Below are 115,343 nucleotides of genomic sequence, written 5' to 3' on the forward strand. Positions count from 1 at the left end.
GAACGGGCCCAGGACCCCGTCCAACACCAAACCTGATCAACGAGGCAGGCACACGCCGCCCCGCCGACCCCCCATACCCATCACCCAGCCAACACAGCACTTGACCTCAACCTCATAGGTTGCTCAGCCGAGGTCGGGGTGCTCCAGCAGCTCGGTGACCAGGGCGGCGATCGGCGACCGTTCCGAGCGGGTCAGCGTGACGTGGGCGAACAGTGGGTGCCCCTTGAGCGTCTCGATGACCGCGGCGATGCCGTCGTGCCGGCCGACCCGCAGGTTGTCACGCTGGGCGACGTCGTGGGTCAGCACCACCCGCGAGTTGGTGCCCAGCCGGGACAGCACGGTGAGCAGCACGTTGCGCTCGAGCGACTGGGCCTCGTCCACGATGACGAACGAGTCGTGCAGCGACCGGCCCCGGATGTGGGTCAGCGGCAGCACCTCGAGCATGCCGCGCGCCACCACCTCCTCGATCACCGCCGGCGAGGCCACCGCCGAGAGGGTGTCGAAGACGGCCTGCGCCCAGGGCTGCATCTTGTCGTTCTCGCTGCCCGGCAGGTACCCGAGTTCCTGGCCGCCGACGGCGTACAGCGGCCGGAACACCACCACCTTGCGGTGCGCCCGGCGCTCCATCACGAGCTCCAGGCCGGCGCACAGGGCCAGCGCGGACTTGCCGGTACCGGCCCGGCCGCCGAGGGAGACGATGCCCACCTCGTCGTCCATCAGCAGGTCGAGGGCGATGCGCTGTTCGGCCGACCTTCCCCGGAGACCGAACGCCTCCTTCTCCCCACGCACCAGCCGCACCTGCTTGCCAGGGGTGACCCGGCCGAGGGCGGAGCTGTTCGGGCCGACCAGCTTGACGCCGGTGTGGCAGGGCAGGTCGCGCACCTCGTCGGTGTCGATGACCCCGGTGCGGTACAGCTCGTCGACGACCGCACCGGACACCGGCACCTCGGTCATGCCGGTCCAGCCGGTGAGGGGGACATCGAGGCCGCGGTACTCGTCGGCGGCCAGCCCGACGGCCGACGCCTTGACCCGCAGCGGCATGTCCTTGGTGACCAGGGTGACCGCCCCGGGCTCGCGCTCGGCGGCCAGGTTCGCCGCACAGGCCAGGATGCGCGAGTCGTTGCTGTCGGTCCGGAAACCGAGCGGCAGCACGGTCGGGTCGGTGTGGTTCAGCTCGACGTGCAGGGTGCCGCCGGCCTCCCCGATGGGGATCGGCGCGTCCAACCGACCGTGCCGGATCCGCAGCTCGTCCAGCAGCCGGAGTGCCTGTCGCGCGAAGTACCCGAGCTCGGGGTGGTGCCGCTTGCCCTCCAGTTCGGAGATCACCACGAGCGGCAGTACGACCTCGTGCTCGTCGAACCGTTGCAGCGCGTACGGATCGGAGAGCAGCACGGAGGTGTCGACGACGTAGGTGTGACGGCCGGCCTCGGCATGGTCACCTCCAGCGGTGACCGGGCCGGCGGTTCGAGCGGGATCGGAGGCGACAGGGGCCGGAGACGAGCCAGTGCGGTGTGTGTCCACGAACGACTCCTGGACGGGCGCGGGTCCGCGCGACCGCTGCGAGGTAGGCCGGCGGTTCCCCGTCGGAGCTCGGTGCCGGACGGGCGAGCGTGTCGCTGCTCGCCCCACCGGTCCCGATCCCGAAAGGGCCCGGAACCGGCCCCCTCGAGTCCGGTCCGCGTGGTTCGCGGAACATCATCGATCGGGGCCTCCCGTGCGGTCGCTCGACCACGACCACGAGCGCAACGTACGCGCGCCGGACGCGCCGCCGCGCGCGTACACGCGAACATTCGCGTGAACACTGCATCAACGACCCGGCGCGAGCCTGGTGGTTGCGCACCGTGACCGCCCGTCGACCGCCCGTGCCGCCGTCTGCGTGGCCCGTCGGGTCAGCGATCGCCGGTGCGCCCGGTCGGGTGGTCACCCGGGGCGCCCGGCTCGGCGCCGCCCCCGACCACCCACTGCGGTTCCGTCCAGGGTTCGGTCCGGGCCTCGCCACGTTGGTCGGTGCCCCGCCCGGCCGTGGCAGCGCCGAGCCGTGCCCCGACCCGGGCCCGAAGACCCGGACGCCGGACCGGCGGTGCGGCGTCCGGCATCTCGACCAGCTGGGCCGATCCGGGATCCACCGCGGCGGTCCCCGACGCCCGCCGCAGCAGCACGGTCATGCTCAGCCCGCCACCGGGCGTGTGCGACGCCCGGATGGTGCCGCCGTGGGCGCGGACGATGGCCGCCACGATGGACAGCCCGAGACCCGTGCCGCCGTTCTCCCGGCTGCGGGACGGATCGACGCGGAAGAACCGGTCGAACAACCGGTCCAGCGCCTCGTCCGAGACTCCCGGGCCGTTGTCACTGACAGTGACGGCGACGTCCTCGGTGTTGGCGAGCACCGAGATGGTCGCGACGGTGCCCGCAGGGGTGTGGGTGCGCACGTTGGCCAGCAGGTTGGCGAACAGCTGGTGCAGCCGCAGCCGGTCGCCCAGCACCACCGAGTTCCACGGGGCGCCGGACGGGGTGCCGGCCAGTCGCCACGTCCGGGTGGCGTCGATGACGGCAGCGTCGTCGACCACGCCGAGCAGCAGTTCGGCCAGGTCGACCCGCTCGTACCGGGTCGCCCGCTCGGCGTCCGCCTGGATCAGCGTCAGCAGGTCCTCGACCAGCGCGCCCATCCGCCGGGCCTCGAAGCCCATCCGGGTCATCGCCTTGGTCACCGACTCCTCGTCGGTCAGCGCGCCGGCCGCGTACAGGTCGGTGTAGCCCCGGACCGCGGCGACCGGGGTGCGCAACTCGTGGGAGGCGTCCGCGATGAACTGTCGCAGCCGTTCCTCGTTGCGGGTGCGCTCCGCGAGCAGACCGCCGATGCCGTCGAGCATGTCGTTGAACGCCGCGCCGAGCCGGCCGACCTCGGTGGACGCGTCGTCGACCGTCACCCGACGGTCGAGTTCGCCCCCGGCGATCGCGTCGGCGGCCCCGGCCATGTCTTCCAGCGGCTTGAGCTGGCGGCGGACGATGAGACTGGCCGTGCCGCCGAGCAGCAGCAGCAGCCCGACCGTGATGAGCAGCTCCACCAGCACCAGCCGGTTGACCGCGGCGTTGACGTCGGTCAGCGGGCTCCAGGCGACCAGGTAGCCGCCGCTCTGCTGGTCGACGCTGGCGTTCACGGCCAGCGCCAGGTACGTCACGCCCGGCCGCGAGGCGTCCGACACGATCTCCGCCTCGGTGGTCGGCGGCGGCATCTCGAACGCCGGGTTGGCCTGCCGATCGGCGGCGGCCGGGTAGATCGACTTGCTGATCCCGGTGGGGCTGATCACCGTCCAGCCCAGCTCGCCACGCACCGAGCTCGAGTTGGACAGGTCGGCGAGCAGGTCGGCGTCGATCTGCTGCCCCTGCTGCGGGCGCGGCAGCGTGTTCAGCACGCTCTGCAGCGTGTTGGCCCGGCCCTCCACCAGCGATGCGCGCAGGTTCATCGGCAGGACGATGTCGACCGCGGCCAGCGCGAGCGCGGCCACGATGAGCACCAGCGCGATGAGCCGGCTGCGCAGTCCCCAGCGGCGTCCGTCCGGTCCCCGCAGGTCGGGAGCGGTCACCGCGGCACCGGCGTCCGGCACGGAGCGGTGATCCCGGCCGGCCGGGCCGACGGGCCCGAGCGGATCAACGGATCAGTGGCGAGGACCGCGCAGCACATAGCCGAAGCCCCGGTGGGTGTGGATGAGCGGCGTGTCGAAGTGCTCGGGATTGTCGATCTTGCGCCGCAGGTAGGAGATGTAGGTGGCCACGACCGAGTCGTCGCCGTAGAAGTCGGTGCCCCACACCGCGTCCAGCAGCTGCTGCCGGGACAGCACCACATTGGCGTTGATCATCAGGTGGCGGAGCATCTTGTACTCCGTGGGAGCCAGCTCGATCGGCTGGCCGGCCCGCGTCACCTGGTAGGTCTCCGGGTCCAGCGTCAGGTCGGCGACCTGCAGCACGCCCTCGCTGTCCGGGTCGGTGCGGGTGCGGCGCAGCACCGCGGCCACCCGGGCGGCCAGTTCCTCCAGGCCGAACGGCTTGGTCACGTAGTCGTCCCCGCCGGCGCTCAGCCCGGCGATCTTGTCGGCCGGGGTGTCGCGGGCCGAGAGGAAGACGACACCCGCGTCGACGCCCGCCGCACGCACCCGCTTCATCACCTCGAGGCCGTCGAAATCGGGCAGCATGACGTCGAGGATGATCAGGTCCGGGTGGCTGTCGGTGGCCAGCCGGACCGCCTCACGGCCGGTCGCGGCGACCGAGACCTGGTACCCCAGGAACCGCATCGACGTCGCCACGATGTCCTGCAGCGACGGCTCGTCGTCGACCACCAGCAGCTTGGCCCCACCGGCCATGTCGTCCTCCCCTGTCCGGCCCGCCCGGTCGCGCCGGGTGGTGCCCCGTTCCGGCACCCGGCGGGCGTGCGCAGCCCATCATGACCCGCGGAGTCCCGATCGGGAACGACCTGGGAACGACGCGTGAACGTGCCGGTCGGCGCGCGCGGGAGTCGGTGCCGACCAGATGCCGATCAGCGCGTGGTGGCCGGCCCGGCGAGCTCCTGACGGATGGCCCGCGGGGTCAACGGCTCGTCCAGCAGCCGCTGGAACCGCTGCAGGGCGGTGGTGCCGTCCGGCCGCGCCTCCAGCCACGGCCGCAGCAGCCGCTCCCCCTCCACGTACGTCGAGGTGTAGGCCCGCCAGAGCGGGTCGGTGATGAAGCGCATCATCTGCCGGGCGCGCCGTTCGTCGACCAGCATCCAGCGCTGCAGGTACTGCAGCACCTCCTCCGGGTCGGCGCCGTGGTCGTTCAGCAGGATGGCCGCGTTCTGCCGGACCGTGTTCAACGGCCGGGACGCCAGCTCCAGGGCCTCGGCCAGCTCCGGGTCGAAGGTCGGCACCGGCCGTCCGTCCGGGCCGGCCACGTCGGCCAGCACCTCGACCAGCCACCGCCCCCAGCCCGGCCCGATCGCCGCGGACAGGGCCAGGTCGCCGAGGCCCTCGGCCATCAGGCACTGCGGGGTGTTGACCAGGAAGATGGTGTGCTCCAGCTCGGCCTGCCGGTCGACCAGCACCAGCTCCTTGCGGCAGTGCTCGGTGTGGTGCCCCGGGTAGCACTCGTGGGCGACCAGGGCGCCGAGCCCGCTCGTCCGGTGGCCGACGTCGGCGTTGACCGCCACCCGCGAGCGGAACCCGCCCAGGTAGTAGTTGAAGCCGCTCCAGGCGACGTCCCGCTCGATGGCGAACTCGATGTGCTCGCCGGTGGGCAGACCCGTCGGCGCGGCCACCCGCTGTCGCAGCGCCGCCGCGACCTGTCGGACGGCCGACTCCACCGCCTCCGGCGGGCACAGCTCCGGAGCGCGCGCCGCGGCCAGCCGCGGGCCCACCGGCCCGTGTCCGCCCAGCAACTCGCCGACCCGGTCGTGGGCCTGCGCGTAGACATCGGTGTCGACGAGTGCGATGTCGACCTGGAAGTAGCTGCGCACCTCGTCCACGAACGACATGGGCGCACCGGCCAGCCGCCGGCCGGCCACGGCGAGCGCCTCCAGGTGCGCGACGAGGTACTCGGTGCGGGCCAGGTCGTACCCGGCGTCCCGCACCCGCAGGACGAGTTCCTGCGCGTCCCGGGCCAGCTGGGCCGGATCAGCGGTGGGCTCGGCGGCCACCTCGGCGGCCAACGCGGGATCCCCGGTGTAGGCATCGACGAAGCCCTCGACCACGCACCCGAAGCGCAGTCCCAGCCGCAGGTAGTCCCGTACCACCGGATCGACGGGGGTCGGAACTCCTGACGGGGGACGGTCGCTCATCCGCCCGAGCCTAATGTCCGCCGCGGCACGCCCGGACCCGAGCGTCGCCGCGGACCGGTCCGCCCCGGCGTCACTCCCCGAACCGGCGGTGCCGCGCGGCGTAGTCGCGCAGCGCCCGCAGGAAATCCACCCGCCGGAAGTCCGGCCAGTACGCCTCGGTGAACCAGAACTCCGAGTGCGCGCTCTGCCAGAGCAGGAACCCGGACAGCCGCTGCTCCCCGGACGTGCGGATGACCAGGTCCGGGTCGGGCAGCCCGGAGGTGTAGAGGTGCTCGCCGATCGCGTCGACGTGCAGGTCGTCGAACAGCTGGCGCCCGGTCAGCCCCGCGTCCAGCTTGCTCTGCAGCATGGACCGCACCGCGTCGACGATCTCCTGCCGCCCGCCGTAGCCGATGGCCACGTTGACCTGCAGGCCGGTGCGGTCGGTGGTGCGGGCCGCCGCGGCCTGCACCGCGTCGGCCATCGCGGCCGGCAGCTGGTCCATCGCGCCGACGATCCGGACCTTCCACGGCCGGTCGGGCGCGGCCAGGTCGTCGACCACCTCGGTGATGATCTCCAGCAGGGGGGTCAGCTCGTCCGGGTCGCGGCGCAGGTTGTCGGTGGAGAGCAGCCACAGCGTGACCATGTTGACGCCGGCCTCGGTGCACCAGTCCAGGAAGTCCTCGATGAGGGCGGCGCCGGCCCGGTGCCCCTCGTTGGGGTTGGAGAACCCCGCCTTGCGGGCCCACCGGCGGTTGCCGTCGAGCATGACGCCGACGTGGTGGGGCAGCGGCCCGGCGGCCAGGGTCTTCTTCAGCCGGCCCTCGTACACCCGGTACAGCACGGCCGGAAGTCTCACGCCAGCACAGTAACCGCCGCCTGACAGCCCGTGGCGGCGCGGTGATCCGACCGGCGACACGCGTCGCGACACGCCGGGGGTGCGCCGGACGTCACCCCGGCGCCCGGGCGTGTCCACAGGCGGCTGGGGAAGACTGGGAGGATGCCGCCTGCAGTGCTGATGCCCGTGCCCGCGACCGTGAAACCGCGGGCCCGCGGCTACATCCACCAGTACTCGGCGATGGTCGCGGCGGTGATGGGCGCGGCGCTGGTCACGATCGCCGCCGTGACGGCAGGTGCGGGTGCCGCCCTGGCCTGCACGGTCTACGCGGTGTCGATCGTCGGCCTGTTCTCGGTGAGCGCGACGTACCACCGGCACCACTGGACGTCGACGCGGGCGCGCACGTGGATGAAGCGGGCCGACCACTCGATGATCTTCGTCTTCATCGCCGGCACCTACACGCCCATCGCCGCCCTGGCGCTGCCGCCGGGCAGCCGCACCGTGGTGCTCATCATCGTCTGGGCCGGCGCGCTGGGCGGGGTGGCGCTCAAGACGCTCTGGCCGCACGCCCCGCGCTGGCTGGGCGTGCCGTTCTACCTGGGACTCGGCTGGGTCGCCGTCTTCGTGATGCCCGAGCTGATGGATCACGGCGGGGTCGCCGTGCTGAGCCTGATCGCCGCCGGCGGGCTGCTCTACAGCGTCGGCGCGGTGTTCTACGCGATCCGCCGGCCCAACCCGTGGCCCGGCGTCTTCGGGTACCACGAGTGCTTCCACGCACTGGTCTCCGCCGCCGCCATCTGCCACTGCGTCGCCATCTGGCTGCTCGTCCTCACCCCGTGAGTCCGGAGGCCACCGGCCGGAGCCGCGGCCCGGTGCTGCCCGCGGGCCGGATCCCGCGGCCGGTCAGCCGCGGAACCCTGGCCCGGTGATCACAGCCCGGGCCCCTGGGCCCGGAGCCGATCGACCGCCTCCATCGCGTCGCGCAGCTCGCTGAGCCAGCTGTCGGCGTGCTCGCCGACCAGCCGCACGGCCCAGACCAGCGCATCCGACCGGGACCGCGCCACGCCGGCAGCGACCAGCGTGTCCAGCACCTGACGCTCCGGCTGCCGCAGCCGGGTCATCACCGGGACCGACTGCGTGGTGAACAACTCCTCGACGTCGCCGACCCGGGCACCCCAGGAGATCTCGCGGCCGTACCGGTGCTGAGCCTGGCGGGCGATCTCGATCCGCTCGGCGCGGGTCTCCTCGCGGAACCGGGCGATCCGGCCGGCGGCCGCACCGTCCGCGGACGCCCTGGGCTGCTCCGACTCCTCCACGGCGGCGGCCTCGGCCGCCGCGGCGGGCGCGGGCAGCTCACCCACCACGAGGATCTCGTCGCGGTCGATGGTGACCTCGGGCGCGCCGACGAACCAGCCGTCCGGGATCCGGCCGGCGAACCAGCCCTCGGCGTCGGACGCGTCCGGGACGTCCCCGCCGCGGCCACCCCGACCCGGCCCTCCGGGTCCACGGCCGCCGCCGAACGGGCCGCCCCGACGGCCACCACGCCCGCGCGGCGGCCCGAAGCCGAACGGCGCACCCGGCGCGCCCGGCGACTCGGTGCCCTCGGCGCCCCGGGCGAACGCCGGACCCTGCTTGCCGAACTCCGCACCCGCCTCGGCCACGTTCCGCATGAACTCGCGGGCCATCTCCCGCCACGCAGCGGGATCGTTGCCGGGTCCGCCGAACTGGCCCCCGAACTGCTCGGCCATGGCGCGCAGCTGGTCGAACGGGTTGCCGCCGCCGGGTCCTTCCTGGGATTCCGGACGGCCGCCATGATGATGGTGATTCATGATTACCTCCTGCAGTCAGGTGTTTGTTGATTACATGATTACACCGTAACAACTCGTCGGCAAGGGGCGGTCTTCCGGGCACGGACGCGACGACGCCCGGCCGGAGAGACGGCCGGGCGTCGTGGGGTTCGGACGGGGTCGGGCGTCAGGCGAAGTCGAGCACCAGCCGTCCGCGTACGCCACCGGCGTGCAGCCGCTCGTGCGCCTCGGACGCCCGGGCGGCGGGCACCACGTCCGCCACCCGCAGGGTCACCACGCCCTGCTCCGCCTGCTCGCGCAGCCGGTCCAGCAGGTCGCGCCGCTCGAGGAGATCACCCACGCGCACCGGGTGGAACCGCAGGCTCCGGCTGCCGTCGCCCTCCCAGAACCGCACCGTGGCCACCGCACCGTCGTCCTTGACCGCCGACAGCACCTTCTCGTCCTGCACGGCCCCGTCGGCCAGTCCGTCGACACCGTCCGGGAACAGCTCGCGGATCCGGTCGGCCACGTCGTCGCCGCGGCGCACGACGTGGTCGGCCCCCAAGGACCGGACCAGGTCCTCGTCCTGCTCGCTCGAGTCCGCGACCACGACCAGGCCGTCGGCCTTGGCCAGCTGGACCACGTACCCGCCGAAGCACCCGGCCGCGCCGGTCACGGCCACCACCTGACCCGGCTGCAGATCCATCAGGTCGAGCGCCCGCCGCGCGGTCAGGCCGTTCATCGGCAGGGTGGCGGCCTGCGCGTCGGAGAAGCCCTTCGGCACCCGCACCACCGACCCGGCCGGCAGCACCAGATCGGACCGGTAGGCACCGTGCTCCCCCGTGGGCAGCACGATGGCCATCACCTTCTCGCCCGTCATCAGGTCCGTGTCGGTGTCCGGGCCGATCTCCAGCACCTCGCCGGCGATGTCCATCCCGGGGATGTCGGCGGCGCCGGCCGACCGATCGCGCCCGCGGGCGCGCGAGCCGTTCACCACGTAGGTGTCGGTGGCGTTGACCGTCGCCGCGGTCACCTTGACGCGGATCTGCCCGGCGCCCAACGGCTCCCGCGGGACCTCCACTTCGCGCAGGGCCTCCGGTCCGCCGTACTCGACCACCCCGACCGCTCGTACTCCGTTGTCTGGCATGCGGTCCTGTCTACGCGGCCGTCCCGCGCCGGTGCGAGCCGCCCCACCGTGACCCATTCCATTCCCCGACCCGGAATGCCAGGCCCCGGCGGTGACGTTCCAGCCAGGTTGTGAACCTCTTCAGTCCGGTGACCGTCGGAGACCTCGAACTGGCCAACCGGGTGGCCATGGCTCCCCTGACCCGGCTGCGGGCTGGCGCGGGCGGTGTGCCGAACGACCTGATGGTCGAGCACTACGCGCAGCGGGCCTCCGTCGGCCTCATCGTCACCGAGGGCACGTACCCGCGGGCCGCGTCACAGGCCTTCGTCGGCCAGCCCGGCATCGTCACCGACGAACAGCAGGCCGGCTGGTCCCGCGTCGCCGAGGCGGTCCACGCCCGCGGCGGCAAGCTGGTCATGCAGGTCATGCACGGGGGCCGGGTCACCCACCCCGACGTCAACGGCGGCCGGCGGGTCGAGGCGCCGAGCGCGATCGCCATCGGCGGCGCCGGGCACACCGAGCGGGGCAAGCAGGACTACCCGGTGCCGCACGCGCTCACCGCGGACGAGGCCCGCGAGATCACCGCCGACTTCGCCGCCGCCGCCCGACGAGCGGTGGCCGCGGGGCTGGACGGCGTCGAGATCCACGGCGCCAACGGTTATCTGCTGCACGAGTTCCTCGCCCCCACCTCGAACCGGCGCACCGACACCTACGGCGGGTCACCGGAGGCCCGCGCCCGGTTCGTCATCGAGGTCGTCACCGCGGTGGCCGAGGCCATCGGTGCCGGCCGGGTCGGACTGCGCATCTCCCCCGAGCACAACATCCAGGACGCCCTGGAGACCGACCGCGCCGACGTCCTGGCCACCTACGGCGCGCTGCTGGACGCGCTGCGGCCGCTCGGGCTCGCCTACCTGTCGGTCCTGCACGCCGAGCCGGCCGGGGACCTGGTGCAGGAGCTGCGTCGCCGGTTCGGTGGCCCGCTCATGGCCAACAGCGGGTTCGTCCAGGTCACCACCCGGCACGAGGCCCAGCACCTCATCGAGGAGGCGCACGCCGAGCTCGTGGCCGTCGGTCGCGCCGCGATCGCGAACCCGGACCTGGTCGAGCGCTGGCAGGGCGGGCACCCGGAGAACGAGCCCGACCCGACCACCTTCTACGCCGACGGCGCCCGCGGCTACACCGACTACAGGTTCCTGGACGCCTGAGCCCGCGGCCCCATCGGGATCCGCGCACCCGGCACCACCCGTCACCGACGACGCTCCAGAGAGGAATCCCATGAAGGCAGCAGTGGTCCACGGCACCGAGGGTCTGCGCTACGAGGAGGTCCCGGACCCGGAACCGAAGCCCGGTGAGGTGCTGCTCCGGGTCGCCGCGGTCGGGGTGCAGGGCGGCGACGTGCTGTCCGCCGCCCGAGGCGGCGCCGACCCGAGCACGCCGTTCGTGGTCGGCTACCAGGCGTCCGGCACGGTGGCGGCCGTGGGCGCCGACGTGACGTCGTTGCAGATGGGCCAGCGGGCGGTGGGCTTCACCTGGGCCGGGTCGCACGCCGAGCTGGTCGCCGTCCCGGAGCACCAGGTCTACCCGGTGCCGGACGGCCTGGACCTGCGCGCCGCGGCCGGCATCCCGGTCGAGTACGGCACGGCCGACGACTGCCTGTTCGAGTTCGGCCGGCTGCGCGCCGGGGAGACCGTACTGATCCAGGCGGCGGCCAGTGGGCTCGGCCTGGCCGCGGTGCAGCTGGCCAAGGCGGCCGGAGCCACCGTGATCGGCACCGCGTCCAGCGACGAGCGGCTGGCCCGACTGGCCGACCACGGACTGGATCACCCGATCAACCACCGGGGCACCGACGTGCCGGAGCGCGTGCAGCAGCTCACCGACGGCCGCGGCGTCGACCTGGTCGTCGACCCGGTCGGCGGCCGGACGCTCGAGGGCAGCATCGCCTCGCTCGCCCACCGGGGCCGGATCAGCTGGGTCGGCCAGGCCGGCCGGGACGGGCACGTGCCCGACACCTGGCCGCTGATGCGGCGGAACGCCTCGCTGACCGGCGTCTGGTTCGGCGCCGAGATGGTCGAGAACCCCACGCGCACCAGCGCTCTCATCGAGCGGCTGATCGAGCGGGTGGCCGACGGCGAGCTCAGTGTGGTGCTGGACCGGGAGTTCCCGCTGGCCGATGCGGCCGACGCGCACCGGTACATCGAGAGCCGGGCCGCCTTCGGCCGGGTGCTGCTCATCCCCTGAGCCTCACCCCCTGAGCCGGCTCATCGCCCGGGCGCGATCACCCCGGGCGGTCGGCACCGTCGGACGCGGCCGGCGAGCCGGTCCGTGACGGACCCACGCCCGGCTCCCGGGCGGACGCCGGGTCGGCCGGCCGGTCGAGGTCGGACGCCGCCCCGAACCGGTACTCGGCGGCTGCACCGCCAGCCGCATCGCCAGCCGCATCGCCAGGAGCGCCGTCGGTGGTGCCGTCGCCTGCGCCCACACCGTCGCCGGGCGTCCCGGCGGCCCGGCCGCGGCCGGGCCGGCCGAACTCCTTGGGCACCTTGCGCAGCTGCTTGTTCATCGACCGGATGAGCAGGTAGAGCGCGATGCCGAGCAGCAGGATGATCAGCAGGCCGATCGGCGCCGCCTTGCCCCACTCCGGGCCCTTGGGCGAGTCCCAGTCCGGGCCGCCCGGCTGGGCCAGCAGCGAGGTCACCGTCAGCCCGGCCCGGTCCAGCAGGACACTCATCGCACGGTCCCGGCCTGGTCCGCCACCACGGCCCCGTCGACGGCGTCCGGGGTGATCCCGGCGAACAGATCCGACTCGGGCGTGGTCGTGTCCACCAGCGACCGGGCCAGCTCGTAGTCGTCGGTGGCCCAGACCCGCGCCTCGATCTCGTGCGGGATGGCGAACCAGTGCGCGTCCGGGTCGATCTGGGTGGCGTGCGCGCGCAGCGCCGCATCCCGGGCGGTGAAGAAGTCGGCCACCGGGACGCGGGTCGTGGTGCGCAGCCCCGGGTCGGGCCGGTCACCGGCGCGCTCGGCCATCCGCTCCAGCCACTCGTCGAAGGGCCCGGTCCCGGTGGCTTCCTTGACGGCCTCGTTGATGGCCACCATCCGCTCCCGGGAGAAGCCCACGTTGTAGTACAGCTTCAGCGGCTGCCAGGGCTCGCCGGCCTCGGGGAACGCATCCGGGTCGCCGGCCGCCTCGAACGCCGCGACCGACACCTCGTGGCAGCGGATGTGGTCCGGGTGCGGGTAGCCGCCGTTCTCGTCGTAGGTGGTCATCACGTGCGGGCGGTAGCGGCGCACCAGCGCGACCAGCGCCTCCACCTCGGCGGCCGGATCGAGCGCGCCGAAGCAGTGCTCCGGCAGCTTCCAGTCGGCCTGCGGACCCTCGTGGTAGCCGGAGTCCTCGAAGCCCAGCCACTCGTGCCCGATGCCCAGGATCTCGGCGGCGTTCGCCATCTCGGTCAGTCGCAGCGCGGGGATGTCCACCCCGTCGGGCATCTCGAACTTGGGGTTCAGCACGTCGCCGCGCTCCCCACCGGTGCAGGAGACGACCAGGACGCCGTGGCCCTGCGCCGAGTACTTGGCCAGCGTCGCGGCACCCTTGCTCGACTCGTCGTCGGGATGGGCGTGCACCGCCATCAGGCGCAGCGGCGCGGTGGCCGCCCGCTCCCGGCGGTGCGCCGCCGCCTCGTCCACGGTCGCCGCCGGTTGCGGCGCACCGGCGATGGCGCCGGCCCGGGTGGACCCGGGCACGTCCTGCTTCGCGGTCGTGGTGGACACGGTCACTTCACTCACCTGGAGTCCCTTCGTGCGGCAGCCGCGCCGGGTCCGGCCGGGGCGGCGGTGGCCGGCCGGACAGGGCGTCGGTCGACCATTGTCCCCCCGCTCGCGGAGTGCGGAGTCGCCGCGCATCCACGGGCCGCCCACTCACCCGCCCTGCACCCCCTGGGACGACAGATCGAGCCTGCTCGTGACGGGAAACCTGCAGGTCACGGCGGGCGTCGGACGGTCGGCGCAGGCCTGCCGGATCGTGCCCGGAGGCCTCGCCCGTGCTAGACTCAGCGCCACAACGGCCCGTTCGCGGGCCGTTCTCCTGTTTTCCGGGTCCGGTCTCCGCCGGGGTCAGCGCCCTGGCAGTACGACCGGACCACCGTGCCTGGTGCCCTCTTCGAGTGCGGGAACGCGTTCGCGACCGGCTCGCGGGTGTCGAGATGCATCAGCAGCAGCCAAGCGCTGCACCAACTTCCGCGGTGTCGATCCCGACGCCGCGGCCGATGAGCAGTGAGGAGTTGCCATGACCGGATCGACCGAGACGTGGCTGACACAGGACGCGTTCGATCGGCTCAAGGCCGAGCTCGACGGACTCGTCGCGAACCGGCCCGCGCTGGCCGCGGAGATCAATGCCCGCCGTGAAGAGGGCGACCTCAAGGAGAACGGCGGTTACCACGCGGCCCGCGAGGAGCAGGGCAAGCAGGAGACGCGGATCCGTCAGCTGCAGGAACTGCTGCGCGACGCCAAGGTGGGTGTGCCGCCGGCCGACGACGGGATCGCCGAGCCCGGCATGCTGGTCACCGTCGCCTACGACGGGGACGACGATGACACCGAGACCTTCCTGCTCGGCTCCCGCGAGGAGGGCGCGCACGGCTCGGTGCCGGTCTACTCGCCGAAGTCGCCGCTCGGCGAGGCCATCATCGGGGCGGGTCGCGGCGAGTCCCGCGAGTACGTGCTGCCCAACGGCCGCACCCAGAAGGTCACCGTGGTGGACGCCAAACCGTTCACCGGCTGACCGACCACCCACGCCGCGCAGGCCCGGACCGTTCGCGGTCCGGGCCTGCCGCGTCCGGGCGACCGGGTCAGTCCCGGTCGCCGATGCCCCGGGCCTGCAGGGCTTCGCCGGTGGCCCGGGCCTGGGCGGCGACCCGCACCACCATCGGCGTGACCAGGGCCCGCGGGTTGCGCTGCAGCCCCCGGGCCACCGCGGCCTGCCGGGTCTGACCGGCCAGGTCGAGGGTCATCGGCACCGCCCGGATCATCAGCGAGCAGGCCAGGGCGACCAGTTCGGGGTCGACGCCGACGCGGCGGGCCGGCCGCAGCAGCCGGGTCAGCGTGTCCAGGAGCGCGTCCAGCGGGGTCGTCGCGGTCAGCACGGTGGCCGCCAGCACCAGGGCGACCAGGTCCGCCACCGACTCGACCGCCGCCGGCCAGCCCCGCTGCCAGGCCTGGAACGCGCCGAGCAGCACCGCGATCAGCAGCAGTCCGCGCAGCGTGTGCAGCAGCACCCGGAGGCCCATGCCCGACCAGGCGGCCAGCGCCGCCGCCGCGGCCAGCACCGCCACGGCCGTCCACGGGCCGGACAGCACCACCGCGACCACCCCGAACACCAGCAGACCGAGCAACTTGGCTCCGGCCGGCAGCCGGTGCAGCAGCGTGCGGCCGGGCCGGTACAGCCCCAGCAGCGCGCCGCCGGCCAGCCGCCCGGTCACGCCAGCGCCCGGTAGTGGTCGACCACGGAGTCGGCCGGGCCGTCGGCCACGACGCGCCCGTCCTCGACCAGCAGCGCCCGGTCGCACTGCGCGGCGAGCTCCAGGTCGTGGGTGACCAGCAGCAGCTGCTGGGGCAGGCCGAACAGCAGCTGACCGATCCGCCGACTGTTGCGCAGGTCCAGCAGGGTGGTCGGCTCGTCGGCGACCAGGACCGACGGGTCGGTGGCCAGGACCCCGGCCAGGGCCAGCAGCTGCCGCTGCCCACCGGACAGGCTGTGCACGCTGCGGTCGGCCACCTCGGTCAGGCCGTAGGACTCGAGCACGGCCAGCGCGGCCGCGCGCCGGTCCTTGGAACTGCGGTGCCGGGTGCGCAGCGACAGGGCGACGTCCTCGGCGGCCGTGGGCATGACCAGCTGGGCGGCCGGGTCGGAGAAGACGAACCCGACCCGGCGGCGGACCTGCGCGGCGTGCTCGGTGACGTCGATGCCGTCCACCCGGACCCGGCCCTCGGCCGGCTCGACCAGGCCGTTCACCAGCCGGGCCAGCGTCGACTTGCCGGAGCCGTTCGGGCCGATCAGCGCGACACGTGACTCGGTCAGCACCGCCGACACCCCGGCCAGCAGGGTGCGGTCGCCGTCGGCGGTGACGGCGCGGACGGTGACGTCGTCGAACTCGATCCGGGTCACGCCGGGGTCGGTCGGCCCGCCGGCGTGCTCGCCGACCGACCGATGCGGCCGCGCTGCGGCAGCAGGTCCGGGAAGGCGCGGTGCACGGCGGTGGCCACGAAGGCCATCAGCACGTTCTTGATGACGTCGCCGATCCAGAAGATCGCATCGGCCTTGAACGCCTGCCCCCAGGTCATGTCGGCCCGGAACACCAGCCCGGCCATGCCGAACGTGTGGATGAACAGCGCGCTGCTGATCAGCCCGGCCAGGAAGACGGCGGGCACGCCGGTGCGCACCGTGCGGTGTGGCAACCGCTCGACCAGGAACCCGCACAGCGCGGCGGCGAAGGCGAACCCGACCAGGTAGCCGGCCGTCGGGCCGGCGAACACCGCGAGCCCGGCCTTGCCGCCGGAGAACACCGGCAGCCCGGCGGCGCCCACGGCCAGGTAGAGCAGCACGGCCAGGAAGCCACGCCGGGCGCCCAGCACAGCGCCGGCCAGCAGCACCCCGAAGGTCTGCAGGGTGATCGGCACCAGGCCGCCCACCGGGATGGCCGGCAGCAGCGCGCAGACCGCGATGAGGGCGGCGAAGCCGGCGATCAGGGCGATGTCGGTGGCGGGGCTGCGCCGCCGGGCCCGGGACGGGCGGGACGGCACGGATGGCACGGATGGCACGGATGGCACGGATGGCACGGATGGCACGGACTCAGCGCTCGACGGCTGCGGCGAGGCGGGGGGCATGGGGACTCCTGGATCGGGAAGCGTCGGGGTCGACCTGAACGGTGGTCAGGTGAACGGCGTTCAGGTTAGGGTGAGTGCCGGGTCCGGTCAACGCCAGTGACCGGGATGACAGGAGGACGGGGTGCGCCACAGCCGCCACGACGTCGTGACCACCGCCCTGCAGGTGCTGGACCGGCACGGCCTGGTCGATCTGACCATGCGCCGACTGGGCGCCGAACTCGGCGTGCAGCCCAGCGCGCTGTACCACCACTTCCGCGACAAGCAGAGCCTGCTGGCCGCGGTGGCCGACGAGATCCTGCGCCGTCACGACGATGTCGCCCCAGTTCCGGTCGTCTCCACGGCCCCGGATCGGCCGGGCGACTGGGCGGCCGCGGTGAGCGCCGTCTGCGCCGGCCTGCGCAACGCGATGCTGGCCTACCGGGACGGCGCCGATGTGGTCGCCACGGTCTTCGCCTTCGGCATGGGCGCCCGCACCCCGCTGACCCGGCTGGTCGCCATCCTCCGCGACGCCGGCTTCTCCGCGGCGTTCGCCGACACCGCGGCCCGGACCCTGCTGCACTTCGTCTTCGGTCACACGGCCGACGAGCAACTGCACCTGCAGGCCGACGCGGCGGGAGCGCTGCTCGGATCCACTCCCGACGCGACCCCGGACGCCGCGATACCCGCCGACTCGGTGCTCGCGGACGCGGTGCTCGCGGACGACGCCGGCTTCGCGGTCGGGCTCCGGCTGATCGTGGCCGGCATCCGCGCCGAGCGGGCGGCGACCGTGCCTGTGCGCCCGGGGCCCTGCGGTCAGTCGGTCTCCAGCACCCGGTAGCCGGCCTCCCGCAGCCGGTCGCCGATGAGCGCGCAGTGCTCGGCGCCCCGGGTCTCCATCCGCAGGGACACCTCCACCTGCCCGACGGGCAGCGAGGTGAGCACCCGGGAGTGCTCGACGTCCAGGATGTTGCCGCCCCAGCGACCGATCGCGTCCAGCAGTGCTGCCAGCGAACCGGGCCGGTCGGAGATCCGCAGTCGCAACGACAGGAACCGGCCGGCCGCGGCCAGCCCGTGCTGGATGGTGTGCAGCAACAGCAGTGGATCGACGTTGCCGCCGGACAGCACGGCGACCACCGGCGGCGGGAACCGGTGCGGCGCCGTCATGATCGCGGCGACCGGGGCGGCACCGGACGGTTCCACCACCAGCTTGGCGCGCTCCAGGCACAGCAGCATGGCCCGGCTCAGGTCGTCCTCGCCGACGGTGACCACCTCGTCGACCAGCTGCCGGACGTGCCCGAAGGTCAACGCCGACGGCTCCCCCACCGCGATGCCGTCGGCCATGGTGGCCATCTCGGTCAACCGGACCGGCCGCCCGGCCTGCAGCGATCCGGGCCAGGCCGCGGCCCGTTCGGCCTGGACGGCGACGATCGTCACGTCCGGGCGCAGCGTCCGTACCGCGGCGGCGACGCCGCTGATCAACCCGCCCCCGCCGGCGGCCACCACGATGGTCGCGACCTCCGGCACCTGCTCGAGGATCTCCAGACCGACGGTGCCCTGCCCGCGGAGGAGGTCGGGATGGTCGAACGGGTGCGCCAGCACCGCACCGGTGCGATCGGCATGCGCCCGCGCCGCGACCAGCGCGTCGTCCAGGGTGGCGCCGGTCAGCTCCACGGTGGCGCCGTACGCCCGGGTGGCGGCGATCTTGGCGATGGACGCCCCCTCGGGCATGAACACCACCGCCGGCAGGTCGAGCAGCTGCGCGGCCAGCGCCACGCCCTGGGCGTGGTTGCCGGCCGACGCGGCCACCACTCCGGCCCGCCGCTCCTGCGCCGACAGCCGGGCCATCCGGGTGTACGCCCCGCGGATCTTGAACGACCCGGTCCGCTGCAGGTTCTCGCACTTGAGGAACACCGGGCCGCCGACCAGTTCGGCCAGCGGCCGGCTCGACTCCATGGGGGTGCGCCGCACCACCGGCTCGAGCAATCTTGCCGCAGCGGCGATCTCATCCGCCGTGACCAGCACCGGCAGGTCCGGGGGCAGCTCGGTCACGGCCGGATCAGTCCAGCGCGTCGGCGAGATCGGCGAGCAGGTCGTCGACGTCCTCGATGCCGACGGACAAGCGCACCAGGTCGTCGGGCACCTGGAGCGGCGATCCGGCCACGCTCATGTGGGTCATCAGGCCGGGGTGCTCGATGAGCGACTCGACCCCGCCGAGCGACTCGGCCAGGGTGAACAGCCGGGTCCGTTCGCACACCTTGGTCGCCTCGTGCTGGCCCCCGACCACGCGGAACGACACCATGCCGCCGAACCGGAGCATCTGCCCGGCCGCGACATCGTGCCCCGGGTGGGCGTCCAGCCCCGGGTAGTACACCTGGGCCACCCGAGGGTGCTCGCGCAGCAGCTCGACGACCGCCTCGGCGTTGTCGCAGTGCCGGTCCATCCGCACGGCCAGCGTCTTGAGCCCGCGCAGCGTCAGCCAGGCGTCGAACGGGCCCGACACCCCACCGACCGCCTTGGCCTGGAACGCGAACGCCTCGCCCAGGGCGTCGTCGGACGTGATCAGCGCGCCGCCGATGACGTCGGAATGACCACCCAGGTACTTGGTGGTCGAGTGCAGCACCACGTCCGCACCCAGGGCGAGCGGACGCTGCAGGTAGGGCGTGGCGAAGGTGTTGTCCACCACCAGCTTCGGGGCGCCGGCCCCGACCTCCGCGCACAGCTGGGCCAGGCCGGCGATGTCGGCGATGCCGAGCAGCGGGTTGGTCGGCGTCTCGCACAGCACCACCCTGGTCTCCGGCCGGATCGCCGCCCGGACCGCGTCCAGGTCACCCAGCGGCACCGGCGTGAACTGCACCCCCCAGGGCGCGAACACCGAGTTGACCAGCCGGTAGCTGCCGCCGTAGGCGTCGTTCGGGATGATCAGATGGTCACCGGGGCGCAGCATCGTGCGCAGCGCCGCGTCGAGGGCGGCCATGCCGGAGGCGTACGCGACGCCGTGCCGACCTTCCTCCAGGGCGGCCAGCGCCTCCTGCAGGGCGGTGCGGGTGGGGTTGCCGGCCCGCGAGTAGTCGTAGCCGGCCCGGGTCTGCCCAGTGACGTCCTGGGCGAAGGTGGACGTCTGGTAGATCGGCACCACGACCGCCCCGGTGCCCGCTTCGGGCTCCTGGCCGGCGTGGATGGCCCGGGTCGCGAACCCGTCCTGCTGGTTGTCGTCTCGACCGGCGTCCATGTGGTCCAGGCTATCCGTGGCCGGTCCGGGCAGGTCGGCCCCGAGCGACGACCCACCGTCCCGCGCCGACCCGACCCGACCGGAGGCCCCGTGTCCGTGCCGTTCCCCACGCCGTTCCCCACGCCGTCCCCCACGCCGTCCCATCACCGACCGCTGCTCGTCGCGGTGCTCTGCTTCCCCGACGTCGAGGCGCTCGACCTGGCCGGACCCGTCGAGGTGTTCACCACGGCCAGCCGGATGGCGCAGCGGGCGGGCGCGCCCGAGCCGTTCACCGTGGTCACCGTGGCCCCCGGCCGGGGGCCGGTGCAGGCCCGGGCCGGCCTGACCGTGCTGCCCGACCACGACTTCGGCGATCCGATCCGGCCGGACGTGCTCGTCGTGCCCGGCGGCGTGGTCGACGCGGCTCTCGCCGACGACCGGACCCTGGCCTGGATCGCAAGCGCCGACCGCACGGCCGTGATCACCGCGTCGGTGTGCACCGGCGCGTTCCTGCTGGCCGCGGCGGGCGTGCTCACCGGCGGTCCGGTCACCACCCACTGGGAGGACCAGGACGACCTGGCCGCCCGGTACCCCGGACTGGAGGTCCGCTCGGGAGTGCGCTGGGTCGATCAGGGCCGCGTGGTCACCTCCGGCGGCATCAGCGCCGGCATCGACATGTCGCTGCATCTGGTGGACCAGCTGGCCGGCCGGGAACTGGCGGAGCGGACCGCTCGGCAGCTGGAGTTCGACTGGCGCGAGGCTCCGTCAGCAGGGTGAGCCGGCTGACACACAGGACGGATCGGCCCCGGGACTCCCCCCGCCTGGACCGCGATGCAAGAATACGAATGGTCGTTCGTGTCGTCCGCGCACGGTTCCCCGGCGACGCTGCCCACGGGGTCACGACCGCTCGAACGATCCGGCCCGGACGGGCCGGCACACCTCCAGGAGGGTTGGACCGATGAAGTTCCACTGGTTCGCGGAGTTCTTCTACACCAAGCTGGCCGACGACTACGGGGACACCGTCCACAGCGCCTGGGTGGATCCGCCCATGACGTCGTTCGATCCCACGCTGGTCGGCGAGGACTACCGGATGTACCTGCGGCTGATGCAGCAGGCGGACCGGCAGGGCTGGGACTCGGTCCTGCTCAACGAGCACCACCAGACCTCGTTCGCGATGTCGCCGTCGCCGAACCTGTTCGCCGCCGTGCTCGCGGCCACCACCGAGAACGCGGCGATCGCGCTCTGCGGCAACTCGCTGGCCCTGTACAACCCGCCGGTCCGGATCGCCGAGGAGATGGCCACCCTGGATACCCTGTCCGGCGGCCGCCTCATCGCCGGCATGGTCTTCGGCACCCCGCAGGACAGCTCGTTCGCCTACGGCATGCCGCCGGTCGAGGTCCGCGACCGCTTCCACGAGGCGCGCGAGCTGATCACCCGGGCGTGGAGCGAGCCGGAGCCGTTCGCCTTCAACGGCACCTACAACAAGCTGCGCTACGTCAACATCTGGCCGCGGCCGATCCAGAAGAACATCCCGATCTGGGTTCCGGGCTCCGGTTCGGTGGAGACCTGGGACGTCGTCAACGACAACGACTACTGCTACGGCTACCTGTCCTTCTCCGGCAAGCAGAGCGCGCTGCCCATCGTGAACGAGTTCTGGGAGTACACGGAGTCCACCGGGGCGAACATGAACCCAAACCGGATGGCCTTCACCCAGCTGATCTGCACCGCGGACAGCGACAAGGAGGCCGAGGAGAAGTACTACGAGGCCGTCCGGTCGTTCTACCGGCAGAACCCCGTGGCACCCGAGTTCGCGGCCCCTCCCGGGTACAACAGCCTCCCGTCGGTGCGCGCCATGCTCAACCGGTCGAAGACCATCTCGGCCGAGCAGCGGGCCAAGGCGGCCAAGGGCGAGCTGTCCTTCTGGGAGTACGACGAGCTGGGATACATCATCGCCGGCACCCCGGAGCGGGTGGAGCAGCGTGTGCGCGAGCTGGCCACCGAGCTGCGCATCGGTCAGCTGATCACCGCCATGCACATCGGCAACCTGGACGAGGAGACGGCGGCCATGAACGTCGACCTCTTCGGCGAGAAGGTCATCCCCAAGCTCCGCGACATCCACTCGGAGTACGAGGACCTGTGGACCCCGCAGGAGAGCCAGCGGCGCGTCGCCGCCGCGGCCGAGCGCAAGCTCGCCGCCTCCGGCGCCGGAGCCATGGCTTGATCGGACCGGCTTGATCGGACCGGCTTGATCGGACCGGCTTGATCGGACCGGCTTGATCGGACCGGCTTGATCGGACCGGCTTGATCGGACCGGCTTGATCGTCCCCGAGGGCGGTCCCGCTGCGGCGGGGCCGCCCTCGCGGCGTCCCGGGCGCCGGCGGCGTCAGCTGCTCAGGAAGGTGAGCAGGTCGGCCCGGGTCAGCACGCCGGCGGGCTTGCCGTCCTCGACGACCATGACTGCGTCGGTGGTCTGCAGCGCCTCCCGGGCGGCCGACACCTGCTCGCCCGAGCCGACCAGCGGGAACGCGGGCGCCATGTGTCGGGACACCGCGTCGGCCAGCGACGCCCGTCCGGTGAACAGCGCGTCGACCAGATCGCGCTCGAAGACGGCGCCGACCACCTCACCGGCCATCACCGGCGGCTCGGCGGACACCACCGGCATCTGCGACACGCCGAACTCGCGGAGGATCTCCACCGCGTCGCGGATCGTCTCGTTCGGGTGGGTGTGCACCAGCGCGGGCAGGGTCCCGCTCTTGCGCCGCAGCACCTGACCGACGGTCGCCTCCGGCTCGGCCTGCCCGGCGTCGCTGCGGAAGCCGTACGACGACATCCAGCCGTCCGAGAAGATCTTGGACAGGTACCCGCGGCCGCCGTCGGGCAGCAGCACCACCAGGACGTCGTCCGCGGTGAGCCGCTGCGCCACCCGCAGCGCCGCCGCCACGGCCATGCCGCAGGAGCCGCCGACCAGCAGGCCCTCCTCGCGGGCCAGCCGCCGGGTCACCGCGAACGACTCGGCGTCGGACACCGCCACGATCTCGTCGGCGATGGACCGGTCGTAGGCCTCCGGCCAGAAGTCCTCGCCGACCCCCTCGACCAGGTACGGCCGGCCGGTGCCACCCGAGTAGACCGAGCCCTCCGGATCGGCCCCGATGACGCGGACCCGGCCGTCGGAGACCTCCTTGAGGTACCGGCCGGTGCCGGAGATGGTGCCGCCGGTCCCGACGCCGGTGACGAAGTGGGTGACCCGGCCCTCGGTGTCCCGCCAGATCTCCGGGCCGGTCGTCTCGTAGTGGCTCAGCGGGTTGTTCGGGTTCGAGTACTGGTCCGGCTTCCAGGCACCCGGCAGTTCCTCGGCCAGCCGGTTCGACACCGAGTAGTACGACTGCGGATCCTCCGGCGCGACCGCGGTCGGGCAGACCACCACCTCGGCGCCGTACGCCCGCAACACGTTCCGCTTGTCCTCGCTGACCTTGTCCGGGCAGACGAACACGCAGCGGTAGCCGCGCTGCTGGGCGACCAGGGCCAGACCGACGCCGGTGTTGCCACTGGTCGGCTCGACGATGGTGCCGCCCGGCCGCAGCAGCCCCTCCCGCTCGGCCGCCTCGATCATCCGCAGCGCGATGCGGTCCTTGACGCTGCCACCGGGATTGACGTACTCGACCTTGGCCAGCACCAACGGCGCCAGGCCCTCGGTGAGCGGCCCGAGCTTGACCAGCGGGGTGTTGCCGACCAGGTCGACCACCGAGTTCGCGTAGCGCACGCCGCGCAGCCTATCCAGCCGGGCGGACGGATCCCGTCCGGCCGGCATCCCCGGCGCCGTCCCCCGGCCGTCGGGGTGGATCACCAGCCGTCACCCGCCGATCACCACGCCGCCGCGCCGGACGCCCGGTGCCCCGGGCCGGACCGCGGTGCGAAGATCCGGACCATGGGTCAGCGCTCCGCTCCCGCCGATCACCCCCCGGCCCGCCGGCTGCGCACGGTCGTCGCGGGCACCGGCCTGCTGGCCGGCGTCACGGCCGGCCTGACCGGTGCCCTCGGGCTGACGCTGGCCCGGCAGGGTCGCACCGCCACCCGGGTCATCGAGGCGGCCGCGCTCGAGGCCGCCCGCCGGGACGGCACCCTGACGCCGTCGGTGTCCGGCGCGGTGGGCGGTCCGGCCCAGCGCGCGGGCGACACCGCGGCCCAGGTCCGGCTGCCGCGGGGCGACGGGGTGTACCGACCGGACGGGACAGGCCCGTACCGGTCCACCGGCGGTGGTCCCGGGGCGCGGCGGACGGTCACCGTGGCCATGGTCGGTGATTCGACGGCGGTCGGGTACGGCTGCCGGACCGCCGCGGAACTGCCGGGGGTGGTGCTGGCCGTCGGGCTGGCCGCCCGCACCGACCGGCCCGTCCGGCTGGTCACCCGCGGCGTCGTCGGTGCCGGCGCGGCCGACCTGGCCCGGCAGCTGGCCGCGGCGCTGCCCGCCGCCCCCGACGTGGTGGTGATCGTGGTCGGCGCGAACGACATCCGGGACAAGGTGCCACCGCACCGCTCGGCCCACCGGCTCGGCGAGGCGGTGGCCACCCTGCGCGGGCAGGGCATCCCGGTCGTGGTGGGCACCTGCCCGGACTTCGGCGTCATCGCGCCCATCCCGCAACCGCTGCGGACCGTGCTGCACCAGTGGTCGCGCCGGCTGGCCGAACTGCAGGAACGGGCGGTGACCGCGGCCGGTGGCCGGGCGGTGGCCATCGGTCGGCTGGTCAGTCCGGAGTTCGCCGGTCGCCCGGACCTGTTCGCCGCGGACGGGTTCCATCCGTCCGGACCGGGCTACGCCCGAGCGGTGGCCGCCCTGCTGCCGGAGGTGGTCGCCGGGCTGGCCGAGCGCACGCCGGTCTCGGGCGGCTGACCCCCCGGGGCGACGGTCAGCCGCGTCCGGCCCAACCGAGGACGACCGTCAGCTCGGCCAGCACTGCGTCGACGGCCACCGGATCGGCGCCGTCGCGGCGGGCGTCGGCGACCAGCACCACCAGCTGGTCGGCCAACGCGTGCACACCGGCGTCCGGCACCGGCCGATCGGCGTCCGCTGGCGCAGTCAGATCGGCCAGCTGTTGCAGGGCCCGACGCGCGGCGGCCTCGCGGTCGCCGTGCCGCCAGGCGGAGACGGGCCAGGCCCGCAGCCGACGCACGAGGTCGTCGAACTGCGGGCCTGGGAGGTCTTGCCGGCGGGTCACACCGACCAGGATGTCAGTCGCGGAAGTAGCTCAGCAGCCGCAGGATCTCCAGGTACAGCCACACCAGGGTGACCATCAACCCGAAGGAGAAGTACCAGGCGGTCTTGGCCGGGACACCGGCCTTGATCGCCTTGTCGATGGCATCGAAGTCCAGCAGGAAGCTGAACGCGGCGACCACGATGATCACCAGCGAGACCACGATGGCCAGCGGGCCACCGCTGCGGATCCCGGTGTCGACGCCGAACAGACCCAGCAGCAGGTTCACGGCCAACACCGCGAGGATGCCGATCATCGCGCCGATGATCATCTTGGTGAACTTCGGCGTGACCCGGATGGCACCGGTCTTGTAGATCACCAGCATGCCGGCGAACACACCCGCAGTGCCGACGATCGCCTGCAGCCCGATGCCCGGGTAGATGTTGTTGAACAGGTCGGTGATGGCGCCGAGCAGCACGCCCTCGGCCACCGCGTACCCCAGGATCAGCCCCGGGTTGCTGGACTGCTTGAAGATGACGATGAGCGACAGCACGAAGCCGACGATCAGCGCGGGCAGCGCCAGCCAGGTCGCGTTGGCCCAGGCGGTGGCCACGCCGGCGACCAGGGCGACACCGAGCACGGTGGCGGTCTTGGCCACCACGTCGTCGATGGTCAGGAAGCGCTCGCGAGCCGGGGCCGCCGCGGGCGGCGTGTTGTACATCTGGTTCAGGTAATCGGCGCTCGGCGCTGTCTGCCGCTGCGCGTCGATCACCTTCTCCATCTTGCTGAAGGCAGGATTGTTGCTCTGCACGACGAACCTCCGGGAGCCGAACACGTGAACCGTTGAGTGGGCACCTCGTACGAGGTACCCGACACCACCAACGCATCGAGGTCGCCGGTGGTTCCCGACCGGACCGCGGCGCCACCCGATCGCGTTCCGGTGTCACCGGTCGGAGGCGACCGGTCGGACCGACGGTCGCCGAGCCGGTCCGGTGATCATCCGGCCGGGCCGGCCTCAGCCGGTGGGCAGGCCGAACCGCTCGCGCTGGTCGGCCGGCACCAGGTCCTGCTCCTCGGGGTGCCGCTCCAGGTAGCGGCGGATGAACGGGCACAGCGGGACGACGGACGCACCGGCGTCCCGCGCGGCCTGCAGCGCCCCGCGGGCCAGGATCGAACCGAGGCCGCGGCCCTCGAAGGCGGGATCGATCTCGGTGTGCGGCAGCACCAGCACCCCGGCATCGCCCGCGCCCTGCCACTCGTAGGTCACGAAGCCGGCGACCCGGCCGTCGACGTGGACCTCGAACCGGCGCTCGGCCGGGTTGTCCACCACCTGCACGTCGCCGTTCGATCCGGCGTCGGACTGCGGGGCCGGTCCGGTCGAGGAGTCGGGCACGGCTGCCTCCAGGAGGTCGTCGGTCGGGCTGGATGATCGGTGCGGTCACGGTACGCGCGCGTCGTCCGGACCGTCCCGACCCCGGCCCGGTGCCGGTCCTCGCGGTGGTCCTTCCCCAGGGCCGTGTCTCGGTCCCGCGCAGCGCGTGACTGTTGATCACCGAACGTGACGGTCCGTGCGGTAGTGTCCGGACCGCTGATGGTCCGTCCGCCGGTCGGTGGCCGGGACAACAGGGAACCCGGTGCGAATCCGGGGCTGCCCCGCAGCGGTGACCGAGGAACGACCGCCACCACGCTCGCACCGGCCCCACGAAGGCCGGGCGCGAGGTCCAGCACTGGGTCCGACGAACCCGGGAAGCGGTGGCGGGAGGAACCCGGGCCTGGCGCCCGGAACGCCCGGGAGTCCGAAGACCTGCCATCGGTGCGCGCGGCCGCCGGCCGGCGCCGTTCGGGACCGCGAGGGACGGTCGCGGGCGTCCGGGCCGCCGCCTGCGCTGCCGCCCGTTCCCCGCTCGGCTCCGGACCCCCCAGGTCGGTCGTCGAGGAGCTCCGGTGTCGCCATCCCCTGCCGTCGTCCGCGCCCCGCGGCGTTCCCTGCGCGCCGCCGCCGTCACGGCGACCGCCGCACTGCTGCTGGCCGGGTGCTCGTCCGGTGGGAACGACCCCGCTCCGACCAGCATCGAGACGGGCCCGGCGACCAGTTCGTCCGGCGCTCCCGGGACGAGCGGCGCCGCCGCGGACGGCCCGGCAGGGACCATCGGCCCGGACGGCTGCGTCGTCGACTTCGACCCGGCCGCCGACTACTTCCCGGACAAGTCCACGCTCACCCACGCCGAGAACTTCGACCTCAGCTACCACGGGTCGTACCAGGTGCTCACCGTGCAGCAGCCGACGCAGGGCGGTTCGCCCGAGTCGTACGTGCTCCTGCGCTGCGGCGCCCCCACGCCCGAGCTGACCGGCGAGCTGGCCGGCGCCACGGTCGTCACGACGCCGGTGCGCTCGGTGTACTCGGGCTCCACCTCGCACCTGCCGAACTTCCCGATCCTGGACCAGCTCGACACACTGACCGGCGTCGCGTCCAAGGCGTTGATCAGCGAACCCGAGGTGCAGGCCCGGGTGGCCGATCCGGAGGTGGCCGAGTACGCGGCCGCCGGCACGGTCGACGCCGAGACGGTGATCGCCGGCCGGCCCGACGTGGTGATCACCGCCGGCACCGACGACCCGGCCTACGCCACCATCTCCGCGGCCGGCGTCCCGGTGCTGGCCGACGCCGAATGGCTGGAGAACGACCCGCTGGGCCGGGCCGAGTGGGTCAAGTACTTCGCCGCGCTCACCGGCACCGAGGCCGAGGCCGCGACCTTCTTCGACCAGCTGACCGCCGACTACCAGCGCATCAAGGACTCCGTCCCGGCCGGCAGCCCCGTCCCGGTGGTGCCCGGTCAGCCCTACCAGGGCACCTGGTACGTGCCGGCCGGTGATTCGTACGGCGCCCGGTTGCTGGCCGACGCGGGCGGCACCACGGCCTGGGCGGACGAGTCCGGCACCGGGTCGATCAGCACCGACCTGGAGAGCGTGCTGGCCCGGGCCCAGGCCGATCCGGTCTGGCTGGCCAGCACCACCTGGACGACGGCGGCGGAGGCACTGGCCGACGAGCCGCGGGTGGCCGAGTTCGCGGCCTTCACCGCGGGCAACGTCTGGAACGCGGCCGCGGACGTCACCGCGGCCGGCGGCAACAACTACTACGAGCTGGGCGTCGCCCGGCCCGACCTCATCCTGGGCGACCTGGTGGCGATCCTGCACCCCGACACCGCGCCGGGCCACGACTTCGCCTTCTACCTGCGGCTCTCCTGACGCGACCGTGCTGAAGTCCCGTCCCACCGCGGTGCTGGCGGTGCTCCTCGTGCTCGCGGTCCTGGCCACCCTGGTGTCGGTGTGTGTCGGGTCCGTCGCCATCCCGCTGGGCTCGACGCTGCGGTACCTCACCGGTGGCGGCGCCGACCCCACCACCACCGTCCTCATCCAGCAGGTGCGGATGCCCCGGACGGCCACCGCCGCGGTGGTCGGCGCCGGACTGGCCGTGGCCGGGCTGCTGCTGCAGACGCTGTTCGCCAACCCGCTGGCCGACCCGTACATCCTCGGGGTGTCCTCCGGCGCGGGACTCGGGGTGGCGATCTCGGTGCTGGGCGGCGGGTCCGCCGCGGCCACCTTCATCAGCTTCGGCGCCACCGGACGGCTGGCCACGGTGGCCGCCGCCGCGGTCGGCGCGCTGGCCGTGCTGGTCATCGTGCTGGTCCTGGGCCGCTGGGTCCGGTCGGTCGTCACCCTGCTGCTGATCGGCGTGATGATCGGGGCGGCCAGCGGCGCGGTGGTGTCGCTGCTGCTGGCCTTCTCCGATCCCAGCCGCATCCAGAAGTACGTGCTGTGGGGCATGGGCTCGGTGAGCGGGGTGACCTGGCCCGACCTGGTCGTGCTGGCCCCGGCGGTCGGGCTCGGCGTGGTGCTGGCCTGGACGTTGGCCGGGCCGCTGAACGCGATGCTGCTGGGTGAGCGGTACGCGGCGAGCCTGGGCGTGCACGTCCGCCAGTTGCGCTGGCTGGTCATCGTGGCCACCGCGCTCATCGCCGGGACGGTGACCGCCTTCTGCGGACCCATCGCATTCCTGGGCATCGCGGTGCCGCACCTGGCCCGGGTCGCGGTCGGACGCGCCGACCACCGGCTGCTGGTGCCGGCCTGCGTGCTGCTGGGCGCGGCCATCTGCATGCTCTGCGGCGTGCTCGCCCAAGTGCCGGCCGGCGAGGGAGTGCTGCCGCTCAACGTGGTCACCGCGGTGGTGGGCGCACCGGTGGTCATCGCCGCGCTGCTGCGCAGCCGGACGCTGTCAGCCGGTGCGGTGTGATGGCGGTGCCCGAGCTCACCGGCGAGGATCTGGCCACCGGCGCCGACCTGACCGTGACCGACGTGACTGTCGGCTATCCCGGGAGCGGCCTCGGCGGTCGCCGCTCCCCCGCCGTGGTGCTGCGCGACCTGAACCTGACCGCCCGCGCCGGCCGGGTCACCGTGCTGCTGGGCGCGAACGGCTGCGGCAAGTCGACGCTGCTGCGGTCGATCGCCGGGCTGCAGCCGGTGCTGGGCGGGACCGTCCGGCTGGGCGTGCAGGACCTGCTGGCCCTGCCGCCGCGGGAGCGGGCCGCGCGGCTGGCCGTGGTCCTCACCGACCGGTTCGATCCGGGCCTGCTGCGCGGCGCCGACGTCGTCGAGCTCGGCCGGTACCCGCACCGCCGGCCCGCCGGCGGGCTGCGGCCGGCCGACCGCGAGGCGATCGACACCGCGGTCGCCGCGGTCCGCGCCGCGCACCTGCTCGAGCGGCCCCTGGCCCGGATGTCCGACGGCCAGCGGCAGCGCATCCTCATCGCCCGCGCCCTGGCCCAGCAGCCGGGTGCGCTGCTGCTGGACGAGCCGACCGCGTTCCTGGACGCCCCGGCCCGCCTCGAGCTGCTGGCCGTACTCGGCCGGATCGCCGCTCAGCGGTCGATCCCGGTGCTGGTCACCAGTCACGACGTCGAACTGGCCGTGCGGGCCGACGGCGACGCCTGGCTGATCGGCGGCGGCCGGACGGTCAGCGGCCCACTGCGCGAGCTGGCCGCCGACGGGTCCATCGCCGCCGCGTTCGACACGCCCGCGGTGGAGTGGGACGCCGACGGCGCCCGGTTCCGGCTGCGCTGAGCCCGTCGCGCCGGAGCACACGTCACCCGTGCCCCCGGTGGGATTCGAACCCACACTCGGACCCTTTTAAGGGGCCTGCCTCTGCCGGTTGGGCTACGGGGGCGGTGATCCCGCACCCGGCCGGCGCCCGGAACGAGACCGGGCCCAGCGTGCCAGATCGGCACGCCGGGCCCGGACGGTGGTGCGAGGCGCGGTGTCAGTTCGCGGCGACGCCCAACGCCTGGACGCCGGCGAAGGACCCCGGGACGGTGGCGATCGGGTCGCCGCCATCGGGGGCGTAGCGCAGCAGTCCGTCCGCGGTGGCCGCGGACAGCACGCCGTCGGCGTCGACCGTGAACGGCACCAGACCGGGGAGGTCGTTCAGCGGGATCGTCTGCAGCGTGGTCGTGCCGGCCGCGAACAGCTGGACGTCCTTGACCGACAGGTCCTCGACGCAGCTGGGCACCGGCACCGAGCAGCGGCTCTGGGTCTGCATGCGGTAGAAATCGCCGCCGGCGGTGAAGGTCGCCGAGTCGTAGGCGTAGCGGACGAACGGCACGGCCTGATAGGTCACGGCGTTCGGCGCGTACCGCTGGTACAACCGGGACCCGCTGGCGCCGTTGGCGATCCGCTGGAACATGATGGTGCCGTCAGCGGTCTCGGTGATGTCCTCGATGTACTGGCTGTCCGGGAGCGGACGGACGACCCGAGGGCCGCCGTTCGCCGGGAAGTCGCTGCGGCGCAGTTGGGTGTCGCTCGCCCCGTCCGAGAAGACGGTGGCGGTGCCGGCGGCGTCGACCCCGACCTCCCCGCCGACGATGTCGGTGGCGAGCACGGTCTCCGTGCCCGTCACCGGGATCCGGCGGAGCTTGGATCCGTCGACCAGGAACACGGTCCCGTCAACGCCGAGTGCGACGTCGAGATCGCCGGTCCCGGTGGCGATCGTCCGGGTCGTGCCGGCCGTCAGGTCCAGCACGGTGACGGCATCGGCCGCGTCGTCCAGCACGGCGACGCGGTCGCCGTTGACCACGATCTGGGCGTCCTCGGCGAACGTCGTGTCGCTCAGCGGCGTGATCTCCTGCTGCGCGCCCGGCACGATCTTCACCAGCCGGTCCGTCGCGGTGTCGATGGCCACCAGCGGCAGCCCGGTCGGCTCCGGCTCCGGCTCCGGCGCGGTCACTGTGGCGGTGGCCGCGGCGCCGGCTCCGGCGGACGACGAGGCGGTCACCGAGACCGTGTACTGCACCCCCGGCACCAGGCCGGTGAGGACCGTGCCGGTGGCGGTGGCCGGCAGGTCCACCGGGCCCACATCGGGCTGACCGGCAGCCTTGGCGACCACCCGGTAGCCGGTGATCGGCGATCCGCCGGTGGTGGCCGGCGCGGACCAGCCGATCTTCGCCGATCCGGTCGGCTGCCCGTCGGTGCTGACGGTCAGCTTCGTCGGTGCGGCCGGCGGGGTGGCCGGCGCCGTCAGGGTGACGGTCGCGGTGGCCGGCTGGCTGAGGCCGCGGAAGCTCAGCGCCAGCACCTGGATCCGGTACTGCGCGCCCGCCTTGGCCGCCAGCGTCAGGCTGCGCAGCACACGCGGGACGACGCGGACCGTCGACGGGCCGGCCCCCTGCTTGGTCGGGACGGCGGTGACCAGGTACCCGAACACCCCGGCCGAGCCGGACGCCGGCGCCTGCCACTTCGCCTGCAGGGTGGCCGGCCCGGTCTGGGTCACGGTCAGCGCGGCCGGCGCCGACGGCTTGGCCGGCCACCGGACGGCGGCACCGGCCGGCGCGGTGACCCCCACGAACATCACGAACACCGCGAACAGCACCGCGCTCACGCGCTTCATCGCATCCCCCGGGATCAAGGTGAACGAGCTGTGTCCCGTTCGGGCGAATCGTAGGGGTTCGACCGTCCTTCGGGTCGAGTGTCTGGAAACGACACCTGCGCATCGTGATCGAATTTCACCCGATCGGACCACAGAAACGTCTGCGGAGCGCGGACCGGGACGTCACACGGTCACGCCAACGACAGCGCCAAGCCGTCCAGGATGTCGTGCTCGGAGACGGTCACGGTGGTGATCGGGCCCTGCGGGCGCCCCGCGGTGGCCGTGCCGACCAGGTCGAGCAGCTCGGCCAGGATGAGCGAGCCGCCGCCGATGACGTCGACCCGGCCGGGGTGCATGAAGGGCAGCACGGCCCGGTGCGCGCGGGTGGCCGCCAGCATGGTGTCGGCCACCCGCCGGACGTCCGCCGAGCCGATCTCCGAGAGGTGGATGACGGCCGGGTCGTACCGGGGCAGCCGCCGGGCCGCGGCGGCCACGGTGGTGGCGGTGCCGGACACCGCGATGAACCGGGCGGTGCGGGCGATCGGCTGCTGGGCCAGGCCACCGGTCAGCAGGCCGCGCGCCCAGTCCCGGGCCTCGGCGCGCTCGGCCGCGGTCGGCGGGTCACCGCGCAGGATGCGCTCGGTGATCCGGACGCAGCCCAGGTCCAGGCTCACCGCGCCGGTGAGCTCGGGCCGTCCGTCGACCACCGAGCCGGTGACCATCTCGGTCGAGCCGCCGCCGATGTCGACGACCAGGAACGGGCCGCCGGCCGGGTCGACGTCGCCGACGCCGCCGATGAAGGACAGCTCGGCCTCCTCCTGTCCGGTGATCACCTCCGGGTCCTGGCCGAGCGTCTCGCGGACCATGGCCACGAAGTCGGCGCGGTTCTGCGCGTCCCGGGTGGCCGAGGTGGCGGCCATCCGGACGAACTGGGCTCCGCAGGAGCGCAGCACGGCGGTGTAGTCGGCCAGCGCCCGCCAGGTGCGGTCCAGCGCCTGGGGCGCCAGTCGGCCGGTGGCATCCACCCCCTCGCCGAGGCGCACCACCCGCATCTCCCGGTGCACGTCGGTCAGCCGGCGTCGGCCGTCGGGTCCGGTGGCGATGTCGGCGACCAGCAGGCGGATGGAGTTGGTGCCGCAGTCGATGGCCGCCACCCGCACCGAGCCCGAAGTACTCACGGCGCCTCGTCCGGCTCGGACGGCGCGGCGTCCAGTCGGGCGCAGGCCGGCTCCCCGCGGAAGAACTCGCCCAGCCGGTCCACCGCCTCGTCGCCCAGCGGGTTGACCCCGCGACCGACGGCCAGCGAGTGGGCGACCAGCACGTGCAGGCACTTGACCCGGTCGGGCATGCCGCCGGCCGACACCGCGGTGCCCAGGTCGGTGATCGCGTTCCGTTCGGCCAGGTAGGCCTCGTGCGCCGCGCGGTACCGGGCGGCCAGGTCGTCGTCGGCGCCGAGCCGATCGGTCATCTCCCGCATCAGCCCGGCCGACTCCATCCGACTGACCGCGGCGTTGACGGCCGAGCAGCACAGGTAGTACAGGGTCGGGAACGGGGTGCCGTCCGGCAGTCGGGGCGCGGTCTGCAGCACGGCCGGCACCTGGTGGTCGCACCGGTACCGCACGGCCAGCACCCCGCGCGGCGGTCGGCCCAGCTCGCGGACCAGGGCGGCCCGGTCCGCCGAGGTCAACGGATCGGCGGTCGGTGCGGTCGTGCCCGGATCGGACACCGGCTCGGTCACGGGCTCAGCCACCGGGCTGCTCGGCCAGCGAGGACCCGCCCGAGCCGGCACCGGACGCGCCCGTGATGGCACCGGATGCCGTGACGTCGGTCCCGGCACCCGGCTGGCTGACCGTGTCCCACAGCTCCTGGTACCAGGGCAGCGACGGCTCCGGCGGCGCGGCCACGGTGGGTGCGGGCGCCTCCAGGCCAGGCGCGTAGACGGTGAAGACGGTCTCGCCCGGCGTCACCAGCTGCAGCCGGCGCCGGGCCTCGGTGCGCAGGTAGTCCGGGTCCTGCAGCGCGGCGATCTGCGCGTCAAGCGCATCCCGTTGCTCCTCGAGGTGCTGCTGCGCCTGGACGGACTCGGCCTGCGCGGCCTTCTGGTCCAGGTAGGAGCGCAGCGGGAAGGCCACGGCCAGGGCCACGGCGCACAGCACCAGGCCGAGCAGCGCCAACTGCCGGGCCAGGGCCGAGGTGCGCGGACGCGCCCCACCCGCCCGTCCGGCCGCGGGGGTGCCGGAGCGGGTCGAGGCGGTGGCGGTGCCGGGTCGGCCCGACGCGGGCCGGGACCCGGACCGACCGAGCCGGTCGCTGCGCCCCGCCGACCCGGAGCGGGCCGTGGGGGCGGCCGGCCGAGCACCGGCTCGGCCGTCCCGTCGAGGCGCAGCGACCATCAGCGGATCAGATTCCCGGGGTGAACCGCGGGAAGGCGAGCTCCCCGAGGTAGCGCGCCGCGTCACCGAGGTTCTCCTCGATGCGCAGCAGCTGGTTGTACTTGGCGACGCGGTCGGACCGGGCCGGCGCGCCCGTCTTGATCTGCCCGCAGCCGGTGGCCACGGCCAGGTCGGCGATGGTGGTGTCCTCGGTCTCGCCCGAGCGGTGGCTCATCATGCAGCGGTAGCCCGCGGCGTGGGCCAGGGTGACCGCGTCCAGGGTCTCCGACAGCGTGCCGATCTGGTTGACCTTGACCAGCAGGGCGTTGGCCGCGCCGCGGGAGATGCCCTCCTCGAGCCGCTCCGGATTGGTCACGAACAGGTCGTCGCCGACGAGCTGGATCTTGTCGCCGAGCGCGCCGGTGATCGAGACCCAGCCGTCCCAGTCGTCCTCGGACAGCGGGTCCTCGATCGAGACGATCGGGTAGTCGGACACCAGTTGTGTATAGAACGCGATGAGCTCGTCGGCCGAGTGCGACGCGCCCTCGAACTGGTAGGAACCGGCTGAGTGGAACTCGGTGGCGGCCACGTCCATGGCCAGCGCGATGTCGGTGCCCAGGGTGAACCCGGCCTGGCCGATGGCCTCGACGATGAGGTCCAGCGCGGCCCGGCTGTTGGCGACGGCCGGGGCGAACCCGCCCTCGTCGCCGAGCGCGGTCGACAGGCCGGCCTTCTTCAGCACCGCCTTGAGGCTGTGGTAGGTCTCGGCGCCCCAGCGCAGCGCCTCGCGGAACGTCGGCGCGCCGATCGGCGCGATCATGAACTCCTGCACGTCGACGCCGCTGTCCGCGTGCGCGCCACCGTTGACGATGTTCATCATCGGCACCGGCAGGATGTGCGCGTTCGGGCCGCCCAGGTAGCGGAACAGCTCCAGCTCGGCGGACTCGGCGGCCGCCTTGGCCACGGCCAGCGAGACGCCCAGGATGGCGTTGGCGCCGATCCGGCCCTTGTCGGGGGTGCCGTCCAGGTCGATGAGCTTCTGGTCGATGACGCGCTGCTCGATGGCGTCGTAGCCGATCAGCTCCGGGCCGATCTCGTCGAGCACGGCCTCGACGGCCTTCTGCACGCCCTTGCCGAGGTAGCGGGCGGAGTCGCCGTCCCGCAGCTCGACCGCCTCGTGCTCGCCGGTGGAGGCGCCCGACGGCACGGCCGCGCGGGCCAGCGAGCCGTCGTCCAGCGCCACCTCGACCTCCACGGTCGGGTTGCCCCGGGAATCGAGGATCTCGCGAGCGCCGATGAGTTCGATGGCCGCCACTGGGCACGTCCCTTCACTACGGGTCTGGGTGTTCGGCTGGGCTGGATGCCGTGGGCCTGGCGGCCGCACGGAGGTCGGGGTCGGCCGGCTCGCTGCCGCATGCAGCGGGCCGGCCCGGCGACGCCCACGACGGGACGAGCGCGCCGGCCCCAGCCTAGGGCCCGGCGTACCCACCGCCCGGACGGACCGGCCGGAGCCGGCCGGGTCCGGCCGGCTCGGAGCGGGGATCAGGTCAGCGCGCGCAGCTTGGGCAGGACCTGCTCGCCGTACAGCTTGAGGAAGCGGTCCTGGTCCGGCCCCGGGGCGTGGAAGACCAGGTGCTTGAAGCCCAGGTCGATGTAGTGCTTGATCCGCTCGACGTGCTCGTCGGCGTCGGTGGAGACGATCCAGCGGGAGGCCGCCTTCTCCACCGGCAGCGCGTCGGCCAGCCGCTGCATCTCGATCGGGTCCTCGACGCCGCTCTTCTGCTCCGGGGTCAGGGCCAGCGCGGCCCAGTGCCGGGTGTCCTGCAGGGCCCGGTCGGCATCGGTGTCGAACGACACCTTCATCTCGATGAGCAGGTCCAGGTCGTCCAGCGTGCGGCCGGCCTTGGTGGCGCCCTCGGTGAGCGCCGGGATGAGGGTGTCCCGGTAGAGCGAGTCCTGCTTGCCCGAGGTGGTGATGAAGCCGGACGCGATCCGGCCGGCCAGCCGGGTGGCGGCCGGGCCGGAGGCGCCGATGTAGACCGGCACCGGGACCTCGGGCTTGTCGTAGATGGTGGCCTTGTCGGTCTGGTAGTAGGTCCCCTCGAAGGTGACCCGGTCCTCCCGCCACAGCGTCTCGATGAGCTGGACGGCCTCCTTGAGCCGGGCGAACCGCTCCTTGCCCTCCGGCCAGGTCAGCCCGAGCGGCACCTCGTTCAGCGACTCGCCGGACCCGACGCCCAGGATGATCCGGCCCGGGTACATGCAGCCCAGGGTGGCGAAGGCCTGGGCGATGACCGCCGGGTGGTAGCGGAAGGTCGGAGTCAGCACCGACGTGCCGAGCAGGACCCGTTCGGTGCGGGCGCCGACGGCACCCAGCCAGGGCAGCGCCGCCGGGGCATGCCCGCCGTCGTGGCGCCAGGGCTGCAGGTGATCGGAGATGAACACCGAGTCGAACCCGGCCTGTTCGGCGGTGACGGCGAAGGCCGCCAGCTCGGTCGGTCCGAACTGCTCGGCGGAGGCCTTGTACCCGATGCGCACGGTCATGCTGTTCTCCTGGACTCGATCTCCTGCACCACGTACAGGGGGCGGACCGTCGGGTGTCGAGCCCGGCGCGACGGGCGCAACCCGGGGCGCCCCGCGGGCCCGCCGGCGGGACCCGCCCACCCTACGACGGGCGATCTCCGGCGCCGGACGGGGCGTCCGGCGCCGGACGGCCCGCCCGGGTCAGCACCGGATCGGCCGTCGGGTGGTCGGTCCGGCCGACCGTCCGGTCCGCGGCCGGTCCCGCGGGCCGGTCGACCACGTCGTCGACGACCTCATCGACGACCTGATCGACCACCTCATCGACGACGGACCGCACCACTGCGGCGATCTGGTCGGCCTCCACCAGGAACCCGTCGTGCCCGTGCTCGGAGGTGATGGTGACCAGTTCCCGGGTGGCCGGTGCGGTCGCGATGGTCCGTCCCTCGTCGGGGAGGTACAGCCGGTCGCTGTCCACCACCACCACGGTGAGGGCGGCGGTGATCCGGGCCAGCGCGGCGGTGACCCCGCCGCGGTCGCGGCCCACGTCGTGCCGGTTCATCGCCTCGGTCAGCGTCACGTAGCTGCCGGCGTCGAACCGGCCGACCAGCTTGGCCCCGTGGTGGTCCAGGTAGGACTGCACGGCGTAGCGACCACCGCGCAGCGGGTCCTCCCCCGGCTGCGCAGCTCGTCCGAACCGGGAGCCGAACTCGGTCGCGGACCGGTAGGTCGCCTGGGCGATCTGCCGGGCCACCGCCAGGCCGGCGTCCGGTCCGGGTCCCGGGTGGTAGTCGCCGCCGACCCAGTCGGGATCGGCCCGGATGGCGGCGAGTTGCGTGCTGCACCAGGCGATCTGATCGGCAGAGGCGGCAGCGGTGGTGGCGATGGCCAGGGCGGCGCGGACCCGGTCCGGCGCCCCGACCGCCCATTCCAGCACCCGCATGCCGCCCATCGACCCACCGATCACCGCGGCGAACTGCTCGATGCCGAGCGCGTCGGCCAGCGCCTGTTCGGCCCGGACCTGGTCGCGGATGGTCAGCGCCGGGAACCGCGATCCGTACGCCCGCCCGTCCGGCGCGGTCGACGACGGGCCGGTGCTGCCGCGGCATCCGCCGAGCACGTTGGGCGCGACGACGAAGTGCCGCGCCGGGTCGAGCGGCCGGGGGGGGGCCCGGCCCACGAGGCCCCCCCCCCGGGGGGGGGGGGGAGGGGCCCCCCCGCCCCCCCCCCCCCCGGGGGGGGGGGGGGCGGGGCCCCCCCCCCGGCCCCACCACGTGGGAGTCGCCGGTGAGGGCGTGCAGCACCAGGACGGCGTTGCTCCGCCGCTCGTCCAGCCGGCCCCAGGTCTGGAACGTCATCCGGACGTCGGGCAGGACCGCCCCACCGTCGGTGGTCAGCGCCCCGATGGACACCAGCCGCCGGTCGGTGCGGTCCCCGTACGCCCGGCCGGCCGGTGCTGCGGACATGGTCGGGACCGGCTCAGGCCGACGAGGCCGCCCGGAACCCGGCCTCCAGGTCGGCCAGGATGTCGTCGATGTTCTCGGTGCCCACGGCCAACCGGATCAGGCCCGGGGTGACGCCGGTGGTGAGCTGCTCGGCCGGGCTGAGCTGGCCGTGCGTGGTGGACGCGGGGTGGATGACCAACGAGCGCACGTCGCCGATGTTGGCCAGGTTGGTGAACAGCCGCAGCGAGTCGGAGAACTTGGCACCGGCGTCCACGCCGCCCTTGATCTCGAACGTCACGATGGGACCGCCACCGAGCGGCGAGTACCGCTGCTGCAGCGCGTGCCATGGGCTGGACGCCAGTCCCGGGTAGGACACCGACTCCACCTCGTCCCGCTCGGCGAGGAACTGCGCGACCCGGGTGGCGTTGGCGCTGTGCCGTTCCACCCGCAGCGACAGCGTCTCGATGCCCTGCGAGATCAGGAACGCGTTGAACGGCGAGATGGCCGGGCCGATGTCGCGCAAGCCCTGCAGCCGGGCCTTGAAGATGTAGGCGACGTTCGCCTTGAACAGCCCCTCCGGGCCGAGGTCACGACCCCAGGTGATGTTGTTGTAGCTCGGGTCCGGCTGGTTGAACCCGGGGAACCGCTCCGGCTCGGCCAGCCAGTCGAAGTTGCCGGAGTCGACGATGACGCCGCCGATGGCGGTGCCGTGCCCACCCAGGTACTTGGTCGCCGAGTGCACCACGATGTCCGCGCCGTGCTCGATCGGTCGGATGAGATACGGAGTCGGGACGGTGTTGTCGACGATCAGCGGCACGCCGACGGAGTGGGCCACGCCGGAGACCCCGGCGAAGTCCAGGACGTCCAGCGCCGGGTTGGAGATCGACTCACCGTAGAACGCCTTGGTGTTCGGCCTGGCCGCCGCCCGCCAGGATTCCAGATCGTCCGCATCCTCGACGAAGTCGACGTCGATGCCCAGCTTGGGCAGCGTGTAGTGGAAGAGGTTGTAGGTCCCGCCGTACAGCCGCGGCGAGGAGACGATGTGGTCGCCGGCCTGGGCCAGGGTCAGGATGGCCAGCGTCTCGGCGGACTGACCGGAGGCGGTCAGCAGCGCGCCGACCCCGCCCTCCAGGGACGCGATCCGGTCCTCGACCACCGCCTGGGTGGGGTTCATGATCCGGGTGTAGATGTTGCCGAGTTCCTCGAGCGCGAACAGCTTGCGGCCGTGTTCGGAGGAGTCGAACGCGTAGGACGTGGTCTGGTAGATCGGCAGCGCCCGCGCCTTGGTGGTCGGGTCCGGGGTCTGGCCGGCGTGGATCTGACGGGTCTCGAAGGCCCACTCGGGGCTGGGGTCCGGGGTGCTCATCTCGGGTTCATCTCCACGGCTGGGACGGTGTCGGGACGGGCGACCCACGTCGGGCCGGCCGGAGTACAGGGCCCGGACCGGCCCGCAGGACCGCGGCCGGAAGTGTATCGGGCGTCACGTTCCCGACTTCCGGGGACGTCACGGGCCGGTCCGGGGGACGCTCCCTGTGACCGGCGTCGCCGGTCGCCGGCGGAACTTCCCGGCCGCCCCGCACGCTCCCGTTCCGGCCCAGCGTCCGTCCCCAGGAGGTTCTCCCGTGCGCTCCCCCAGCACCGTGTCCGTCGCCTACCGGGTCGTCGCCGTGACGGAGGCGGTGACCTGGGTCGGTCTGCTGGTCGGGATGTTCTTCAAGTACATCGCCGAGACCGGGGACCTGGGCGTCACGGTGTTCGGGCCGATCCACGGGGCGGTGTTCGTCCTCTACCTGATCGTCACCCTGGTCGCGGCCCGGGCGTTGCGCTGGTCGCTGTGGACGACCCTGTTCGCGCTCGCGGCGTCGGTGCCGCCACTGGCCACGCTGATCTTCGAGGTCTGGGCCGAGCGGACCGGCCGGCTCGACCCCGCGCGGGCGGCCGGGACGGCGGTCCCGGCCGCCTGATCGACGCGTCAGCCGACGGTCAGCAGCCCCGCCGGGTCGCGGTACGCCAGGCCGTGCGCCTGGGCCACCGGCGCAGTCGTGAGCTCCCCGCGCACGGTGGACAGCCCCCGGGCCAGCGCCACGTCGTCGGCCGCCGCGCCCAGCACGCCGCGGTCCGCCACCTTGACCAGGTAGGGCAGGGTGGCCGAGGTCAGGGCCAGGGTCGAGGTGCGGGCGACCGCGCCGGGGATGTTGGCCACGCAGTAGTGCACGACGCCCTCCTCGACGTAGGTCGGGTCGGAATGCGTGGTGGGACGGCTGGTCTCGAAGCACCCACCCTGGTCGATGGCGATGTCGACGACCACACTGCCGGGCCGCATGCTGGCCACCATCTCCCGGGACACCAGCTTGGGGGCCTTGGCCCCGGGCACCAGTACGGCCCCGATGACCACGTCGGACTCGGCCACCGCGGCGGCGGTGCGGGCCCGGTTCGGCGTCACGAGATCCAGTCGGCCGCCGAAGATGTCGGACAGGTAGGCCAGCCGGGCCGGGCTGGTGTCCATCACCGTGACCAGCGCCCGCATGCCCGCGGCGATCTTGGCCGCCTCGGTACCGGACACCCCACCGCCGATGATGGTCACCCGGGCGGCCGGCGTCCCGGGCACCCCACCGAGCAGGATCCCGGCGCCGCCCGCCGGGCTCTCCAACGCGTGCGCAGCGGCCTGCACGGCCATCCGGCCGGCCACCTCGCTCATCGGGGTCAGCAGCGGCAGCTTGCGGTCGTCGGTCTGCACCGTCTCGTAGGCGATGGAGTCGATGCGGCGCTCCAGCAGGAACTCGGTGAGCTCCTGGTCCGCGGCCAGGTGCAGGTAGGTGAACAGCTGCTGGCCCTCGCGGAAGCGGTGGTACTCGGCCGGCACCGGCTCCTTGACCTTGACGATCAGGTCAGCCGCGGCGAACACCGCGTCGGCGGAGTCGACCAGGGTGGCCCCGGCCGCCGCGTACTCGGTGTCGGAGAACCGGGACCCGACGCCGGCGCCGCGCTCCACCACCACCTGGTGGCCGTGGTGCACCAGCTCGTGCACGCCGTCCGGCTGCACCGACACCCGGTTCTCGTTGTCCTTGATCTCCTTGGGCACCCCGACGACCAGTCGCGACATTCCTGTTCCCCTCTCCGATGTCTCGTCCGTCCCCGACGGCAGCACCTGCGGCGTCACAGCTGGGCCCAGGCGTCGGTGAGCACCGTGCGCATGGCCGCCTCGATCTGGTCGAACTCGGCCGGCCCACAGATCAGCGGCGGCGCGAACTGGACCACGGCGTTGCCGCGGTCGTCGCAGCGGCAGTAGACGCCGGCCTCCCACATCCCGGGGGCGACGACGCCGCGCAGGATCCGCTCGCAGTCGTCGCGACTGAACGGCTCCTTGGTCGCCCGGTCGCGGACCAGCTCCACCGACCAGAAGTACCCGGCGCCGCGCACGTCCCCGACGATGGGCAGGTCCAGCAGCTGCTCCAGGGTGCGGCGCAGCGTGTCCTCGTGGCGCCGCACGTGGCCCAGCAGGTCGTCCCGCTCGAACAGGTCCAGGTTGGCCAGCGCCACCGCGCAGGCCACCGGATGCCCGCCGAAGGTGTACCCGTGCGGGAAGGTCACAGTGCCCCGGCTGAACGGCTCGAAGATCCGGTCCGAGATGATCGCCGCCCCCAGGGCCGCGTACCCCGAGGTGAGACCCTTGGCGCTGGTGATGATGTCGGGCTGGTACCCGAATCGTTCGGCGCCGAACATGGCGCCCAGCCGGCCGTACGCACAGATCACCTCGTCGGAGACCAGCAGCACGTCGTGCCGGTCGCAGATCTCCCGCAGCCGCTCGAAGTACCCGGGCGGTGGCGGGATCGACCCGCCGGCGTTCTGCACCGGTTCGACGAACACCGCGGCCACCGAGTCGGGCCCCTCGGCCAGGATGGCCTCCTCGACGCGGTCGGCGGCCCATCGCCCGAACGCCTTCTCGTCGTCGGCGAACGGCTCCGGGGCGCGGTAGAAGTCGGTGTTCGGCACTCGGAAGGTGCCCGGCACCAACGGTTCGAACGCGTGCTTGAAACCCGGGACCCCGGTGATGGACAGCGCTCCCTGGGTGGTGCCGTGGTAGGCCACGGCGCGGCTGATCACCTTGGTCTTGTTCGGCCGGCCGGTCAGCTTGAAGTACTGCTTGGCCACCTTCCAGGCCGTCTCGACGGACTCGCCGCCGCCGGACGAGAAGAAGACCTTGTTCAGGTCGCCGGGAGCGAGCGCGGCCAGCCGGTCGGCCAGTTCGATGGCCGGCGGCGTGGCGTAGGACCAGATCGGGAAGTACGGCAGCGTCCGCAGCTGCCGGTCCGCGGCCACCGCCAGTTCCTCACGGCCGTACCCGGCCTGCACGACGAAGAGCCCGGACAGCGCGTCCAGGTAGCGCTTGCCCTTGGTGTCGAACAGGTACGCCCCCTCGCCGCGGGCGACCACCGGCACCGGGTCGGTCGCGGCGCTGCCCATCCGGGTGAAGTGCATCCACAGGTGGTCGGCGGCCCCGGAGTCGGGCGCCGATGCGTGGTCGGCGGCGATCATGCTCATGACGGGGATCCTCTCGGCAGCGGGTCCGGGCACGCATCCGGGGAACGGTCCGCCACGGCGACGCGCACCGCCGATTCTGCCGCCGGTCGGGGTCGGGCGACGGCCCGACACCCGCCGGTCGATCAGCCCGTGGTCGCCTCGGCGTCGGCCTCGGGGGCGGCATCGGATCCGGGGTGACCGGCCGGGTCCGCCGCCTGCAACGCGGCGGCATGGGCACGGGCGACCGCCCGCAGCGCGGTCTCCGGATCCTCGCCCCGGGCGCCGGCGGCGTAGGCGATGCGGAACAGCTCGCCACCCACGCCGGGGTCCTCGGGCAGCGGCACCTCGACGTCGAACTTCGCGGCCCGGGCGCCGAGCTTGCCGGCCAGCGCGGCGGCCGGCTGCCCCAGGGCCACGCCCGACAGCACCCGGCCGCGACCGCGCTCGCCGGCCTTGAGCTGGTCCCAGCGCACCTGCTGGTCGGACGCCGACAGCACCGGCTGGGCCGAGCCGGCGTCGTCGGCCGGGGCGGACTCGTCGCCGACACCGAAGACGTGCGGGTGCCGCCGGACCAGCTTGCCGACCAGATCACCGGCCACGTCGTTGATGTCGAACGGATCGTCCGGGTCCTCCTCGGCGATCCGCGCGTGGAACAGCACCTGCAGCAGCACGTCACCGAGTTCCTCACGGACGGCCGCGCGGTCGCCGCGCTCGACCGCGTCGACGAGCTCGTAGCACTCCTCGACCAGGTAGCGCAGCAGACTGACGTGCGTCTGCTCGGCGTCCCACGGGCAACCGCCGGGCGACCGCAGCCGGTTCATCACCGCCACCGCCTGGAGCAGCCGAGGGGTCGCCGCGCCGGAGTCGCTGCTGTCCCAGCCGTCCACCGTGCCCGCGTGTTCCGGATCCACCCTTGCTCCCTCCGCCCGTGTCCGAGGCACGCTACCCAGCGACCGGGCCGGCGGTCCCGGCGGGCAGTCCCCTCAGGCGGTCCTGTCGGCAGTCCCGTCGGCAGTCCCGTCGGCACGGTCGCGCGACCTCACCCGGACCCTTCGAGGCCGCTGCCAGGATGGCGCCATGCCACCAGCTCCGTTCGAGGTCCTCGTCGTCTGCACCGCGAACCTGTGCCGCTCGCCGATGGCGGAGCGGTTCCTGGGCGCGGCGCTGCAGGAGCTCCAGGAGCAGGGCGTCGGAACGGAGGGGGCCACGGGCTGGACGGTGCGGTCGGCGGGGACCCGGGGGTTCCAGGACCAGCCGATGCACCCGTTGAGCGAGCAGGTCCTGACCGAGCGGGGCGCCTCCGCCGACGGATTCCGGTCGCGGCCGATCACCGCGGAGATGGTGCGGTCGTCCGGTCTGGTGCTGACCGCCGCCCGGGAGCACCGCGCCGCGGTCGTCCAGCTGGTGCCGGCGGCGGTGCGGCGGACCTTCACCCTCCGCCAGTTCGCCCGGCTGTGCGGTGCGGTCCCGCCGATCCCCGCCGACGACCCGCAGGGCTCGGGCAAGCGCCTGGTGACCGAGGCACTGCTGGCGCGCAGTGATGTCCAGCCGGTCGGCGGCGACCTCGACGACCTGGCCGACCCGATCGGTCAGCCGGTCGAGAGTTTCCGTCGCTGCGCCGATCTCGTCCATGAGGCAGTGGCGGCGATCGTCGCACCGCTGCGTCGGTGACCCCGCCGGACGATCCGGGGAGGGGCACCGTCCCGGATCGCCCCCGGTCACGCCGACAGCGGGCGGTCGACCGCACACTCGGCGTCGGTGCGACGACCGCCGGCCGGGGCCCGACGTCCCGCGACGACGCGCACGGTCCGGGACGCCCGCCCCAGCACCGAGGGCGCATCCTCGGCCGTCGGCGCAGCGGACGGCGTTACCACGGCCTCGGCACACCAGACGGCGACCGCACCGGCCCGGACGGCTGACCTGGTGAACCGCAGGACGTTCCGGTCGCCGTCCGCACGCTGCCGGAACCGCAGCGACGCCGAACGGACGAACTCCCGGTCGAGCAGGAGGTTGCCGGCGGGCGCCGACCGGACGCGGGTGCCGGTCGATGCCGATCGTCGGATCGCTCGCACGCCGGACGCGGGTCGGGTGTCGTCGGACGCCACCGGGCCGGCAACGACATCGGCCCGTGCGGCGCGGTAGGTCGCCAGCAACCGGGCGAGCCACTGGTGGGCCGGCCGGTGCCCGTCGCCCACGAACACCAGGACGTCCCGGCCGTCGGTGCGGTCGAGCACGTCGTCGTGGGCCGCCGCCACACTCGCCCCCGGGGCGTGGACGATCTCGACCGGTGAGCACCACGGCTCGGAGTCGGTCAGGCCGGCGTCCCGTGCCGCCGTCAGGGCGGTCGCCGCGCCACCCTCCGTGCTCCGATCGAGCACCAGCACGCGGCAGTCCCGGGTGAAGCCCCAGCGGGTGATGTCGGCTGCCTGGGCCATGACGTCGGCGATCGTGTTGCCCAGTCCGTCCGACCGTCCGTCGGTCACGATGGCGACGGTGACCGACGGCATGCCGGACCGGCGACCGGCCGGGTCCGGCCGCAGCGTGGGGCGCGGCCCGGCGTCACCGGCGGGCTCGGCGGCCACCGGGAGCCCGTCGACCGCGTCCGTGTGCAGCCCGTGTCCGATCGACACCGTGGTCACTGGTCCTCCCGCCGCCCACGACCCGGCCCTGCGCCGGTTGGAGCACGCTGACGGTAACGCAAGGTGACGCTGCGAGGGATCGATCCCGGTGAAACGGGCAGAGATCACTCGATCGATGCGCCGATCGAGTCGACGATCCACCATCAGCGCCGTTGGATCGTCGTAACGAGGAATCTCTCTGTCCGGTCTTCCGACCGGCGGGGCACGCCACCCTGTTGCCGGACATCGGGCCGTCACAGCGGTGCGGGACCATCGGGGGCATGACCGAGGTGTTGCGTGAGACCGACAGCGGCGAGATCGACGGATCGGACGGTCGGAGCCGGGAACGCTGGGACGACGCCGGATCGGCCGACCTGCGCGCCGACGTCCGCCGGGTGGGCACTCTGCTGGGTGAGACCCTGGTCCGGCAGCACGGACAGGACCTGCTCGACCTGGTCGAACGCGTGCGGGCGCTGACCAAGCAGGCCCAGGACCACGAGCAGCGCGCGGCCGCCACCGCCGAGGTGCGTGCCCTCCTGGCCGAGCTGCCGATCGGGACGGCCAACCGGGTGGTCCGGGCCTTCGCCACCTACTTCCACCTGACCAACGCGGCCGAACAGGTGCACCGGGTGCGGGCACTGCGGGCCCGGCCCGCCGACCAGGGCCACCTGACCACCGCCATCGCCGAGGTCGCGGCCGAACTCGGTCCGGACGAGCTCACCCAGGCCATCCGGGAGCTGTCGGTCACCCCGGTGTTCACCGCCCACCCCACCGAGGCCAGCCGTCGTTCGGTGTTGACCAAACTGCGGCGGCTGGCCGACGTGCTGGCCGAGCCGACGCCCGCCGGCAGCTCCGCCCGTCGCCGTCAGGACCGCGAGCTCGCCGAGCTGGTCGACCTGATCTGGCAGACCGACGAACTGCGGCAGGTGCGGCCCACGCCGGTGGACGAGGCGCGCAACGCCATGTACTACCTGGACACCATCCTGGGCCAGACGCTGCCGGCACTCACCGCCGACCTGGCCGCCGAGCTGCGGGAGCGCGGTGCGGAGCTCGACGCGGAGGCGGTGCCGCTGTCGATGGGCACGTGGATCGGCGGGGACCGTGACGGCAATCCGAACGTGACCGCCTCGGTCACCCGCGAGATCCTGCAGCTGCAACACCGTCTCGCCCACGACGTCGCGGTCCGGGCGATCGACGAGGCGATCAGGATGCTGTCCAGCTCGGTGGACATCGTGGCCGTCTCTCCCGCCCTGCTCGCCTCCGTCGAGCAGGACCTGGCCCGACTGCCGCGACTGGACCCGCGGGTCAAGGAACTCAACCGGGCGGAGCCGTACCGGCTGAAGCTGACCTGCGTCAAGGCCAAGCTGATCAACACGGCGGCCCGGGTGGCCGGCGACCGCCAGCACGAGCCCGGGCGTGACTACGCCGACCGGGCCGAGCTGCTGGCCGATCTGGCCGTGGTGCACGACTCCCTGGTCGAGCACGCCGGCGAGCTGGCCGCCGGTGGGGTGCTGGCCACGGTGCGCCGCACGCTGGCCGCGGTCGGTCTGCACGCCGCCACCATGGACATCCGCGAGCACGCCGACGCGCACCATCACGTGATCGGCCTGCTGCTCGACCGTCTCGGCGAACTGCCTGGACCGTACGAGCAGCTCCCCCACGCGCAGCGGCGGGACGTGCTGGCCGCCGAACTGGCCTCGCGCCGGCCGCTGGCCGGGCGGTTCCCCGCGCTGGACGCCGACGCCGAGCGGACCGCGTCGGTGTTCGACGAGATCCGCCGGGCCCAGGCCACCTACGGCCCGGAAGTGATCCGCACGTACATCATCTCGATGACCAAGGGCAGCGACGACGTGCTCGCGGCGGTGCTGCTGGCCCGCGAGGCGGGACTGGTCGACCTCCAGGGCGATCCGGACGTGCGAGGCCGGGAACCGTTCGCCGCCATCGGGTTCGCACCGCTGCTCGAGACGGTCGAGGAGCTGCGCCACTCCGGTGACGTGCTGGACGAACTGCTGTCCGAACCGAGCTACCGGGAACTCGTGCGGCTGCGCGGCGACACCCAGGAGGTCATGCTCGGCTACTCGGACTCCAACAAGGACGCCGGCATCACCACCAGCCAGTGGGAGATCCACAAGACGCAGCGCCGGCTGCGGGACGTCGCGGCTCGGCACGGTGTCTCACTGGTGCTGTTCCACGGCCGCGGTGGCAGTGTCGGCCGGGGCGGCGGGCCGACCTACGACGCGATCCTGGCCCAGCCGCACGGCGCGCTGGACGGCGCCATCAAATTCACCGAGCAGGGCGAGGTGATCAGCGACAAGTACGCGCTGCCCGAGCTGGCTCGGGAGAACCTCGAGCTCACCCTGTCCGCCACGCTGCGCGCGTCCACCCTGCACCGTGGGCCCCGGCAGGACGCCGACGAGCTGCGCCGGTGGGACGAGGTGATGGAGACGGTCAGCGACGCCGCCTTCGCCACCTACCGCCGGCTCATCGACGACCCCGAACTGCCGGCCTACTTCCTGGCCTCCACCCCGGTGGAACAGCTCGGGTCGCTGAACATCGGCTCGCGACCGTCCCGCCGGCCGGACTCCGGGGCCGGGCTGGGCGGGTTGCGGGCCATCCCCTGGGTGTTCGGCTGGACTCAGTCGCGGCAGATCATCCCCGGCTGGTTCGGGGTCGGCTCCGGCCTGCGTGCGGCCCGGGAGTCCGGCTCCGGTGAGCTGCTCGACCGGCTGCACGACCGGTGGCACTTCTTCCGGACGTTCCTGTCCAACGTGGAGATGACCCTGGCCAAGGCCGACATGGGCATCGCCGCGCTCTATGTCGACGCGTTGGTGCCGTCCGGGCTGCACCGGCTGTTCGACCAGATCCGCGCCGAGCACGAGCTGACCATGACCGAGGTGCTCCGCCTCACCGGCGGGCGGCGGCTGCTCGACGGCCAGCCGGTGCTGCAGGGCACCCTGGCCGTGCGCGAGCCGTACCTGGCGCCGATCTCCTACCTGCAGGTCGACCTGCTGGCGCGCATCCGGGCCGCAACCACGACCGAGGAGATCGACCCGCAGCTGCAACGCGCGATGCTGGTCACCGTCAACGGGGTCGCCGCGGGCATGCGGAACACCGGGTGAGCCGGGCCACCGTCGACGCAGCGACAGCTCACACCCGTTCGGGAGTCGGTACGCCTACGATCGAGGCGCCGGAGGGGGTCCGGCGAACCATCGTCCGGCCCGTCGGGGGCCCGTGTGCTACGGAGATGCCATGACCACCATGACCGTCATCGGCTGCGGCTACCTGGGCGCGGTGCACGCCGCGTGCATGGCCCAGTTGGGACACGACGTGGTCGGTGTCGACGTGGACGCCGCCAAGATCGCGCTACTGAACAAGGGGCAGACGCCGTTCTACGAGCCCGGCTTCGAGGCCGTGCTGGCCGAGGCCCTGGAGTCCGGGCGGTTGTCGTTCAGCACCGACATGTCGGCCGCCTCCGGGCGCTCGGTGCACTTCGTGTGCGTCGGCACCCCGCAGAAGCGCAACGAGTACGCGGCCGACATGGCCTACGTGGACGCCGCGGTGCACGCCCTGCTACCGCACCTGTCCCCCGGCGACCTGGTCGTCGGCAAGTCGACGGTCCCGGTGGGCACGGCCGCCCGGCTGGCCGAGCTGGTGGCCCGGACGCAGCCGGAGGCGGCGCTGGCCTGGAACCCCGAGTTCCTGCGGGAGGGCTTCGCGGTCGAGGACACGCTGCATCCGGACCGGCTGGTCTACGGCATCCCGTCCGGCGCCTCGGGTGAGTGGGCGCAGGCCCGGCTCGACGAGGTGTACGCCACCCCGCTGCAGGCCGGCACGCCCCAGGTCGTCACCGACTACGCCACCGCCGAGCTGGTCAAAGCGGCGGCCAACTCGTTCCTGGCCACCAAGATCTCGTTCATCAACGCGATGGCCGAGGTGTGCGAGGCCAGCGGTGCCGACGTCACCCAACTGGCCGACGCCATCGGCTACGACGCGCGCATCGGGCGCCGGTTCCTCAACGCCGGGCTGGGCTTCGGCGGCGGCTGCCTGCCCAAGGACATCCGGGCGTTCATGGCCCGCGCCGGGGAGCTGGGCGCCGACCAGGCCCTGGCCTTCCTCCGGGAGATCGACTCGATCAACATGCGGCGCCGGGTGCGCATGGTCGACCTGGCCCGCGAGGTGTGCGGCGGGTCGATCGTCGGCCGCCGGGTGGCCGTGCTGGGCCTGGCCTTCAAGCCGAACAGCGACGACATCCGCGACTCCCCCTCCCTGAACGTCGCCGCCCAGATGCGGCTGCAGGGTGCGTCGGTGGTGTGCACCGACCCGCAGGCGGTGGAGAACGCGCAGCGGGCGTGGCCGGACCTGACCTACGCGAGCACGGCCGAAGAGGCCGCTGCCGGCGCCGACCTGGTGCTGGTGCTCACCGAGTGGGACCAGTACCGCAACCTGGACCCCGAGGTGTTCGGCGCCGTGGTGGGCCGGCGCCGCATCCTGGACGGCCGCAACGCCCTCGACCCGGTGGCGTGGCGCGCGGCCGGCTGGACCTACCGAGCGCTGGGCCGCCCCTGAGGCGGAGAGCGCTGAGCTGACGGGGCCGAGGGCCGGCCACACAGTCCAGCCGCCGCGACAGCAGCTCCGGCGTCAGCGCACCCCGACCGTCGCGGGGGTGAGCTCGTCCAGCAGCGTGTTGATCCAGTCGATCAGCTGGGCGTCGCGCATCGGCGGGGCGCCGAGCCGGTCCGACTCCTGCGGCGCGCGCAGGGTCAGCGTGCTGGTCAGCTCGCGGTACCGGCTGCCCGGGTAGCGCCGGGTGATCCGCATCTGCGCCGATTCCGGCAGGGTCAGCGGTGAGAGCTTGAGACCGGCACTGGTGATGACGATCTCGCCGATCCGCAGAGTGCGTGCCCGTTGCCGCAGCAGCGCCACGCCGAGCAGGTTGGTGACCTGGTCGGAGTACGGCCCGTACCGGTCGACGAGCTCGGCGCTGACCGCCTCGATGTCCGCCGGTGACGTGGCCGCGGCGATGCGGCGGTAGGCGTCCAGCCGCAGCCGCTCCGCCGGGATGTAGTCGTGCGGCAGGTTGGCGTCGATCGGCAGCTCGATCCGGACCTCGATCGGCTCCTCCTCGACCACCTCCTCGCCGCCGGCTGCCTTGGCCTGCCGCTTGAACGCGGTGACCGCCTCGCCGACCAGCCGGACGTACAGGTCGAACCCCACGCCGGCGATGTGACCGCTCTGCTCGGCGCCGAGGATGCTGCCGGCGCCACGGATCTCGAGGTCCTTCATGGCCACCGCCATGCCCGCGCCCAGGTCGGCGTGCTGGGCGATGGTGGCCAACCGGTCATGCGCAGTCTCGGTCAGCGGCTTGTCCGCCGGGTACAGGAAGTATGCGTATCCGCGTTCCCGGCCACGACCGACCCGGCCACGCAACTGGTGCATCTGGGACAGCCCGAGGATCTCGGCGTGGTCGACGATGAGCGTGTTGGCGTTCGAGATGTCCAGCCCGGTCTCGACGATCGTGGTGCAGACCAGCACGTCGAAGTCACGCTGCCAGAACCCGTTGATCACCTTCTCGAGCATGTCCTCGTTCATCTGCCCGTGCGCGATGGCGATCCGCGCCTCCGGCACTGCCTCCCGCAGCTGCTTGGCCACGTTCTCGATGTCGGAGACCTTGTTGTGCACGAAGAACACCTGGCCGTCGCGGAGCAGCTCGCGCCGCACCGCCGCCGCCACCAGCTGCTGGTCGAAGACGCCGACGTAGGTCAGGATCGGGTGCCGTTCCTCCGGCGGGGTCGCGATGGTCGACATCTCCCGGATGCCGGCCAGGCTCATCTCCAGCGTCCGCGGGATCGGGGTGGCCGACATGGTCAGCATGTCGACGTGCGCCCGGAGCGCGGTGATGTGCTCCTTGTGCTCGACGCCGAACCGCTGCTCCTCGTCCACGATGACCAGACCCAGGTCCTTGTAGCGGACGCTCGGCTGCAGCAGCCGGTGGGTGCCGATGACGATGTCCACGCTGCCGTCGGCCAGCCCGGCGATCGTCGCCTTCGACTCGGCCGGGTCGGTGAACCGGGACAGGCCGCGGACGACGACCGGGAAGCCGTTCATCCGGGTGCTGAAGGTGTTCAGGTGCTGCTGGGCCAGCAGCGTCGTCGGCACCAGGATGGCGACCTGCTTGCCGTCCTGCACCGCCTTGAACGCGGCCCGCACCGCGATCTCGGTCTTGCCGTAGCCGACGTCGCCCGAGATCACCCGGTCCATCGGGACCGCGCGCTCCATGTCCTGCTTGACCTCGTCGATGGCGGCCAGCTGGTCCGGCGTCTCGGTGAACGGGAAGGCGTCCTCCAGCTCCCGCTGCCACGGGCTGTCCGGCGCGAACGCGTGCCCGGGGGCCGAGGCCCGCGCGGCGTACAGCTGCACCAGCTTGGCCGCGATCTCCCGGACCGCCTTGCGGGCCCGGCCCTTGGTCTTGGCCCAGTCACCGCCGCCCAGCTTGTTCAGCGTCGGCACCTCGCCGCCGACGTACCGGGACAGCAGGTCCAGCGCGTCGGTCGGCACGAACAGCCGGTCCCCCGGCTGGTTGCGCTTGCTCGGCGCGTACTCGACGACGAGGTACTCGCGGGTGGCGCCGCCGGTGGTGCGCTGCACCAGGTCGACGTACTTGCCGATGCCGTGCTGGGCGTGCACCACGAAGTCGCCGGGCTTGAGCGACACCGGGTCGACGGCGTTGCGGCGCCGACTGGGCATCCGCGCGCCCGGCGTGGCCCCGTCGGCCGGCCCGCGACCGCCGGTGAGGTCCGCCTCGGTCAGCACGGTGAGACCCGACCCAGCCAGCACGAACCCGTGGTCGAGCCGACCGCAGGACACCGTCACCACCTCGGGCCGCAGGAACTCCGGCGCCGGGGCGCCCTCCAGCAGCCGAACGCCGATCTCGGCCTCGGTGAGCCGTTCCCGGGCGCGCTCCGCGGTGCCCTGACCGCCCACGACCAGCACCGTCGGCCGGCCGTCGGTGATGCGCTGCCGGATGTCGGCCAGCACCGCGTCGAAGTCGCCGCGGTAGAGCGGGGCGGGCAGCACCGCCGGCTCACCCGGCTCCTCGTCGGCGCCGTCCGGATCAGCGGGGTCGCCGGAGTCGAACGGAGTGACCCGCCACAGCGGCAGGTCGCGGTCGCGGATGAGGTCGAAGACCTCACCCAGCGGCCGGTAGGCCGACGCGCCCAGGTCGATCGGCGCCTGCCCGCCGGTGGCGGCGGCCATCCAGGACGCGGCCAGGAACTCGTTGCCGGTCCGCACCAGGTCGTCGGCCCGGGTGCGGATCCGTTCCGGGTCGGCCAACAGCACGTGCGTGCCGGCCGGCAGCAGGTCCGGCAGCACGACCAGGTCACCGGGGACCAGCACCGGGATGAGCGACTCCATGCCCTCGACCCCGACGCCCTGGCTGATCTTCTCGAGCATCTCGGTCAACGACGGGTCGCCGGTGTTGCCGGCGGCCAGGGCGGCGGCCCGCTCCCGCACGTCGTCGGACAGCAGGATCTCCCGGCACGGCGACGCCACCAGCGCCTCGACCGTGCCCAGCGAGCGCTGGTCGGTGACGGCGAAGGAGCGCAGGTCGGCGACCTCGTCGCCGAAGAACTCGACCCGCACGGGGTGCTCGGCGGTGGGCGGGAAGACGTCGAGGATGCCGCCGCGGACGGCCAGCTCGCCGCGCCGCTCGACCATCTCGACCCGGCTGTAGGCCAGCTCGACGAGCCGGTCGACGACGGCCCCGAGGTCGGTCTCCTGACCGACCCGCAGCTCGACCGGCTCCAGGTCGCCCAGCCCGGGCGCCATCGGCTGGATGAGCGAGCGGATGGTGGTGACCAGCACGGCGGGGGCGCCGGCCGGGTCCGTCTCCGGATGGGTCAGCCGGCGCAGCGCGGCCAACCGACGGCCGACGGTGTCGGCCCGCGGCGACAGGCGCTCATGCGGCAACGTCTCCCAGGACGGGAACATGGCGACGCGGTCGTCACCGATGAGGTCGGCCAGGGCGGCCTGGGCGATCTCGGCCTCCCGGCCGGTGGCCACCACCAGGGTGACCGGCACCGCGGGACGCTCCGCGTCCCCGAGGTCCGAGCCACGGTCCGAGCCCAGCGCCAGGGCTGCCGCCAGGAACGGCCGCAGCGACGCCGGTGCCACCACCCGCCGTCCGGGTCGACCGACGTCGGCCAGCACCGACCGCAGGTACGGATCCTCGGTCACCGCGTCGAGCAGTCCGGTCAACACCCCGGGGGCCGTTGCCGCTGAGACAGTTGCGGCCGAGACAGTTGCGGCCGAGACATGGGACAAGCGTCACTCTCCTGGAAGCCACTGCGGACGCCGGCGGCCGGCAGCGGCGGCCCGGCGGCGGCGCACCCGTCCGGGCACGCCAAGAACCCCCCGTCCACGGATGACGAGGGGTTGCTCAGCGACCAGGGTACGCGGGGCCGGCGGGATCGGGCGGTCCGGTCAGGCGGGCGGGATCAGTGGCCCATCTCGTCGGCGGTGGCCTGGATCCGGGCCAGCCGCTGGGCGTTGGGCCAGCGCACCTTGGTGGCCCAGCCGAACCGCTCGAACGCCCAGATGACGCGGGCCGAGATGTCGAGCTGGCCGCGGAGCACGCCGTGCCGGGCGCAGGTCGGGTCGGCGTGGTGCAGGTTGTGCCACGACTCGCCGAAGCTCAGCAGCGCGAGCGGCCAGAAGTTGGCCGACTTGTCGCGCGAGGAGAACGGCCGTTCGCCGATCATGTGGCAGATCGAGTTGACCGACCAGGTGACGTGGTGCAGCAGCGCCACCCGGACCAGTCCGGCCCAGAAGAACGCGGTCAGCGCACCTGACCACGACCAGGTGACCAGACCGCCGATGACACCGGGGCCGACGATCGAGATGATCGTCCAGACCCAGAAGTACTTGTTGATCCGCGCGATGTCCTTGTCGGCCAGCAGATCCGGCGCGAAGCGCTGCTGATTGGTCATGTCGCGGTCGAAGATCCAGCCCATGTGCGCGTGCCAGAAGCCCTTGGCCAGCGCGGGGACCGACGTGCCGTACAGCCACGGGGAGTGCGGATCGCCCTCGCGATCGGAGAACGCGTGGTGCCGGCGGTGGTCGGCCACCCAGATGATCACCGGACCCTGCACGGCCATCTGGCCGGTCGCGGCCAGGGCCATGCGCAGCCCTCGGTTGGCCTTGAAGGAGCCGTGCGTGAAGTACCGGTGGAATCCGACCGTGATGCCCAGGCCGGAGATGACGTAGAACACCGCCGCGATGATGACGTCGGTCCAGGACAGGAAGCCCAGGCCCCAGGCCACCGGGATGGCCGCGATCAACGCGAGCAGCGGGATGACCGAGAACGCGTAGACGGCCATCTGGGCCGCCCACTGCCGCTGCCCGACCGTGACCGGCTTGGGCGCCGGCTTACCGGTCGGCGGCTCCGTCGCGCTCCCCGTCCCGGCGGTGGTGCCGCCGGTTCCGGTGGGGACCGCCTCGGACATCGGAACAGCGGTCGGATCGGCGACAGCACTGGACTGGGGAGGTGTCATGGTCCCTCTCGGGGGGCTCAGGGGGGCCGGTCGGGTTGACCCTAACGCAACGGTCGACTGTAGTGAGGATGCCCTAACTCGGCGATCCGCCGCTGGGAAGGCCCGCGCCCCGTCGCGGCGACCACCCGCGCTGCGTGGAGGCCGTGCGAGAATGGCCGCGCAGTCCGCCGTGGTGTAACGGCAGCACCTCGGATTTTGGTTCCGATGGTTCAGGTTCGAATCCTGGCGGCGGAGCGCTGCCGCTCGTCCTCCCCGTCCAGTGTGCCGGACACCGCGACCGGCGCGGGTCGACCGGCCCGCCACTTCCGAGGCTCGTCACCCATTGCGACCGGTTGATGACATCCTGCCATCGTGGTGACGCCGCGCACGCTCCGTGCGGGCCGTCCCGTCGCTGCCTACGATCCGTCGGGCAGCACCCGCGTGCACCCCGCCAGCCGCACCCGAGCCCGTCCAGGAGCGTCCATGAGCACCCCCGACCGCGCCGGACCGTCCGTCGAGGCATCCGTCGAGGCATCCGTCGAGGCATCCGCTCCGACCGTCGTGATCCTCGCCGCCGGCGCCGGTACCCGGATGAAGTCCTCCCGGCCCAAGGTCCTGCACCCGCTGGCGGGCAAGCCGCTGCTGTGGCACGCGGTGCGTGCCGCAGCGGCGGTCCGGCCGGCCCGCATCGTGACCGTGCTGGGGCACGGCCGCGAGCAGGTGGCCGAGTACCTGGCGTCCGCCGACGACCTCCGGACGGACGGCACCGAGCTGCTGCACGCCGTGCAGGAGCGACAGCTCGGCACCGGCCACGCCGTGGGGGCGGCGCTGGCCACCACCGGCACGCTCACCGGCACGGTGCTGGTGACCATGGGCGACGTCCCGATGCTGCGCGCGGAGACGCTGCAGGCCCTGGCCCGGCAGCACGCCGACCAGGGCAACGCGGTCACCGTGCTCACCGCGGTGGTGCCCGACCCGACCGGCTACGGACGGCTGGTGCGGGACGCCGACGGCGCCCCGGTCGGCATCGTGGAGCACAAGGACGCCACCGCCGAGCAGCGGCAGATCCACGAGGTGAACTCGGGCGTCTACGCCTTCGACGGCGCGGTGCTGACCGATGCACTGGCCCAGGTCGGCTCGTCCAACGAGCAGGGCGAGCAGTACCTCACCGACGTGCTGGCCATCGCCCGCCGACAGGGTCACCGGGTCGGCGCCGTCCCGGCCGACGACCCGGCCGAGATCGAGGGCGTCAACGACCGGGTGCAGCTGGCCGCCATGGCTGCGGAGCTGAACGCCCGGTTGGTGCGGCGGGCCCAGCTGGCCGGCGTCACCGTCCAGGACCCGGCCACCACCTGGTTGCACGCCGACGTCACCGTCGACCCGGACACCACCCTGCTGCCCGGCACGTCGCTGGAGGCCGGGACCACGGTGGGGAACGGCTGCACCGTCGGCCCCGACACCACCCTGCGCGGCTGCACCGTGGCCGACGGGGCCTCGGTGGTGCGGTCGCACGCCGAGGGCGCCACCATCGGCCCGGACGCCACTGTCGGGCCCTTCAGTTACCTGCGGCCCGGCGCCGTGCTCGAGGCGAAGTCCAAGGTCGGCGCGTACGTCGAGGTCAAGGGCTCGACCATCGGCCGCGGGGCCAAGGTGCCGCACCTGTCCTACGTCGGGGACGCGACCATCGGCGCCGGCACCAACATCGGCGCGGGCACGATCACCGCGAACTACGACGGGCAGACCAAGTCGCGCACCGAGATCGGTGAGCAGTCCTTCGTGGGCACCAACTCCACGCTCGTCGCCCCGGTGACCCTCGGGGCCGGCTCGTTCGTGGCCGCCGGCTCCACGGTCACCGCCGACGTCGACGCCGGCGACCTGGCCGTCGCCCGGCAGCGGCAGCAGGCGATCCCCGGCTGGGTGCTGCGCCGACGGGCCGGCAGCCGCGCGGCCCAGGCGGCGGTCGCGGCCGGTGCCACCGCGGAGCCGGACGGTGGGACCGGGACGGGACCGACCCACACGCCGACGCCGACGCCGGGGGCGTGACCCCGGCCACGCCGGCAAGGTCCTGAGCACTCGCCCGACGCCCGTATTCTCAGCCTGTCACTGCCTGCGCCACCGTCGACTTCCGCGACCGCATCCGCCGCGCGATCACCGCTGTCTGACCGCGTCCACCGGACCGCGGCCGCCCCTCACCCGCGCGCCGCCGCCGAAGGGGACCACCGCGTTGAACGCCATCTCCACCACCAGCAGCAAGAGCATGATGCTGTTCTCCGGTCGTGGGTATCCCGAACTGGCCGACGAGATCGGCAAGGAACTCGACGTCTCGGTCACCGGTCAGGATGCCTACGACTTCGCCAACGGCGAGATATTCGTCCGCTTCAACGAGTCGGTCCGCGGCTCGGACGCGTTCCTGGTCCAGTCCTGCGGGGCCGATCTCAACAAGTGGGTCATGGAGACGCTGATCATGATCGACGCGCTCAAGCGCGCGTCGGCCAAGCGGATCACCGTGGTGCTGCCCTTCTACCCGTACGCCCGGCAGGACAAGAAGCACCGTGGCCGCGAACCGATCTCGGCCCGGCTGGTCGCCGACCTGCTCAAGACGGCCGGGGCGCAGCGGCTGATGACCGTCGACCTGCACACCGATCAGATCCAGGGCTTCTTCGATGGTCCGGTGGATCACCTGTTCGCCCAGAAGCTGCTCACCGATCACATCGCCGACCGGTACAGCGGCGACGACCTCACCGTGGTCTCCCCCGACTCCGGCCGGGTGCGCACCGCCGAGCGCTGGGCCGACCGACTCGGCGGCGCCCCGATCGCCTTCATCCACAAGACGCGTGACCCGCTCAAGCCCAACCAGGTGGTGGCCAACCGGGTCGTCGGTGACGTCACCGGCCGCACCTGCATCGTGGTCGACGACATGATCGACACGGCCGGCACCGTGTCCAAGGCCGTCCGCCAGGTCCTGGACGAGGGCGCCACCAAAGTGATCGTGGCGGCCACCCACGGGGTGCTGTCCGATCCGGCCGCCGAGCGGCTGGCCACCTGCGGCGCGGTCGAGGTGGTGCTGACCAACACGCTGCCCATCCCCCCGGAGCACCGGTTCGAGCAGCTCACCGTGCTGTCCATCGCCCCGCTCATCGCCCAGGCGATCGAGCAGGTCTTCCAGGACGGCTCGGTCACCAAGCTGTTCGAGCACTGACCCCGGCCTGATCCGGTCCGGAGCACCCGCCCGGAGGTGGCAGGCTGGATCGTCGTGAGCCTCGACGTCCCCGCCCCGATCACCGATCCCGCTCCGACCGCCGGTGCTGGTGCGATCGCCCCCCGCACCTTCGCCTCGGACAACTACGCCGGCGCGCATCCCGAGGTGCTGGCCGCCATCGCCGCCGCGAACGTCGGGCATCAGGTCGCCTACGGCGACGACGTCTGGACGGCCCGGCTGCAGGACGTGGTGCGGGATCGGTTCGGCCCGGCGGCCACCGCGTTCCCGGTCTTCAACGGCACCGCCGCGAACGTGGTGTCGCTGCTGGCGGTGCTGCCCCGGTGGGGCGCGGTGGTGTGCGCCGAGACCGCGCACATCAACACCGACGAGAACGGCGCCCCGGAGCGGATCGGCGGCATCAAGCTGCTCGGGGTCCCCACCCCGGACGGCAAGCTGACGCCCGAGCTCATCGATCGTCAGGCCTGGGGCTGGGGCGACCAGCACCACGCCCAGCCGCTGGTCGTCTCGATCAGCCAGAGCACCGAACTGGGCACCCTCTACACGGTCGACGAGTTGCGGGCGATCACCGAGCACGCCCACACCCTGGGCATGCGGGTGCACCTGGACGGCTCCCGGCTGTCCAACGCGGCCGCCGCGCTGGATGTCCCGCTGCGCGCCCTCACCACCGACGTCGGCATCGACCTGCTGTCCCTTGGCGGCACCAAGAACGGCCTGCTGTTCGGCGAGGCGGTCGTGGTGCTGGACCCCGAGCTGGCCGGTGACGGGCCGGCCGGGATCACCGCGACCTTGCCCTACCTGCGCAAGTACACGATGCAGTTGGCGTCCAAGATGCGCTTCATCAGCGCCCAGCTGGTCGCCCTGTACGAGGACGACCTGTGGCTGCGGTCCGCGCGGCACGCCAACGCGATGGCGGCGCGGCTGTCCGCCGGCATGACGGCGCTGGGCCAGGAGCTGGGCCCGGACAGCGTCCGGGTGGCCCGGCCGGTGGCGGCCAACGCCGTCTTCGGGGTGCTGGATCCGCGGGCGGCCGACCTGGCCCGGGAGCGGTTCCGCTTCTACGACTGGGACCGCACCGCGAACGAGGTGCGCTGGATGTGCTCCTTCGACACCACCGAGGCCGACGTCGACGCGCTGGTGGACGTGGTGCGCACGGCCGTGCTGCAGGTGCGGTCAGTCTGATCGACGCAGGGCTGACCGGCGCGGGGCCGACCCGGGCAGCGCCATGAGCGCCCCGGCGGTACCGACCAGCAGGCAGACGAGCAGCACCACGCCACCCCAGCCGCCGGCGTCGTAGTCCAGCCCGGCCAGCCAGCCGACCAGGCTGGAGCCGGCGTAGTAGAAGAGGATGTAGAGCGCGGTGGCCTGGGCCCGGTGCTCGGTGGCGGTGACCCCGACGGCTCCGGAGGCGGCCGCGTGCCCGGCGAAGAACCCGGTGGTCAGCACGACCAGGCCGAGCGCGACGACGGGCAGCGGCCCGGCCAGCGTGAGCGCCGCGCCGGCCACGAACACCATCGCGGAGCCGACGAGCACCGCGCGGACCCCGAACCGGGACACCCACCGCCCGGCCACCCGGGACGACACCGTCCCGGCCAGGTAGGCCAGGAACAACAGGCTGGTCACCGCGGTGGGCAGCCCGTACGGCGCCGCGGTCAGGTGGAAGCCGAGGTAGTTGTAGACGGCGACGAACGAGCCCATCAGCAGGAACCCCTGCAGGAACAGCACCAGCAGTCGCCATCGGCCCAGGTGGGTCAGGCACGCGCGCAGCACCCGCCCGGCGCCGACCCCGACCTGCCGGCGGTACCCGCGGGGGGCCGGCAGCAGCAGGCTGGCCGCCACCGCGGCCGCCCCGGCCATCACCGCCACCGCGGTGACCCCGAGTCGCCAGCCGCCCAGGTCGCCAACCGGACCGGCGACCAGCCGCCCGAGCAGGCCGCCGATGGTGGTGCCCGAGACGTACGTGCCGGCCGCCACCGCGGTCTCGGCCCGGCGGATCTCCTCGGCCAGGTAGGTCATGGCCAGCGCCGGCAGACCGCCCAGCGCCACCCCCTCGAGCGCACGGATCACCAGCAGCACGGTCAGGTCCGGAGCCAGCGGGGTGGCCAGCCCGAGCACGGTCATGGACACCAGCGAGATCCGCATGGCGGCGACGCGGCCGATCCGGTCGGCCAGCGCGGACCACGGCAGTACGGACACGGCCAGGCCGGTGGTGGCCACCGACACCGAGAGCGCCGCCTGGGTCGCGGTGATGGTCAGGTCGTCGGCGAGCAGTGGCAGCAGCCCCTGCGGCGAGTACAGCTGGGCGAAGGTGGCGATGCCTGCGCAGAACAACGCGATGAGGATGCGCCGGTACCCGGCCGACCCGCGGGCGTGGCCGGAGAACTCGGCCGGCCCGGACGCCGGCGCACCGGCGGGGTCGCTCACCATGCCTGGCACCGTAAGACAGCACGCGGGCGGTTTCGTCGCACGCCCGGGTACCGGGTAGAGTGCGGGGGTTGCCTCGGCGAGGGTGCTGGCCGGCCGGTTCGTCCGGTCGCCGGCCCGTGATCGACGCGGTGGGTTCTCATGTGACGTGCCCGCTCGCGGTGGTCCGCGTGCCTCGTGGCCGCCGCCGAGAGCGGCGAACCACGTCGACCCACCGCCTGACCGCAGCAGACGGCCCACTGGCACCCGATCGCAGGAGTACTCGTGTCTTCCCCCACTGCTTCCCCCGACACCCGGCTGGTCGCCGAGGTCCGCACCGAGTTCGGCAAGGGCGGTGCCCGCCGCACCCGTCGCGCCGGCAAGATCCCGGCCGTGCTGTACGGCCACGGCACCGAGCCGCGGCACCTGTCGCTGCCGGCCCGTGAGTTCGCCCGTGCCATCAAGGCCGGCCCGAACACCGTGCTGACCCTGCAGCTCGAGGGCGGCGACGAGCTGGCCCTGGCCAAGTCCGTGGTCCGGCATCCGATCAAGGACTACTACGAGCACATCGACCTGCTGCTCGTCCGCCGCGGCGAGAAGGTCACCGTCGACGTCCCGGTCGTCGTCGTGGGCGACGCCGTGCCCGGTGCGCTGGTCCTCACCGACCTGAACACCCTGTCCGTCGAGGCCGATGCGCTGAACCTGCCGGAGCAGATCGAGGTGTCCGTCGCGGGCGTCGAGATCGGCAGCCAGATCGCCGCCGGCTCCATCACCCTGCCGGCCGGTGCCACCCTGGTCACCGACGCCGAGGCGCTGGTCGTCGCCGTCCAGGCCGCCCCGACCGCCGAGCAGCTCGACGCGCAGACCGAGCAGGCTGAGGCCGAGGCGGGCGTCGAGCGCGACGCTCCGCAGACGCCGGAGTCCTGATCCGCACTCCCTGACCGAGTCCTCATGCCGGTGGGGTCGGTCGGGTCGTCGCCGACCGTGGCAACGATCCGGCCGCCCCGCCCAGGACCCGGCCGGGGACGCACCCCGCACCGCCGGTCCGCGGGCCGGCTCCATCGAGAGGCGCGCGTGAGCACCGGCGAGATCACCCTGGTCGTCGGTCTGGGCAACCCCGGGCCCGGCTACGCCGGCAACCGGCACAACGTGGGCGCCATGGTGCTGGACGTCCTGGCCGACCGGATGTCCACCCGGTTCACCTCGCACAAGTCCGGCGCCGACGTGGCCGAGGGACGCGTCCGGCCCGGTGGCCCACGCCTGGTGCTGGCCCGCCCGCGGTCGTACATGAACGTCTCCGGCAAGCCGGTGGCCGCAGCGGCCCGGTTCTGGAAGATCCCCCCGGAGTCGATCGTCGTCGTCCATGACGAGCTGGACCTGCCCGCCGGCACCATCCGGGTCAAGCAGGGCGGCGGCGAGGGCGGCCACAACGGGTTGCGGTCGATCTCCGCGGCCATCGGCACCAAGGACTACCTGCGGGTCCGGTTCGGTATCGGACGCCCACCCGGCCGGATGGACCCGGCCGACTACGTGCTGCGTGACTTCTCCGCGGCCGAACGCAAGGACCTGCCGGTCGACCTGGAACGGGCCGCCGACGCGGTCGAGCTCCTGGTCGAGCAGGGTCTGCTGGCCACCCAGAACCAGCTGCACTGAGCCCTGCCGGACCCGGGCACCCGCCCGGACCGAGGGGTCAGGTCCGCGCCACCCGGTAGTGCCCGACCACCACGCCGCGGGGCGAGGTGAACGACCGGACCACCTCCAGGTCCATCGGGGTGCCGTCGAACAGCCGGGTGCCCGAGCCCAGGACGACGGGGATCTGGGTGAGCACCCACTCGTCGACCAGCCCGGCGGCGGCCAGGAAGCGGACCAGCTGCCCGCTGCCGAGCATCACGATGCTGCCCTCGATCTCGTGCTTCAGCCCGGCCACCGCGCCCTCGACGCCACTCGGGGTGCGCCCGTCGATCAGATGGGACGCGGGATGCGGCAGCGGATCGGCGAGCGTGGACGACACGACGTACTTGGGCGTGGTCCGCAGGATCTCGGTGAACGGGTTGGGCTCCGGGTTGCCGAGCCAGAACCCGACCAGGTCCAGGTAGGTGCGGCGGCCGAACAGCATCGCGCCGGTGGTCCCGTCCCCGGCGAACGCGGCCTGGGTCGCCTCCGGATCGGCGGACAGCACCGCGCTCGCCCAGCCGCCCCGGTCGAACCCGCCCCGCGTGTCCTCGTCCGGCCGGCCCGGGCTCTGCATCACCCCGTCCAGCGAGACGTTCTCCACCGCCAGCACCGTGCCCATCCGCGTCTCCCGTCGTCAGTGTCGTGTCCAGGTGGACCGGACGGGGCCGACGGACTCATCGGACCTGCCCTCAGCCCGCCGGGCCGATCAACTTCGCGGCGGCGGTCCGGCGCAGCTTGCCCGACGGCGTCTTGGGCAGCGACCCCGGCGGCAGTACCTGCACCGCGGCCGGACGCACCCCCATCGCCGCCGTCACCGCGGAGCGGACCTGCGCGGCGATCCGCTCGGCCGCGCCGGCGTCCCCGGCGTCCCGGGACTCCACCGCCACCGCGAACGACTCCCGGCCGCCCGGCGCGGTCCAGCGCACCGCCACCGCGTTCCCGGCGCGGACCCCTTCGACCGACGCGGCCACCTTCTCGATGTCGGTCGGGTACAGGTTCCGCCCGCCCATGATGATGACGTCCTTGACCCGGCCGCAGACCACCACCTGCCCGTCCACCAGGTAGCCGAGATCGCCGGTGTCCAGCCAATCATCGTCGCCGCGGGTGGGTCGGGGGCCGTCCACGGTGAGGTACCGCTCGGTGATGGAGTCGCCGCGCAGGTGCAGCACGCCGACCTCCCGTTCGCCCAACGCGGTGCCGTCCTCGGCCCGCACCGACAGCTCGATGCCGTCCAGCGGCGGACCGAGCAGCGGGAACCGTCGCACCGGTGCGTCGGGATCGGCGCCCGCGGGCACGGCCCGCCGGTCCTCCTCCAGCTCCCGGGCCGACACGGTGTCGACCTGCACCGGCGTGCCCCGGGGGTGGAACGCGACCCCCAGGGTGGCTTCGGCCATCCCGTACGCGCAGACCACCGCGGTGTCCGGCAGCCCGAACCGAGCCCCGGCCTCGGAGAAGGCGGCGACGGCGTCGACGTCGATCGGTTCCGCGCCGTTCAGCGCGAACCGCATGGTCGACAGGTCGAGCTCCTCCTGCGCCCGGGCCAGCACCCGGGCGGTCAGCGCGAAGGCGAAGTTCGGCGCGGCGGTGGCGGTCCCACGGGTCCGGCTGATCAGCCGGGGCCAGCTCAGCGGGTCGGCCAGGAAGTCGCGTGGGGTGACCGCGACCGTCTCGATGCCCCGGCACATCGGCAGGGTCAGGAAGCCGACCATGCCCATGTCGTGGAACAGCGGCAGCCAGGACACCATGGTGTCGGCCTCGGTGAGCCCGGCCGCGGCGCACATCGACACCACGTTGGCCCACAGGTTGCCATGGGTGATCTGCACCGCCTTGGGGGTGGCCGTCGACCCCGAGGTGAGCTGCAGCAGGGCCGGCGACGACTCGTCCACCTCGACCGGTACCGCTCCGTCCGACCCAGCGCCCGCGGGATCGTCGCCAGCGGCCAGCAGTTCGGTGACGGTGACCGCGTCGGCGCCGGCCGCCCGCACCATCGGCAGGTACGACTCGAACGGCTCCCCCAGCACCACCAGGGACGCGCGGATCACCCGCAGCACCGTCCCGGTCTCCTCGGCGAAGCGGGCGATGTCGGTCCGTGGCGTCGGTTGGTGCAGCATCGTCACCGAGCCACCGGCCAGCCAGACGGCCTGGGCCACCGGCGCCACCGCGGCCGGTGCCCCGGCCAGCACCGCCACGGCCGCACCGGGCCGCAGGCCCCGGTCCCGGAGCCGGACGGCGGCCCGCCGCGCCACGACGTGCACCTCGGCCCAACTGGCGCGGTGCAGGTGCTCCGGGTCGCCGGTGGAGATGCCAGCCGAACCCTGGGCGGCGCGGACCAGGGCGTCGGTGAAGGCGCTCATGCCGACCACCGTAGGTCACCGGCCGCCACGGACCGCTGAGGAAGCGTGACCGCTCGTGCTGGATGGTCGGAGCTCGCCTCCGCTCGTCCCTCGCTCCGCCGACTCCTCCTTCGGGATGCCGGGTCGCGCCAGATGGCTCACCATCGCTGGCATGGCGTTCAGTGCTGTGCACGACCTGTTCATCGACGAACGGGAACTCCGGGTGTCCTCCAATGGCACCGGGCGGCCCATCCTGATGCTGCACGACCTCGGCTCGTCGGCCGCGTCCTGGGAGGCGATGACCCCGGAGGTGGTCGCCGCCGGGCGGGAGGTGGTCGCCATCGACCTGCCGGGCAGCGGCCACAGCGACGCGGTGGCCGACAACCGGCTCACCGGCTTCGTCGAGCACCTGCACGCCGCGCTCGACCACCTCGTCGAGTTCGCCGGCGACCCGATCGACGTGGTCGGCCACGGGTTCGGCGGGTACCTCGGCCTCAGCCTGGCCGCCTGGTTCCCCGACCGGATCAGCGGCCTGGTGGTGGAGGATCCGATGCTGCCGCCCCGGTCCGGACCGCCGGTGCGGGCGCGGATGTCGCCCACCATGGCCGTCTCCGGCGCACTGACCACCGTCCGGCGCGGCCGCTTCCGGGAGAACGTGCACGGCTTCGCCCGGGCCAAGGCCGTGCTCGACCAGCTGGCCCAGGCCGATCCGGCGTGGTGGGCCGGGCTGGCCCGGATCACCGCTCCGACGTTCATCATCGGCACCGGCCTGGCCCACGCCGGCGACCGGGCGCTGCTCGACCTGCTGGCCGCGTCCATCGAGCCGGCCACGCGCACCGACCTCCCTGGCGCCCGCCGGGGCCACCTGTCCGACGCGGACGCCTTCGCCGCCATGGTGGTGGGCTTCCTGGGCTGACTGCCCGACCGGCTGAAGGAGGCGGAGCATGACCCGCAGAGAACACCGGGCGGACGCGGAGATCGTCTTCGAGGCCGTCCTGGAACGGGACGGCGCCGAGGCGTTCCTCACCCTGCCCGACCGGGCCACCGCGCCCGGGATGGCCCGGACGGTCGAGGGGATGATCGACGGCCTGCCGTTCACGGCGGTGGCCCGGGTCGGGCCCGGCGGTCGCCGCCTGCCGGTCCGGGAGGATCTGCGCCGGCGGGTGCGCAAGGAGGTGGGCGAGTCCGTGACCGTCCGGATGTGGCCGATGTCCCGCTGACCGGTGGTAGGCCGGATGCGCAGCCGCACATCGTCGGTTCGGCGGTGATCGACCTACTCGTCAGTGCGACGGCAGCATCTCGACCCGTTCGATCATGTGGACAACCTCAATAGGTTCTGTTCGCAATCGTATGATCGAACACATATCGAGAACCATCACGCCGCCGCCGCTGATCCCGGCTGTGGTCGCCGCGTGGGTCGAACAGCTCGCCGTCACCGGGCCTCGTGGGCTCGGCGAGCACGACCTGGTCGAGCTGATCACCGGTCTCGAGCGGCTCAAGGCCGCCGGCGCCGCACTGCAGGCGCGAGCCACGACCAGTTTGCTGGACCAGCAACTCACCGCCTCCGACGCGGCAGCGCGACCGGGCGAACCCGGGGACGTGGCCTAACGGCGCCGGGTGGCGGTGCGACGATCGGTCGGGGCGCAGGTCGCGCGGCTCAACCCCAAGCAGGCCGTGGCCCGGAACGCCAAGGCTGCCAACGACCGACGGGTCAGCCTCCGACCCGCGCCGGACTGCATGACCTACCTGACCGCCCTGCTGCCCGTCGTCCAGGGCGTCGCGGTGTTCGCGGCGCTGCGGCGGCACGCCGACACCGTCTTCGCTGACGGCGACGAGCGCGGCCGCGGGCAGGTGATGGCCGACGAACTCGTCGCCCGCATTCACCGCCGGGGTCGATCTCACCAACAACCTGGTCATGACCGACCGCACCCTGCTCGACCGCGACGACGAGCCCGCGGTGCTCGTCGGCCACGGCCCGATCCCCGCCAGCCTCGCGCGGCACCTGGTCCGCGAGGCCCCCAGGTCCGCTCGGGTGTTCATCCGGCGACTGTTCCAGGACCCCGCCGGCAACCTCACCCACGCCGACCCGAGACGCCGCCGCCTCGCGCATCTTGACCGGCAGTTCCTCATCGCCCGCGACGGAACCTGCCGAACACCGTGGTGCGACGCACCGATCCGCCGCTCCGACCACATCCAGCCCTACGCCGCCGACGGCCCCACCGTGCTCGACAACGGTCAAGGGCTCTGCGCGCGCTGCAACCTGACCAAGGACGAGGACGGCTGGCGCACCACCGGCACCGGCCCGACCACGGTCGTCACCACCCCGACCGGCGACCAGTACGCCAGCGCCCCGCCCGCACCGCCCCGATCGGAACCGTGGAGCACGGCTGCCACCAGCTTCGGGGTGCCCCCACGTCCGGAGTTCGTCCAGTGAGGTCGTTTTCGGCGGCGCGGTCCCGGGAACGAAGGGCATGGCCGGAGTCGACGTCCGGAAGACGACCAGGGAGGAAGCGACCGTGTACCTGCACGTGCAACGCCTGATCAACGACATCGAGGCCGACGAGCCGGATCCCGCCGCCGCGAACGCGCTGCAGGAGGGGCTGGGCGGTCAGTTCGGCGAGATGCGCACGATGATGCAGTACCTGTTCCAGTCGATGAACTTCCGTGGACCCGCGGGGAAGCCGTACCGCGACCTGATCCAGGGCATCGGCACCGAGGAGATCAGCCACGTCGAGCTGATCGGCACCACGATCTCCCGACTGCTGGACGGTTCGCCGCGGTACCAGGGCAAGAAGACCGACCCGCTGGACACGCCGGGCGCCAAGGGTGCGACCCCGCTGAACATCGCGCTGGACCAGTCGAACATCCACCACTACCTGGTCGCCTCGCAGGGCGCGCTGCCGGTCGACGCGGCCGGCAATCCGTGGAGCGGCAGCTACGTCTACAACTCCGGCAACCTGGTGCTCGACCTGCTCTACAACCTGATGCTGGAGTCGACCGGGCGGCTGCAGAAGTGCCGCATCTACGAGATGACCGACAACAAGACGGCCCGGTCGACCATCTCGTACCTCATCGTCCGGGACCAGGCCCACGAGAACGGCTACGCCAAGGCGCTGGAGACGCTCGGGGTCAACTGGAACGCCGTGCTGCCCATCCCGAAGACCAACGCCGAGAAGTTCCCCGAGGTCAAGAAGCTGCTCGACCTGGGCCTGCAGTCCAAGCAGTACACGTTCGACCTGACCGCGCAGTCCGAGGCCGGCCGCATCTTCCAGGGCATGTCGCCGTCCAAGGACGGCACCGACCTGGTCGCCGACGAGCAGGCCCCGCTGGGCGCGCCGATGACCATCTCGGAGGAGCGCTTCGAGGAGTTCTCCCCCGGCCTCGACAAGGACCTGCTCGCCCTCATCCAGGCGAGCGCCGAGATCGAGATGGCCGAGGTGGAGCAGTACTACGGACCGGTCCCGCCGAAGTCGTGACCGGATGACCGGACCGCGGTGAGCAGGCGAGCCCGGGGCCGACCGACGTGTCGGTCCCGGGTCGCCGCCTGCTCAGCCGGCTTCCTCGATCCGCTCGGCCACCTCGAGCCACTCCAGCTCGGCCTCGTCCAGCGCGGTGCTGACCTCGGCCAGTTCCCGGTCCAGGGTGGCGGCGGCCGCGAAGTCGGACCCGACCTGGGCCATCTTCTCGTGCAGCTGGGACTGCTTGCGTCGCAACGACTCCTGCTGCCGCTCCAGCCGCTGCAGGTCCTTGCGCCACGACCGCAGCTGGCCGGCGTCCACCGCCGTGACCTGCTCGACCGCGGCCGCCGGCGGGGTGACTCCGACCGACGCCGTTCCCTGCTCGATCGCCCGGGCCCGCCGCGTCAGGTACTCCGGCACACCACCGATCAGGTGGGTGATCCGGCCGTCGCCGAGCAGGCCGTACACGTCGTCGGTCACCCGCTCCAGCAGGTACCGGTCGTGGCTGACCACCAGCAGCGTGCCGGGCCAGCCGTCGAGCAGGTCCTCCAACGCGGCCAGCGTGTCGGTGTCCAGGTCGTTGGTCGGCTCGTCGAGCACCAGCACGTTCGGCTCGGCCATCAGGATGCGCATCAGCTGCAGCCGGCGTCGCTCCCCACCGGACAGGTCGGCCACCGGCGTCCACTGCTGCCCCGGCCCGAAGCCGAACCGTTCGGCCAGCGACGAGGCCGACAGCTGTTTGCCGTCGAGCTCGATGGACCCGGCCACCTCGGTGACCGCCTCGAGCAGCCGGCCCGAGGTGGGCAGTTCGGTGACGTCCTGGGACAGGTAGCCCAGCCGGACCGTCTGGCCGATCTTCACCACCCCGGATGCCGGCGGCTGGGTGCCGATGGCGATCCGCAGCAGTGTCGACTTGCCGGCGCCGTTCACCCCGACCAGGCCGATGCGGTCGCCGGGACCGACGATCCAATCCACGCCGTCGAGCAGGACCCGCTCGGGACTGCCCGGGTCGTGCGCGCGGCCGGGGACGGTCGCCGTGATGCCCTTGAGCTCCAGCACGTCCTTGCCGAGCCGGCGGCGGGCAAACTGGTGCAGCGCCACGGTGTCCCGGGCCGGCGGTACGTCGGCGATGAGCGCCTCGGCCGCCTCGATCCGGTACCGCGGCTTGGAGGTGCGGGCCGGCGGACCGCGTCGCAGCCAGGCCAGTTCCTTGCGGGCGAGGTTGCGGCGGCGTTCCTCGGCCGCCTGCTCCAGTCGCTGCCGCTCCGCCCGGGCGAACACCCAGTCCGAGTAGCCGCCCTCCCGGATGTGCACCGAGCCGTCGACCACCTCCCAGGTGGTGGCGGCGGTGGCGTCCAGGAACCAGCGGTCGTGGGTGACGACGACCGACGCGCCGGAGCGGTCCTGCAGGTGCGCGGCCAGCCAGGCCACCGCCTCGACGTCCAGGTGGTTGGTCGGCTCGTCCAGCACCACCAGGTCGGCGTCGGTGACCAGCGCGGCGGCCAGCGCGACGCGGCGCTGCTCACCACCGGAGAGCGACGCCACCGGCGAGTCCAGACCGAGGTCGGTCAGCCCCAGCCCGGTGAGGACGGCCCGGATCGAGCTGTCCGAGGCCCAGACGTGCTCGGCCGCCCCGAACGGCTGCAGCACCACCTGCCGGACGGTGGCGGTGGGGTCGTGGGTGGCCTGTTGCGCGACGGTGGCGATGCGGGTGCTGCGCTGCAGGGACACCCGCCCGCTGTCCGGCTCCAGCGCCCCGGTCAGCACCTGCAGCAGCGTCGACTTGCCCGAGCCGTTGAGGCCGAGCACCCCGATGCGGTCGCCCTGCTGCACGCCCAGCGACACCTGGTCGAGCACCTGGCGGACCCCGTGCCGGACGCTCACCGACTCCAGGTTGACCAGACTCGCCCGGCCGGCGGTGCGGGGCGCGCTCATCCGCGCCCGCCCAGCACCCGGGCGCCCGGCGCGGGGCCCGCCGCGGTCCGGACGGTGCGGACCGTGCCGGACCCGGCCAGGTCGGTGGCCACCCGGGCGGCGTGGTCCGGATCGGCGCACAGCAGCGCAATGGTCGGGCCCGAGCCAGAGACGATGCCGCCCAGCGCACCTGCGTCCAGACCGGCCCGCAGGGTGCGCCGCAGTTCGGGACGCAGCGAGAACGCCGCGGCCTGCAGGTCGTTGGCCATCTCCGCGGCGATGCCGGCCAGGTCGCCCGTGGCCAGGGCGGCCAGCATCGGCTCCACCTCGCCGGCCCGCGGCACGTCGCCGGCGGCCCGTAGCCGGTCGAGTTCGGTGTAGACGGCCGGGGTGGACAGGCCACCGCCGCCGGCCGGCGCCAGCACCCAGGACAGCTCGGCCCGGCTCAGCACCGGTGAGAGTCGTTCCCCGCGACCGGTACCCAGCGCGGTGCCCCCGGACAGTGCGAACGGCACGTCGGAGCCGAGCTCGGCGGCCCAGCCGGCCAGCTGGGCGCGCGGCACATCCTGCCCCCACAGCGCGGCGCAGCCGACCAGCGCGGCGGCGGCGTCGGCGCTGCCACCGGCCATGCCGCCGGCCACCGGGATGCGCTTGGTGATGTCGACCGCGACGGCCGGCTCCCGGCCCAGCCGCTGGGCGAGCAGGGTGATCGCGGCGCCGGCCAGGTTGTCGCCGTCCTCGGGCACGACCTCGGTGACGCCGTGCGTGCGGACGCTGAGCCGGTCGGCCGGCTGCAGCGCCACCTCGTCGGCCAGGTCGACGGCATGGAAGACGGTGACCAGGTCGTGGTAGCCGTCCTCGCGGCGGTCGCCGACGCCCAGGAACAGGTTGACCTTGCCGGGGCTGCTCACCCGCACGGTGGCCCCGGGTCCGGCCAGGACGCGGCCGGTCATTCGGTGCGGACGGCCGCGTCGAGCACGGTGCGCGCCTCCGCGATGGCGGCGAACTCGTCGACGGTGAGGGTCTCGCCACGGGCGGACGGGTCCACCCCGGCCCGCTCCAGGACCTCCTGCGCCGCCTCCGTCGACCCGGCCCACGAGGCCAGGGCCACTCGCAGGGTCTTGCGTCGCTGGGCGAAGGCGGCGTCGATCGCCGCGAAGACCGCGGCCCGGTCATCCGTCCGCGGGTGCGGGTGCACGTCGATCGCGACCAGCGCCGAGTCGACGCCCGGGACCGGCCAGAACACCGACCGGCTGATCGATCCGGCCCGCCGGGCGGTGCCGTACCAGGCGGCCTTGACGCTGGGCACGCCGTAGTCCTTGCCACCGGGCTGCGCGGCCAGCCGGTCGGCCACCTCCGCCTGCACCATGACCAGCACGCGGCGCAGCGTGGACAGCTCGGCCAGCAGGTGCAGCAGCACCGGCACGGCCACGTTGTACGGCAGGTTGGCCACCAGCGCGGTCGGGTCCTCCGGCGCGGGCAGGTCGGACAGCGACCGCAGGTCGGCCTCGGTGACGGTGAGCGCGTCCCCGTGGACGACCCGCAGCGCGAACGCGCGATCCGGCGCGTGCTCGGCCACCGTGGTCGGCAGCCGGTCGGCCAGCCGCCGGTCGATCTCCACGGCCGTCACGGCCGCCGCCGCGCAGAGCAGGCCCAGGGTCAGCGATCCCAGCCCGGGTCCGACCTCCAGCACGTGGTCGGTCGACCGCAGGTCGGCGGCGGCGACGATGCGCCGGACGGTGTTCCCGTCGTGGACGAAGTTCTGGCCCAGCGTCTTGGTCGGACGGACCGCCAGCTCGTCCGCCAACCGGCGGATCTCGGCCGCCCCCAGCAGGGTCACGGAGTTCGGCGTGCTCACAGATCCATCCTCACACGGTCGGCGGTCGGCTGATGACGGGTCCGACCACGCTCGGATGCGTCGTCGGCTCCCACGGAGCGCAGACACCAGTGGAGGCGGGTCCCGCTGGGGACCCGCCTCCACGGCGTTGGATCAGGCCGGCGGCGGACTCGAGGCCGCGTAGCCGCACAGCCAGGGCTCCAGGCCGCGCTTCTGGTACAGCAGCTTCGCCCGCATCAACTGCTCCTCCGGGCTGGCGTCCATCGGGTTGCCGCTGCCCTGCACCGACTGCCAGGTGGGCAGGTCGAACTGGAACAGGCCGAAGGTGGCCGGGTAGCCCGACGGGTAGTAGGTCGCCTTCGGGTTGTTGGTCGACTCGCAGTAGGCCAGACCGTCCCAGTTCACGCCGAACTCGGTGTCGTGGAAGAACACCCGGCTGCCGCGCCACTCCAGCGACGACTTGGTGCCGTCGTGCACGACGGAGGCCTTGGCCGGGGTGACCGGGGTCCGGGCCACCTCGACCCTGCCGGTCTCCACCCCGTTGACGGTGGTGATCTCGACGGTGACCTCGTCGACCCCGGCGGCGCCGGGCTCGACCACCACCGAGGTGCCGGTGGCCAGGGTGTCGTCCGGGCGGTGCTCGTCGGCCGGCTGGGCCACGGGGACCTGCTCGGTCACCGTGCGGACGTCGGTGCGGATCACGACCACGGACAGGTCGTCGGTGAGCGGCGTGTCGCCGGCCGGCTCGACCGTGTCCCGGGCGCCCAGCACGATGCCCTGCTCGGTCAGCAGATCGGCGACGGTGGCCGCATCGGTGTCCACCTCGGTCCCGGCGGCGGCGCCGTCGGTGAGCGACACGGCGTGCCGCGGGCTGGCCACCAGGCTCAGGCCGTCCAGCGGGATGTCACGGGACCGGTCGGCCGAGACGGTCCACTCGCTCGCGTCGTCCAGGCCGGTGCCCAGCTCGGCGAGCGCCTCCTCGACGGTGGTCGCGGTGGTCCAGATCTGCTGGTCGCGGCCGTCGACGGTCACGGTGAACAGGCGGCCGCGGTCGAGCACGATCTGGGCGCCGTCGGCGATGGACGATCCCGGTGCCGGGGCAAGGACGTCGTGCTCGCCGACCGACAGCCCGGCGGAGGCCAGCGCGCCGTCGACCGAGCCGGCCAGGGTGGTGACCTCGCGGGCCTGGCCGTCGACGGTCACCGTCACGGTCTTGCTGAGGGCCGCGGCGGTGCCGCCGCCGATGGCGGCGACCACGAGGGTGACGGACGCTCCGACGAGCAGGACGCGGCGCCCGGGCGGCCAGCCGGCGATACGGCGACGAGTGGGCGGGGCGGGCTCGGTCACGGCGGCGGCCGCCTCGGCCGGGGTGGATCGGTGGTTCACGGATCTCCGTAGCAGCCAGGTCGCGATGCGGGCGCGAGCGCGCTCCGGCCGGTGAGCGGCCGGGTCACGATCACTGTCGTCCCAGGGCCGATCCATCTCCGCGGCCGCCGGACACGAGGCAGGCAGGACGTGTGCGCCGGCTGGGGTCGCACCTGGCGTCGGGGCGCGGCCCACCGGGCCGCGCATGTCCTGCTCCCACACCCGAGGACGGTCCCCGAACTCGGCTGTCGTCACGAAACGATAACGAGCAGGTCGCCTCCACGCAACGTGACGGATGTCAAACGGCCATCACCCGTTCGGGTGGCCGATCCGCCCGTCCGGGACGGAGCGCTCAGGCCGGCGGTTCGACAGCGTCCTCTCCACCGGGCGCCCTGATCGTCGGACGAGGACGACCAGTCGCCGGTCGAGCAGTCCGGCGCAGTCCGGGTCACGGAGGACACAGCATGCCCGAGAACGATCGGGCCGCACGGACGCTGCCGCCGCCGTGGTCGCATCGACACTCGTCGGCGAGGCCCGGGCGATCGCCGAACGCGGGCTCGCCCTGCGCGGGCAGGTGGGCTCCGGGGTGCACGGGACCGGCATCGTCGGCCCAGGACGACCGGGACATGGGCATCTTCCTGGAGCTGCGGGAGTTCGTCAGCGGCGTGGCCCGGGTACCGGCCGGCGACCGTCCCGACGGGGCGGTCCGGAACGAGTTCGGCACACCGCTGGGACCGGCCCGGCGGCCTGGCCAGCCGGTCGGGTACCGGTGACCTCGAGTCCCAGCGCGGCGGCCACGTTCTGCGACCCGGGTGCGCGGGCACCGCGCGGTCACCACTCGGCGAGGCCGGCTACGACACCAAGTACGCCATGCACGCCCTACGGATGGGTTCCAGGGCGCGGAACCGCTGGAGATCGGCCGGATCACCCCCTGCCGGGGGCCGAGCCCACCGCAGCATGCAGCCGGCGGTGCGGCGCGGCGAGTGGTCATCCGCCGACGTCATGGCGGCCATGGAGGATGCGGTGCAGCGCCTGCGGGCTCCAGATCGAGGTGTCCGTGCCCGACCACCCGGACCCGAGCGTCATCCCAGCACCGCCTCGAAGCGGGCTCGCAGCCGGTCGTCGGTCTCCCGGTCCCGGGCGGCGGCCAGCGCCCCGACGGCCTCGACCGGCCAGCCCGCGCGTGGCCAGGTCGTCACCGCGGTGAGCGCCTGCGCGCGCGCTCCGACCAGCGGCGACCGGAGCAACGGTTCCAACCACGGCCACCCGATCCCGGGGAACCGCGACACCAGGTGTTGCAGCAGGAAGATCACGCCCTGATGCAGACCAGGCACTGGCCCGACCACGGCCCGACGATCGGTGCTCACCGCGTCGGCCGGCAGCAGCGCCCGGGCGGCGGCCAAGAGTTCGCCGGCGCGATCGGCGGCGCCGTCCGGCACCGCCCGGGACGCCTGGTACCACAGCCAACCCTGTTCCGGTGCCGCTCCGAGCGCCTGCAGCAGCGCAGGCAGCGGATCGATGCCGAGCAATTCCGCGGCCTGCAGCGAGCCGTTCAGGGCCGTGCCGTCCTCGATCGCGGCGCGCACCAGGCCCCGAACGGCCGGGTCGGTCAGGATCCGTCGACAGGCCCGGCCGACGGCCTCGCGACGCTCGTCGTCGAACCCCAGATCCGGGTCGAGCTCGTCGAGTTCGGGCACCAGTCCGGCCGCCGCGTCGACATCGTCCAGCGACATTCGTTCAGGCCCGGCCGCTGTCACCGAGTCCAGCCACCAGAGCAGGATCTCGGCGGTCTCCGGCAGGTCGTCGACGGAGCCGGCCGGTCCGCCGGGTTCCAGGACACTCAGCGCGATGTCGCGGGCGCCGTCCAGCAACGGCCGCTCGGCGGTGTCCGGGTCGACCTCGCGCAGCAGGCCGGCGACGTCCGCGGCCCGGACCACCAGCGGGACCGTGTAGCCGAGGTGGACGTGGTTGCGGAACCCGCGCGTGACCAGCCACCGTCGGAGGTCCGGCTGCCCGGCGAACGGGGCGAGGGCCTCCACCGCGTGGATCCGGCCCCACCCGGTGTGCTGCCGGGCCAGCTCCCACAACGGCTCGACGGCGTCCGGGCCGAGCCCACGCAACGCCCGGACGGCGTCCGGGCCGAGCCCACGCAACGCCCGGACGGCGTCCTGCGCCAGCGCCTCGTGGCGGCCCAGGACCTCGATCTCGGCCTGACGACCGGCCAGCCCGGTGAGCAGCCCGGCCAGCGCCATGCCGACACCCGCGGCGTGCCGGTCGGTCCCGGTGTCGATCAACCACCGGGCCAGGTCCGCCATGGCCGCGGCGGTGGCCGGCGTCCGGCCGGGGTCGGGCTCGGTCCGCACCCAGCCGATGACCGCTCGGGCCACCCGGTCACCGGCCGCGACCGGCCCGGTGGCCAGCGTCGCCACCAGGCGCTCGAGCTCGTCCCGGTCCAGGCGGCCGTCCCGGTGCCGCTCCAGCACCGTCACCACCTGATCGGTGATCGCATCCGGCACCGACATCGGCGCGGCGTGCTGACTGAGGACCCCGCCGAGCGCGCCGGGCGCCCACCGCAGTCCGTTCGCAGCCGGTGGCGGGTCGTCCGGCAGCGGCGCCGCTCCCACCGCCCCGGCTCGGACCACCGACAGCAGTGACGGTGATGACCCGACCGGGTCCCACAGTGCGCCGTTCATCGACATCGCCGTCCTCACTCGCCGATCGCTCGGGTGAACGCCTCACGAAGCCGGGCGTCTGGCTCGTGGTCGCGGGCGGGGTGCAGGATCTCGGGCACCACCAACGGCCACCGGTCACGCGGCCAGGTCCAGACGGTGTGCAGGTTCCTCCGGACCGTCGCCGCCGACGACCCGAGCAGGCCACGCAGCCGCGGCCAGCCCAGTCCGAGGTCCCGCCAGAGCCACCGGACCACCCGGTCGACGCCCAGATGCGGCCCGGGCCCCGGGCCGATGGTCGACCGCGGGTCCGTCCCGATGCCGTCGGTCGGGAGCTGCTGCTCGGCCACCCGGACCAACCCGGTCCCTGGTCGCCGGCCCGCTCGGTCGCCCAGATCCACCACTGCGGATCCCGCGGTGCGTCGAGCAGCCGGCTCAGCAGCGCCGGGAACGCGTCCACCCCGAACTCCGGCGCGGCTCGGACGGCGTTCCGGAAGCGCTCGTCCCGGTGCAGGCCCGCCCGCCTCGGACCGGCCGGACCATCGCCGGACGCCCCACCCGAGGTCGCGACCGGTGATGACCAGCGTCCGCACCAGACCTTCCAGGTCCGTGCGACGCAGCTCGCAGGCGGCATGGCGGGCGATCATGGTGCGGAGCTCAGGTCCGTCATCGGATGCCTCCTCCACGCCGTCCCGGCGTTGCCCGGCGACGCCGGACCACGCCACCGTAGGAAGTCGTGGGCGTGCCGACCAGCCCGAACGCCGGTGCGAGGCGCAGATTGGCACGAATCCGGGATCGGTCGTCGATGGCTGCCACCTAGCGTTCCCCACGGTGGCGGCCCCCCAGTCACCGACCGGGTCCTCGGCCACCGCGAGCCGCCGACCACGAGACCCTGGAAGCAGCTGCCATGCGATCGCTCCCGCCCGACCCGCAGCCCGCCGCCGCGATGCTGCCCGAACTGCCGTTCGTCGACGTCACCCCGGCCGTGCCGCACGGCTGGTTCGTCAAGCACAGCTGGACGCTGCTGGCCCCCGACGGTCAGGCCAACGTCATCGCGTCGTCGGAGCCGCTGGGCGCGGATCTGACGACCGAGTCCTACGCCGAGACGCAGGGGCGACTGCTGCGCACCGAGTTCCCCGGGTTCCGCGAGTCCAGCTGCGAGCGTGCGGTGATCAGTGCCCGCACCGTCGTCGTCCGCACGTTCGAGTGGACTCCGCCCGATGGTGTGCAGGTGTCGCAGATCCAGCTGTACTGCGTGGTGGCGGGTCGGCACGGCGCCCGCGGCGTCACCGCCACCGCCACCACGCCGACGCCGTCCTTCGGTCGGTACCGGGCCACCTTCCACTCGGTCCTCGCGTCGCTGCTGATCGACGACACCGCCGGCGGCGACCCGTCCCTGTCCGCCATCCCGGCCAACTGACGGCGTCGCAGGATGACTGTCCCGGCCGAGGAGCCGGTCCTGGCCATCGATTTCGGCACGACCGCGACCGCAGCGGCTGTGTGGTGGCACGGCCAGCAGCGCCCGCTGGGGTTCCTCCAGTCGAACTGGATGAGTTCGGCGATCTTCCGGGACCGGGCAGGGCAACTGTTGGTCGGCACGGATGCCGAGCGCCGGGCGGTCACGGATCCACTCTCCTTCGAGCCGACCCCGAAGCGCCGGATGGAGGAGTCCGCCGCCGGCGACCTGGTCCTCGGCAACCAACGCATCCCGGTCGTCGCCGCGGTGGCGGCCGTGCTGCGCTCGGTGGTGACCATGGCGGAGCTGCAGTTCCCCGGCGTCAGCGACGGTGCGGTGGTGTTCACCCATCCAGCGCGGTGGCGGTCCCACCGGCTGGCCGCCCTGGTCGAGGCGGCGCGTCTGGCCGGGCTCTCCCACCCGCGGCTGCTGCCCGAACCGGTCGCCGCCGCCGTGGCCTTCCTCCGCGATGGTCGGTCGGGTGGGCCGGACGGGACGACCTGCTGTGTGTACGACGTCGGGGGTGGCACGTTCGACGTCGCCGTGGTCAGCGACCGGGACGGCACCGCGGAGGTGATCGGGCCGCCCGGCGGGATCGACCACCTGGGCGGTGTCGACTTCGACCGGCGACTGCTCGACCATGTCGGATCCACGGTCCGGCAACGGGATCCGGCCGGGTGGCAGCGCCTCGCCGAGCCGACCGACACCCAGGCCCGGACCGACCGCCGGCACCTGCTCGATGAGATCCGGCAGGCCAAGGAACAACTGTCGACTCAGCAGACGGCGTACGTCATCGTCCCGGGCGTCGACGCCCAGCACGCCGAGGTCATGGTCACCCGGAGCGAGTTCGAGGCTCTGGTGGTGCCGCTGCTGCAGCAGACCGTCGGTGAGGTGCGTCAGACGATGTACCGCGCCGGCGTCACACCCGAGGACCTCACCCACCTGGTCCTCACCGGCGGCTCGTCCCGGATCCCCGCCGTGTCCGAACTGCTTTGGCGCGAACTGGGTGTCGAACCGGTGACCGAGGGCGAACCCAAGTTGATCGTCGCCCTCGGGGCGGTGGAGGCACGAAGGCGGGGACTCATCGACACGCCCTCTGCACCACCACCGCCGCCACCGCCACCGCCTGACGCCGAACAGGAGCGGCTCCGGTTGGAGCGCCACCGAGCCGCACAACTCGAACGGCGCCGGCTCGAACAGCAGCGGGCAACCGAGGAGGAGCACCGCCGCCTCGCCGAGGTGCAGGCGGCCGAGGCTGAGCGGCGCCGGCTCGAATCCCTGCGGCTGGCCGATGCGGCACGCCTCCGGCTCGAGCGGGCAAACGTGGCCGAACCAGAGCAGGACCGGCCTGAACCAGATGGTGCGGCGGAAGCGGAACGGAGGCGGCTCGCCGAACACGCTGCCGCGGAACGACGGCGGGACCGGGGGTCCCAGATCGGCGGCACCATCGGCGGTGCGGTCGGCCTGGTGATCTTCTTCGCAGCCCAAGAAACGCCGGGTCCCGGCTTCAACTTCGGGCTGTACCTGATCCTCCTGGCGGCGTCCGCGGTCGCCGGCGGGGCGTTCGGGGCCGCCCTCGGTCTGACCGTCGCCTGGGCCGTCAACCGGTCGGTGACCAGACGGAAGCCGAGCGGATGACCGACTCGACCGACAGCGTCCTGGCCATCGACTTCGGCACGACCGCGACCGCGGCCGCGGTGGCCTGGCAGGGGCAGGTCCGGCCGTTGTCGTTCGGCCAGCACAACTGGCTGAGCTCGGCGGTGTTCCGGCGGGCCGACGACGGGACGCTCGTGGTCGGCACCGAGGCCGACCGGCGCGCGGCGATCGACCCGCTGGCCTACGAGCCCACCCCGAAGCGCCTGATCGGGCAGGGCGCCGTCGAGCTCGGCGGCGCCCGGGTGTCGGATGTCGACCTCGTCGCCGCCGTGCTGTCGACGGTGGCGGCCGAGGCGGACCGCCAGTGCCTCGGCATCGTCGCCGGTCCTGTCGTGCTGACCCATCCGGCCCGGTGGGCCGCCGATCGGCGGGCGGTGCTCGCCGCGGCGGCGACCCGGGCGGGACTGTCGTCGCCGCACTTGGTCCCGGAGCCGGTGGCGGCTGCCGCACACCACGGGGCGCTCGGCGTCGCCGACCGGTTCCGGGCCGGGGAGCACAGCAGCCGCCCGGCCGTCTACTGCGTCTACGACCTCGGCGGCGGCACCTTCGACGTCGCCGTGGTGACCGACGAGGACGGCACTGTCGAGCTGGCTGGCCCGCCCGGCGGCGTCGATCCGTTGGGCGGTGTGGACTTCGACCGGTTGCTGTTCGACCACGTCGGTCGTCGCCTGGCCGAGCGGGATCCCGACGGCTGGTCCCGACTCGCCGACCCGACCGACCACCGGCAGCGCGCCGATCGCCGCGCCCTGCTGGCCGAGGTCCGGGCGGCCAAGGAACACCTGTCGGTGACCCAGAGCGCCGCCGTCTTCGCGCCCGGGATCGACCCGGCCGCCGCCGAGATCATGCTGACCCGGGTGGAACTCGAGGCGCTGCTGGCGCCCTCGCTCGACCGCACCGTCGAGGCGGTCGAGGACACGCTGCGCGCCGCCCGGCTCGAGCCCGCCGAGCTGACCGCACTCGTCCTCACCGGAGGTTCCTCCCGCATCCCGGCGGTCGCCGACCTGCTCTGGCGTCGGTTGGGTGTCGCCCCGATGACCCAGGACGACCCCAAGCTGGTCGTGGCGCTGGGCGCTGTGACCGCCCACCGTGCCGGACTGTTCGGGGTGCCGTCGCCGCGCGCACAGACCCCCGCCCGGCCGGTCCCGCGACCCCGGGACTTCTCCGCTGGCGCCCCTGCGCCGATCCGCCGCGACGCGGTCACGCAGAGCACGGATGCGGAGCTGAGCCCGGCCGCGGCTCGGTTGCTGACCGCGCAGCCGGCCCTGGCTGCGGCCCTGGCCTCCCATCCGGACGGCGTCGGACAGATCGACGACGAGGCGCTCCTGGTCGCCCTGCTCACCGCCCCCGGCCTGGTCGAGCAGGTCACCGCAGATCCCGGGACGATCGGCCGATTGCGCACCCGACAGTTCGTCCAGTACCGCGAGGGGGGTCCCGGTGACGGCCCGCTGCCGCCGACCCCCGTCCGCGTCCTGTTCGCCGACCGGCCGGACTGGCTGGCGGTCCACGCCGAGCCGACCGCGGGCGGCCAGATCCACGACGCCGGCGCCTCCTGGTGGGCGTTGCGGGCGGTCCGCACCTTGAACAGCGCGACCGCGGCCGAGCGCACCGGGCTGCTGGCCGACCCGAGGTGGCGGTCCTGGGTGGCCACCGATCTACCGGACTGGCTGTACAGCGACGACGCCAGCACGATCGTCTCGCTGGACACGCCGCTGCCGCCAGCACCGGTCGAGCCCTGGGCTCGCGTGGTCCACCGTCCGCCGGACGGTCCTTCGCCCGAGCAACGCCGGATCCTGCAACTGCTGGCGCCGGTGTACGCACCGGTGCCGGAGGGGGGCATCGCCGCCGCGGGACGGACACTGCCGGTGGATGCCATCGTCGAGGCGCTGGGGCGGCCGTCGGCCAAGCGCTGGGTCCAGCTCGTGCTGCCGGACACGTGGTGCCCGACGGACTGCCTGCTCTACCCGGCCGGGCCCGACCGCCCGCCCGCGATGATCATCCCGATCGTCATCGGCACCGGCTGGTCCGGCTTCCCCACGGTGATCACGCCGGACGTGGTCCAGTCGATCCAGGCGAAACTGCCGTTCCGGCTGTCCAACCGAGTGGAGGACATGGGCCGTCGGGTGGTGGTCCGCACCACCGTGCGGCCGGGTGCGACCTGCCCGCCGTCGGCTGCGCAGTTCGACCTGCGGACCAAGCAGGCCGACGAGCTGGCCGGACAGCTGCGGCGGCTGTTCAGCCGGGGCTGACGGTCAGGCTGGGTCGGCTGCAGCCGATCCCGCCACGAGCCAGACGGCGATGGCGGCCGCTTCCCGGATCTCGCCGTCGGCGGCCCGAGCCGCAAGGTCCGCCAGCAGCACTCGAGTCGCGACCTTCGGATCGAACGGTGGTCCCGACACGGGCGCGGCACCGGACCAGCTGCGGGCCATCACGTCGAGATCCGCGGTTCCCGGCTCGACCGTCGCCGGATCGGTGGCCGGCTCGTCGGCCGGGGTGGGCAGTGACTCGACCGGGGCCCAGGTCGGGTCGTCGAACTCGGCCAGCGGCCGCCCGTCACCGAGCACCGGATCGGCGACCCCGTCGGTCGGGACTCCGTCGACGGCCGGGTCCTCGATGGACGCTCGGACGGGCTGCAGGTCGATCTCGACCTCGGCACCGAGGACGTCGGGCGTGACCTGATCGACGGCCGGCCCGTCCGTCCACCCCGTGATCCCGGGGTCGTCCGTCCCGACGATCGGGTCCGGCTCGTGCACGATGCCGAGGTCGTCGGGCGGCCAGGTCCCGGATCCCGCGTCCGGATCCGTCACCGGTCGCCTCCGCCGGCGACCACGCCCTGCTCGTCACCGGTCGATCGTTGCTGCAGCACCTCATCGATGCTGGCACAGGCCTTGTCCAGACGGCGGTGTTGCTCGGTGAGCTGTTTCCGCTCGGCGCTCACCTTCTTGTCATCGAGATCGGCGGCGGCCCTGCTCTGCGCGACCTGACGGTTCACCTCCTCCAGCGTCTCCTCCAGCGTGCTGCGGAAGACGGTGGCGATGGTCGTGCGGGCGTCGACGGTGACGCGCTCGATCCGGTTGCCCAGCACCTGCTGGCCCTCGGTGATCCACCCGTTGATGGCGGCGCGCAGGTCCTCGCTGCGCATCCGGTCCTGCCGCACCCACTTCCGGAAGGCGAACCCTCCGACGCCGCCGAGCAACCCCACCACCAGCGCCGCGCCGCCGGTGAGGACGGTTGCCCCGAAGAGCGCGGCCACCCCGGTTCCCACCCCCGTGGCGATGCCCGACCCCATCATCACGCCCATGAGCGCGTCGGCGCCGTCCTGCCCGGTCATCCGCCGGCGCGCGGGTCGCAGGTCCGGACCAGCCGTCGCCGCGGCCCGGACGCCCAGGTCGGCCAGGTCGTCGAGCAGTTGCTCGCCGAGTGCCAGTTCGGCGAACAGGGCCTTCGCGGCCTCGGCGAACCGCCGGCGGGCGCCCTCGATCAGCGTGTCGGCCAGCGTGGCCAGCTCGTCGGCCAGCTCGTCGGCCCACCGCTCGGTCTCCTCCGGTGACGGCGCCCGGTTCCGGTCCTGCACCCGGTCGCGCCACGACGTCCGCATCCGGTTCACCGCGACGCCCAGCTCGTCCCGCAGGTCGATGCGAACATGGGCCAGGTGCTGTTCCAGGTCGGTGGACCAGCGGGACTGGCCCGTCTTCAGCGCCCGCAGACGGTCCTGCTCCTGCTCGAGCCGCTCGACCAGGGCCGGGTCGGCGGTCAAGGTTGCCAGGGACGCCTGCCCGCTGCGCCGCAGTTCCTCCAGAACCGTCCGGGCCGCGCGCAACGCGTTGCGCCCGACCAACTCCGCCGCGCGGGTCCGGACCGCCGTCTCGAGATGGTCGGTCAGCTCGCGCAGTCCCGACTCCTCCCACAGGTCGGTGGCCTCGGCCGAATCGGCGTCCGCGACCGAGTCGACGTGCGGGTCACCGGGCCGGCCGCCCAGCAGCTCGATCGCCTCCTCAGCCAGCGTCGTCTCCACCGGGATCCAGGTCGCGCCGGCGAACCGGGGCGCGACCCGGGCCAGGTCCCGCTGGTTGGCCTCGAGCACCTCCTGCCATCCGGCCACCCGGCCGATCCGGGTCAGGACGAACACCACCAGGTCGATCCGAGCCGCGGCGCGGCTGAGGAACTCGAGTTCCGGCGCGCCGAACGGCCGGTCCGCCCCGGTGACGAACAGCAGCGCGGTGGCGCGCTCGGCCGCGGCCAGCGCGACGGTCCCGTGCCGACCGTCCAGTCCGCCGACCCCCGGCGTGTCGACCAGGACGACATCGTCGGGCCAGGCCGATCGCACGGTGACATCCACGAAGGCCACCGGCGGGTCGTCCCGGGCGGCCCAGTCCGCCACCTCGGTCAGCGAGGCCGGCACCGTGCGGTCGGCGGCCGTCCCGTCCGGACCGACCAGGTGCACCACCGCGCTGTCCCGCTCGCCGGCGCGGAAGACCAGATGGGTCTGGGTGTGCACGGTGAACCGGGCCGGGCTCAGGCCCGGACGCCCCAGCAGCGCGTTGATCAGCGAGGACTTGCCCTGGTTGACCTCCCCCACCACCGCGATCACCGGCGCCACGTCGCCGGTCGGCTCGGTCGGGACCTGCCGCAGTTCGGTCGCCACATCGGGCCGGATCTGGTCGGCCAGCTTCACCGCCGCGGCGAAGGCACTGTCGAAGGTCGGGACGGTCGACTGGCCGGGCATGGACACGACCCGGCCGCGGCGGGTCGTCGGCCCGGTCACCGGGCGGCCCGGTACACGACGACTTCGGCCGGCCGCAGTTCCCGGCCGTCCTGGGAGTAGCCGACCCGCTCGACCGCGGCGATGGTGTCGGCCAGCCGGGGGTCATCGGTGACCACGGTCTCCACCGCCTGGTGCCGAGCCGGGTCGAACGGGCGGCCGAGGGGGTGATCGGTCTGCACGCCCACTGCGGCCAGTCCGGCGCCCAGCCGCTCGGCCAGCGCCTGGCTCGGCACCAGGTCCCGCACCCCGATCACCGATTCGATGAGCCGACGGATGTCGGGATCCTCAGCTCGCAGGCCCGGAGGCCGCTGGTCGACCCCGTCCGGTGCCACCGGCGCGGACGTCGGCCGGGACGGCGGGTCCGGAGCCGCCGCCGGCGTCAGCGGTCCGGCGGTCCGCTCAGCCGGACGACGCCCAGCCCGGGTCCAGCGCCGGGCCACGCTCATCGCTGCGACCATGACGGCGGCGGCGACCAGCACGACCAGCGCGGCCACCGCCGGTCGGCCCCCCCAGGTCGACGAGGGGAACGTCAGCCACGCCGGTGACCACTCCGGCGGCGCCGCCATCCAGGCCGCGGTCGCCGCAGCGACCAGCACGAGCACGGCGGCGAACACGATCCCCCACCGGCGGGCCGTCACGACGACGCCCCGAGCGTGCTGCCGACGGACCGGTCCCGCTCGAGCTGGTCCAGCAGCAGCTGGCAGGCCCGGTGGCCGACGGACGCGATCCGCTGCTCCCGAGGCGCTGCCGAGAACGCGAACAGTCGGAAGTCGTCGGAAAGCTCTCGGGCGCGCCGGGCCGACGCCTCCGGCGCCGTGCCGGCCGCGAGGCCGAGCCGATCGGCGGGATCGTCGCGCTCGGCCAGGGCGAGCAGCGCCTCGGTCAGCCGGTCGGGCAGGGTCACCTCGCCGGCCGTCGTCTCGATCACCGCCTGGAGCTCGATCAGCCGGTGCAGCTCGGGGCTCAGCCGGGCCGCCTCGACGGTGTCGGCCAACCACAACCGGTCCGGACGGGCCAGGGTCCGGTCGAAGGCCAGATGCTCCAGCCGGGCGAGCGCCGCGGACGCCTTCAGCGCATCCGCTCGGCGGGCGAACTGTCCGGTCACCCGCTCGTGCAGGGCATCGACGCGCGACGCCCGGTGGAGTGCGGCGGTGATCGCCGCCGCACCGTGCGCACCCCGGTCGACCGCCTCGAAGGCCACCGACAGGCCGTACGGGGCGAGTCGACACCAGAGCCGGTCACGCACCTGGCCCGACACCGGCGCGGGGCGCCCGGTGAAATGCTCGCCGCTGCGGAGCAGCGCACGCCGCTCGGCGGCCGGCAGCGTCGAGAGCGCCGCCACCGCATCAGCGTCGGACTCGGTGAAGCCACCGACCGCCACCGTCTCGGCCAGCAACCCGGCGATCGGAGCCACCCCGGCGAGCTGGTCCGACAACCGGCGGCTGAAATCGCCGGCCAGTTCCTCGGCCTCGGGCCACGGATCCTGGATCCGGCCCAGCAGGTCCGCTTTCGAGAGCACGCCGAAGGCGTTGACCGGCGACTGCGCCGGCCCACCGCCGGAGGTCGCCCGGAACCGGCGCAGCACGTCGGTCTCGACCGTGCGGATGTCCGCCGAGAACACCGCGATGACCGCGTCGACCGTGGCGGCCACCGCAGCCCCGCCGGACGCACCGATGAACTCGGCCGTGCGATCGCTGGTCTCGATGTTCAGCGACCCGAGCCCGGGTGTGTCGACCAGCGTGAGCGTGCGCAGCACCTGCTGCGACAGCATCACCTCCAGGTGGTCGACGTCCTCGGTGGGGACGCCGAGCTCGTCGGGAAGGGTGCCGGCCCGGGTGAGCGGGATGCGGCGGATCTCCCGCGAGCGCAGGTGGATCTCGACCAGTTCCGGATGGCCGTAGCGGTAGGCGGTCACCAGCCGGGTGCACTCGGTGGCTCGGGTCGGGGCCACCGAGCGTCCCACCAGTGCGTTCACCAACGTCGACTTGCCGGCGTTCACGCTGCCGAGCACCGCCACCCGCAGCGGCTCGGTGAGCGCGGCCCGGACGGGTGCGACGGCCGACCGCAACTCGGCGACGCCGCGGCGCTCCGCCTGGTCGCAGATCCGCAGGACGACCGCCGAGAGCGGCCCGACGGTGCCGGGTGCCGGGCCGGTCATCCCCGTCGCCCCCGCCGCCGGACCCGGCCGTGTCCCGGTGCGCAGGTCGGGCCGGTCATCAGGTGAGCCGGTCGACCAGGTCGACGACGAAGGTGAACGGCAGGATGAGGAGCCGGACGACGCCCTCCGGGAACGAGTCGACCCCCTCGATCGGCCCGGCGCCGGCGCTGATCGCGTCCAGGTCGACGGGGATCGGACTGGCCGCAGCAGGTACCGCCGCCGGGATCGCGGTGGGCGCCGCGACCGCGGCCGACTGATCGGCGGTGCCCGGCTCGGCCCCGGGCACCGACAGTTCGGCGACGACACCCGCGGCGGCCTGGTCCTCGGGCAGGTCGGTGACGATCATCGAGTTGCCCGAGTCGGCCCAGGCGTCGGCGAACTGCTCGAGCGGGATGGCGATGGTCCCGCCATGCTCCCGGCCGGAGTCGTTCAGGTAGACCAGCCCGTTGGTCCGGTCGATCCCGGTGACGACCAGCTCGTGGTTCTCGTCGATCCCGGCGTCGTCGGGGTCGAGATCGTCGTCGATCACCGACCAGATCTCGTGGGCGTCGACCGCGGCCATGACGGCGTGACCGGCGTCGAGCGCGTCGGCCAGGTCATCGATGTCGCCGTACCGGAGGTGCACGTCCAGGCCGTAGGACTCGGCCAACGCCATGATCTGCCGGTCATCCATCCCCGACCAGCCGTTGAACTCCTGGTACTGCTCCGGGTCGTACTCGATCAGGCCCAGCTCCAGCGCCCGGTCCACCACCTCCTGGTTGGATCCCACCGGCACGCCGAGCACGTCGGCCAGCACCATGGCCACCGAGGTCGGCGCACACGTTCCCTGACCGGCGCCCTGGAAGAGCCAGTAGTCGTCGTCCTGGAGGGGATCACCGGACACCGTGTCAGCCGCGGGATCGACCACGACCGACGCCGGGTCCACCGGGTCGAACGGCAGGTCGTCCGGGCGGTCGTCGAAGCCGGGCAGCCCCGGCTGGATCGGGAACGGGTCCATCTCGGCCGGCGTCACCTGTTCCGGCGAGGGCTCGGGCCCCAGATCCGGCGCAGGGTCCCATGACGTCTCCGCCGGCTGGCTGTCCGGGAACGAACCGATGGTGTCGACGTCGTGGTCGCTCATGGTGGCCTCCACCACTCGGGCCCCGACGGGGCCGGCGACCACGACGGTAGGGCGGCCCCGTCCCGACGGGATCCCGGGAACGTGCCAGCCGGGGGTCGGTGACCGGCCTGCGGCGGCCCCGTCCGGAGACCGTCTGCGACCGGCCCGACACCGTCCGTGCCACAGCGCCGACCGGAGCGCCGATGACCGTGGGAATCCTGGTGATGCAGCGCATTCGCCCTGCTCAGCAGTGGTGTGGTCATCTACTGTTCCGCCCATGCTGGTCGGCCGCGACGACGTGGTGGGCGCCGTGGTCGAGGCCGCCCGCAGTCCCGGCCTGATCGTGGTCCGAGCCGACCCGGGCCTGGGTCTGTCGTCCGTGCTGACGGCCGTGGCCGAGCGGATCGCGCAAGGCCGACCGACCGACACCGCGGTCTGCCGGGCCGCCGGCATCCGTCCGCTCATCCACCGCCCGGGTCTGGTCCTGGCCCGCGCGTTGCGCATCCCGGTGCCGCACGACCTGGACGACGCCGTCCGCCTGGGGACGGTCGCCGCCGCCGGCCGGCCGGTGCTCCTGGACGACGCCGATGCGGCGGACCACCACTCGGTGGCGGTGGCTGCCGCGATGGCGCACCACGTTCCGGTCGTGCTCGGCGTGACCACGATCCCGCCGTCGCCGGTCGACCGGCCGGGCGAGCCGGATCCCGGGGTGGACGGCAGGGCGTCGCTGGCCGCCGCGATCGGCGGCGCCACGACGGTCGTGGATCTGACGCCCTTGTCCGACCGCGACGCCACCACCTTGATCCGGAACACCGACCTCGCACTGGACGGCGGATCCGTCCGGGCGCTGGTGGCCCTGGCCCGAGGCAACCCGCTGGTGCTGGTCACGCTGGCCGGCACGCGCGCGACCAGCGTGCGTCGGGCCATGGCGGTGCAGTTGACCCGGTGCTCGCCGGCTGCCCGGACGGCCGCGGTGGCGCTCGGCCTCCTCGGCCGCCCGGCCGGCGCGGCGCTGCTGGGTGGTGGAGCGGCGGAACTGGTGGCCACCCGGCTCGCGGCCGCCGGCCCGGACGGCACCGTCCGGTACGGCTCGACCGTGTTGTACGGGGTGGCCGCGACGTTGGCCGCGCCGGCCGACCTGGCCGCCATCCACCGGCGGCTGGCCGAGCTGCTCGCCGACCCGGTGGAGATCGCTGCGCACCAGCTGACCGGCGGACTTCTCGACCGGGCCCGGGACACGGCGGTGACCGCGGCGCGAGGCACACCGCATCCCGCGGTCCGGGCCGCACTCTGGCGACTGGCGGCCGAGGCCGACACCCCGGCCCAGGCCGCCCGGTGGTGGCGCGCCGCAGCCGAGGACCACCGCCGCGCGGGCGATCCGGTGGCGGCGGCCGAGGCGGACCGGCATGCCGTGCGCAGCGCCCTCTCACCTCGCGAGCTGCAGGTGCTCAGCATGCTGGGCACCGGCCTGTCCAACGTGGCCATCGCCCGCCGACTGCGGATCACCACCGACACCGTCGAGGACCACGTCGCCGCCGTGCTGCGCAAGCTCGGGGCGCGCAACCGCACCGAGGCGGCGGCCTCCGCGGTGACGACCCGATGACCGAGCCGTTCGCCATCGTCTGCAGGGACGAGTCGACCTGGCGCGCCCGGATGGCCGAGATGGGTTCCGCGGGATGGACGCTCGTGCGGGGCGACGCGCTGCCGGCCGAGCCGTTCGACCTCCGCGCCAGGCGGCTCGCCTGGTGCGGCACGGTCGACTCCGACGACACCCAGGAGCTCGCCCTGACCGCCGGCCTGCGCGGCGCCGCGGTCCTGGTGCTGCTGCGCCTGGCCGACCCGCTCGCCGCCGAGGCGTTCAGCCGGGACCTGATCGCGGTCGCGCCCGAGGGACCGACCGGTCACGACCGGTCCGCCGCCGGATCGCCCGACGCCGTCCGCCCCATCGACGCCGGGACCGCGGCGTTGCTGACCCGGTTGGCCGCCGGGCGGACGATCGCCGACGCGGCCAGGGAGGGCCACGTGTCCCTGCGGACGGCCAACCGGATGCTGGCCGCCGCCCGCGCCCGGTACGGCGTTCACAGCACCACCGCCGCGGTCGTGGCACATCTCCGAGAGGCGAACACCGGAACGGTGTCTCGTACCGACGGCGGGTCGGCCGGCGACTGACACCTTTCCGGGATGTCCGGCCGCCGCGGGCTGCCTACGGTCAGGGTGTCCCGCTCAATGGAGTGGGACGGCTCACCGGACCGCCGCCGAACGGGAGTGCCTCATGGACCACACCACCGACTTCGACACCCAGCCGCCGGAACCGTTCGAGGGCGCCGCCGTGCTCGACCCAGACGCCACCGTGGACCCGGGCGACACCCTCGACACCGGGGGCACCGATGCCTGGACCGCCGGTGTCGATCCGATCGACCTCGAGACATGGTCCGGCCCGGCGGACGACGACCTGGTGCCGCTCACCGTGCCGGTCGAGCGGCCGATCCCTGATCTGCCCGGCGCCGCGGGCTGGGCGCCCAACGGCCCGTTGCTGCTCGACGTTGGCGGTCAGCTGCTGGATCTGGGTATCCCGACGCTCGACATGGACGGCGACGGACGGCCGGACTCGACCCTGCTGGCTGGCACGGACGGGCAGCTGTACCTGCTCTGCGACCTGACGGGGGACGGCCTGACCGACGGCCTGGTCATCGCCGACCAGCAGGGCGCCGTCCTGGCCGGGTTCGACCTCGTGGACGGGGTGCCGGTCCCGGCCGACCTGCCGGCGGGTCTGCAGCTCGACGACCTCCTCGCCACACCGGCAGCCGACGACGGTCCGGCGCCGACCGGGCCGGCCACACCGGGCCGGCCCGAGACGGCCGAGCCGCTGCAGGTCACCTTCCACACCGGCACCGAGCTCGTCGATCTCGGCCCGGCCACCCACGACTTCGACGGCGACGGCGTCCCGGAGTCGGTCGTCCTGGCTGACGCGGACGGGAACCCGGCTTACGTGGTCAGTGAACTGCCCGACGGCAGTGACGGTCTGGTCGTGCTCGATCCGCGGACCGGGGAGCCGGTGTCGAGCATGGTGTCTTCCGCGGGCGAACTGCAGCCTGGCGTCGACGTCTTCGGTGCACCGTCGGACATGCCCGGGAATGCGACGGGACCTGACGTCCCCATCGGCACGGCACCTGACGGCCCGCTGCCCGCCCCGGTTCCCACCGATCCAGCGCGACCGACCGCGGGACCCGAGGCCATCGTGGCGCCCACGACCGCGGACCTGTCCATCCCGGGGGTGGCCCTGGTCCAGCACGGCGTGCAGGGCATGTACGACGTCGCCGCCGAGGTGTGGTGGAGCCTCACCGGCGGTGAGCCGTACCCGAGGGCCGACGACGGCACGCCGTTCAACCCCGGCCAGGTCTTCGGGATGCTGGGCGACCGGGAGGACACGCCGCCCGACCACAAGGACTCGTTGTCCGACATGCAGGCCCGTTGGGACCGCATGCTCACCACCATCACGGGCACCGGACCCGGGTGAGACGACCGGCACTGCGGGGGGCGTGGCCCCACCCGCTCGGCACCGCCGGATCGGCCGGGCCCAGGCCCGTGGCATCAACCCGATCGGTCCCAGCTCGATCTCGCGGCCCGCTGACCGAGTTCGAGCACCCAGTTCTCGATCCTGCCCGCGGAAGGCATCCCGATGACCGACCCGACCCTCACCGACATCACCATGCTGCTCGACCGTTCCGGCTCGATGCAGTCGATCAAGGACGACACCGTCGGCGGGTTCGCCGCGTTCATCGAACGGCAGCGCACCCAGCCGGGCACCTGCCGGGTCACGTTGGCCCAGTTCGACGACTGGTACGACGTCGTCTACACCGCCCGGGATGTCGCCGACGTCCCACCGATGGATCTGGTGCCTCGGGGCAGCACCGTGCTGCTCGATGCGATCGGTCGGGTCGTCGCCGAGACCGGTGAACGGATGTCGGCGACGCCCGAGGCGGAGCGGCCCGGCGCGGTGATCGTCGGGATCATGACCGACGGGATGGAGAACGCCTCGCGCGAGTGCACGGCCGACGTGATCAGGACGGTGATCACCCGGCAGGAGGAGCAGGACGGGCGGACGTTCCTGTACCTGGGCGCCGATCAGGACGCGATCACCGTCGGCGGGCGGATGGAACTCCCCGCCGATCGCTCGATGACGTACTCGCCGGGCCGCGCCGCCGCGGCCTGGGCCGCCCGCAGCGCGGCGTCGTTCACGGAGGGACCAGCGCCGTGATCGGTCGACTGATCGGACGGCCCAGGCCCCGAGACGACCGAAGGCCGGGTGTCGTCCCTCCCCCGCAGGGACGACACCCGGCCTCCGCCGCAGTGCGGTTGCGTCAGCCGGCGTAACCGCACGCCCACGGCGAGAGCCCGCGGGACGCGTACAGCCGCTCGGCGACGGCGATCTGCTGCTCACGGGTGGCCAGGTCCGCCCGCGACGCGTACTGCTGACCGCCGGCCGAGTTCCAGGTCGACTGGTCGAACTGCAGGCCGCCGTAGTAGCCGTTGCCGGTGTTGATCGACCAGTTGTTGCCGGACTCGCACCGCGCGATGCCGTCCCAGTTGACGCCGGAGCTGCTGGCCGGGGCCGCGGCACCGGTGTTGCCCGAGCGGGAGGACGACGAGCTCGCGGAGGACGCCGCCGGGGCAGCCGGCGCCGCGGCGGCGGCCTTCTTGGTGCCGACCTTGGTGATGGTCGGCAGCGCCTCGACGGTGGTGGTGGAGGCGACGTCCTGCGGCGCGCCGGGCACGCCGTTGGTGGTGACCACCCGCACGGTGACGTCCACCGAACCGGGCCGGCCCTGCTGGACGACCTGGGTGGTGCCCTGAGCCAGCGAGCTGTCCTGCTGGGTCTGGTCGGCCGGCTGGGCGACCGCGCGGGTCTGCACGCTGTCGGTGGTGCTGATCCGGGTCACGGCCACCTGCAGTCCCTCGGACACCGGGGTCTCGGCGGCCGGGGTCAGCGTGTCCTCGGGCCCGAGGGTGACCCCGGCGGCGGCGAGCACGTCGCCCACGGTCGCGGCCTCGGTGGGCGCACTGACCACCGGATCCGCCCCCACGGCCAGGGCCACGGTCGGCAGCGTCACGACACTGACCTGCAGGCCGTCGGTGACCGGGGTGTCGGCGGCCGGGCTGACCCGGTCGGCCGCGGCCAGGGTCACGCCCTGCTCGGTCAGCAGATCGCCCACGGTGTCGGCGGTCGACTCCACCGGCGTCGCGGCCGCGCCACGCACGGACAGCGCGACCTCGTGCAGCGTGTCGGCGGTGACAGCCAGGCCGTCGAGCGGGATCTCGCGCGAACGATTGGCGGACAGCTGGAAGTCGGCCGGATCCTGGCCGAGCTCGGTCATGGCCTGCTCGACGGTGCCGGCGGTGGTCCACAGCTGCTGTTCCTGACCGTCCACGGTCAGGGTGAGCAGGCGGCCGCGCTGCAGCACGATCTGCGAGCCGTCGGAGATGCTGGTGCCGGCGGCGGGCGCCAGCCGGTCGTGCTCGCCGACGCTCAGCCCCGCGGACTCCAACGCTCCGGCGACCGACCCGGCGAGGGTGGACACCTCCTGCTGCTGGCCGTCGACGGTGATCGAGACGGTCTTGTTCACGGTGACCAGCACGCCGGTGCTGACCGCGGCGACCACGGCGATGGCGGCCACCCCGACCAGCAGCGGGCGGCCCAGCCCCCCGCGACGGCCGGGCGCGGCGTGGGCCGGCTGCGCGGCCACGATCGTGGTGCTGGCGTCGTCGACCGGTGCGGTGGCGTCAGGAGTCGCTTCGGGGGTGCTGTCGTGCTGCGTCAAGTGTCATCCGAACCTGGCAGGGTCCGGGCAGGGCAGGGTGCCTCCCGAGCCGAGCTCGACATCCGGACACGGACACGGCGCGGCTCAGCTCGGACGGCACCGGTGAGCGGTGTCGTCCGGACGGTCAGGGCTGACGCGAGTGGACAGGTCTGGCGTGCACCCGGGAACCCATCCCGGTTGGTATCACGGAACGATAACGACGGACCGACGTCCGGGCAACGAGGTGAGATCGGGACAACACTTCCGCGCGTCTGATCTTCGCTCCGCGAACTTGGTCAGACCGGCGCCGGCAGCCCGTACACCCGGCGGGCCGTCGCGGCCACGGCCGCCGCGGTGCCCTCGGGGTCCTGCTCGCGCAGCGCGGCCAGCGCCCGGATCGTCCACGGCAAGGCGAACGGCTCGTTGCGGCGGCCCCGGTGCGGATGCGGCGTCAGGAACGGCGCGTCGGTCTCGGCCATCAGCTGGTCGTCCGGCACCAGCCGGGCCGCCTCGGCCAGCTCGCGGGCGTTGCGGAAGCTGACCGGTCCGGCGAACGAGAGCACCCAACCGGCGTCGATGCACCACCGGGCCATCTCAGCGTCGCCGGAGAAGCAGTGGAAGATCACCGTGTCCGGTGCGCCGTGGGCGTCCAGCACCCGCAGCACGCCCTCGTGCGCGTCCCGGTCGTGGATCATCAGCGGCTTGCCCACCCGCTTGGCCAGCTCGATGTGCCAGGCGAAGGCCCGCTCCTGCTGCTCGTGCGGCGCGGCGTCCCAGTAGTGGTCCAGCCCGGTCTCGCCGATGGCCACCACCCGCTCGTGCCCGGCCAGCTCGGTGAACGCCCGCTCGGTGGCCGTGTCCAGCTGGTCCGCGCGGGTCGGGTGCAGGCCGACCGCCGCGACCAGGTCGGGATGCCAGCCCGTCGCCTCGACGGCCCACCGGGCACTGGCCAGGTCGTCCCCGACCGTGACGACCTGCCGGACGCCCACCGCCGCGGCGCGGTCCATCGCCGCCCGGACATCCGCCGCGTCCACACACCCGCAGGCGTCCAGGTGCGTGTGCGCGTCCACCGTGGCGGTGCGCAGCGGCTCCGGAGCCGGCAGCAGGGTCTTGCCGGCGACCGCCGGATGCCCGGCCCAGGTCGCGGTCCCGTCGCTCGGAACCGGATCGGCCGAGCTCACGGGGCGATCGGGGCCCAGTCCGGACCCGTCTCGCCGAGCTTCGTGTCCAACTTGGGGAACAGCGGGGTCGGCTTGCTCAGCGGGCGACCGACCTCGAGGGGCCGGCGCTGCCAGACCGCCTGCTCGTCGGCGTAGTCGCCGGTCAGCACCGGGTAGGACCGGGCCGGCGGCACCCCGACGCCCTCGACGTCGTCGTCGAAGTCCTCGACCTCGACCACCCGCGGCTGGGCCGCCCACACGCCGCTGTCGCCGAGCGCCTCGTGCACGGCCTGGCTGGAGTGCGGCAGGAACGGGGTGAGCAGCGCCTTGACGTCGTCCACCACCTGCAGGGCGGTGTGCAGCACGGTGCCCTGCCGCTCCGGGTCGTCCTTGAGCTTCCACGGCTCGGCGTCCGACAGGTACTTGTTGGCCGCCGAGGCCACCCGCATCGCCTCACCGATGGCGGCCCGGAAGCGGCTGCGCTGCAACAGGTCCCCGACCACGGTGAAGCCCTGCTCGGCGGTGGCCAACAGGGCCACCTCGGCCTCACCCAGCGTGCCCGGCGTCGGCACCACACCGAAGTTCTTGTGCGCCATGCTGATCGAGCGGTTGACCAGGTTGCCCCACTCGTTCGCCAGCTCGGAGTTGGTGCGCCGCACGAACTCGTCCCAGGTGAAGTCGGCGTCCTGGTTCTCCGGGCCGGCCGCGGCGATGAAGTAGCGCAGCGCGTCCGGGCCGAAGCCGGCCAGGAAGTCGCGGACGTAGATCACCGTCCGGCGGGAGGTGGAGAACTTCGACCCGCTCATGGTCAGGAACTCGCTGGAGACCACCTCGGTGGGCAGCTGCAGCGCGCCGAGAGCTCCCGGGCTGCCGCCCTTGTCGCCCCGCCCGTCGTAGGCCAGCAGCTCGGCCGGCCAGATCTGGGAGTGGAAGGTGATGTTGTCCTTGCCCATGAAGTAGTACTGGGCAGCCTGCTGGCCGGCGCCGTCGGCGCTCCAGAACCGTTGCCAGGCATCGGCATCCGTGCCGAACCGGCGGGCCCACTCGATGCTGGCCGACAGGTAGCCGATGACCGCGTCGAACCAGACGTACAGCTTCTTGTCCGGCCGGTCGCGCCAGCCGTCCAGCGGCACCGGGATGCCCCAGTCGATGTCGCGGGTCATCGCCCGCGGGCGCAGGTCGTCGAGCAGGTTCAGCGAGAACTTCAGCACGTTGGGCCGCCAGTCGGTGCGGCTGCGCAGCCACTCCCCCAGCGCGCCGGCCAGCGCGGGCAGGTCCAGGAACAGGTGCTCGGACTCGACGAACTTCGGGGTCTCGCCGTTGATCCGGGACCGCGGGTCGATCAGGTCCACCGGATCGAGCTGGTTGCCACAGTTGTCGCACTGGTCGCCGCGGGCACCGTCGTAGCCACAGATCGGGCAGGTGCCCTCGATGTAGCGGTCCGGCAGGGTCCGCCCGGTGGACGGCGAGATGGCCGACATGGTCGTCTGCGGCACGAAGTAGCCGTTGCGGTGGACCGTGCGGAACAGCTCCTGCACCACCGCGTAGTGGTTGCGGGTGGTGGTCCGGGTGAACAGGTCGTAGGACAGGCCCAGCCCGGCCAGGTCGTCCACGATGACCCGGTTGTACCGGTCGGCCAGCTCGCGCGCGGTGACGCCCTCCTGGTCGGCCTGCACCAGGATCGGGGTGCCGTGCTCGTCGGTCCCGGAGACCATGAGCACGTCGTGGCCGGCCATCCGCTGGTACCGGGAGAAGACGTCGGCCGGGACGCCGAACCCGGAGACGTGTCCGATGTGCCGGGGTCCGTTGGCGTAGGGCCAGGCCACCGCGGTCAACACCGGCGCGGCGCCGGCCCCAGTACCCACAGTCATGGTCGACACGGTAGTCGGCGCGTGGCAGCCGTCCGTACCGATCCCGCCCCGACCGCCCGGGCTGCGTGGCAGGGTGCAGGTGCCCGCCGTCCCCGTCCCCCGTTCCGGAGTCGACGCCATGCTCAAGCTCATCCCGGCCCTGCTGACCCCGGACCTGCTGCACTCGCTGGCCCTGATGGGCCACGGCGACCGACTGGCCGTGGTGGACAGCAACTACCCGGCGCACTCCCGGCACCAGCGGGTGCACGAGCTGTTCGGTGCGGACACGGCCACCGCGACCCGCGCCATCATGCAGCTGCTGCCGTTGGACGACTTCGTCGAGCCTGCGGCGCACCGGATGGTGCCCGACGGCGACCCGGCCTTCCGCTCACCGTCGCACGACGCGTTCGAGGCCGAGCTGTCCCGCGTCGAGGGCCGGGCGATGACCGCGGCGCCGATCGAGCGGTCCGCGTTCTACGAGGCGGCGCGGGAGGCGTTCGCGGTGGTGCACACCCTGGACGCCGTGCCGTACTCCTGCTTCCTGATCACCAAGGGCGTGATCTGAGGAGATCGGCCTGAGGCACCTGTCGGTGCTCGGTGGCATGCTCGCGGCCATGCAGATCGATCACATGGTGGTGGTCTTCGACGCGGCCGACCTGACCGCCGAGAGCAGCTTCTGGGCCGCCGTGCTGGGGGCGACGGTGGACGCCGACGACGACTGGCACCGGGTGCAGGTGGACGACCGGACGGTGGTCGCGGTCCAGCTGGCCCCGGACCACGTCCCGCCGCAGTGGCCGGACGGGCCCATGCGCCAGCAGATCCACCTGGACGTGTGGGTGGACGACTTCCCGGCGGCGCACGCCGAGGTGGTGCGGCTGGGGGCCCTGGTGCTGCAGGACGCCCGGCCGGGCGACGACTTCGCGGTCTACGCCGACCCGGCCGGGCACCCGTTCTGCCTCTGCTTCGACGTCTGACGCGGCCAGGGGCCCCAGCCGGCCGGGTGGATGGGTCAGGTGCGTCAGGACGTGGAGCGGTTGTCGTGCCAGTTGTTGATCGCCTTCGCCTCGTCCTCCCGGGACGAGCCGTTGCCGGCCACGGTGCGGGTGTCGTCGTTGAGGTCGTGCTCGTCGATGGCCTGCTCGGCCGCAGCGATCTTGTCGTCGAACGCATCGGGGTAGGTGTCGGCCATGGTGGCCGGGCTGTTCATCTCGTCGGAGTCGTCCGCCGGGTCGCGCACGTCGTCGGACTGATCGGTGATGGCCTGCTGGTCGGGATCGCTCATGGGGTGATCCATACCCGCCCGACCGAGCCCGGAAACAGGACCGGCCCGGCCCGCGCGGGGCGGGCCGGGTGGTGCCGTCGATGCGTCAGGCAGTGTCAATCAGTCGCGACCTCGCTGCGGTCACCCGACCACAGCGTGTGGAACGAGCCGTCCCGGTCCACCCGGCGGTAGGTGTGCGCGCCGAAGAAGTCCCGCTGGCCCTGGATGAGGGCGGCGGGCAGCCGCTCGCTGCGCAGCCCGTCGTAGTAGGCCAGGGCGGTGGAGAACCCGGGGGCGGGGATGCCGTTGGTGGCGGCGAAGACGACCGTGCGCCGCCAGGCGTCCTGGGTGCCGGCGATGGCGTCGGTGAAGTACGGCGCCAGCAGCAGCGACGCGGGCTGCTGCGCGGCGGAGTCGTACGCCTCGGTGATCCGGTTCAGGAACTTGGCGCGGATGATGCAGCCGCCGCGCCAGATCCGGGCCACCGCCCCCAGGTCGATGTCCCAGCCGAACTCCTCCGCGCCGGCGATGATCTCGTCCAGGCCCTGGGCGTAGGCGACGATCTTGGACGCGTAGAGCGCCAGCCGGACGTCCTCGACGAAGGCGTCCCGGTCGTCGACCGAGCCGGCCGCCGCCGGACCGGGCAGGTCCTTGGACGCGGCGCGCTGCTCGGCCAGCGAGGACAGCCCGCGGGCGAACACCGCCTCGGCGATGCCGGAGACCGGCACGCCCAGGTCGAGCGCGTTCTGCACGGTCCAGGTGCCGGTGCCCTTCATGCCGGCCGCGTCGACCACGACGTCGATGAACGGCTGGCCGGTCTCGGCATCGACCTGCTTGAGCACCTCGGCGGTGATCTCGATGAGGAACGAGTCCAGGTCGCCCCGGTTCCACTCGGCGAAGACGTCGGCCAGCTCGGCCGGGGTCAGCCCGGCGCCGCGACGCAGCAGGTCGTAGGCCTCGGCGATGAGCTGCATGTCGGCGTACTCGATGCCGTTGTGCACCATCTTCACGAAGTGGCCGGCACCGTCGGTGCCGATGTGGGTGCAGCAGGGCTCGCCGTCGACGTGGGCGGAGATCTTCTCCAGCATCGGGCCGAGGGAGTCGTAGGACTCCTTCGACCCGCCCGGCATGATCGACGGCCCGAGCAGCGCACCCTCCTCACCGCCGGAGATGCCGCAGCCGACGAAGTGGATGCCCTGCTCGCGCAGTGCGGCCTCGCGGCGACGGGTGTCCTGGAACTTGGCGTTGCCGCCGTCGATGAGGATGTCGCCGTCCTCGAGCAGCGGCGCCAGCTCGTCGATCACGGCGTCGGTCGGGCCACCGGCCTTGACCATGATCACGATGCGACGGGGCTTGACCAGCGAGGCGACGAACTCCTCGGCGCTGGTCGAGGGGACGAAGTCGCCGTCGCCGCCGTGCTCGGCGATGAGGGCGTCGGTCCTGGCCTGGGTGCGGTTGTGCACCGCGGTGACGAAGCCCTTGGAGGCGAAGTTGCGCGCCAGGTTGGAGCCCATGACGGCCAACCCGGTCACGCCGATCTCGGCGCGCGCGGTGGTCTGGGTGTCGGTCATGCGGAGCCTCCGGGAAGCAGGACGACACCGGTGCCCGTGGTGCCGCCGAGGACGGGTGGTGCTGATGGTCAGGACGTTGGGGCCGGCCGGGTCGACGAGGTCCGGGACGCCGCCGACCAGCCTGACGCATGGCGGTCGGTGCCGCGCACCTGGGTGGGCCCCGATCAGGCCAGCGCGGCCCGCACCGCAGCGGCGACCCGGGCACCGTCGACCCGGCCGGCCGCGCGGGCCTGCACCGCCTTGATGAGCTGCCCCATCTGCTTCATGGTCACCGGCGTGCCGTCGGCCTCCAGCTCGCCCCGCGCGGACCGGACGAGCTCGACCAGTTCCTGCTCGGACAGCGGCTGCGGCAGGTAGCGGCCGAGCACCTCGGACTCGGCCCGCTCGCGGTCGGCCAGCTCGGTCCGGCCGGCGCCGTCGAACGCCTCGGCCGCCTCCCGCCGTTTGCGCACCTCGCGGCCGAGCACCGCGATCACCTCGTCGTCGGTGAGCTCCTTGGCCGTGTCCCCGGCCACCTCGGCGGTGGTGACCGCGGCCAGCGCCATCCGCAGCGTGGCGGTGGCCGTGGTGTCCCGGGCCTTCATCGACGCGGTCAGGTCGGCGCGCAGCCGGGCCTTGAGGCCGGCGTCAGCGGTGTCGGTCATGGGGTTGCTCCTGTCGGGACTGAGGTGGGACAGCGGGGGACGGCGGGTCAGCCCGGCGCGGTGGCGGCGGCGTAGACCTTCCGGCGGGGCAGGCCGTGCTGGGCGGCGATCCGGTCGACCGCGTCGCGGCGACTGGACCCGGCGTCGACCAGCGCGTCCACGGCCGCCCGGAGAGTGGCGTCGTCCACCTCACGGAGAACGGCGGGCGCGCCGGCGACCACCAGGGTGATCTCGCCGCGGGCGGTGGCGGCGCCGGCGGCCAGCTCACCGAGCGTGCCGCGGCGGACCTCCTCGTAGGTCTTGGTCAACTCCCGGCACAGGGCGGCGGGCCGGTCGGCCCCGAACGCCTCGACCATGGCCGCGAGCGACTCGGCCAGCCGGTGCACCGACTCGAAGAACACCATCGTCCGCGGCTCGTCGGCCAGGGCGGCCAGGGCGCGGCCCCGGTCGCCGGCCTTGCGCGGCAGGAACCCCTCGAAGCAGAACCGGTCGGACGGCAGCCCGGACAGGGCCAGGGCGGTGATGACGGCGCTCGGCCCGGGCACGGTGGTGATCGGCAGGCCGGCCTCGGCCGCGGCGGCGACCAACCGGTACCCGGGGTCGGAGACCGACGGCATGCCGGCGTCGGTGACCACCGCGACGGTGTCGCCCTGCCGGATCCGGTCCAGCAGCCGGGGGATCCGCGCCTGTTCCACCGACTCGTAGTACGAGACCACCGCGCCGCGCACCGTCACGCCCAGGTCGTCGGCCAGCCGGTGCAGCCGACGGGTGTCCTCCGCGGCGACCACGTCGGCCTCGGCCAGCAGTTCGCACAGCGCGGACGAGGCGTCCGCGGGCCGGCCCAGCGGGGTGCCCGCCAGCACCAGCCGGCCGGTCCGATCCGGTCCGGCCGACGGTGACGACGGTCCCGCCGGGGACGCGGCCCGGGACTCGGCGCGGGCGGACGACACGGTGCTCACGTCGGCCACCCTACGATCGGGCGCATGCCGTCCACGCCCGTCGACTCCAGCGTCGACGGGCTCGACGCCCCGGCCGTGGGACGTCCGGCCGACGATCGCGGCCGGGCCGGCGACGACGCCCCCGGGAACGGCCCGCTGCGCTGGCGCGGGCCGACCCGACCCGATCCGGCCGCCGATCGCTCTGGCAGTGGCACTGGCACTGGCACCGACGCCATCCCGACGTTCGACGACCAGCCCGGCGGGGTCGTCCCGATCGGCGCGGTGCCACCCGTCGTGCCGCCGGTGACCTCCGGCCGACGGCTGGCTCCGGTGCTGGTCGACCCACCGACGGACGCCCTGCGCGGCTGGATCGTCACGCTGGTGCTCACGCTCGTCGCCGCCGTGGTGCGGTTCTGGCAGTTGGGCTACCGCACCGACGGCGGCACCCCGCTGTTCGACGAGAAGTACTACGCGCTGCAGGCGGCCGAGATGCTCCGCAACGCGGGCGTCGAGGACGACCAGGCCTACGGGGTGGTCGTGCACCCGCCACTGGGCAAGCAGTTGCTGGCGATCGGCGAGTGGATCGCCGGGTACACCCCGACCGGGTGGCGGCTGGTCCCGGCCGTGGCCGGGGTGCTGTGCGTCTTCCTGATCGTGCGGGTGGTGCGCCGGATGACCCGGTCCACCCTGCTCGGCGGCATCGCCGGCGTGCTGCTCATCTGCGACGGCGTCAGTCACGTGCAGTCGCGTTCGGCTCTGCTGGACATCCTGCAGACGGTGTTCGTGCTGGCCGCGTTCGCCTGCCTGATCGCTGACCGCGACCAGGTCCGGGCCCGGCTGATGGCGGACCCGCACGGCTTCCTCGGCCCCCCGGACGGCCGCCGGGCGGTCCTGGCGCAGCGTGTCGGTGCCGTGCTCGGCGCGCGGTGGTGGCGCTTCTCGGCCGGCGTGCTGCTCGGTCTGGCGCTGGCCGTGAAATGGTCCGGCGTCTACTGGATCGCCGGGTTCGGCGTCATGGTGGTGCTCTGGGACATCGGCGCGCGTCGCGACGCCGGCATCCGCCGCCCGCTCGGCGCGGTGGTGCGCCGCGACCTGCTGCCGTCGTTGTGGTCGCTGGCCGTCGTGCCCCTGCTGGTCTACGTGGGCACCTGGTGGGCCTGGCTGACCGCCGAGGTGGCGTGGCCGCGGCACGTCCTGGTCGCCAGCGAGCGGTTCCGATCGGACTGGAAGAACGGCCTGCTGTACGACCTCAGTTCGGTCTGGGACAACGCGCTGTGGCAGTGGACGTGGAAGATGCTCGACTTCCACTCCCACCTGCTCACCCCGGAGGACCCGGCCAACCGGCACCCGTGGGAGTCCAAGCCGTGGGCCTGGCCGCTGAGCCTGCGCCCGGTGCTCTACTACTCCCCCGCGACCGGACAGGGCTGCGGCGACGGGCCGACCGACTGCGTCAAGCGCATCCTGCTGGTGGGAACCCCAGCCTTGTGGTGGGTCTCGCTGTTCGTGCTGGCCTGGGCGATGTGGCGGGTGGTCGCCCGGCTGGACTGGCGGTACGCCGCCGTCCTGGTCGGCTACGGCGCCGGGTACCTGCCGTGGTTCACCAACCTGGACCGGCAGATGTACTTCTTCTACGCCACCCCGCTGGCCCCGTTCCTGGTCATCGGCATCACCCTCGTGCTGGGCGACATCCTGGGCCGCGCCAGACGTCCGGTCCCCATCGGGGCCGGCAGCGCCGGCGACCCGGCGCAGGACACCACCGGCCTGCGCCCGCAGGGCGCCGAGCGCCGCTGGCTGACCATCGCCCTGGTGGCCCTGTACGTCGGTCTGGTGGTGGCCAACTTCATCTGGCTGTGGCCGATCCTGAACGGCGAGCCGATCACCCAGGAGCGGTTGCGGCTGGAGACCTGGCTGCCGTCCTGGGGGTGACCGGCCGCCCGACGGTCAGCCGAGGGGCGTCCGGGGCCCGGGTATAGGGTCGATCACGGGTCCGATCAGCCGTGTCGCGCCGCTGGAGGAACGGCAGCGCCGAGGTTGCTGAGAGCGACTGATGACGGCGATCGATGACCACGTCCGCACGTGTTCGTGAGAAGGAGACGGCATGGCCCAGTACACACTTCCCGATCTGCCCTACGACTACGGCGCACTCGAGCCGTTCATCTCGGGCCAGATCATGGAGCTGCACCACAGCAAGCACCACGCCACCTACGTCAAGGGCGCCAACGACACCCTCGACCAGCTGGCCGAGGCCCGCGAGAAGAACTCCTTCGGCTCGGTGATGGGCCTGGAGAAGACGCTGGCGTTCAACCTGGGCGGCCACGTCAACCATTCGATCTTCTGGCCGAACCTGTCCCCGGACGGCGGCGACAAGCCGACCGGCGAGCTGGCCGCCGCGATCGACGACGCCTTCGGCTCGTTCGACGCCTTCAAGGCCCAGTTCACCGCGGTGGCGGGCAGCATCCAGGGCTCCGGCTGGTCGATCCTGGCCTGGGACACCCTGGGCCAGCGGCTCAACCTGTTCCAGCTGTACGACCAGCAGGGCAACCTGCCGGCCGCGCAGATCCCGATCGTGGTGCTGGACATGTGGGAGCACGCCTTCTACCTGCAGTACAAGAACGTCAAGCCCGACTACGTCGCCGCCTGGTGGAACGTCGTCAACTGGGCCGACGCGCAGGCCCGCTTCACCGCGGCCAGCACCAGCACCAGCGGTCTGGTCATCCTCTGACCGACCGGCTCGACCGTTGATGGCGGCGGCTCCCTGCGGGGAGTCGCCGCCATCGGCGTCTGCGGGGTCCGGCGACATCGCGCCATCTGTTTCGGACGGCAACCGTCCGAAGAGTCCGTCGACGTGTCATGCTGCCGGGGTGGTGAACGCGACGACGCCCGAACCCGACCCGACCCGACCGGAGTTCCGGATCACCGGGCAGGCCCAGTACGACGCCTGGCAACGGCGCGAGCAGCCCGGCATCGAGCAGCTCCGGGACACCGTGTGGTCGGTCCCCGTGCCCTGGGCCGGCAGCCCCATCCGGTACACGTTCTGCTACGTGGTGACCGCCGCGGACGGCGCCCTGGTGGTGGATCCCGGCTGGGACAGCGACGAGGGCTGGGCGCTGCTGGTCGAGACGCTCGCCCGGGCCGGCCGGACGCCCGAGCAGGTCTCCGGCATCGTGATCACCCACTTCCATCCCGACCACCTGGCCATGGTCGAACGCCTGCGGGACGTCAGCGACGCCTGGGTGGGGCTGCACCCGGCGGACCAGCGCGTCCTGGGCCCATGGCACCGGCGCACCCAGGGCCTCGATCCGGAGGACGCCCGCGCCGCCGCCGAGCGGGAGGAACAGTGGCTCGTGCGCAGCGGCGTGCCGGCCGACGCCCGGCGGGCCATGGAGATGCGGCAGGGTCCGGCCGGGTTCCGGCTGCCCGGCCCGCCGTTCCGCGACCTGGTCGACGGGGACGAGCTGGACACCGCGGCCGGCCCCATGCAGGTGCTGCACACCCCCGGGCACACCGCCGGCTCCATCACCCTGCTGCTGCCCGAGGTGTCGTTGATCCTGACCGGCGACCACATCCTGCCGCGCATCACCGCCAGCATCGACTTCGGCGCCGAGCACGCCGGTGACCCGCTGGCCGACCACTACGCCTCGCTGCGCCGGTGCGCCGAGCTGGCCACCGGACCGCTGGCCGACGTCGAGGTCGGACCGGCCCACGAGTACCGGTTCTCCGGCCTGGCCGCGCGCTGCCAGGCGCTCATCGACGCCCACGACGAGCGTTCGGCGGAGATCCTGGACGCGATCAGCCGGGTCGGGTCGCGGCTGTGGGACGTCGCGGCGGAGATCTCCTGGTCCCGCGGCTGGGACGGCCTCAACCCGATGAATCGGCGGATGGCGTTGCGCGAGACGGAATGTCATTTGGTGCACCTCGCCGCCGAGGGCCGCATCGACGAGCTCGAGGAGCGTTCGGCATGACCACCACCCCGGCACCGTCCGACGCCGCGCCGACCGGGACCACGGCGGCCGGCTCCGGGATCGCCTTCGACAGCGGCATCGCCGAGACCGATCCGGACATCGCCGGCACCGCGACCCGTCTCGAGCAGCAGGGCTACGGCGGGCTGCACATCGCCGAGCTCACCCGCGATCCGTTCATCAACGCGGCACTCGCCCTGACCGCCGCCCACCAGGCCACGGTGGCCACCCAGGTGGCGGTGGCGTTCGCCCGGAACCCGATGACGGTGGCGCTGTCCACCCGGCACCTGCAGGACCTCTCCGGCGGCCGGTTCGTGCTGGGCCTGGGCACCCAGGTCGCCGCGCACGTGACCAAGCGCTTCTCCATGCCGTGGTCCAAGCCGGCCGCCCGGATGGAGGAGTTCATCCGCGCCCTGCGGGCCATCTGGCAGACCTGGGACACCGGCGACCGGCTGGCGTTCCGGGGCGAGTTCTACACGCACACCCTCATGACACCGGCCTTCTCGCCACCGCCGGCCGCGGCCGGCAACTCCCCCATCCACCTGGCCGCGGTGGGTCCGCTCATGTGCCGCACCGCGGGCCGGGTGGCCGACGGGGTCGTCGTGCACGCGTTCTGCACGCCGAAGTACCTGGCCGAGGTGATCACCCCGGCCGTGCAGGGCGGCCGCGCGGAGGCGGAGGCCGACGGCATCGCGGACAGCCGGCCGCCGTTCCAGATGGTGGCCCCCGTCTTCGTCGTCACCGGGGCGACCGCCGAGCAGCGGGAGTCCGCGCGCAGCAAGGTGTCCCAGCAGATCGCGTTCTACGGCAGCACCCCCGCCTACCGGGACGTGCTGGCCGGGCACGGCTGGGGCGAGTTGGCCGATCAGCTGCACGCCCTGTCGGTGAGCCGGGATCCGGGCAAGTGGACGGCGATGGGCGAGCTCATCACCGACGACGTGCTGGCCGAGTTCGCCGTCGTCACCGACGATCCGGCCGACGTGCCGGCCCAGGTGGTCCGGCGGTACCGCGGTCTCGTCGACCGGGTGGTGGTCGGCCGGCCCGAGGGCGTCAGCGTCGAGGACTGGTCCGCGGCGATCCGGGCGGTCGGCTGAACTCGGGCACCGGGCGGGCCACCCCGACCCGCTCGGCCAGCCGGCGCGCGTCCCGCGGCGCGTTGGCCGAGCCGTCGTTGTCGAAGAAGACGTACACCGCTCGCACCCCGGGGATGCGCCGCCAGTCGTGCACCCGGTGCGCCCACCAATCCAGGCCTTCGTCGGAGTAGCGGCTGGCGTACAGCTCCTGGTCGCCGTGCAGCCGCACGTAGACGACATCGGCGGTCACCTCGTCGACCCAGACGAACCGTCGGGCGGTGTCGGCCACCACCAGCGCGATGTTCCGATCGCGGCACTGGGCCGCGAACTCCGGCGCGGCGAAACTGTCGTGCCGCACCTCGATCACGTGCCGCAGCGGCCGCACCGGGAGTTCGGTGCCCGGGTCCAGCAGGTCCCACCAGTGTCCGACCCGATCGATGGTGGCTCCGTCGGCGCGGGCGGCCAGCTCGGTGGCCGCGGCGGTGTCGTCGGGCAGCAGGTCGAAGAACGCGGCGATGCGGTCCGGGTCGTACCGCATCCGCGGCGGCAGTTGCCAGAGGAACGGGCCGAGCCGGTCGCCCAGCAACAGCATCCCGGAGGCGAAGAAGTTGGCCAGCGGCTGGGCCACGTCCCGCAGCTGCTTGAGATGGGTGATGAACCGACCACCCTTGACGGCGAAGCGGGTGCCGGCCGCGGGATCGGCGGGATCCCGGTCGTCCCACCGCACCTGCGACCAGCTCGACCAGCTGCTCGGCCGCTGCAGCGAATAGAACGACCCGTTCACCTCCAGCGCGTCGAAACTGGCGGCGGCGTACGCCAGTTCACTCCGCTGCGGCAGACCGGGCGGGTAGAACGCGCCGCGCCACCAGTGCGGGTAGCGCCAGCCGGACAACCCGATGTGCACCGGTGCCGGTCCTGCCGGATCGCTCACTCCGTCGCCGGGTCCGCATCCTGCAGCCGCGCCTCGACGCGCTCGACCTTGCCGGCCAGTTCACCGGTGTCGTGGCCGGGCCGCAGGTCCGCCTTGAGCACCAGCGAGACCCGGCTGCCGTACCGGGCCACCGCCTCGGTGGCCCGGCGCACCACGTCGAAGCACTCGTCCCAGCTGCCCTCGATGGTGGTGAACATGGCGTCGGTCGAGTTGGGCAGGCCCGACTCCCGCACGATCCGCACCGCATCGGCCACCGCGCGGGACACCGAGTCGGCCGCCGCGCCCGGCGCAGGGACGCCACCGGACGGGGACACTGAGAACGCGACGAGCATGGACGCTCCTTGCTGCAGTCGGGCTCCGCAGGGCGGAGACGGGATCAGGGGCGGCAGCCCGGCTCAGTCGTCGCCGGACCCGGTACGCGCAGCGCGGAGCGCCTCGATGAGCTCGTCCTTGCTCATCCGCGACCGGCCGGGGATGTCCAGCTTCTGGGCCAGCACGTACAGCGCGGCCCGGCTGGCCCGGGCGTCGACGCCGGCCTGCACCGGCGTGTCGGTGGCCGGCTGACGACGTCCGGACGTCCGGCGGCCGGTCGACGGGGTGGGGCGCTCGGCGCGGGACCGGCCGGTCCGCCGCGATCGGCGGTCCGCGGCCGGAGCCTCCTGGTCGCTCGCCGGGGTGGCGCCGACGGGCGCGCTGCCGTCCGGGACGGCGACGGTGGCGGACGGCGGGACGGCCACCTCGGTCGACGGCGGGACCGCGACGGTGCCGGCCGAACGGGCCGGGCTGCGCCGCCGACGGGGTGCCGGTCCGGCGGGCAGGTCCTCGTCGGTGACGGACCGGACGGTGCCGGCCGGTTCGGCCACGAACGCGGTGTGCGGCAGGTCGGTGCCGGCCTCGTCGGCCGGGAACAGGCCGGGCGTGGCCGGCTCCGCACCGGCATCCGGCGCCGTGCTGTCGTCCGGGCCGGTGGCCTGCACCGCCGCCTCGAGCAGGTCGTCCGTCGAGTCGTGCGCGACGGCCGCGGCGACCCGGTCGTTGGTCGGCGCCAGCGTGTGGGAGGCGTCGGCGAGCTCGACGTCCGGGTGACCGGCCGCCGGCTCGGCAGCGTCGGCAGATCCGGACCCGGACTGCGCTGACGGTGCTGACGGTCCGGTGAGGACGACCGGGGCGGGCGGGCCCGACTTGCGGGCCGCCGCGGCCACCTGCTGGGCCGCCTCGAACGCGGCCTGCTGAGCCGCCGCCTGCTGGGCGGCGCGCTCGGCGTCGGCCGCGGTGCCGGACCCGGTGCCCGCGGCGCGCCGGTCGGCCCGCATCGCTGCGGATCGCTTCGGCTCGGCCTGCTGCTTCGCGGCAGCCTTCTTCCTGTCGGCCGCCTTCTTCTTGTCGGCCTTCTTGGTGTCAGTCTTCTTCTTGGCGTCAGCCTTCTTCTTGGCGTCAGCCTTCTTCTTGGCGTCAGCCTTCTTGGCGTCAGCCTTCTTCTTGGCGTCAGCCTTCTTGGCGTCAGCCTTCTTGGCGTCAGCCTTCTTGGCGTCAGCCTTCTTCTTGGCGTCGGCCTTCTTGGCGTCGGCCTTCTTCTTGTCGGCCGCCCGCTTCGCCTGGGCCTTCTTGTCCGCAGCCTTCTTGTCCGCAGCCTTCTTGTCCGCAGCCTTCTTGTCCGCAGCCTTCTTGTCCGCAGCCTTCTTGTCCGCAGCCTTTTTCTTCTCGGCAGCCTTCTTCTTGGCCTCAGCCTGCTTGACCTCAGCCTGCTTGGCCCCAGCCTTCTTGCTCGGCGCCTTCGCGTCGGCCGCTCGCTCCGTGGCCCGCTTCGTGGTGCCGGCCTCGTCCTGGTCAGCCTGCTCGGTCGCGGTCCTGCTGCTCGACGCCAACTGGAGCTCCTCCGTCGTCCTCGGTCCTGCGCGATCGCTGGGATCCCGCCGCGCGGCGCGCGGTCACTGCTGCCGATCCTGCCCGGACGGGCCGGTGCGGCGCACGTCGCGCGACCCGGCGCCGGGCTCAGCCGTGGACGTCGGCGGCCGGATCGACCGGATCGGCCGGGGCCGCCGGCTGCTCCCCCACCGCCCCGGTCGTGGTCCGCAGCAGGTCGGGCTCCAGGTACAGCACCCGCGCCACCGGCACCGCGGCCCGCACCCGGGCCTCCACCTCGTTGATCGTCGACGCCACCTCGGCGGCCGAATCGGTCGCCGCCACCGCGATCTTCATGCCGACCAGCAGCTCGTCCGGACCCAGGTACAGCGACTTCATGTGGATGATCCGGACCACGCCCGGGGTGCCCTCGGCCGCACCGCGGATCGCGTCGGTGTCGGCCGGCGACGCCCCCTCCCCGACCAGCAGGCTCTTGACCTCGATGCCCAGCACGATGGCGACCACGATCAGCAGCACCCCGATGGCGACCGTGCCGATGCCGTCCCAGACGCCGTCGCCGGTGATGACCGCGAGCCCCACCCCGAACAGGGCCAGGAACAGGCCGACCAGCGCGGCGATGTCCTCCAGCAGCACCACCGGCAGCTCCGGCGCCTTGGCCCGCCGGACGAACTGCATGATCGAGATGCCCTGGCGGTGCGGCGCCGACTCCTTCAGCGCGGTGCGCAGCGAGAACGACTCCAGCGCGATCGCCACCACCAGCACCGTGATCGGCAGCCAGGCCGCTTCGATGGCCTCCGGGTGCTGGATCTTGTGCACCCCCTCGTAGATCGAGAAGACCCCGCCCACGCTGAACAGGATGATCGCGACCATGAACGCGTACACGTAGCGCTCGCGCCCGAATCCGAACGGATGCTCCGGCGTCGGCGCGCGGCGTGCGCGGCGACCGCCCACCAGCAGCAGCACCTGGTTGCCGGAGTCGGCCAGTGAGTGCACCGACTCGGCCAGCATCGACGACGAGCCGGAGATCAGGAACGCGATGAACTTGGTGACCGCGATGCCGAGGTTGGCGCCGAGCGCCGCGACGATCGCCCTGGTCCCACCGGAGGAACTCATGGCTGCATCCTGCCGCGCGCCGATCCGGTCCGGCGCGCGGGCCGCGCGACATGCCGCGCAGCGGATCTCGGACCGCCGATGCACCGCGGTCTTGCGTGGACGGGGCCGGGAACGGGTACTGGGGCAGCCCCGGAACGGACCGGGGCACCGGGCCCGCCGGGGACGGCGGGGGTGACCTGCCGGCAATCGCCCGGAAACCTCGGGGAGGAGCGTGGACATGACACCGCAACACGGCGGACCTACGGTTCTCGCCATGGCCGACCTCTTCGAGGACTACCCGTTCGGCCCGGCCTGGGACGAGATGTTCGCCGCGCCGGGCAGCATCCGCACGGCGTACGAGTCGGTGTACTCGGCGCTGCAGACCATGGACGCCGCCGACCTCGCCGCCCGGGCCGAGATCATGGGCCGCACGTTCCTGGACCAGGGCATCACCTTCGCCCTCGGTGGCGTGGAGCGGCCGTTCCCGCTCGACCTGATCCCCCGGGTGATCACGCCCGAGGAGTGGCGCACGGTGGAGACCGGTGTGCCGCAGCGGGTCCGGGCCCTCGAGGCGTTCCTGGCCGACGCCTACGGACCCGGGCGGATCTTCGCCGACGGCGTCGTCCCGCGCCGCCTGGTGACCACCTCACCGCACTTCCACCGGCAGGTCGCCGGCATCGGCGGGCAGGACGGCGCCCGCATCGTGATGGCCGGCATCGACCTCATCCGCGACGAGGAGGGCACCTTCCGGGTCCTCGAGGACAACGTGCGGGTGCCGTCCGGGGTGTCGTACGTGCTGGAGAACCGGCAGGCCGTGGCCCAGGTCCTGGCCGAGGCCGGCGGCGACCAGCTGGTCCGGCCGGTGTCCGAGTACCCCGGCCGGCTGCTGGCCGCGCTGCGGGCGGTCGCCCCCTGGAACGTCACCGACCCGTCCGTCGTGGTGCTGACCCCCGGCGTCTACAACTCCGCCTACTTCGAGCACACCCTGCTGGCCCGCGAGATGGGCGTCGAGCTGGTCGAGGGCCGCGACCTCATCTGCCGGAACAACCGGGTGTACGTGCGCACCACCACCAGCGAGATGCCGGTGCACGTCATCTACCGGCGCATCGACGACGAGTTCCTCGACCCGGTGCAGTTCCGCCCCGACTCCATGCTCGGCGTGCCGGGCCTGATGAACGCGGTCCGGGCCGGCAACGTCAACGTGGCCAACGCGGTCGGCAACGGCATCGCCGACGACAAGCTCGTCTACACCTACGTGCCCGACATCATCCGGTACTACCTCGGCGAGGATCCGATCCTGCCGAACGTCGACACCTACCGGCTGGAGGATCCCGAGCACCGCGAGTACGCGCTGGAGCACCTGGCCGACCTGGTGCTCAAGCCCGTCGACGGCTCCGGCGGCAAGGGCATCGTGATCGGGTCCAAGGCGGACGCCGCCACCCTGCACCGGGCCCGGGCGACGGTGCTGGAGAACCCGCGCGGCTGGATCGCGCAGCGGGAGATCGCCCTGTCCACCGTGCCCACCCTGATCGGCGACAAGATGCGGCCGCGGCACGTGGACCTGCGGCCGTTCGCGGTGAACGACGGCCAGCAGGTGTGGGTGCTGCCCGGCGGGCTGACCCGGGTGGCGCTGCCCGAGGGCGAGCTGGTGGTCAACTCCTCGCAGGGCGGCGGCTCCAAGGACACCTGGGTGCTGGCCGGCGCCACCGGACCGGAGCTGGAGTCGGACCCGGCACTGGAGATGCCCGGCGCCAGCGAGGCGACCGTGCTGATGCCGGCGCTGCGGTTCGACGACGGACCGTCGTCCCCGACGGCGTTCCAGTCGATGAGCCCGGGCGGCACGGCCCAGATCGCCGGTGACGTCGAGCAGCGGCTCTCCTTCGAGCCGCCGGCCGCCGCCCCGGACGGACCGAACCTGCGCAGCCAGCAGGGTCAGCAGCAGCAGCACCGCATCACTGCGCCTGTCCCCGGAACACCCGAGGAGGACCCGACGTGTTGAGCCGCATCGCCGAGTCGCTCTACTGGCTGGGCCGGCACGTCGAACGGGCCGACTGCACCGCGCGGATCCTGGACACCTACCTGCACCTGCTGCCCGCGGGCAGCTGGCAGGGCGACCACCAGGTCATCCACTCGCTGGTCGACTCGATGGGCCTGGCCCCAGCCGACGGCGAGCCGTCCGCCATGGACTCCGGGCAGCTGATCCGCAGCCTGGTGTTCGACCGGGAACGGGCCTCGTCGGTGGCCGGTGCCCTGGTCGCCGCACGCGACAACGCCCGCGGCGTCCGGGACGCCATCCCGCTGGACGTGTGGGAGTGCCTGAACGTCACCTGGCACGGGCTGCGCACCCGGGAGGCCAGCGGCGCCGGTCCGCACGTGTTCCTGCGCTGGGTCGGCGAGCGCTGCGCCATCGCGGCCGGTCTGGTCGACCAGGTGATGAGTCATGACGAGGGTTGGCAGTTCCTGGTCGTCGGCCGGTCGCTGGAGCGCGCCGACATGACCATCCGGCTGCTCGCCGCGGCCGACTCGGAGACCGGCTCGGTGCCGCCGTGGCGGGCCCTGGTCAGCGCCTGCGGCGGCTGGGAGCCGTACGTCCGGTACGCCGGCGGCGCCATCGGGCAGCGCAGCGCCACCGAGTTCGTGCTGCTGGACCGGCAGTTCCCGCGGTCGGTGCTGCGGTCGCTGAGCATGGCCGAGTCCTGCCTGGCCGAACTGGAGGCGGTCGGGGCCCGGCAGGTCCGGGATCCGCGTCGCGATCCTTCGTCTGCGCGCCGGATCGTCGGGCGGATGCGCACCGGACTGGACTACCGCACCGGCGGTGAACTGGCCGACGACCGGATGCAGCTGCTGGCCAGCCTGCAGCGGACGGTGGCCAGCGCCCACACCGCGGTCACCACGTCGTTCTTCCGCCGGGAGGACACCATCACCTGGGCGAACCTGGGCACTGACGGAGGTGCGGCATGACCGGCCCGACCGCTGGGGATCTCCGCGCCGACCTGCGCGCGGCCGCCCCGACCGCCGTGCCGCCGGCCGACATCTGGCGGCTGCTGGTCGTGCACCGCACCGTGCTCACCTACCCGGACACGGTGACCACCTCCTACAACGAGGTGCGGATGCAGCCGGCCGACGAACCGGGTCAGGCCGTGCTGTCGGCCCGGCTGGAGCTCGACCCGTTCGAGGGGGTCCTCGGCTTCCACGACTACTTCGGCACCCGGGTCGCCGCGTTCGACGTGCACCGCCCGCACCGGCAGCTGGTGGTCACCGCCACGTCCACCGTGGAGACCTTCCCACCGACGCCGGCCGCGCCGTCCTGGTCGTGGGCGGAGCTGGAACGCTCCGGCGTGGACGACCGGTTCGAAGAGTTCCTCACCCCGACCCCGCTCACCCAGCTGGACGACGAGCTCACCGGGATCGCCGCCGAGCTGCGCGCGGCCGCGGCCGACCCGCGGGCGGCCGGCCTGGCCGTGTGCGATTTCGTGAACCGCACCCTGACCTACGAGGCCGGCGTCACCGGCGTCTCCACCTCGGCCCTGGAGGCCTGGACCGCGCGGCGCGGGGTGTGCCAGGACCTGTCCCACCTGGCCATCGGACTGCTGCGATCGATGGGCGTCCCGACCCGGTACGTCTCCGGCTACCTGCACCCGGACCGTACGGCCGACATCGGCCGCGCGGTCACCGGGGAGTCGCACGCGTGGGTCGAGTGGTTCGACGGCACCTGGTTCCGGTTCGACCCGACGAACGGCCACGAACCGGCCCAGGCCCACGTGGTGGTCGGCCGCGGACGCGACTACGGCGACGTGCCACCGGTCAAGGGCGTCTACGCCGGGCCGGACGCCATCGGCAACCAGGTCACCGTCCGAGTCACGCGACTGCGCTGATCGGCCGAGCGAGGCACGAGGGAGGCCGGGTCAGCGCCATCGGCGCACTGCTGATCACCTGTTCCCCTCTCGGGAACTCCCGTACACCGTCCGACGTTGCCCTGCCGTCCACGGGACGTGGAGTGCGTCGCCCGACCGGGTGGGCTCACCGGCCGCGTCCGACGCGCGGCGGCGACCGCCGGACGGTCGCGTTAGGGTCGCAGGACTCCGCGACGGCGCCCCGCCGATCGCGCGTCCGCGACGGCAGGCAGGGAGAGTGCATGACCTCGTCGATCTCGCCGCTCGGTCCGTCCGACCGTTCCCGGTCGTTCGCCCACATGTTGCGGGAGCGGGTGGCCGCCAGCCCGGACCGGGAGGCGTTCCGGCACCGGGTGGGTGACCGGTGGGAGTCGCTGACCTGGCAGCAGACGTGGGACCGGGTGGAGCAGCTGGCCGCCGGCCTGGTCGACCTGGGCGTGGCGGCGCAGGAGCGGGTGGCCATCGCCAGCGGCACCCGGATCGAGTGGGTGCTGGCCGACTTCGCGGTGATGTGCGCCGGCGCCGCCACCACCACGGTGTATCCGTCGACCACTCCGCAGGAGGTCGCGCACATCCTGGGCGACTCCGGCTCGGTGCTGCTGTTCGCCGAGGACCACGCCCAGCTGGCCAAGCTCGACCGCGACGCCCTGCCCGAGCTGCGGCACCTCGCCGTCTTCGACGACGGCCCCGGGGCGGGCAGCGTGACCGGTGACGTGCTCAGCCTGGACGCGTTGGCCGAGCGCGGCCGGGCGCTGCTGACCCGCGAACCGGAGACGGTGAAGCGGCGCATCGACGAGCTGGAGCCGGAGCGGCTGGCCACGCTGATCTACACCTCCGGCACCACCGGCACCCCCAAGGGCGTCCGCCTGGTCCACGACAACTGGACGTACGAGGCGGCGGCGATCGAGCCGCTGGACCTCATCCGCCCGGACGACCTGCACTACCTGTGGCTCCCGCTGTCCCACGTCTTCGGCAAGATGCTGCTGGCCATCCAGTTGCAGATCGGATTCGCCACCGCCGTCGACGGCGACCTCGACCGCATCGTGGCCAACCTGGCCGCGGTGCAGCCCACCTTCATGTGCGGCGCGCCGCGCATCTTCGAGAAGGTCCGGGCCCGCGCGACGATGACCGCGCACGGCGCCGGGGGGGCCAAGGCCAGGATCTTCGACTGGGGCTTCGGGGTCGGCGTCAAGGTCAGCCAGGCCCGCCAGTCCGGGACGCGAGTGGCGCCGTGGCTGGCCGCCCAGCACGCCATCGCCGACCGCCTGGTGTTCACCAAGATCCGGCACGTCCTCGGCGGCCGGATCCGCCGGCTGGTGTCCGGGTCGGCCAAGCTGTCCCGGGACGTGGCCGAGTGGTTCGACGCCGCCGGCCTGCCGATCCTGGAGGGCTACGGGCTGACCGAGACCAGCGCGGCGACGTTCGTGAACCTGCCCGGCGACAACCGCATCGGCACCGTCGGGCCGCCGGTGCCCGGCACCGAGGTGATCATCGCCTCGGACGGCGAGATCCTCGTCCGCGGACCGGGTGTCATGCGCGGGTACCACAACCGACCGGACGCCACCGACGATGTGCTGACCGCCGACGGCTGGTTCCACACCGGCGACATCGGCGAGCTGCGCGACGGCAACCTGGTCGTCACCGACCGCAAGAAGGACCTGATCAAGACCTCCGGCGGCAAGTACGTGGCGCCGCAGAAGATCGAGACGCTGTTCAAGGCGCACTCGCCGTACGTCTCGCAGGTGGTGGTGCACGGCGACGGCCGCAACTTCGTCTCGGCGCTCATCACCCTGGAGGCCGACGCGGTCGGCGCCTGGGCCACCGGGCAGGGGCTGCAGCTGCGCACGCCGGCCGAGCTGGCCGCCGCGCCCGAGGTCCGCGAGCTGCTCGACCACGACGTGCAGGCGGTCAACAGCAAGCTGGAACGCTGGGAGACGATCAAGCGGTACACGATCCTGCCGCACGACCTGACCGTCGAGGACGGCGAGCTCACCCCGTCGCTGAAGGTCCGGCGCAAGGCCGTGGAGAACCGCTACGCCGACCAGCTCGACGCGCTCTACGCCGACGTCGACTGAGGATCCGGCCGGACCGCCACGGTCGTCGGCGGTGGTCCGGCGGGGCTCACCGGGGCGCTCACTGCTGGTAGGCCTGCCAGGCGTCGAAGGGCAGCTGCCAGTCGCCCAGGCCGTCCCAGACCGGCAGGTCCGGGCCCTTGGTGTTCCGGATGATCACCGGGTCGCCGGGCAGGGCGTTGTCGTGGAACCACTTGGCGTTCTCGTCGGAGACGTTGATGCAGCCGTGCGAGACGTTCTCCACGCCCTGCTGCTCGACCGACCACGGCGCCGCGTGCACGAACTCGCCGGAGTCCGAGATCCGGGTGGCCCAGTCGACCTCGGTCCGGTACGCCCCGGTACCGGTGAGGCCCCAGGTGCTCGAGTCCATGATCTTCGACTCGTACTTGCTGGTCACCACGTGTACGCCGTTCATGGTCGGGTACTGGTCCCGGCCGAGGGACACCGGGAAGTCCTGCACCAGCACCCCGTCCACCACCACCTGCATGCGCTTGGTGGTGTCGTCGACGGTGCTGACCATGGACCGC

Annotated in this window: 100 protein-coding genes, 2 tRNA genes, 1 pseudogene and 1 riboswitch (1 of these 104 running past the window's edge); of the genes and pseudogenes, 43 read left to right on the forward strand and 60 right to left on the reverse strand. The window is 73.2% G+C overall.

Translation table 11 applies throughout. The features are described from left to right. Window positions 1-123 precede the first annotated feature (123 nt). The 5 genes from JL106_RS22175 to JL106_RS14965 all read right to left on the reverse strand — a co-directional run bounded on the left by JL106_RS22175 (window position 124) and on the right by JL106_RS14965 (window position 6,644). Complete coding sequence (locus JL106_RS22175) at window positions 124-1,521, reverse strand: PhoH family protein (protein ID WP_205261542.1); 1,398 nt, start codon at window positions 1,519-1,521, stop codon at window positions 124-126. A 368-nt stretch (window positions 1,522-1,889) separates the two neighbouring features. Then, entirely contained in the window at window positions 1,890-3,584 is a 1,695-nt protein-coding gene (locus JL106_RS21150) for a sensor histidine kinase (RefSeq protein WP_205261543.1), read from the reverse strand. A 72-nt stretch (window positions 3,585-3,656) separates the two neighbouring features. Further along, a complete protein-coding gene (locus tag JL106_RS14955) occupies window positions 3,657-4,358 on the reverse strand; it encodes a response regulator transcription factor (protein ID WP_205261544.1) in 702 nt (233 codons plus the stop codon). A gap of 173 nt (window positions 4,359-4,531) precedes the next feature. Continuing rightward, window positions 4,532-5,806: a DUF885 domain-containing protein gene (locus tag JL106_RS14960; protein ID WP_205261545.1), complete on the reverse strand. Its 1,275-nt coding sequence runs from the start codon at window positions 5,804-5,806 to the stop codon at window positions 4,532-4,534. 70 nt (window positions 5,807-5,876) lie between these two features. Beyond that, window positions 5,877-6,644 (reverse strand): isoprenyl transferase, encoded by a 768-nt coding sequence (locus tag JL106_RS14965; RefSeq protein WP_205261546.1) that lies wholly within the window; start codon window positions 6,642-6,644, stop codon window positions 5,877-5,879. A gap of 159 nt (window positions 6,645-6,803) precedes the next feature. On the opposite strand from JL106_RS14965, the gene trhA reads away from it, so the two are divergent. Further along, entirely contained in the window at window positions 6,804-7,463 is a 660-nt protein-coding gene (gene trhA, locus JL106_RS14970; RefSeq protein ID WP_236007755.1) for a PAQR family membrane homeostasis protein TrhA, read from the forward strand. 89 nt (window positions 7,464-7,552) lie between these two features. Here trhA and JL106_RS22600 read toward each other — a convergent pair. Both JL106_RS22600 and JL106_RS14980 read right to left on the reverse strand, forming a co-directional pair. Beyond that, window positions 7,553-8,134: pseudogene (locus JL106_RS22600) on the reverse strand (hypothetical protein); the annotation flags it as partial. 463 nt (window positions 8,135-8,597) lie between these two features. Then, window positions 8,598-9,557: a quinone oxidoreductase family protein gene (locus JL106_RS14980; protein WP_205261549.1), complete on the reverse strand. Its 960-nt coding sequence runs from the start codon at window positions 9,555-9,557 to the stop codon at window positions 8,598-8,600. A 110-nt stretch (window positions 9,558-9,667) separates the two neighbouring features. On the opposite strand from JL106_RS14980, the gene JL106_RS14985 reads away from it, so the two are divergent. Together JL106_RS14985 and JL106_RS14990 are read left to right on the forward strand one after the other, a co-directional pair. Then, complete coding sequence (locus JL106_RS14985) at window positions 9,668-10,741, forward strand: alkene reductase (protein ID WP_205261550.1); 1,074 nt, start codon at window positions 9,668-9,670, stop codon at window positions 10,739-10,741. Between the two features lie 70 nt (window positions 10,742-10,811). Next, on the forward strand, window positions 10,812-11,774 hold the full coding sequence (locus JL106_RS14990) for a quinone oxidoreductase family protein (protein ID WP_205261551.1): 963 nt from the start codon (window positions 10,812-10,814) through the stop codon (window positions 11,772-11,774). A gap of 37 nt (window positions 11,775-11,811) precedes the next feature. Here JL106_RS14990 and JL106_RS14995 read toward each other — a convergent pair whose 3' ends face one another. Further along, a complete protein-coding gene (locus tag JL106_RS14995; RefSeq protein WP_205261552.1) occupies window positions 11,812-12,264 on the reverse strand; it encodes a hypothetical protein in 453 nt (150 codons plus the stop codon). Next, entirely contained in the window at window positions 12,261-13,166 is a 906-nt protein-coding gene (mca, locus tag JL106_RS15000; protein WP_205261733.1) for a mycothiol conjugate amidase Mca, read from the reverse strand. Before mca ends, JL106_RS14995 begins: the two co-directional genes overlap by 4 nt. Before the next feature lie 655 nt (window positions 13,167-13,821). Between mca and greA the strand changes: the two genes are divergently transcribed. After that, window positions 13,822-14,313, forward strand: coding sequence for a transcription elongation factor GreA (gene greA / locus JL106_RS15005; RefSeq protein ID WP_205261553.1), 492 nt, complete (start codon window positions 13,822-13,824; stop codon window positions 14,311-14,313). A 67-nt stretch (window positions 14,314-14,380) separates the two neighbouring features. Here greA and JL106_RS15010 read toward each other — a convergent pair whose 3' ends face one another. From JL106_RS15010 to JL106_RS15020, 3 genes are read right to left on the reverse strand one after another with little or no spacing between them, the layout of a single operon-like run. Further along, a complete protein-coding gene (locus JL106_RS15010) occupies window positions 14,381-15,010 on the reverse strand; it encodes an energy-coupling factor transporter transmembrane component T family protein (protein ID WP_205261554.1) in 630 nt (209 codons plus the stop codon). Then, on the reverse strand, window positions 15,007-15,696 hold the full coding sequence (locus tag JL106_RS15015; protein ID WP_328842501.1) for an energy-coupling factor ABC transporter ATP-binding protein: 690 nt from the start codon (window positions 15,694-15,696) through the stop codon (window positions 15,007-15,009). Before JL106_RS15015 ends, JL106_RS15010 begins: the two co-directional genes overlap by 4 nt. Further along, the gene (locus tag JL106_RS15020) at window positions 15,693-16,340 is read right to left on the reverse strand and encodes a biotin transporter BioY (protein WP_328842503.1); all 648 of its coding nucleotides are present in this window, start codon (window positions 16,338-16,340) and stop codon (window positions 15,693-15,695) included. The genes JL106_RS15015 and JL106_RS15020 overlap by 4 nt, the downstream gene beginning before the upstream one ends. 196 nt (window positions 16,341-16,536) lie before the next feature. Between JL106_RS15020 and JL106_RS15025 the strand changes: the two genes are divergently transcribed. Beyond that, the gene (locus JL106_RS15025) at window positions 16,537-17,232 is read left to right on the forward strand and encodes a TetR/AcrR family transcriptional regulator C-terminal domain-containing protein (protein ID WP_205261556.1); all 696 of its coding nucleotides are present in this window, start codon (window positions 16,537-16,539) and stop codon (window positions 17,230-17,232) included. Here the strand turns inward: JL106_RS15025 and ilvA are convergent. Continuing rightward, window positions 17,208-18,443, reverse strand: a complete 1,236-nt coding sequence (ilvA, locus tag JL106_RS15030) for a threonine ammonia-lyase (RefSeq protein ID WP_328842505.1) — start codon at window positions 18,441-18,443, stop codon at window positions 17,208-17,210. The two genes, JL106_RS15025 and ilvA, sit on opposite strands and share 25 nt — an antisense overlap. A gap of 7 nt (window positions 18,444-18,450) precedes the next feature. Continuing rightward, a complete protein-coding gene (locus JL106_RS15035) occupies window positions 18,451-19,623 on the reverse strand; it encodes a cystathionine gamma-synthase (RefSeq protein WP_205261557.1) in 1,173 nt (390 codons plus the stop codon). 96 nt (window positions 19,624-19,719) lie between these two features. Here JL106_RS15035 and JL106_RS15040 point away from each other — a divergent pair, with 96 nt between their 5' ends. Continuing rightward, window positions 19,720-20,379: a DJ-1/PfpI family protein gene (locus tag JL106_RS15040; RefSeq protein ID WP_407940181.1), complete on the forward strand. Its 660-nt coding sequence runs from the start codon at window positions 19,720-19,722 to the stop codon at window positions 20,377-20,379. A 181-nt stretch (window positions 20,380-20,560) separates the two neighbouring features. Continuing rightward, window positions 20,561-21,823 (forward strand): LLM class flavin-dependent oxidoreductase, encoded by a 1,263-nt coding sequence (locus JL106_RS15045; protein WP_205261559.1) that lies wholly within the window; start codon window positions 20,561-20,563, stop codon window positions 21,821-21,823. Between the two features lie 162 nt (window positions 21,824-21,985). Here JL106_RS15045 and JL106_RS15050 read toward each other — a convergent pair whose 3' ends face one another. Beyond that, window positions 21,986-23,362: a cystathionine beta-synthase gene (locus JL106_RS15050; RefSeq protein WP_205261560.1), complete on the reverse strand. Its 1,377-nt coding sequence runs from the start codon at window positions 23,360-23,362 to the stop codon at window positions 21,986-21,988. 165 nt (window positions 23,363-23,527) lie between these two features. Between JL106_RS15050 and JL106_RS15055 the strand changes: the two genes are divergently transcribed. Then, on the forward strand, window positions 23,528-24,490 hold the full coding sequence (locus JL106_RS15055) for an SGNH/GDSL hydrolase family protein (protein WP_205261561.1): 963 nt from the start codon (window positions 23,528-23,530) through the stop codon (window positions 24,488-24,490). A gap of 16 nt (window positions 24,491-24,506) precedes the next feature. Here JL106_RS15055 and JL106_RS15060 read toward each other — a convergent pair whose 3' ends face one another. From JL106_RS15060 to JL106_RS15070, 3 genes are all read right to left on the reverse strand, one after another. After that, entirely contained in the window at window positions 24,507-24,815 is a 309-nt protein-coding gene (locus tag JL106_RS15060) for a hypothetical protein (RefSeq protein WP_205261562.1), read from the reverse strand. A gap of 13 nt (window positions 24,816-24,828) precedes the next feature. Then, a complete protein-coding gene (locus JL106_RS15065; RefSeq protein WP_328842508.1) occupies window positions 24,829-25,602 on the reverse strand; it encodes a Bax inhibitor-1/YccA family protein in 774 nt (257 codons plus the stop codon). A gap of 204 nt (window positions 25,603-25,806) precedes the next feature. Next, window positions 25,807-26,184, reverse strand: a complete 378-nt coding sequence (locus JL106_RS15070) for a GNAT family N-acetyltransferase (RefSeq protein WP_205261563.1) — start codon at window positions 26,182-26,184, stop codon at window positions 25,807-25,809. A gap of 182 nt (window positions 26,185-26,366) precedes the next feature. Continuing rightward, window positions 26,367-26,617: riboswitch (cobalamin riboswitch) on the forward strand. 118 nt (window positions 26,618-26,735) lie between these two features. Between JL106_RS15070 and JL106_RS15075 the strand changes: the two genes are divergently transcribed. The 3 genes from JL106_RS15075 to JL106_RS15085 are packed head-to-tail and all read left to right on the forward strand — an operon-like array spanning window position 26,736 to window position 29,906. Beyond that, window positions 26,736-28,034, forward strand: a complete 1,299-nt coding sequence (locus JL106_RS15075; RefSeq protein WP_205261564.1) for an ABC transporter substrate-binding protein — start codon at window positions 26,736-26,738, stop codon at window positions 28,032-28,034. A 10-nt stretch (window positions 28,035-28,044) separates the two neighbouring features. Then, window positions 28,045-29,079 (forward strand): FecCD family ABC transporter permease, encoded by a 1,035-nt coding sequence (locus JL106_RS15080; protein ID WP_205261737.1) that lies wholly within the window; start codon window positions 28,045-28,047, stop codon window positions 29,077-29,079. Further along, a complete protein-coding gene (locus JL106_RS15085) occupies window positions 29,079-29,906 on the forward strand; it encodes an ABC transporter ATP-binding protein (RefSeq protein ID WP_205261565.1) in 828 nt (275 codons plus the stop codon). Before JL106_RS15080 ends, JL106_RS15085 begins: the two co-directional genes overlap by 1 nt. A gap of 29 nt (window positions 29,907-29,935) precedes the next feature. On the opposite strand, the gene JL106_RS15090 is transcribed toward JL106_RS15085, so the two are convergent. From JL106_RS15090 to JL106_RS15130, 9 genes are all read right to left on the reverse strand, one after another. Then, window positions 29,936-30,009 (reverse strand) — tRNA-Leu (locus JL106_RS15090). 93 nt (window positions 30,010-30,102) lie between these two features. Further along, window positions 30,103-31,716 carry a fibronectin type III domain-containing protein gene (locus JL106_RS15095; protein WP_205261566.1) on the reverse strand — a complete coding sequence of 538 codons (1,614 nt, stop codon included), beginning with the start codon at window positions 31,714-31,716 and terminating at the stop codon, window positions 30,103-30,105. A 179-nt stretch (window positions 31,717-31,895) separates the two neighbouring features. Next, window positions 31,896-32,882: a Ppx/GppA phosphatase family protein gene (locus JL106_RS15100; protein ID WP_328842510.1), complete on the reverse strand. Its 987-nt coding sequence runs from the start codon at window positions 32,880-32,882 to the stop codon at window positions 31,896-31,898. Then, on the reverse strand, window positions 32,879-33,391 hold the full coding sequence (locus JL106_RS15105; RefSeq protein ID WP_205261739.1) for a DUF501 domain-containing protein: 513 nt from the start codon (window positions 33,389-33,391) through the stop codon (window positions 32,879-32,881). The genes JL106_RS15100 and JL106_RS15105 overlap by 4 nt, the downstream gene beginning before the upstream one ends. Before the next feature lie 55 nt (window positions 33,392-33,446). Then, window positions 33,447-34,097, reverse strand: coding sequence for a septum formation initiator family protein (locus tag JL106_RS15110; RefSeq protein ID WP_205261567.1), 651 nt, complete (start codon window positions 34,095-34,097; stop codon window positions 33,447-33,449). Between the two features lie 7 nt (window positions 34,098-34,104). Next, complete coding sequence (gene eno, locus JL106_RS15115; RefSeq protein WP_205261568.1) at window positions 34,105-35,391, reverse strand: phosphopyruvate hydratase; 1,287 nt, start codon at window positions 35,389-35,391, stop codon at window positions 34,105-34,107. Between the two features lie 227 nt (window positions 35,392-35,618). Next, a complete protein-coding gene (fgd, locus tag JL106_RS15120) occupies window positions 35,619-36,620 on the reverse strand; it encodes a glucose-6-phosphate dehydrogenase (coenzyme-F420) (RefSeq protein WP_205261569.1) in 1,002 nt (333 codons plus the stop codon). A 121-nt stretch (window positions 36,621-36,741) separates the two neighbouring features. After that, entirely contained in the window at window positions 36,742-37,776 is a 1,035-nt protein-coding gene (gene metX / locus JL106_RS15125) for a homoserine O-acetyltransferase MetX (RefSeq protein ID WP_328842514.1), read from the reverse strand. A 299-nt stretch (window positions 37,777-38,075) separates the two neighbouring features. Further along, entirely contained in the window at window positions 38,076-39,407 is a 1,332-nt protein-coding gene (locus JL106_RS15130; protein WP_205261570.1) for a bifunctional o-acetylhomoserine/o-acetylserine sulfhydrylase, read from the reverse strand. Between the two features lie 256 nt (window positions 39,408-39,663). On the opposite strand from JL106_RS15130, the gene JL106_RS22185 reads away from it, so the two are divergent. Next, a complete protein-coding gene (locus JL106_RS22185; protein ID WP_328842516.1) occupies window positions 39,664-40,005 on the forward strand; it encodes a DUF3817 domain-containing protein in 342 nt (113 codons plus the stop codon). Window positions 40,006-40,013: 8 nt separating this feature from the next. Here the strand turns inward: JL106_RS22185 and ald are convergent, their stop codons facing one another. The 3 genes from ald to JL106_RS15150 all read right to left on the reverse strand — a co-directional run bounded on the left by ald (window position 40,014) and on the right by JL106_RS15150 (window position 43,473). Continuing rightward, on the reverse strand, window positions 40,014-41,144 hold the full coding sequence (gene ald, locus JL106_RS15140) for an alanine dehydrogenase (RefSeq protein WP_236007737.1): 1,131 nt from the start codon (window positions 41,142-41,144) through the stop codon (window positions 40,014-40,016). 53 nt (window positions 41,145-41,197) lie between these two features. Further along, window positions 41,198-42,577, reverse strand: a complete 1,380-nt coding sequence (locus JL106_RS15145) for an aspartate aminotransferase family protein (RefSeq protein WP_205261742.1) — start codon at window positions 42,575-42,577, stop codon at window positions 41,198-41,200. 128 nt (window positions 42,578-42,705) lie between these two features. Then, entirely contained in the window at window positions 42,706-43,473 is a 768-nt protein-coding gene (locus JL106_RS15150) for a MazG family protein (RefSeq protein ID WP_328842519.1), read from the reverse strand. Between the two features lie 166 nt (window positions 43,474-43,639). Between JL106_RS15150 and JL106_RS15155 the strand changes: the two genes are divergently transcribed. After that, complete coding sequence (locus tag JL106_RS15155; RefSeq protein ID WP_205261571.1) at window positions 43,640-44,233, forward strand: arsenate reductase/protein-tyrosine-phosphatase family protein; 594 nt, start codon at window positions 43,640-43,642, stop codon at window positions 44,231-44,233. A gap of 47 nt (window positions 44,234-44,280) precedes the next feature. On the opposite strand, the gene JL106_RS15160 is transcribed toward JL106_RS15155, so the two are convergent. Further along, a complete protein-coding gene (locus JL106_RS15160; RefSeq protein WP_205261572.1) occupies window positions 44,281-45,201 on the reverse strand; it encodes a hypothetical protein in 921 nt (306 codons plus the stop codon). Window positions 45,202-45,461: 260 nt separating this feature from the next. Here JL106_RS15160 and ppc point away from each other — a divergent pair, with 260 nt between their 5' ends. After that, window positions 45,462-48,299, forward strand: a complete 2,838-nt coding sequence (ppc, locus tag JL106_RS15165) for a phosphoenolpyruvate carboxylase (protein WP_205261573.1) — start codon at window positions 45,462-45,464, stop codon at window positions 48,297-48,299. A gap of 130 nt (window positions 48,300-48,429) precedes the next feature. Continuing rightward, a complete protein-coding gene (locus JL106_RS15170; protein WP_205261574.1) occupies window positions 48,430-49,746 on the forward strand; it encodes a UDP-glucose dehydrogenase family protein in 1,317 nt (438 codons plus the stop codon). A gap of 72 nt (window positions 49,747-49,818) precedes the next feature. On the opposite strand, the gene mfd is transcribed toward JL106_RS15170, so the two are convergent. Both mfd and JL106_RS15180 read right to left on the reverse strand, forming a co-directional pair. Beyond that, complete coding sequence (gene mfd / locus JL106_RS15175) at window positions 49,819-53,439, reverse strand: transcription-repair coupling factor (protein ID WP_205261575.1); 3,621 nt, start codon at window positions 53,437-53,439, stop codon at window positions 49,819-49,821. A 236-nt stretch (window positions 53,440-53,675) separates the two neighbouring features. Continuing rightward, entirely contained in the window at window positions 53,676-54,683 is a 1,008-nt protein-coding gene (locus JL106_RS15180; protein ID WP_236007739.1) for an acyl-CoA desaturase, read from the reverse strand. Window positions 54,684-54,894: 211 nt separating this feature from the next. On the opposite strand from JL106_RS15180, the gene JL106_RS15185 reads away from it, so the two are divergent. The 4 genes from JL106_RS15185 to JL106_RS15200 all read left to right on the forward strand — a co-directional run bounded on the left by JL106_RS15185 (window position 54,895) and on the right by JL106_RS15200 (window position 59,109). Next, window positions 54,895-54,965, forward strand: a tRNA-Gln gene (locus JL106_RS15185). A gap of 228 nt (window positions 54,966-55,193) precedes the next feature. Beyond that, entirely contained in the window at window positions 55,194-56,753 is a 1,560-nt protein-coding gene (gene glmU, locus JL106_RS15190) for a bifunctional UDP-N-acetylglucosamine diphosphorylase/glucosamine-1-phosphate N-acetyltransferase GlmU (protein ID WP_205261576.1), read from the forward strand. A gap of 181 nt (window positions 56,754-56,934) precedes the next feature. Further along, a complete protein-coding gene (locus JL106_RS15195) occupies window positions 56,935-57,909 on the forward strand; it encodes a ribose-phosphate diphosphokinase (RefSeq protein ID WP_205261577.1) in 975 nt (324 codons plus the stop codon). Window positions 57,910-57,987: 78 nt separating this feature from the next. After that, on the forward strand, window positions 57,988-59,109 hold the full coding sequence (locus tag JL106_RS15200) for a threonine aldolase family protein (RefSeq protein WP_205261745.1): 1,122 nt from the start codon (window positions 57,988-57,990) through the stop codon (window positions 59,107-59,109). Here JL106_RS15200 and JL106_RS15205 read toward each other — a convergent pair. After that, window positions 59,101-60,354 (reverse strand): MFS transporter, encoded by a 1,254-nt coding sequence (locus tag JL106_RS15205; protein ID WP_205261578.1) that lies wholly within the window; start codon window positions 60,352-60,354, stop codon window positions 59,101-59,103. The two genes, JL106_RS15200 and JL106_RS15205, sit on opposite strands and share 9 nt — an antisense overlap. Window positions 60,355-60,615: 261 nt before the next feature. Here JL106_RS15205 and JL106_RS15210 point away from each other — a divergent pair, with 261 nt between their 5' ends. Then, window positions 60,616-61,257 carry a 50S ribosomal protein L25/general stress protein Ctc gene (locus JL106_RS15210; RefSeq protein ID WP_205261579.1) on the forward strand — a complete coding sequence of 214 codons (642 nt, stop codon included), beginning with the start codon at window positions 60,616-60,618 and terminating at the stop codon, window positions 61,255-61,257. Window positions 61,258-61,404: 147 nt separating this feature from the next. Then, window positions 61,405-61,983: an aminoacyl-tRNA hydrolase gene (gene pth / locus JL106_RS15215; protein ID WP_328842527.1), complete on the forward strand. Its 579-nt coding sequence runs from the start codon at window positions 61,405-61,407 to the stop codon at window positions 61,981-61,983. Window positions 61,984-62,020: 37 nt separating this feature from the next. Here pth and JL106_RS15220 read toward each other — a convergent pair whose 3' ends face one another. Next, window positions 62,021-62,623, reverse strand: coding sequence for a dihydrofolate reductase family protein (locus JL106_RS15220; RefSeq protein ID WP_205261581.1), 603 nt, complete (start codon window positions 62,621-62,623; stop codon window positions 62,021-62,023). Window positions 62,624-62,693: 70 nt separating this feature from the next. Then, window positions 62,694-64,358, reverse strand: a complete 1,665-nt coding sequence (locus tag JL106_RS15225) for a fatty acyl-AMP ligase (protein WP_205261582.1) — start codon at window positions 64,356-64,358, stop codon at window positions 62,694-62,696. A gap of 151 nt (window positions 64,359-64,509) precedes the next feature. On the opposite strand from JL106_RS15225, the gene JL106_RS15230 reads away from it, so the two are divergent. Both JL106_RS15230 and JL106_RS15235 read left to right on the forward strand, forming a co-directional pair. Then, complete coding sequence (locus JL106_RS15230; RefSeq protein ID WP_205261583.1) at window positions 64,510-65,253, forward strand: alpha/beta fold hydrolase; 744 nt, start codon at window positions 64,510-64,512, stop codon at window positions 65,251-65,253. Between the two features lie 28 nt (window positions 65,254-65,281). Further along, a complete protein-coding gene (locus tag JL106_RS15235; protein WP_205261584.1) occupies window positions 65,282-65,557 on the forward strand; it encodes a DUF1905 domain-containing protein in 276 nt (91 codons plus the stop codon). A gap of 106 nt (window positions 65,558-65,663) precedes the next feature. Here JL106_RS15235 and JL106_RS21160 read toward each other — a convergent pair whose 3' ends face one another. Further along, the gene (locus JL106_RS21160; protein WP_236007740.1) at window positions 65,664-66,254 is read right to left on the reverse strand and encodes a hypothetical protein; all 591 of its coding nucleotides are present in this window, start codon (window positions 66,252-66,254) and stop codon (window positions 65,664-65,666) included. On the opposite strand from JL106_RS21160, the gene JL106_RS15250 reads away from it, so the two are divergent. Together JL106_RS15250 and JL106_RS15255 are read left to right on the forward strand one after the other, a co-directional pair. Continuing rightward, window positions 66,253-66,771, forward strand: a complete 519-nt coding sequence (locus JL106_RS15250) for an HNH endonuclease (protein ID WP_236007741.1) — start codon at window positions 66,253-66,255, stop codon at window positions 66,769-66,771. The genes JL106_RS21160 and JL106_RS15250 overlap by 2 nt on opposite strands. 82 nt (window positions 66,772-66,853) lie before the next feature. Then, on the forward strand, window positions 66,854-67,813 hold the full coding sequence (locus tag JL106_RS15255) for a manganese catalase family protein (RefSeq protein ID WP_407940182.1): 960 nt from the start codon (window positions 66,854-66,856) through the stop codon (window positions 67,811-67,813). A 72-nt stretch (window positions 67,814-67,885) separates the two neighbouring features. On the opposite strand, the gene JL106_RS15260 is transcribed toward JL106_RS15255, so the two are convergent. The 4 genes from JL106_RS15260 to JL106_RS15275 form a co-directional block, all read right to left on the reverse strand. Continuing rightward, a complete protein-coding gene (locus JL106_RS15260; protein ID WP_205261589.1) occupies window positions 67,886-69,730 on the reverse strand; it encodes an ABC-F family ATP-binding cassette domain-containing protein in 1,845 nt (614 codons plus the stop codon). Continuing rightward, the gene (locus JL106_RS15265; protein WP_205261590.1) at window positions 69,727-70,662 is read right to left on the reverse strand and encodes a 4-(cytidine 5'-diphospho)-2-C-methyl-D-erythritol kinase; all 936 of its coding nucleotides are present in this window, start codon (window positions 70,660-70,662) and stop codon (window positions 69,727-69,729) included. The genes JL106_RS15260 and JL106_RS15265 overlap by 4 nt, the downstream gene beginning before the upstream one ends. Continuing rightward, window positions 70,659-71,567 carry a 16S rRNA (adenine(1518)-N(6)/adenine(1519)-N(6))-dimethyltransferase RsmA gene (gene rsmA / locus JL106_RS15270; RefSeq protein WP_205261591.1) on the reverse strand — a complete coding sequence of 303 codons (909 nt, stop codon included), beginning with the start codon at window positions 71,565-71,567 and terminating at the stop codon, window positions 70,659-70,661. The genes JL106_RS15265 and rsmA overlap by 4 nt, the downstream gene beginning before the upstream one ends. A gap of 132 nt (window positions 71,568-71,699) precedes the next feature. After that, entirely contained in the window at window positions 71,700-72,932 is a 1,233-nt protein-coding gene (locus JL106_RS15275) for a resuscitation-promoting factor (protein ID WP_205261592.1), read from the reverse strand. A gap of 605 nt (window positions 72,933-73,537) precedes the next feature. Here JL106_RS15275 and JL106_RS15280 point away from each other — a divergent pair. Next, on the forward strand, window positions 73,538-73,684 hold the full coding sequence (locus JL106_RS15280) for a hypothetical protein (protein ID WP_205261593.1): 147 nt from the start codon (window positions 73,538-73,540) through the stop codon (window positions 73,682-73,684). Window positions 73,685-73,993: 309 nt separating this feature from the next. Here JL106_RS15280 and JL106_RS15285 read toward each other — a convergent pair whose 3' ends face one another. Then, window positions 73,994-75,604: a hypothetical protein gene (locus JL106_RS15285; RefSeq protein ID WP_205261594.1), complete on the reverse strand. Its 1,611-nt coding sequence runs from the start codon at window positions 75,602-75,604 to the stop codon at window positions 73,994-73,996. A gap of 14 nt (window positions 75,605-75,618) precedes the next feature. Then, a complete protein-coding gene (locus tag JL106_RS15290) occupies window positions 75,619-75,930 on the reverse strand; it encodes a hypothetical protein (protein ID WP_205261595.1) in 312 nt (103 codons plus the stop codon). Window positions 75,931-76,487: 557 nt separating this feature from the next. Here JL106_RS15290 and JL106_RS15295 point away from each other — a divergent pair. The 3 genes from JL106_RS15295 to JL106_RS15305 are packed head-to-tail and all read left to right on the forward strand — an operon-like array spanning window position 76,488 to window position 80,938. Continuing rightward, a complete protein-coding gene (locus tag JL106_RS15295) occupies window positions 76,488-77,000 on the forward strand; it encodes a DcrB/PsbP domain-containing protein (protein WP_205261596.1) in 513 nt (170 codons plus the stop codon). Window positions 77,001-77,012: 12 nt separating this feature from the next. Continuing rightward, window positions 77,013-78,674 (forward strand): Hsp70 family protein, encoded by a 1,662-nt coding sequence (locus JL106_RS15300; protein ID WP_205261597.1) that lies wholly within the window; start codon window positions 77,013-77,015, stop codon window positions 78,672-78,674. Next, a complete protein-coding gene (locus JL106_RS15305; RefSeq protein WP_205261598.1) occupies window positions 78,671-80,938 on the forward strand; it encodes an Hsp70 family protein in 2,268 nt (755 codons plus the stop codon). Before JL106_RS15300 ends, JL106_RS15305 begins: the two co-directional genes overlap by 4 nt. A gap of 3 nt (window positions 80,939-80,941) precedes the next feature. Here the strand turns inward: JL106_RS15305 and JL106_RS15310 are convergent, their stop codons facing one another. Genes JL106_RS15310 through JL106_RS15330 form a run of 5 tightly spaced genes read right to left on the reverse strand, consistent with a single transcriptional unit; the run spans window position 80,942 to window position 86,732 of the window. Further along, a complete protein-coding gene (locus JL106_RS15310; protein WP_205261599.1) occupies window positions 80,942-81,496 on the reverse strand; it encodes a hypothetical protein in 555 nt (184 codons plus the stop codon). Beyond that, entirely contained in the window at window positions 81,493-83,415 is a 1,923-nt protein-coding gene (locus JL106_RS15315; RefSeq protein ID WP_205261600.1) for a dynamin family protein, read from the reverse strand. The genes JL106_RS15310 and JL106_RS15315 overlap by 4 nt, the downstream gene beginning before the upstream one ends. A gap of 35 nt (window positions 83,416-83,450) precedes the next feature. Beyond that, on the reverse strand, window positions 83,451-84,092 hold the full coding sequence (locus JL106_RS15320; RefSeq protein WP_205261601.1) for a nucleotide exchange factor GrpE: 642 nt from the start codon (window positions 84,090-84,092) through the stop codon (window positions 83,451-83,453). Continuing rightward, entirely contained in the window at window positions 84,089-85,612 is a 1,524-nt protein-coding gene (locus JL106_RS15325) for a dynamin family protein (RefSeq protein ID WP_205261602.1), read from the reverse strand. Before JL106_RS15325 ends, JL106_RS15320 begins: the two co-directional genes overlap by 4 nt. Before the next feature lie 58 nt (window positions 85,613-85,670). After that, complete coding sequence (locus JL106_RS15330; RefSeq protein WP_205261603.1) at window positions 85,671-86,732, reverse strand: C39 family peptidase; 1,062 nt, start codon at window positions 86,730-86,732, stop codon at window positions 85,671-85,673. A gap of 256 nt (window positions 86,733-86,988) precedes the next feature. On the opposite strand from JL106_RS15330, the gene JL106_RS15335 reads away from it, so the two are divergent. From JL106_RS15335 to JL106_RS15350, 4 genes are all read left to right on the forward strand, one after another. Then, window positions 86,989-88,314, forward strand: a complete 1,326-nt coding sequence (locus tag JL106_RS15335; RefSeq protein WP_205261604.1) for a helix-turn-helix transcriptional regulator — start codon at window positions 86,989-86,991, stop codon at window positions 88,312-88,314. After that, window positions 88,311-88,880, forward strand: a complete 570-nt coding sequence (locus JL106_RS15340; protein ID WP_205261605.1) for a helix-turn-helix domain-containing protein — start codon at window positions 88,311-88,313, stop codon at window positions 88,878-88,880. Before JL106_RS15335 ends, JL106_RS15340 begins: the two co-directional genes overlap by 4 nt. A gap of 103 nt (window positions 88,881-88,983) precedes the next feature. After that, on the forward strand, window positions 88,984-90,228 hold the full coding sequence (locus JL106_RS15345) for a hypothetical protein (RefSeq protein ID WP_205261606.1): 1,245 nt from the start codon (window positions 88,984-88,986) through the stop codon (window positions 90,226-90,228). Between the two features lie 162 nt (window positions 90,229-90,390). Next, window positions 90,391-90,969, forward strand: a complete 579-nt coding sequence (locus tag JL106_RS15350; protein ID WP_205261607.1) for a vWA domain-containing protein — start codon at window positions 90,391-90,393, stop codon at window positions 90,967-90,969. A gap of 103 nt (window positions 90,970-91,072) precedes the next feature. Here the strand turns inward: JL106_RS15350 and JL106_RS15355 are convergent, their stop codons facing one another. The 3 genes from JL106_RS15355 to metG form a co-directional block, all read right to left on the reverse strand. Continuing rightward, on the reverse strand, window positions 91,073-92,530 hold the full coding sequence (locus tag JL106_RS15355) for a ubiquitin-like domain-containing protein (protein ID WP_205261608.1): 1,458 nt from the start codon (window positions 92,528-92,530) through the stop codon (window positions 91,073-91,075). Between the two features lie 275 nt (window positions 92,531-92,805). Beyond that, entirely contained in the window at window positions 92,806-93,615 is an 810-nt protein-coding gene (locus JL106_RS15360) for a TatD family hydrolase (RefSeq protein WP_205261746.1), read from the reverse strand. A gap of 71 nt (window positions 93,616-93,686) precedes the next feature. After that, entirely contained in the window at window positions 93,687-95,540 is a 1,854-nt protein-coding gene (gene metG / locus JL106_RS15365) for a methionine--tRNA ligase (protein ID WP_205261609.1), read from the reverse strand. Window positions 95,541-95,619: 79 nt separating this feature from the next. Here metG and JL106_RS15370 point away from each other — a divergent pair, with 79 nt between their 5' ends. Further along, window positions 95,620-96,084: an RbsD/FucU family protein gene (locus JL106_RS15370; protein ID WP_205261610.1), complete on the forward strand. Its 465-nt coding sequence runs from the start codon at window positions 95,620-95,622 to the stop codon at window positions 96,082-96,084. A gap of 49 nt (window positions 96,085-96,133) precedes the next feature. Continuing rightward, the gene (locus JL106_RS15375; protein ID WP_205261611.1) at window positions 96,134-96,493 is read left to right on the forward strand and encodes a VOC family protein; all 360 of its coding nucleotides are present in this window, start codon (window positions 96,134-96,136) and stop codon (window positions 96,491-96,493) included. A gap of 44 nt (window positions 96,494-96,537) precedes the next feature. Here the strand turns inward: JL106_RS15375 and JL106_RS15380 are convergent, their stop codons facing one another. From JL106_RS15380 to rsmI, 4 genes are all read right to left on the reverse strand, one after another. Further along, window positions 96,538-96,801, reverse strand: coding sequence for a hypothetical protein (locus JL106_RS15380; protein WP_205261612.1), 264 nt, complete (start codon window positions 96,799-96,801; stop codon window positions 96,538-96,540). Window positions 96,802-96,896: 95 nt separating this feature from the next. Beyond that, window positions 96,897-98,351, reverse strand: coding sequence for an NADP-dependent phosphogluconate dehydrogenase (gene gndA / locus JL106_RS15385; RefSeq protein ID WP_205261613.1), 1,455 nt, complete (start codon window positions 98,349-98,351; stop codon window positions 96,897-96,899). Window positions 98,352-98,515: 164 nt separating this feature from the next. Beyond that, complete coding sequence (locus JL106_RS15390; RefSeq protein WP_205261614.1) at window positions 98,516-98,995, reverse strand: GatB/YqeY domain-containing protein; 480 nt, start codon at window positions 98,993-98,995, stop codon at window positions 98,516-98,518. 47 nt (window positions 98,996-99,042) lie between these two features. Next, the gene (gene rsmI / locus JL106_RS15395) at window positions 99,043-99,861 is read right to left on the reverse strand and encodes a 16S rRNA (cytidine(1402)-2'-O)-methyltransferase (protein ID WP_236007776.1); all 819 of its coding nucleotides are present in this window, start codon (window positions 99,859-99,861) and stop codon (window positions 99,043-99,045) included. Between the two features lie 117 nt (window positions 99,862-99,978). Between rsmI and JL106_RS15400 the strand changes: the two genes are divergently transcribed. The 4 genes from JL106_RS15400 (at window position 99,979) to JL106_RS15415 (ending at window position 104,986) form a co-directional block, all read left to right on the forward strand. Further along, the gene (locus JL106_RS15400) at window positions 99,979-101,859 is read left to right on the forward strand and encodes a dolichyl-phosphate-mannose--protein mannosyltransferase (protein ID WP_205261615.1); all 1,881 of its coding nucleotides are present in this window, start codon (window positions 99,979-99,981) and stop codon (window positions 101,857-101,859) included. A 172-nt stretch (window positions 101,860-102,031) separates the two neighbouring features. Next, entirely contained in the window at window positions 102,032-102,655 is a 624-nt protein-coding gene (locus JL106_RS15405) for a superoxide dismutase (protein ID WP_205261616.1), read from the forward strand. 139 nt (window positions 102,656-102,794) lie between these two features. Then, window positions 102,795-103,895: an MBL fold metallo-hydrolase gene (locus JL106_RS15410; RefSeq protein ID WP_205261617.1), complete on the forward strand. Its 1,101-nt coding sequence runs from the start codon at window positions 102,795-102,797 to the stop codon at window positions 103,893-103,895. Next, complete coding sequence (locus tag JL106_RS15415; protein WP_205261618.1) at window positions 103,892-104,986, forward strand: TIGR03617 family F420-dependent LLM class oxidoreductase; 1,095 nt, start codon at window positions 103,892-103,894, stop codon at window positions 104,984-104,986. Before JL106_RS15410 ends, JL106_RS15415 begins: the two co-directional genes overlap by 4 nt. Here the strand turns inward: JL106_RS15415 and JL106_RS15420 are convergent. The 4 genes from JL106_RS15420 to JL106_RS15435 all read right to left on the reverse strand — a co-directional run bounded on the left by JL106_RS15420 (window position 104,943) and on the right by JL106_RS15435 (window position 108,872). Then, on the reverse strand, window positions 104,943-105,869 hold the full coding sequence (locus tag JL106_RS15420) for a DUF72 domain-containing protein (protein WP_328842531.1): 927 nt from the start codon (window positions 105,867-105,869) through the stop codon (window positions 104,943-104,945). The genes JL106_RS15415 and JL106_RS15420 overlap by 44 nt on opposite strands. 23 nt (window positions 105,870-105,892) lie before the next feature. Then, entirely contained in the window at window positions 105,893-106,228 is a 336-nt protein-coding gene (locus tag JL106_RS15425; RefSeq protein ID WP_205261620.1) for a thiamine-binding protein, read from the reverse strand. 63 nt (window positions 106,229-106,291) lie between these two features. Further along, window positions 106,292-107,761: a Rho termination factor N-terminal domain-containing protein gene (locus JL106_RS15430; RefSeq protein ID WP_205261621.1), complete on the reverse strand. Its 1,470-nt coding sequence runs from the start codon at window positions 107,759-107,761 to the stop codon at window positions 106,292-106,294. Between the two features lie 127 nt (window positions 107,762-107,888). Beyond that, on the reverse strand, window positions 107,889-108,872 hold the full coding sequence (locus JL106_RS15435) for a cation diffusion facilitator family transporter (RefSeq protein WP_205261622.1): 984 nt from the start codon (window positions 108,870-108,872) through the stop codon (window positions 107,889-107,891). 253 nt (window positions 108,873-109,125) lie between these two features. Here JL106_RS15435 and JL106_RS15440 point away from each other — a divergent pair, with 253 nt between their 5' ends. The 4 genes from JL106_RS15440 (at window position 109,126) to JL106_RS15455 (ending at window position 114,819) form a co-directional block, all read left to right on the forward strand. Continuing rightward, a complete protein-coding gene (locus tag JL106_RS15440; RefSeq protein WP_236007744.1) occupies window positions 109,126-110,850 on the forward strand; it encodes a circularly permuted type 2 ATP-grasp protein in 1,725 nt (574 codons plus the stop codon). Next, window positions 110,844-111,812, forward strand: a complete 969-nt coding sequence (locus tag JL106_RS15445) for an alpha-E domain-containing protein (protein ID WP_205261623.1) — start codon at window positions 110,844-110,846, stop codon at window positions 111,810-111,812. Before JL106_RS15440 ends, JL106_RS15445 begins: the two co-directional genes overlap by 7 nt. Next, window positions 111,809-112,726, forward strand: coding sequence for a transglutaminase family protein (locus tag JL106_RS15450; RefSeq protein ID WP_205261624.1), 918 nt, complete (start codon window positions 111,809-111,811; stop codon window positions 112,724-112,726). Before JL106_RS15445 ends, JL106_RS15450 begins: the two co-directional genes overlap by 4 nt. Before the next feature lie 260 nt (window positions 112,727-112,986). Beyond that, window positions 112,987-114,819: an AMP-dependent synthetase/ligase gene (locus JL106_RS15455; protein ID WP_205261625.1), complete on the forward strand. Its 1,833-nt coding sequence runs from the start codon at window positions 112,987-112,989 to the stop codon at window positions 114,817-114,819. Between the two features lie 58 nt (window positions 114,820-114,877). Here the strand turns inward: JL106_RS15455 and JL106_RS15460 are convergent, their stop codons facing one another. Beyond that, window positions 114,878-115,343, reverse strand: the final stretch of a protein-coding gene (locus JL106_RS15460) for a L,D-transpeptidase (RefSeq protein ID WP_205261626.1). The gene runs 836 nt beyond the window's last position; only the last 466 of its 1,302 coding nucleotides appear in the window; its start codon lies off the right edge, out of view; it ends in the stop codon at window positions 114,878-114,880.

It is taken from the genome of Nakamurella leprariae (assembly GCF_016918035.1).
GTDB lineage: Bacteria > Actinomycetota > Actinomycetes > Mycobacteriales > Nakamurellaceae > Nakamurella > Nakamurella leprariae.

What these genes read in the sequence shown, in the direction of transcription:
- JL106_RS14955 (WP_205261544.1), bottom strand. Translation starts at nt 4,358, where the DNA reads ATGGCCGGTGGGGCCAAGCTGCTGGTGGTCGACGACGAGCCGTCGCTG.
- JL106_RS14960 (WP_205261545.1), bottom strand. Translation starts at nt 5,806, where the DNA reads ATGAGCGACCGTCCCCCGTCAGGAGTTCCGACCCCCGTCGATCCGGTG.
- trhA (WP_236007755.1), top strand. Translation starts at nt 6,804, where the DNA reads ATGCCCGTGCCCGCGACCGTGAAACCGCGGGCCCGCGGCTACATCCAC.
- JL106_RS14980 (WP_205261549.1), bottom strand. Translation starts at nt 9,557, where the DNA reads ATGCCAGACAACGGAGTACGAGCGGTCGGGGTGGTCGAGTACGGCGGA.
- JL106_RS14990 (WP_205261551.1), top strand. Translation starts at nt 10,812, where the DNA reads ATGAAGGCAGCAGTGGTCCACGGCACCGAGGGTCTGCGCTACGAGGAG.
- JL106_RS14995 (WP_205261552.1), bottom strand. Translation starts at nt 12,264, where the DNA reads ATGAGTGTCCTGCTGGACCGGGCCGGGCTGACGGTGACCTCGCTGCTG.
- mca (WP_205261733.1), bottom strand. Translation starts at nt 13,166, where the DNA reads ATGGCGGTGCACGCCCATCCCGACGACGAGTCGAGCAAGGGTGCCGCG.
- greA (WP_205261553.1), top strand. Translation starts at nt 13,822, where the DNA reads ATGACCGGATCGACCGAGACGTGGCTGACACAGGACGCGTTCGATCGG.
- JL106_RS15035 (WP_205261557.1), bottom strand. Translation starts at nt 19,623, where the DNA reads ATGGACGCCGGTCGAGACGACAACCAGCAGGACGGGTTCGCGACCCGG.
- JL106_RS15045 (WP_205261559.1), top strand. Translation starts at nt 20,561, where the DNA reads ATGAAGTTCCACTGGTTCGCGGAGTTCTTCTACACCAAGCTGGCCGAC.
- JL106_RS15055 (WP_205261561.1), top strand. Translation starts at nt 23,528, where the DNA reads ATGGGTCAGCGCTCCGCTCCCGCCGATCACCCCCCGGCCCGCCGGCTG.
- JL106_RS15085 (WP_205261565.1), top strand. Translation starts at nt 29,079, where the DNA reads ATGGCGGTGCCCGAGCTCACCGGCGAGGATCTGGCCACCGGCGCCGAC.
- JL106_RS15110 (WP_205261567.1), bottom strand. Translation starts at nt 34,097, where the DNA reads ATGGTCGCTGCGCCTCGACGGGACGGCCGAGCCGGTGCTCGGCCGGCC.
- fgd (WP_205261569.1), bottom strand. Translation starts at nt 36,620, where the DNA reads ATGACCGTGCGCATCGGGTACAAGGCCTCCGCCGAGCAGTTCGGACCG.
- JL106_RS15130 (WP_205261570.1), bottom strand. Translation starts at nt 39,407, where the DNA reads ATGAGCACCCCGGACCCCAGCCCCGAGTGGGCCTTCGAGACCCGTCAG.
- ald (WP_236007737.1), bottom strand. Translation starts at nt 41,144, where the DNA reads ATGTCGCGACTGGTCGTCGGGGTGCCCAAGGAGATCAAGGACAACGAG.
- JL106_RS15145 (WP_205261742.1), bottom strand. Translation starts at nt 42,577, where the DNA reads ATGATCGCCGCCGACCACGCATCGGCGCCCGACTCCGGGGCCGCCGAC.
- JL106_RS15155 (WP_205261571.1), top strand. Translation starts at nt 43,640, where the DNA reads ATGCCACCAGCTCCGTTCGAGGTCCTCGTCGTCTGCACCGCGAACCTG.
- ppc (WP_205261573.1), top strand. Translation starts at nt 45,462, where the DNA reads ATGACCGAGGTGTTGCGTGAGACCGACAGCGGCGAGATCGACGGATCG.
- JL106_RS15170 (WP_205261574.1), top strand. Translation starts at nt 48,430, where the DNA reads ATGACCACCATGACCGTCATCGGCTGCGGCTACCTGGGCGCGGTGCAC.
- JL106_RS15180 (WP_236007739.1), bottom strand. Translation starts at nt 54,683, where the DNA reads ATGTCCGAGGCGGTCCCCACCGGAACCGGCGGCACCACCGCCGGGACG.
- glmU (WP_205261576.1), top strand. Translation starts at nt 55,194, where the DNA reads ATGAGCACCCCCGACCGCGCCGGACCGTCCGTCGAGGCATCCGTCGAG.
- JL106_RS15205 (WP_205261578.1), bottom strand. Translation starts at nt 60,354, where the DNA reads ATGGTGAGCGACCCCGCCGGTGCGCCGGCGTCCGGGCCGGCCGAGTTC.
- JL106_RS15220 (WP_205261581.1), bottom strand. Translation starts at nt 62,623, where the DNA reads ATGGGCACGGTGCTGGCGGTGGAGAACGTCTCGCTGGACGGGGTGATG.
- JL106_RS15225 (WP_205261582.1), bottom strand. Translation starts at nt 64,358, where the DNA reads ATGAGCGCCTTCACCGACGCCCTGGTCCGCGCCGCCCAGGGTTCGGCT.
- JL106_RS15230 (WP_205261583.1), top strand. Translation starts at nt 64,510, where the DNA reads ATGGCGTTCAGTGCTGTGCACGACCTGTTCATCGACGAACGGGAACTC.
- JL106_RS15235 (WP_205261584.1), top strand. Translation starts at nt 65,282, where the DNA reads ATGACCCGCAGAGAACACCGGGCGGACGCGGAGATCGTCTTCGAGGCC.
- JL106_RS15250 (WP_236007741.1), top strand. Translation starts at nt 66,253, where the DNA reads ATGACCGACCGCACCCTGCTCGACCGCGACGACGAGCCCGCGGTGCTC.
- JL106_RS21160 (WP_236007740.1), bottom strand. Translation starts at nt 66,254, where the DNA reads ATGACCAGGTTGTTGGTGAGATCGACCCCGGCGGTGAATGCGGGCGAC.
- JL106_RS15260 (WP_205261589.1), bottom strand. Translation starts at nt 69,730, where the DNA reads ATGAGCGCGCCCCGCACCGCCGGCCGGGCGAGTCTGGTCAACCTGGAG.
- JL106_RS15265 (WP_205261590.1), bottom strand. Translation starts at nt 70,662, where the DNA reads ATGACCGGCCGCGTCCTGGCCGGACCCGGGGCCACCGTGCGGGTGAGC.
- JL106_RS15280 (WP_205261593.1), top strand. Translation starts at nt 73,538, where the DNA reads ATGGGCATCTTCCTGGAGCTGCGGGAGTTCGTCAGCGGCGTGGCCCGG.
- JL106_RS15285 (WP_205261594.1), bottom strand. Translation starts at nt 75,604, where the DNA reads ATGAACGGCGCACTGTGGGACCCGGTCGGGTCATCACCGTCACTGCTG.
- JL106_RS15295 (WP_205261596.1), top strand. Translation starts at nt 76,488, where the DNA reads ATGCGATCGCTCCCGCCCGACCCGCAGCCCGCCGCCGCGATGCTGCCC.
- JL106_RS15300 (WP_205261597.1), top strand. Translation starts at nt 77,013, where the DNA reads ATGACTGTCCCGGCCGAGGAGCCGGTCCTGGCCATCGATTTCGGCACG.
- JL106_RS15305 (WP_205261598.1), top strand. Translation starts at nt 78,671, where the DNA reads ATGACCGACTCGACCGACAGCGTCCTGGCCATCGACTTCGGCACGACC.
- JL106_RS15315 (WP_205261600.1), bottom strand. Translation starts at nt 83,415, where the DNA reads ATGCCCGGCCAGTCGACCGTCCCGACCTTCGACAGTGCCTTCGCCGCG.
- JL106_RS15325 (WP_205261602.1), bottom strand. Translation starts at nt 85,612, where the DNA reads ATGACCGGCCCGGCACCCGGCACCGTCGGGCCGCTCTCGGCGGTCGTC.
- JL106_RS15330 (WP_205261603.1), bottom strand. Translation starts at nt 86,732, where the DNA reads ATGAGCGACCACGACGTCGACACCATCGGTTCGTTCCCGGACAGCCAG.
- JL106_RS15335 (WP_205261604.1), top strand. Translation starts at nt 86,989, where the DNA reads ATGCTGGTCGGCCGCGACGACGTGGTGGGCGCCGTGGTCGAGGCCGCC.
- JL106_RS15340 (WP_205261605.1), top strand. Translation starts at nt 88,311, where the DNA reads ATGACCGAGCCGTTCGCCATCGTCTGCAGGGACGAGTCGACCTGGCGC.
- JL106_RS15345 (WP_205261606.1), top strand. Translation starts at nt 88,984, where the DNA reads ATGGACCACACCACCGACTTCGACACCCAGCCGCCGGAACCGTTCGAG.
- JL106_RS15350 (WP_205261607.1), top strand. Translation starts at nt 90,391, where the DNA reads ATGACCGACCCGACCCTCACCGACATCACCATGCTGCTCGACCGTTCC.
- metG (WP_205261609.1), bottom strand. Translation starts at nt 95,540, where the DNA reads ATGACTGTGGGTACTGGGGCCGGCGCCGCGCCGGTGTTGACCGCGGTG.
- JL106_RS15375 (WP_205261611.1), top strand. Translation starts at nt 96,134, where the DNA reads ATGCAGATCGATCACATGGTGGTGGTCTTCGACGCGGCCGACCTGACC.
- JL106_RS15380 (WP_205261612.1), bottom strand. Translation starts at nt 96,801, where the DNA reads ATGAGCGATCCCGACCAGCAGGCCATCACCGATCAGTCCGACGACGTG.
- gndA (WP_205261613.1), bottom strand. Translation starts at nt 98,351, where the DNA reads ATGACCGACACCCAGACCACCGCGCGCGCCGAGATCGGCGTGACCGGG.
- JL106_RS15390 (WP_205261614.1), bottom strand. Translation starts at nt 98,995, where the DNA reads ATGACCGACACCGCTGACGCCGGCCTCAAGGCCCGGCTGCGCGCCGAC.
- JL106_RS15400 (WP_205261615.1), top strand. Translation starts at nt 99,979, where the DNA reads ATGCCGTCCACGCCCGTCGACTCCAGCGTCGACGGGCTCGACGCCCCG.
- JL106_RS15405 (WP_205261616.1), top strand. Translation starts at nt 102,032, where the DNA reads ATGGCCCAGTACACACTTCCCGATCTGCCCTACGACTACGGCGCACTC.
- JL106_RS15415 (WP_205261618.1), top strand. Translation starts at nt 103,892, where the DNA reads ATGACCACCACCCCGGCACCGTCCGACGCCGCGCCGACCGGGACCACG.
- JL106_RS15425 (WP_205261620.1), bottom strand. Translation starts at nt 106,228, where the DNA reads ATGCTCGTCGCGTTCTCAGTGTCCCCGTCCGGTGGCGTCCCTGCGCCG.
- JL106_RS15435 (WP_205261622.1), bottom strand. Translation starts at nt 108,872, where the DNA reads ATGAGTTCCTCCGGTGGGACCAGGGCGATCGTCGCGGCGCTCGGCGCC.
- JL106_RS15440 (WP_236007744.1), top strand. Translation starts at nt 109,126, where the DNA reads ATGGCCGACCTCTTCGAGGACTACCCGTTCGGCCCGGCCTGGGACGAG.
- JL106_RS15450 (WP_205261624.1), top strand. Translation starts at nt 111,809, where the DNA reads ATGACCGGCCCGACCGCTGGGGATCTCCGCGCCGACCTGCGCGCGGCC.
- JL106_RS15455 (WP_205261625.1), top strand. Translation starts at nt 112,987, where the DNA reads ATGACCTCGTCGATCTCGCCGCTCGGTCCGTCCGACCGTTCCCGGTCG.